The sequence below is a fragment of the Streptomyces sp. NPDC048643 genome (assembly GCF_040650615.1).
GTDB lineage: Bacteria > Actinomycetota > Actinomycetes > Streptomycetales > Streptomycetaceae > Streptomyces.
The window spans coordinates 168926-272312 of record NZ_JBEZHO010000006.1; the positions used below are offsets into that span (position 1 = coordinate 168926).

The window sequence follows — 103387 nt, forward strand, 5'->3', positions numbered from 1 at the left end:
TCCTGTCAACGCGCCCGGGTGCCCGGCGGCCGGGCATCGGGCAGGGCGGGCGCCGCCGTCCGCCGGAGTGCGGCGGCGGCGAGCACGTTCCCCTCGGGCGGAAGAAGCGGGTCCGTGTCGGGGTTGAGCAGCACAGGCCCGGACGGACGGACATCGCGTCGTGACCGGGGCGACGCGGCGCCGTCAGAGGCGACGACCATAATGAAAGCCTGACCGACTCCTTCTGGAGGTACCCGTGACCGGTTTCCGTACCCTGAGCTCCGGGCTCCGCTCGCTGCGGCCCGCCGCCTTCGGCGCGGACCCGGGCGGCGCGCGCATGGAGCGCATGCGCAACTCACCGAACTTCGCGGACGGTGTCTTCCAGAACCCGGAGAGCGCCCGCACCCGCCCCGACGGCTCGATGCTGGAGTTCGCGAAGGTCTACTTCCGCAAGGAGGAGCGCCTCCATCGCTCCCCGGCCGGGACCGTCCCCGTGCACCCCACGACGGTCGCCGACCTGGCCAGGCCCGCCGCGACCGGCCTGCGGATCACCTGGATGGGGCATTCCAGCGTCCTCGCCGAGATCGACGGGCACCGCGTGCTCTTCGACCCCGTCTGGGGCGAGCGCTGTTCCCCCTTCGCCTTCGCCGGACCCAAGCGGCTGCACCCGGTGCCCCTGCCGCTGGCCGCGCTCGGCCCGGTCGACGTCGTGGTGATCTCCCACGACCACTACGACCATCTCGACATGCCCACGATCAAGGCGCTGGCCGGTACGGACACGGTGTTCGCCGTCCCGCTCGGTGTCGGCGCCCACCTGGAGCGCTGGGGCGTCTCCGCGGACCGGCTGCGCGAGCTGGACTGGAACGAGTCGACCAAGGTCGGCGGGATCACCCTGACGGCGACACCGGCCCGGCACTTCTGCGGCCGTGGCCTGCGCAACATCCAGCAGACCCTCTGGGCCTCCTGGGTCGTCGAGGGCGACGCGCACCGGATCTACCACAGTGGTGACACGGGCTATTTCCAGGGCTTCAAGGACATCGGCGCGGCCCACGGTCCGTTCGACGCCACGATGATCCAGATCGGCGCGTACAGCGAGTACTGGCCGGACATCCACATGACGCCCGAGGAGGGCATGCGCTCCCACCTCGACCTCCAGGGCGGGCAGCCCTCCGGCGTGATGATGCCGATCCACTGGGCCACGTTCAACCTGGCGAACCACACCTGGGCCGACCCGGGCGAGGGCACCGTGGCCGCCGCCCGCGCGGTCGGCGCGACGGTCGCGCTGCCGCGCCCCGGCGAGCCCTTCGAGCCCACCGGCGAGAGCGTCCCCTCCGAGCCGTGGTGGCGCGGGGTCGCCCGTACGCCCGAGGGCGGCTGGCCGGTCGTCGAGGAGGCGGCCGCCGACACACCGGGTGACACCGCCGACAGTGCGGCGGAGGGCACGGGGGACCCGGAAGCGGTGCCGGCGGGCTGACGATCACGTCGAAGGCGAGGGCCGAGGAGCACGATGCTCCTCGGCCCTCGCCTTTTGTTTGCGACCGCTTCTGACCAGCTCCGATCGGATCCGAACTCGGCGCGAACGTGTGTCCAAAAGGGTTATCGGTCAGCTGTACGAGACCTCATACCAGAGCGGGACGCTGACCGGGAGAGTTTGTCAACAGCCCATCGCAGCTGATGCGTTGACGACTACTGTCAGTTGCCGTCGGGCGACGCAGGGACGAATTCTTCGGCTCTGGGCGACCGGCATCGCGATGGCGCATGCCCGAGTCGCGCAGACCCGCGGGAGCCCTGTGCCCCGACGCATCCAGTACGAGGACGCCGATGTCTCACCTTCGCGCACCGGCCGCACGCGCAGACCGCCGTGAGGGCGGGCGACACGGACGACCCGTCGCCCGCGCCACACCCTCACCGCCCGAGACGCACCTGCGGCCCCAGCTGCTGCGCCTCGCGGTCCTGCCGCCCACGGCGGTGGCCCTCAGCGCGTGCGCGGCCGTCCTGTTCACCGTCCGCTCCACGGGCGCCCGGCCCGGACCCGCCCTGTGGGCGGTCCTCGCCGGAGCCGTGGCCGTCGCCATGGCGGGCATCCTGATCGCCGCCGTCGCGGCCGACCGCGCCGCCCTGTCCGTGGGCGAGCGCACAGGAGCCCTGCGCCGCGCCAGCGCCCGCGCCGAGGCCGACCTGCACACGGTCGTCGAGGGTCTGCGGCGCGGCGAGACCCCGCCCGCCCGTACGTCCCGCCGGCAGCCTCCCGTCGACGCCGACGACTTCGAACTGCTCGCCGCCGACATGTCCCGCGCCCACGACGGGGCCGTCGCCGCCGTCGTCCAGGCCGCGCGGCTCTCCGGCCACACGGGCAGCGAACAGACGGTCGAGGTCTTCGTCAATCTCGCCCGGCGCCTGCAGTCCCTGGTGCACCGGGAGATCTCCATCCTCGACGAGCTGGAGAACGAGATCGAGGACCCCGACCTCCTCAAGGGCCTCTTCCACGTCGACCACCTCGCCACCCGCATCAGGCGCCACGCCGAGAACCTGGCCGTGCTCGGCGGCGCCGTCTCGCGCCGCCAGTGGAGCAACCCCGTCTCCATGACCGAGGTGCTGCGTTCCGCGATCGCCGAGGTGGAGCAGTACTCGCGGGTCAAGCTCGTGCCCCCGATCGACGGCACCGTGCGCGGCCACGCGGTCGCCGACGTCATCCACCTGCTCGCCGAACTCGTCGAGAACGCCACGGTGTTCTCCGCCCCGCACACCCAGGTCCTGCTGCGCGTCAACCTCGTCACCTCGGGTCTGGCCATCGAGGTCGAGGACCGCGGGCTCGGCATGCAGCCGGGTGAGCAGCACAAGATGAACACGCTGCTCGCCGACCCCGACCAGGTCAATGTCGCCGGCCTGCTCCAGGACGGGCGCATCGGTCTGTTCGTCGTCTCGCAGCTCGCCCGCCGGCACGGCATCCACGTACGGCTCCAGAGCAACATCTACGGAGGTGTCCAGGCCGTACTCGTCGTCCCGCAGGAACTGTTGGGCTCGGCGCCCGGTGTCCTCGGGGACGCCACGGGTCGGCGGGAGACGGGCGGCGGACAGCTGCCGCCGGGCGGGCCCCAGCCCCCGCATGCGGGACAGGTATCGGTCGCACCCGCGGGCCGTCAGGTGGCGCCCGTACCGCGCCAGGCGCAGCGGGAACTCACGCCGGGAGAGACGCCCCCGCGGGTCCCGCCACGCGGGCAGGCGCCGGGGCACGCGTCGGGTCCGGTGCCGAGCGGCGGTCCCGCACCGCTCCCCAGCCGCGCCACCCGTGCCGGACGTCCCAACCCCGCCGACGCCGTCCCCGGCATCCGGCCCGCGGACCGGATCGCCGCGGCGGAGAACGCGGGGATGCCACCGACTCCGCGTACGGGCGCCGTACGGGGGACCATGGGCAGGCCCCACCTGCCCAAGCGGCGCGCCCAGGAACATCTCGTCCCGCAACTGCGCGAGGGCCCCACGCCCCGGCAGGACTCGGAGGAGGTCGTCGGGCACGACCCGGGTCTCATGGCCGCCTTCCAGCGAGGCATCGGACGGGCGGAGGCCGCCCACGCCCGGGCGGCGGGCGGACCGGGCGCGCCCCTGGGTCCGGCCGAGGAGGCGCCCACCGGTCCGTCGGCCGCGCCGGTCGGCGGCCCCCTGGATCTCCTCCGCGCGGACCTGCTGCCGCCGAACGGCGTCGGACCCGGCCTGCCCCGACGACCCGGCACCGACCACCCGGGCGGCGGCCTCCCGGGCGGCGGCCTCCCGGAGCAGGACCGCGGGATGCGGAACCCGGGCGAGCGGGCCCCCACGGCTCCGCACCACTTGGACGACTTCTCCGTCGGCCATGGCGAACCCGGCCGTGACGACCTCCGGCACGGGGAACTCGGCAACGGCGCTCTCGGCAACGGCGCGCTCGGACGGGACGGCGTGAGCCCGGTCGGCACCGGCCCCGACGACCCGGCCCCCCTCGCGCCGGGCGGCCCGCTCCCGTACCGGCCGCGCCCGGAGGCGCTCCGCACGGACGGGGCCGGCCCCGCCGACGGGACGCCCTCGCCCGGTGTCCTTTCCGACGGCACGGACTTCGTCGGCGTACCTCCGACGAACGGAACACCGACGCCGTACACGGGCGACGCGCACACCACCACGTACGCGCCGTCGTCGCACGAGAACCGGGACACCGCGCCCGGACACGACCGCACCGGCCGGCACGACGGGAGCGCACCCGCCGGATGACCACCCCCACGACCACCCCCACACCGCCCCCCACCGCTCCCGCGGACCTTCGTACCTCAAGGAGTCGATCCCCCATGGCGAGCGATGCGCCGACCGGCCACGTTTCCGACCTCGACTGGCTGATGAGCGGCCTCGTCCAGCGCGTTCCCCACACCACGAGCGCCGTGCTGCTCTCCTGCGACGGGCTCGTGAAGTCGGTCCACGGCCTGGACCCGGACAGCGCCGACCACATGGCGGCGCTGGCGTCCGGCCTCTACTCCCTCGGGCGCAGCGCGGGCGTGCGTTTCGGGGACGGCGGCGACGTCCGGCAGGTCGTCGTCGAACTCGACTCGACCCTGCTGTTCGTCACCACGGCCGGCTCCGGCACCTGTCTCGCCGTGCTCGCCGGGCGTGAGGCGGACGCCGCGGTGCTGGGCTACGAGATGGCCATGCTGGTCAAGAGCGTCCGGCCCTACCTGGTCACCGCGCCCCGACAGCACGCCGTCGAAACCCCGGCGATGAGGTCGTGAGCGTGGCCACGGCCGGCGACGGGCCCTGGCTCGACGACGCGGCGGGGCGCCTGGTGCGCCCCTACACCGTGAGCAACGGCCGGACCCGGCCGTCGACCGCTCTCGACCTCCTCTCGCAGGTCAGGGCCACCGGAGCCACACCCCTCGGCTACCTGGGGCCCGAGCACAGCCAGGCACTCGAACGGTGCCGGGCACCGGTCTCCGTCGCGGAGATCGCCGCCCACCTGAAGCTGCCGGCGGCGGTCACCAAGGTGCTGCTGTCCGACCTCGTCGACTGCGGGGTGCTCACCACGAAGCCCCCCGAGTTCCACCACAACCCCACTGACCGGTCTCTTCTGGAGGCAGTGCTCGATGGACTACGACGACAGCTCTGACCCGTTCCCCACCGCACTGAAGATCCTGGTGGCGGGCGGGTTCGGAGTCGGCAAGACGACCTTCGTCGGCGCGGTGAGCGAGATCGCGCCGCTCAGCACGGAGGAACTGCTCACCACGGTCAGCGCCGCGACCGACAACCTCGACGGCATCGAGAACAAGGTCGAGACGACCGTGGCGATGGACTTCGGCCGGATAACCCTCGACCCGGAACACGTGCTCTACCTGTTCGGCACCCCCGGGCAGGAGCGGTTCTGGTTCATGTGGGACGAACTCTCCGAGGGCGCGCTCGGCGCGGTGATCCTCGCGGACACGCGCCGGCTGGAGGACTGCTTCGCGGCGGTCGACTTCTTCGAGCAGCGCGGCCTCGGCTTCATCGTCGCGGTGAACGAGTTCGACGGCTCGCACCGCTACAGCCCCGACGAGGTGCGCGCGGCCATCGACCTCGACCCCGAGATCCCGGTCGTGCCCTGCGACGCGCGGATCTCCAGTTCGGGCGTGCAGACCCTGCTCACCCTGGTCCGCCATCTGCTCGCCCACGCGCCGGTCCGCGCGCCGGGGCAGGGAGCACGGACATGAGCTACGACCCGCCCCGGCCGTCCGGCCGACTGCTGCTGACCCCGGAGGACAAGGACGCCCCGGCCCGGGTGCGGAGGCTGCGCCGGCTAGGGCTGGGGGAACGGGCCGAGCCGGTGTTCGACGCGTTCGCGGACCGCCTGGCGGAGGTCGCGGCCGCCCCGTACTCGAAGGTCACCTTCATCGGCGAGGAGCAGCAGTTCTTCGCGGGCCTGCACACCCCGGACCGGGGCGGGCGGACGGACGGCGGCGCCACGGCGGGGGACGGCGGCGCGCGGCCGGTGGGCCGCCGGATGGGCCGGGAGTACGGCTTCTGCCCGCACGTCGTGGTCCGCCGCAAGGCGCTCGTCCTGGAGGACGTCAGCGACTATCCGCGTTTCGCCGGCAATCCGCTCGTCGACGAGATCGGCGTGCGCTCGTATCTGGGCGCTCCGCTCATCGACAGCACCGGGATCGCGCTCGGCACCATCTGTGTCGAGGACGTCGAACCGAGGCCGTGGGGAAAGGCGGGTCTGGAGACCATCAAGTCGATGGCGGCGGAACTGGCCGGACAACTCGAACGGCGGGAAGCGGCCCGGGGCTTCTGACGTGATGGCGGGACACGGAGCCTCGGCCCTCCGGTCGGTCCCGGCCCGACCTCGACGGCAGGTGACGAGCCCCGGTGCCACGGGGCCGAAATGCGGATTCCGGGCGCCGGGAAGTCGAGGAGAGGGAAACGCGAAAGGGCGGAGAAGGGGCCGGAGAAATCCCGGGCGTGAAGGAAAGCTGGGGCCGCGCTTAAGAAATCCTCGATGGACCGGAGGTACCGTCGTAGGGCAGATTCCTCAGGGAATTCACCCCTCTCCCCGGTACGGGCTGCCTTCGGCGCGCCCTTTCCCGGGACCTCACCCACAGGAGCCGTCGCGTGAAGGCGCTGGTCAAGGAGAAGGCGGAGCCCGGGCTCTGGCTCACGGACGTCCCCGAGCCGCAGGCAGGCCCCGGCGACGTGCTGATCAAGGTCCTCAGGACCGGCATCTGCGGCACCGACCTGCACATCCGCAACTGGGACGGCTGGGCGCAGCAGGCCATCACGACGCCGCTCGTCCTCGGCCACGAGTTCGTCGGCGAGGTCGTCGAGACCGGCCGCGACGTCGCCGACATCAACGTCGGGGACCGGGTCAGCGGTGAGGGTCATCTCGTCTGCGGCAAGTGCCGCAACTGCCTCGCCGGTCGCCGTCACCTCTGCCGTGCCACGGTCGGCCTCGGCGTCGGCCGCGACGGCGCGTTCGCCGAGTACGTCGTGCTGCCGGCCGCCAACGTGTGGGTGCACCGCGTCCCGGTCGACCTCGATGTCGCCGCGATCTTCGACCCGTTCGGCAACGCCGTCCACACGGCCCTGTCCTTCCCGCTGGTCGGCGAGGACGTGCTGATCACCGGAGCCGGACCGATCGGCCTGATGGCCGCCGCCGTGGCCCGCCACGCGGGCGCCCGCAACGTCGTCATCACCGACGTCAGCGAGGAGCGCCTCGAACTGGCCCGCAAGATAGGGGTCAGCCTCGCGCTCAACGTCGCGGGCTCGACGATCGCGGACGGCCAGCGCACCCTCGGCCTGCGCGAGGGCTTCGACATCGGCCTGGAAATGTCTGGCCGCCCCGAGGCCATGCGCGACATGATCGCCAACATGACGCACGGCGGCCGGATCGCGATGCTGGGTCTGCCCTCCGAGGAGTTCCCGGTCGACTGGTCCCGGATCGTCACCTCCATGATCACGATCAAGGGCATCTACGGCCGCGAGATGTTCGAGACGTGGTACGCGATGTCGGTCCTGCTGGAGGGCGGCCTCGACCTCGCCCCCGTGATCACCGGCCGGTACGGATTCCGCGACTACGAGGACGCGTTCGCCGACGCCGCCAGCGGCCGTGGCGGCAAGGTCATCCTCGACTGGACCCTCTGAGGACTCTAAGGAACTGATGATGTTCGACTCCGTCCGTGACGACCTGCGCACCACCCTCGAAGAGATCAGCGCCGCCGGCCTGTACAAGCCCGAACGGGTCATCGGAAGCCCGCAGTCCGCGACCGTGAACGTCACCGCGGGCGGCCGCCCCGGCGAGGTCCTGAACTTCTGCGCGAACAACTACCTCGGTCTCGCCGACCACCCCGAGGTCGTCGCCGCCGCCCACGAGGCCCTCGACCGCTGGGGCTACGGCATGGCCTCCGTGCGCTTCATCTGCGGTACGCAGGAGGTGCACAAGGAGCTGGAGGCGCGGCTGTCCGCGTTCCTCGGCCAAGAGGACACGATCCTCTACTCCTCCTGCTTCGACGCCAACGGCGGTGTCTTCGAGACCCTGCTCGGCGCGGAGGACGCGGTCATCTCCGACGCCCTCAACCACGCCTCGATCATCGACGGCATCCGGCTCTCCAAGGCCCGCCGTTTCCGCTACGCCAACCGCGACATGGCCGACCTGGAGGCGCAGCTCAAGGAGGCCTCCGACGCGCGCCGCCGGCTGATCGTCACCGACGGCGTCTTCTCGATGGACGGCTACGTCGCCCCCCTGAAGGAGATCTGCGACCTCGCGGACCGCTACGACGCCATGGTGATGGTCGACGACTCGCACGCCGTCGGCTTCGTCGGCCCCGGCGGTCGCGGCACCCCCGAGCTGCACGGCGTCATGGACCGCGTCGACATCATCACGGGCACCCTCGGCAAGGCCCTCGGCGGCGCCTCCGGCGGTTACGTCGCCGCCCGCGCCGAGATCGTCGCCCTGCTGCGCCAGCGGTCCCGTCCGTACCTCTTCTCCAACACCCTCGCCCCGGTGATCGCCGCGGCCTCCCTGAAGGTCATCGACCTGCTGGAGTCCGCCGACGAGCTGCGGGTGCGGCTCGCCGAGAACACCGCCCTGTTCCGCTCCCGGATGACCGCGGAGGGCTTCGACATCCTCCCGGGCGACCACGCCATCGCGCCCGTCATGATCGGTGACGCCTCCGTCGCCGGCCGGATGGCGGAGCTGCTCCTGGAGCGCGGCGTGTACGTGATCGGCTTCTCGTACCCGGTCGTCCCGCAGGGCAAGGCCCGGATCCGGGTGCAGTTGTCCGCCGGACACTCCACCGAGGACGTCAACCGTGCCGTGGACGCCTTCGTGGCGGCGCGGGCGGAACTCGACGCCGCCTGACGGGGTGCCCGCCCCGCGGTCCCGGGACGGCGAAGGCCGCTCCGGGGGCGTGGGGCGACGGGCGGCCCGCGGCCTCACCCTCCGGCCGGGCTCCGGTCCGCCTGATGACCGGAAAGCCCGCGTGACCTGAGAGAATCGGTCGCATGATCGAAGCGCGGCGGCTCCACATCCTCCGTGCGGTGGCGGACCACCGCACGGTGACGGCGGCAGCCGCCGCGTTGTATCTCACCCCCTCGGCGGTCTCGCAGCAGCTGACCGCCCTGGAGCAGGAGACGGGCCACCGGCTCGTCGAGCGCGGCGCCAAGGGCGTGCGGCTGACACCCGCCGGAGAGATCCTGCTCAGCCACACCAACGCCGTCCTCGCCCAACTGGAGCGGGCCGAAGCCGAGTTGGCCGCGTACAGCTCGGGATCGGCCGGTACGGTCACGGTGGCCTCCTTCGCCACCGGCATCGCCCTGGTCGTGGCCCCCGCCCTGTCCCGCCTCGCCGTCGCCGCCCCCGGAATCCGCCTCCGGGTCCAGGACGCCGAGGGCGACGCCAGCCTGCCGATGGTGCTCGACCGGCAGGTCGACATCGCGGTGGCCGTCGAGTACCGCGGGGCGCCGGACGCGGACGACCCGCGCCTGACGCACGTGCCGCTCTACGCCGAACCCTTCGACGCGGTCGTCCCGGTCACCCACCGGCTGGCCGACGCCGAGGAGGTGCCGCTCGCCGAGCTGGCCAAGGACCCGTGGATCGGCCCCTACCCGGGCAACCCCTGCCATGACGTGGTCGTCCTGGCCTGCGAGAACGCCGGATTCCAGCCCCGCCTCGAACACTCATCGGACGACTTCCGGGCCGTCGTCGCGCTCGCCTCGGCCGACGCCGGTGTCGCCCTGGTGCCCCGCTCGGCGCTGCGCGGCATGGAACTCACCGGCGTCGTCGTCCGCCCCGTCGACGGCGTCGCACCCACCCGCCGCGTCTTCGCCGCCGTCCGCCGCGGCGCCGGGGACCACCCGCTGATCCGGCCCGTACTGGACGCGCTGACGCACGTGGCGGCGGCCGACTGAGACCCTGACGTCTCGAATCTGGGATATCATCCCGGATATGGGAAGTGGTGAGGTCGGTGTGGCCGCTGCGGTCGACGTCCGGCTCGGGGCGCGACTGGCCGAGCTGAGAGCCGAACGGGGCTGGTCCCTGGGTGAGTTGGCGGAACGCAGCGGCATCAGCCGCTCGACCCTGTCCCGTGCCGAGCGCGCCGAGATCAGCCCCACGGCCTCCCTCCTCAACCGCCTGTGCCATGTGTACGGGCGGACCATGTCCCAGCTGCTGAGCGAGGTCGAGGTGGAACCGGCGCTGCTGGTCCGCGCCGCCGACCAGGCGGTCTGGACGGACCGGGCCTCCGGCTTCGAGCGGCGGTCGGTGTCGCCGCCGCACGCCGGACTGCGGGGCGAACTGGTCGAGGGGAGGCTCGCGGCCGGCGCCGACATCGCCTACGACCGGCCTCCCGTGCCCGGCCTGGAGCAGCACATCTGGGTCCTCGACGGATCGCTCGACGTGACCGCGCAGGACGTCGAGCACCGGCTCGGCCCCGGCGACTGCCTCCGGCTGCGGGTGTGGGGCCCGACGCGCTTTCGCTGTCCCGGACCCGACGGCGTGCGGTACGCGCTGGCGGTGGTGCTCCCGTGACCGACTCGGCGATCACCGTGTCCCGGCTCACTGCGGCCGAACTCCTTTCGGCTGCCGCCGAGTTGGCCGATCTGCTCACCGACACCGTGGCCGGCGGCGCCTCGATCGGGTTCCTCGCGCCGCTCGAGCGGACGACCGCCGTCGCCTGGTGGGAGGAGCGCGCGACCGCCGTCGCGGCGGGGCACCTCGACGTCTGGACGGCCCGTCGCGGGGACCGGCTGCTCGGCACCGTGAGCCTCGTCCGCCCGGACAAGCCCAACAGCCGCCATCGCGCGGAACTCGTCAAACTCATGGTGCACCGGGACGGCCGCGGTCAGGGCCTCGGCCGTACGCTCCTGACCACCGCGGAGACCGAGGCCGCCGCGGCGGGCGTCACCCTCCTTCACCTGGACACCGAGACGGACAGCCCCGCCGAGTCCCTGTACCTCTCGGCCGGCTGGACCCGCCTCGGGGCGATCCCCGACTACGCGGCGACGCCGACGGGCGAGCTGCGTCCGACGACGATCTTCTACAAGCGGCCGGAAGCGGAAGCGGAAGCGGAAGCCGAAGCCGAAGCGGACGCGGACGCGGAGACGGAAGCCGGAGGCGATGCCCGCTCGGCGGAGTGACACCCGAAGCACCCTCTGACGTGGTGCTTCGGCCCGCCGATGTCAGTGCCGTTGGCTACCGTGCGTCCCATGCCGGATGCCGAAGACGTACGACGGATCGCCCTCTCCCTCCCGGACACGACGGAGAAGATCGCCTGGAGCATGCCCACGTTCCGGGTCGCGGGGAAGATGTTCGCCACGATGCCCGAGGCCGAGACCTCCATCGCCGTGCGCTGCCCGAAGGAGGAGCGCGACGAACTGGTCCTGGCCGAGCCGGGCAAGTTCTGGATCGCCGACCACGAGGCCGGTTTCGCGTGGGTCCGCGCCCGGCTCTGTGCGCTGGAGGACGACGACGAACTCCGGGACATCCTCGCCGACTCCTGGCGTCAGGCGGCCACGCCCCGACTGATCGAGGCGCACCCCGAGTTGGGGCGCCCGTCCGCCGACTGAAACGCCTCCGGCGTTGTCGGTGCCCCGTGGCATGATCCGGAAACAGGAGTGGGGCGCGGGACGGACGACTTCGTGGGGGAGTCGTGGGCAGGGGCCAGGGGAGGGTGCGAGCAGGATGACCAGGACGTCATCGGGCGAGGAGCCGCGGTGCGCGGGGCCGTCGGGCCCCGTGGCGGAGGAGCCCGCCACCGGAAAGTGGGGCACGCCGTCCCCGGCATCGCGGGATGTCGACGCACCGTCACGGGGCGGGCTGCTTCCGACCGGTGGGCTTGACGACGGGCCGGTCGGCGCCGACGGCCCTCTGGGCTCCGGCCCGCTCCGGGCCGACATCGTTGCCGACCGGCCGGCACGGTCCGTCTGGTCGCGCGACTTCGCCCTCTTCTTCGTCGCCCGGGCCCTCGCCCGGCTCGGCGACACGATGCTGCCCGTGGCCCTCGCCGCCGGACTCCTCCAGTACGGGTACGGGGTGGGCGCCGTCGGGCTCGCCATGGCCGCGTCGGCCGCCTCCTTCGCCGGACTGGTCATCTTCGGCGGCGTGATCGCCGACCGCTTCAGCACCCGCAAGCTGATGATCGGCGCCGACCTGGTGCGTCTCGTGACCCAGTCCGTCGCCGCGGCGCTCTTCTTCACCGACCACGTCGTCCTCTGGCAGATCTGTGTGATCGGCGCGGTCAACGGCGTCGCGGGCGCGGTCTTCCAGCCCGGTGTCGCCAGTACCGTGCCGCGCCTCGCGACCGACGTGCAGGGGGCGAACGGCGCCATCCGCATCGCCGAGTCGGGCGCGCAGCTCGGCGGCCCGGCCCTCGCCGGCCTGCTTGTCGCCTTCGCCTCCGCCGGCGGGGTCTTCGTGGCCCACGCGGCCACCTTCGCGCTCAGCGCCCTGTGCCTGCTGCTGCTCCGTCTGCCGCCGGCCGCTCCCGGAAGCCGGACGCACGGCGCCGGCTTCCGCGCCGATCTCGCCGAGGGCTGGCGGGAGTTCAGATCACGCACCTGGCTGTGGAGCGTCATCGTCATCTGGTGCGTCTACATGATCGCCGTCTGGGGTCCGGCCGTCCCCCTGGTGGCGACCGAGGTGGTGCAGCAGCACGGCCCGCGCGCCTACGGACTGATCAACTCCGCGCTCGGCGCGGGCACCGTCATCGGCGGACTCGTCGCCCTGCGCCTGCGGCCGCGCCGCATGCTGCGCGCCGGTTCGTTCGCCCTCTTCGCCTTCGCCTGCTTCCCGGCCTCCGTCGGCGCCGGGCTGGGCGTGGGAGCCATCTCAGCCGGAGCGGTCATCGCCGGCGCGGGGATGTCCGTCTGGGGTGTCATGTGGGCGACCAGCGTGCAGACGCAGGTCGCCCCCGACGTCCTCAACCGCATCCACGCCTACGACGTCGCCGGCTCCCTGGCGATGATGCCCGTCGGCCAGGCGCTCGCGGGACCCGCGGCCGCCGCCCTCGGCGCCGACCGCGTCCTGCTCATGGGCGGGGTCATGAGCCTCGTCGTGGCCGCGGCCCTGCTCTCGGTGCCCGCGATACGCGAGCTGGTCCGCGTGGACGGTCCCGTGCCCCGGCTGGGGGCCGCCGCCGCCCTCGCCGCACCGGCCCGGAAGGAGAGACGCCGGGCCGGCTGAGCGGGGCGCGTCCGGCCTCAGCGCGGGCGCGTGGGCGGCGGACGACCGGTGTCTCAGACCCGCACGGGGGCCGCGAGAAAGGCGTCGATCCGCTCCCGCAGGGACCGGGCGTCCAGACCGTGCGCGACCAGGTGCTCCTCCATCGTCCCGTAGCGCCGCAGTTCACGGCGGCCGACACCGAGACCGAGGACGCGGTGGGGCACGTCGGCGAGCGCGTCACCCGCGGCCGCAGTCGAGGTACCGGCCAGGTACGGCTCGACCAGGACGACATCGGTGCCCGCCGCCTCGGTGGCGCCGCGCAGGGCGGCCCGGTCGAAGGGGCGGACGGTGGTCGCGTAGAGCACGGTCACGTCGCGTCCCTCGGTGGCCGCGAGCACGGCGTCGAGCATCGGCCCGACGGCTACCACCACACCGTCGCGCCCCTCCCGGACGGTGCGGAAGCGGGAGCCGTCGACCCCGAGCGGGCGCGCGTTCGCCTGCACGGACAGCCGGACGTACACCTTGTCGTCCCCGGCGGCGACGGCGTGCCGCAGCAGCGTCTCCGCCTCGTCGGGGTGCCCCGGCACGTGCACGGTCCAGCCGTCGAGCGTGTCCAGCAGGGCCACGTCGCCCGGCGCCATGTGCGTGAAGCCGCCCGCGGGCCAGTCGAAGGAGGCCGCCGCGCTGACCAGTACGGCGCCCGCGTCCTGGTGCCCGAGGTCCAGCTTCACCTGCTCGAAGGGCCGCTCCACCAGGAAGCTCGCGAAGGTGTGCACCACGGGCCGCAGGCCGGTCAGCGCCAGACCCGCGCCCGTTCCGATCAGCAGCTGCTCCCGGATGCCGACGTTGATCACCCGGTCCGGATGCCTGCGCCGGGCCTCCGCGAAGCCGTCCGCGCCGATCTCGGCGAGCACGACCGCGACGCGCGGGTCCTCGTCGAGCAGTCGCGAGACGACGGGGGCGAAACGGTCACGCATGGTGTCCATGAGTACGGGTCCTTTCCTGGGGGCGGTGAGGTGGCGACTGCCGACGGCCGACCGTTCCCCCCGGGGTGCGGGAGAGAGGCCGGGTGCGGGCAGGAGTGGCGGGGGAGCGGGACGAGGAGTCCGCCGGAGCCGGGGCGGTCACGGGTTCTTCGGCTCGACCCGGGCCACGACCACCCGTGGCCGGCCCGGATGCGCGGCCGTGAAGGCCGCGTACAGGGCCTCGTGGTCGCGGCCGTCCACGGTCGCGGCCGACCAGCCGGCCGCCTCGAACCGTGCCGCGATCCCGCCCGGGCGGGCGTGACTGGCCGAGGAGTTGTCGATCACGACGGTGTGCAGCCGGTCCAGCCCGGCCGGTCCCGCGTACGCGATCGCCTCGTGATTGCTGCCCTCGTCCAGTTCCGCGTCACCGATCAGCACCCACACCCGCGGGTCGTCGAGCCCCTGCGCGCGCAGCCCGAGTGCCGTCCCGACCGCGATCGGCAGTCCGTGGCCGAGGGAGCCGCTGCCGATCTCCGCGCCCGGCACCAGCACCCGGTCCGGATGGTGCCCGAGCGGCGAGTCGAAGGAGCCGAAGCCGGGGAGCCACTCCACCGGCAGGAAACCCTTCGCCGCGAGCACCGCGTAGTAGGCCATCGGACCGTGCCCCTTCGACAGGAGGAACCGGTCACGTCCCGGATCCTCCATCCCTTCGGGAGCCACGCGCAGAACCCGGTCGTACAGCACCCAGAGCGCGTCCAGAGTGGAGGTCGCCGCCGGGCCGTGCTTCTCGTCGCCCGTCATCAGACCCATCAGTCGGGGCAGGTCGGCGTAGGTGTGGCGGTGCTTCGCGGTGATCGTCATGGAGACGAGCGTGCAACCTCAACCAAACTTCAGGTCAAGCGCGGGCGAGGATCTCCCGAACGTTTTCGGACGCCGCCGCGCTACCGCCCCGCGCAAAACGGGTGCGCGACCACCGGTACGAGTGCGGTATTGTTTCCGTGCACGTCCAGCCAGGGGAAACCCCAGGTCAGACGGGCATCGGGACGTGGCGCAGCTTGGTAGCGCACTTGACTGGGGGTCAAGGGGTCGCAGGTTCAAATCCTGTCGTCCCGACTCGAAGAGTCGTGGTTCGAAGGCCGTTTTCTCAGCGATGAGGAAGCGGCCTTCGTCGTATCCGCGCGCGCTGCGCCGTCGCACGCTCTCCCCTCCGCCTCCCCCCCCCCGTGCGACCCCCAGCGCCGGGCCGTGCCCCGGTGGCCGAGAAAAACGCGTGGACCGGCCGGAGGCCATCACGGGACACTGAAGCGGCCGGCCGGCCCGTACCGCACACCGCACGGTCCCTTCATGCATCGGCGGCTCCCCCGCGGACGCGCCGACAGGGCCGGCCACGACGACACGGGGTTGGGGATGGCATCAGCTGAATCGGACAGGGCGTTACGCGGCAGGGGCTCGGTGCTCCTCGCGCTGCGTCACTACGGACGGGAGCTGCGCCGGCTCCGCAGGCTGACGGGACCCGCCATGCTGCTGCCCGCGCTGGGCAACATCGGCATCAACTACGTCGCGCCGCTCATCGTCGCCAAGCTGGTGGGCCGCATCGCCGAGGGCACGGCGGTCTCCGTCGGTGCGGCACTGCCGTACGTCCTCGGATTCGGCGGCGTCCTGCTGCTCGCCGAGGCCCTGTGGCGGCTCGGCCTGCACTGTCTCAACCGCCTGGACGCCCTCGGCATCGAGCACCTCTACGTGATCGGCATGGACGAACTGTTCGCGAAGGACGCCGCGTTCTTCCACGACAACTTCGCCGGGTCGCTGACCAAGCGGGTGCTGAGCTTCGCCACCCGCTTCGAGGAGTTCGTCGACACGATGACCTTCCAGGTCGTCGGCAGCTTCGTACCGCTGCTGTTCGGCTCGGTCGTCCTGTGGCGCTACGAACCGCTGCTCGTGGTCGGACTGCTCGCGATGATCGCGGTGACGGGGCTGTGCGTGGTGCCGCTCATCCGCCGCAGGCAGGCGCTCGTCGCGCAGCGGGAGGAGGCCATCGCCCGGGTCTCCGGCCATGTCGCCGACAGCCTGATGAACATGGACACGGTCCGCGCCTTCGCCGCCGAGGAGCGGGAGGCGGCCGAGCACCGCTCGCGGGTCGCCGCGTCACGCCGACTCACCCTGCGGTCCTGGGACTACGGCAACCTGCGCATCGACACGCTGGTCGCGCCGATGTCGGTGCTGACCAACGCGCTCGGCCTGCTGCTCGCGGTCGCGCTCGCCGGGGGCGGGCACGGAGTCGAGGCCGTCGTCGTCGCGTTCACGTACTACGCCAACGCGACCCGGATCATGTTCGAGTTCAACCAGATCTACCGGCGTCTGGAGAGCTCGATGACGGAGGCGGCGCAGTTCACCGAGCTGCTGCTGACGCCGCCGACCGTGCTCGACCCGGTCGCCCCTGAGCCGCTGCGGTCCCGGGCGGCCGACGTCCGCTTCGAGCGGGTGAACTTCACGCACGGAGGGGCGAAGCCGCTGTTCGCGGGGCTGGAACTGGAGGTGCCGAGCGGAGCGAAGGTCGGTCTGGTCGGCAGGTCCGGGGGCGGCAAGACCACGCTCACCCGGCTGCTGCTGCGGATGACGGACATCGACGCGGGCCGCATCCTGATCGGCGGCCAGGACATCAGCAGGCTGCGCCAGGCGGACCTGCGCAGTCTGATCGCCTACGTGCCGCAGGACCCCGCGATGTTCCACCGCACCCTGCGGGACAACATCGCCTTCGCGCGGCCGGAGGCCACCGAGGCGGAGATCCGCCGCGCGGCCGAGGCGGCCCACGTCACGGAGTTCGCCGACGCGCTGCCCGAGGGCTTCGACACGATGGTGGGCGAGCGGGGCATCAAGCTGTCGGGCGGCCAGCGCCAGCGGGTCGCCCTCGCCCGGGCGATCCTGCGGGACGCGCCGATCCTGCTCCTCGACGAGGCGACCAGCGCCCTGGACTCCGAGAGCGAGATCCTCGTCCAGGAGGCGCTGTGGCGGCTCATGGAGCAGCGCACGGCGCTGGTGGTGGCGCACCGGCTGAGCACGGTCGCCACCATGGACCGGCTCGTCGTCCTGGACCACGGACGCGTCGTCGAACAGGGCACCCACCAGGAACTGCTCGCGTCCGAGGGCGCCTACGCCAAGCTGTGGCGCCACCAGTCGGGCGGCTTCATCGACGACGGCCCGGCTCCGGCCGACCTCGCCGTGACGGCCGAGGCCGCCCCCGCGCCGGCCGAACGCCGCTGAGCGGCGGGGCGGCCGGGCAGGCAGGGAAGGCCGACAGGGCTCGGACGGAGGGGAGTCGGACGCTCCCTAGCGCTTGAAGCCGACCCCGCCGTACAGGGACACGGGCTCGTCGCCGATCGGGGTCTCGTCCTCCGCGAGGTCGGGACGCCAGTCCTTCACGGAGACGATCCCCGGTTCGGCGAGGTCGAGTCCCGTGAAGAAGCGCGCCACTTCGGCGTGCGAGCGGCCCACGAGGGTGACCCCGCCGCGCGCGTACGTCTCGATGCCCCGCCGTACGTTCTCCGGCTCGAAGTCGGCGGTCATCGCGGACAGCGCGAGGCAACTGCCCGGCGCCAGCGCGTCCACCAGCTCCCGCACCAGCTCGTACGCGCCGGACTCGTCGGCTATGAAGTGCATCAGCGCGATCAGGGAGAGGGCCACGGGCCGGTCGAGGTCGAGCACCCGGCCGGCCTCGGCCAGGATCTTCCCCGGCTCGCGGATGTCCGCCTGGATGTACTCCGTCACCCCCTCCGGGGTGCCCCGCAGCAGTGCCTCGGCGTGCGCCAGCACGATGGGGTCGTTGTCGACGTAGACCACCCGTGCGTCGGGAGCGGTCAGTTGCGCGATCTGGTGGAGGTTCGGCTCGGTGGGGATGCCGGTGCCGATGTCGAGGAACTGGCCGATTCCCGCCGTGCGGACCAGGTGGCGGGTGGCCCGCTGCATGAACCAGCGGTTGCTGCGCGCGGCCCGCTTGGCCCCCCGATCGAGGGACATGATGTGCTGCCCGAGCTGCTCGTCGACCGGGTAGTTGTCCTTGCCGCCCAGATACCAGTCGTACACCCGTGCCGGATGGGGCCTGCTGGTGTCGATCCGGTCCGCTGCGGACTCGGTCCCCGTCATACGACAACTCCCTTTTCCGTTCGGCCTGTTCACCCCGTCGGCGGCTGTCCGGCCCGGGTGCGCGAGCAGTGTGCCATCCGCGCCGGGCCCGGGCCGGGCGACCGTCGATCCCCGGCCACCCGGCGCCTGCCCGGCCCTCCGGGAGGCGCTCAGCGCCGGCGCCTCAGCGGATCGTGGCCCAGGGTCATCAGGCGGTGGCGCGCGCGCTCGTCGGCGGGTCCCGCGTCCGGACCGTCCGCCTCGGCCTCCACGGTGTCGATCACCTCGTACATGGTCGCCACGTCCTCGTCGGTGAGATCGGCGCGGCGCTTCTGCAGGAGCGCGAGGACCAGCAGGCCGGTCGGCGCGCCCGGCCGCCCGGGCGGCGGTTCGCTCCCCATGGCGGTCTCGCCGGTCTCACCGGCCCGCAGCCAGGCCGCGAGCTCCTGGGAGGTCATGTTCACCACGCGGTGGAACTCGTCCCACAGCGCGTCGAGCTCGACGGTGTCGGTCATCTCGGTGCCCCTTCGGTGCTCCCGCCGGTCTGTCTCGTGACGCGGGGCGGCGAGCGGTGTCCCGGCGCGCCGTCCCGCATCCACGCCTGCCCACCGTGCCCCGCTCCATGCGGGCACCGGTACGGGGGACGGATCGGCGGATACCGTCCGCCGGCGGATCTTCCCAAGGGTCGGGTGTCGGTCTATAGTCCAAAACTAGCAGTGCTAATTAATGTCGTGCCCGTCGTTGTCAGTCGTTGTCCGCTGTTGTCCGTCAGGAGTCCTGTCGTGCGCCCCGTCCACTTCGCGGCCGCCCGCCGCACGCCCATCGGCAAACTGCGCGGAGCCCTGTCCTCCGTGCGGCCCGACGACCTCGCCGCGAGCGTCATCCGCGGCCTGGTCGCCGAGGTGCCCACGCTCGACCCGGCCCGCGTCGACGACGTCTACTGGGGCGCGGCCAACCAGGCCGGCGAGGACAACCGCAACGTCGCCCGCATGGCCGCGCTGCTCGCCGGGCTGCCCGACAGCGTGCCCGGCGCCACCGTCAACCGGCTGTGCGCCTCCGGCCTCGAAGCCGTCACGACGGCCGCCCGTGCCATCGCCTCCGGCGAGGCCGACATCGTGCTCGCCGGCGGTTCCGAGTCGATGAGCCGGGCCCCCTTCGTCCTGCCGCGCCCGGACGAGGCGCTGCCGCACCGCATCGAGACCGTCGACACCCGGCTCGGCTGGCGGCTGGTCAACCCCGCGATGAAGGACCTGCACGGGCTGCTGTCGATGGGGGAGACCGCCGAGGAGGTCGCCGAGCGGTACGGCGTCTCCCGCGAGCGGCAGGACACCTTCGCGCTCCGCAGCCACCAGCGCGCCGCCGACGCCCGCAAGAACGGCCACTTCGACGCCGAGCTGCTGCCCGTGGAGCGCCCCGACGGCGTGGTCGTCGACCGCGACGAATGCGTCCGCGAGGACACCTCGCTCGACAAGCTGAGCCGCCTCAAGCCGGTGTTCCGCGCGGGCGGCACCGTCACCGCGGGCAACGCCTCACCGATGAACGACGGCGCGGCCGGTGTCCTCCTCGTCAGCGAGGAGGTCCTGAACGAACTCCACCTGGAGTCCCTCGGCCGGTACGTCGCCGGGGCCTCGGCGGGAGTCGACCCGGACGTCATGGGCATCGGCCCGGTGCCCGCGACCCGGAAGGCGCTCGCCCGCGTCGGCTGGAGTGTCGACGACATCCAGGAGGCGGAGTTCAACGAGGCGTTCGCCGCCCAGGCCCTCGCCTGCGTCGACCGCCTCGGCATCGATCCGGACCTGGTCAACCCGACCGGCGGCGCCATCGCCCTCGGCCATCCGCTCGGCTGCTCGGGCGCCCGCATCCTCACCACCCTGCTGCACCGCATGCGCCGCACCGGCGCCGGGCGCGGCCTGGCCACGATGTGCGTCGGGGTCGGGCAGGGCAGCGCGGTCCTGGTCGAGCGCCACTGACACCGGCCGCATCCGCACGTCCGGGGGCCCGGGACGCCGTACGCCGCAGCGCGTGCGCCGGGCCCGTCCCGCCCTCGCCGGTCCAGAGCCGCACCAGCAAGAAACGGAGCCACCCTCCATGGCAACCCTGTCCCTCGCCGCGATCCTCGCCGAGAACGCCCGGCGCCGCCCCGCGAAGACGGCGCTCGTCGAGGGCGAACTGCGCCTCACCTTCGCCGAGGTGTGGCGGTCCGCGCTGGCCCAGGCCGGCGCGCTCACCGGTCTCGGCGTGCGGCCCGGGGACCGCGTGGCCCTCATGGCGCCCAACACGGCTGAGTTCCCGCACGCCTACTACGCGATCGTGGCGGCCGGAGGCGTGGTCGTCCCCGTGCACCTGCTCCTGTCGGCCACCGAGGTCGAGCACGTACTCAAGGACAGCGGAGCGACGCTGCTGCTCTGCCACCCGGCCCAGGAGGCGACGGGTGCCGCCGCCGCGCGGGCCCTCGGCGTCCGGGTCGTGACGCTCGGGACCGAGTTCGAGAAGCTCGCGGCCGACGCCGAGCCCCTCACCTCGTACGTCACCAGGGACGCCGACGACCCGGCCGTCGTCTTCTACACCAGCGGCACCACCGGTGTCCCCAAGGGCGCCGTGCTCACCCACTTCAACCTGGTGATGAACGCGACGGTCAACGCCTTCGACGCCAACGACATCCGCCCCGACGACGTCGCCCTCGGGGCCCTGCCGCTCTTCCACGCCTTCGGGCAGACGGTCTCCCTCAACTCGACCTGGCGCGCCGGCGCCACCCTCGTCCTGCTGCCGCGCTTCGACGCCGCGCGCGCGATCGAGCTGATGGTGGAGGAAGGCGTCAACACCTTCCACGGCGTCCCGACGATGTACGTCGCCCTGGCCGCTGCGGCGGCGGGCGCGGCGGCCCTGCCCGAGCTGCGCGTCTGCATCTCGGGCGGCGCCAGCCTTCCCGTAGCGGTCCTGGAGCGGTTCGAGGCGGCGTTCGGCGCGCGGATCTACGAGGGTTACGGACTGTCGGAGACCTCGCCGACCGCCACCGTCAACCAGCCGCTGTTCGGCACCAGGGCCGGCACCATCGGCCACCCGCTGTGGGGCGTCGACGTGGAGATCGCGCGGGCCGAGGTCGAGGGACGGATCGAACTGCTGCCCCCGGGCGAACTGGGCGAGGTCGTCATCCGCGGCCACAACGTCTTCTCCGGGTACCTCGGCCGGCCCGAGGCCACCGCGGAGGCCGTGGTCGACGGCTGGTTCCGCACCGGAGACCTCGGCACCAAGGACGACGACGGCTTCCTGCGGATCGTCGACCGCAAGAAGGACGTCATCATCCGCGGCGGCTACAACATCTACCCGCGCGAGGTCGAGGAGGTGCTGATGCGTCATCCCGCCGTCGCCCAGGTCGCGGTGATCGGCCTGCCGGACGAACTGCACGGCGAGGAGGTGTGCGCCGTCGTGGTCCGCGCCGAGGGCGCCACGGCCGACGCGGTCGAGATCGCCGAGTGGTCCAAGGACCATCTGGGCCGTCACAAGTACCCGCGTCGCCTGGAGTTCGCCGACGAGATGCCCCTCGGCCCGAGCATGAAGGTCCTCAAGCGGGAGCTGCGCACGCGCTACACGGCCTGACCGGCGCCCGCGCTCCGTCCGGCCAGGGGCCGTCTGTCGAGACGCTCCTTACGCTGGCGAGTTGCGTGGGCATAGCATCGGTCCCCGCATGAACACGATGACGCTCTGGCACATATCCAGCTGGGAGTTCGCCGCCCTGGCCGCCGCGGCCCTGCTCGTCGGCTTCTCCAAGACCGCCGTGAGCGGGGCCAACACGGTCAGCCTGGCGATCTTCGCCGCCGTGCTGCCCGCCCGCGCCTCGACCGGCGTCCTCCTGCCCATCCTGATCGTCGGCGACGTGCTCGCCGTCCTCACCTACCGGCGCCATGCCCACTGGCCCACGCTGTGGCGGCTGTTCCCCGCGGTCGCCGCCGGAGTCGTCCTCGGCACCGTGTTCCTGGTGTGGGCGGACGACGCGGTCGTCCGGACCTCGATCGGCGCCATCCTGCTGCTCATGGCGGCGGTCACCGTGTGGCGCCGCAGGGCCGCCGTCCAGGACGACGAACCCGACGCCGTCGTCACGCGCGCGGGCCGCGTCAAGGCCCGCTCCTACGGCGTGCTCGGCGGGTTCACCACCATGGTCGCCAACGCGGGCGGTCCCGTGATGTCGATGTATCTCCTCTCGGCGGGCTTCCGCAAGCTCGGCTTCCTCGGCACCTCCGCCTTCTTCTTCCTGATCGTCAACGTGTCCAAGCTGCCCTTCAGCGCGGGACTCGGTCTGATCGACGGCCACTCGCTGCTGCTGGACGCCGCGTTGGCGGTCTTCGTCGTGCCGGGCGCGTTCCTCGGGAAGTGGGCCGTGAACCGGATCAACCAGCTGCTCTTCGAACGTCTGGTGATCGCGGCGACGGTGGTCGGCGGAATCCAACTGCTCCTCCACTGAGTCAGGCCGCCCGGCCGGGGCAGTCGTGACTCGTCGGCCGCCGAGAAACGCGGTGGATCTTTCCGACTCCTGCTCCACGTCTCGTCCCGAACGCTCTTGGAAAGCGCTTTCTACCCTGTTAGCTTGACGCGGCGCGCCCGCTCACGGTGGCCGCGTCCTGCCCTGCCGACGCCTGAGAGAAGGGCCGCTTCCATGGCGGACATCCAACCGCCGCCCGCCTGGCTGGCGGACGCGGTGATGTACCAGATCTACCCGCAGACCTACGCCGACACCGACGGGGACGGCATCGGGGACCTGCCCGGCGTGCTGCACCGGCTGGAGTACCTGGAGTGGCTCGGCGTCGACACCGTCTGGCTCAGCCCGTTGTTCGCCTCGCCCTTCGCTGACGCCGGATACGACGTCAGCGACTACCGGACCGTCGCCCCCCGCTACGGCACGAACCACGACCTGGCCACCCTCGTCGAGGAGGCCCGCTCGCGCGGCATCCGGGTCATGCTGGACCTGGTCGCCGGGCACACCTCCGACCAGCACGCGTGGTTCCGGGCCTCGGCCGACGATCCCGGCGACGACCGCTACATCTGGGCCGACACCACCGAGGCGCCGAGCCCCGCCTGGGTGCCCTCGCCCGGCACCCGGCCGGGGTACTACCTGCCCAACTTCTATCCCGTCCAGCCGGCCCTCAACTTCGGCTACGCGCGCCCGGACCCGGCCGAGCCCTGGCGCGAGCCCGTCGACGCCCCGGGGCCCCGCGCCAACCGGGCGGCGCTGCGCGAGATCATGGCGTACTGGTTCGACCGCGGTGTCGCGGGCTTCCGTGTCGACATGGCGTTCTCCCTGGTGAAGGACGACCCCGACCGCTCGGCCACCGCCGCCCTGTGGCGCGAGACGCGGGCCTGGATGGACGAGACCTACCCGGACCGGGCGCTGCTCTCCGAGTGGGGCGACCCGAAGACCTCCGTGCCCGCCGGGATCCACGCCGACTTCTTCCTCCACTTCGTCGGCCGCCCGCTGCGCTCGCTGTGGGGCAACGCCCAGGGGAGCCACAACCCGGTCTGGGGCGAGGACCCCTGCTTCTTCGGACCCGACGGCGACGGTTCGATGCGGGAGTTCCTCGACGCCTGGCGCGAGGCCGACACCGCCATCGCCGGAGCGGGATACGTGGCTCTCCCCACGGCCAACCACGACTTCTCCCGGCTGGTGTGCGGCACCCGCACCCGGGACATGGTCGCGCCCGCCTTCGCCTTCCAGCTCACCTGGCCCTCCCTGCCCGTCATCTACTACGGCGACGAGATCGGCATGCGGTATCTGCCGGGACTGCCGAGCAAGGAGGGCAGCCAGCTCGGCGACGAGGCACGCCAGGGCTCCCGTACACCGATGCAGTGGGACGACGGACCCAACGCGGGCTTCTCCACGGCGCCCGAGGGCGACCTGTACCTGCCGGTCGACCCGGCCGTCGACCGGCCGTCCGTGGCCGCGCAGCGGGACGACGACGGCTCCCTGCTGCACCAGGTGCGCGCCCTGATCCGGCTCCGGCGCGAACACCGGGAACTGGGCACGCACGGACCGGTCGACGTGCTCAACTCCGGCTACCCGTTGGTTTACACGCGCGGTGACTCGTACCTCGTGGCCGTCAACCCGAGCGGACGGCCGGCGAGCTGCGCGCTCAGCGACGTGAGCGTCGGCCCCGCCCTGCTCGCGCGGGGCGTCGAGGCCCACGCCGACGGAACGATCACCACCGCGCCGTTCTCCTACGGCGTCTTCCGCCTGGCTCCCTGACCGCGGCTCCCTGACCGTGGCTTCGTGACGGTGGTTACCTGACCGCGAGGACGGGGGCGTGCCCGGGACCCCACCGGCGCGCCCCCGTAGGCTCGGGCCATGTCCCCCCACGTCCTCGTCCTCGGCGGCACGACCGAGGCGCGTGAACTCGCCGCCGGACTCACCGCCCGCCCCGGCGTGCGCGTGACGACCTCACTGGCGGGGCGGGTGTCCCGGCCCGGCGCGCTCGAAGGGGACGTACGGACCGGCGGGTTCGGCGGTGCCGACGGGCTCGCGCGGTGGCTGCGCGAGCACCGGGTGGACGTCCTCGTGGACGCGACCCATCCGTTCGCGTCCGGCATCACCGCGAACGCGGCACGCGCCGCTGCGGCCACCGGCGTCCCCGCCGTGGTCCTGCGCCGTCCCGGCTGGCACGCAGGCCCCGGCGACCGCTGGCACGAGGCCGATTCCCTCGCCGAGGCCGCCGCACTGCTGCCCGGCCTCGGCCGCCGTGTCTTCCTCACCACGGGCCGGCTCGGTCTCGCCGCGTTCGCGGACCTCGCCGGACTCCACTTCCTCGTCCGGTCGGTGGAGGCGCCCGATCCGCCGCTGCCGCCGGACACCGAAGTGCTGCTCGCGCGCGGCCCGTTCACCCCGGACGGCGAGAGGACGCTCCTGCTCCGGCATCGCGTCGACGTCCTCGTGACCAAGGACAGCGGGGGAGCCGCGACGGCCGCCAAACTGACGGCCGCCCGCGATCTCGGCCTCCCCGTGGTCGTCGTCCGCCGTCCGCCCCTGCCGGACGGGGTGAGCGCCGTGGCGGACGTGCCGTCGGCGCTCGTCCTGCTGGACCTCGCAACGCGCTGACCGGCCCGCGCACCGTCAACCCGTCGAGGCCGGTTCCAGCTCCCGGGTCCGGTCGGGCAGCCCCTGGGTGAGGTCCTCGACCAGCAGGCGCTTGGCGATGGTGTCGACGGCGGCCCGCAGTTCCGTGCCGGACGGCCGGCCCACGTCCTGCTCGACCCGTTCCGCGAGCCACCTGCCCCAGGCCTTGCCGATCACCCGTGCCTCGCGCTCACCGGCCGCCGTGTGGGAGAAGAGCGAGCCGTGCCGGGTGAGATACCCCTCCTCGACCATGCGGCTGAACACCGGCACGAGGACCTCGGGCGGCAGATGGCGCCGGCCGGCGATCAGGTTGAGGTTGGCGTGGCCGACCATCCGGGTGAACAGCTCCACCTGCATCACGGCCCAGGCGCCCGCCACGTCCAGCCGGGTGTCCGACTCCTCGACGATCCGGCGCGCGGTCGCCATCTCCGTACTGCCGATGATCTTCCCGACGGAGGCCTCCAGCACCCGCTGGGAGTCGGTGCCGGCCGGCGACGCGAACCCCTCGCCCATGTCCGTCGAACCCAGCCGGGCGCTGTCCCGCAGCTCCACCTGCTTGAGGAAGAGCGCCACCACGAACCCGAGGAGCGCCACCGGTACCGTCCACAGGAACACCGTGTGGATGGTGTCGGCGTACGCCTCGATGATGGGCCGCGCCGCCCGGGCGGGCAGTCTGTGCAGGGCCTCCGGGCTCTGCGCCGCCCGGGCGAGCACAGCGGGCGGGGCCGCGCCGGTCTCCGCCGCCGACCGCACACCGTCGGCCAGGTTCGGCTTCAGCGCGTTGGTGTAGATCGTCCCGAAGACGGCCGTACCGAACGAGCTGCCGAGCGTCCGGAAGAAGGTGACACCGGAGGTCGCCGTACCGAGGTCGGTGTACTCCACGGTGTTCTGCACGGCGATCGTCAGGACCTGCATGGACAGTCCGATGCCGGTGCCGAGCACGAACATGTACAGGGACTCGAGCCAGGTCCCCGAGTCCGGTCCCATCAGGGACATCAGATACAGGCCGAGCGCCATCACGAGGGAGCCGACGATGGGGAAGATCCGGTACTGCCCGGTCTTGCTGACCACGTTGCCGCTGAAGATCGAGGCGATGAGCAGTCCCACCACCAGGGGCAGCGTCCGGACCCCGGAGATCGTCGCGGAGTCCCCGTCGACGTACTGCAGATACGTCGGCAGGAACGTCATCGCGCCGAGCATCGCGAAGCCCACGATGAAGCTGAGGATCGAGCACACCGTGAAGACCGGGTTGGAGAACAGCCGCATCGGGAGCATCGGCTGGGCAGCGCGGGTCTCCACCCAGCAGAACAGGCCGAGCGCGATCAGACCGCCCACGAACAGAGCGATGATGGTCGGCGATCCCCAGGCGTACTGGTTGCCGCCCCAGCTCGTCCCGAGGATCAGCGCGCTCGCGCCGACCGCGACGAGCGCGATGCCCAGATAGTCGATGACGGGCCGGGTCGCCGACTTCACCACGGGGATGGTGCGGGCCGCCGCGATCACCACGACGATCGCGATGGGCACGTTGATGTAGAACGCCCAGCGCCAGGTGAGGTGGTCCGTGAACAGTCCGCCGAGCAGGGGCCCGATGACCGTGGCCACGCCGAAGACCGCGCCGATCGCACCCTGGTACTTGCCCCGCTCGCGCAGCGGGATGACGTCCGCGATCAGCGCCATGGCGGTCACCATCAGACCGCCCGCGCCGATGCCCTGCATCGCCCGCCAGGAGATCAGCAGCGACATGTTCGTGGCGAGGCCGCACAGGAACGAACCGGTGATGAAGATGATCGCCGAGGCCTGGAACACCACCTTGCGGCCGAACAGGTCGCCGAACTTGCCGACCAGCACCGTCGCCACGGTCTCGGCCAGCAGGTACGCGGTCACCACCCACGACATGTGTTCCGCGCCGCCCAGGTCCGACACGATCGTCGGCAGCGCGGTCCCCACGATCGTCTGGTCGAGCGCGGCGAGGAGAATGCCCAGCACGATCGTCGCGAAGACGATGTTGCGGCGCCGGCCGTCCAGCACCGGCGGTCCGGGCGCATCCGCCGCGGGTGGCGCCGTATCCTCCGTGATCGTCACACCCGCCACCCTCACACCGGTGGACTCCCCGTGCATGTGGGGTCGCCCGCCCGGCGTACGGCTACTCCCGCGGATTCCTGCGCAGCAGATAGGTGTCCATGATCCAGCCCTTGCGCTCCCGGGCCTCGGCGCGCAGCCGTTCGATCCGGGGTGCCGTCTCGGCCAGCGGCCCGGACGCGAGGATCTCGTCGGGAGTACCGATGTAGGCGCCCCAGTAGATGTCGATGTCCTGGTCCGCGTACTGCCGGAACGTCCGCTGGGCGTCGAGCATCACGACCACGTCGTCCACGCCCTCAGGGAAGCCCTCCGCGAGGCGCCGCCCGGTGGTGATCTGCACGGGTCGGGCGACCCGGTTCAGACCGGTCCGGTGGCGGGCGACGAGCGCCGAGACACTGCTGATGCCGGGCACCACGTCGTAGGAGAACGCCACGGTGTCCCGCTCCTGGATCTCCTCCAGGATGCCCAGCGTGCTGTCGTACAGCGCGGGGTCCCCCCACACCAGGAACGCGCCGCTCTCGTCCTCGCCCAACTCCTCGGCGATCAGCCGTTCGTAGATCGCGCCGCGGGCGCTGCGCCAGTCCCCGACGGCCGGCGAGTACGCCGCGCCGCCCGCCGTCCGGTCGCGGTCCGGGTCACGCGCCTCGACCAGGCGGTACGTCCCCTCCGGCACGTGCGCGTCGAGGATGTCGCGGCGCAACCGGACCAGGTCGGACTTCACCTCGCCCTTGTCCAGGATGAAGAACACGTCCGTGCTCCTCAGCGCCTTGACCGCCTGCAGGGTGAGCTGCTCGGGGTCGCCCGCTCCGATGCCGATGACATGAATCTTTCGCACCCCCGGAGTCTGCCCCACGCACGGGACGCCGGACGCACCGCGTCCGGCTCCGCGTCAGCCGGCCCGCCCGCGCAGTCGCGGCGCCGACGCCGCCGCGTCGACCGGACCACCGTCACGCTCCACGGAGTCCGCCAACTCCCTTGCCCAGCAGGCGAGTTCCGCGAGGTGCAGATCGTGCGGCCGCGTCCGACCGGACTGCGCACCCCACTCCTCGACGGCCCCGGCCCCGCGCCGCAGCAGCCGGGCGCCGCCCGTCGTGTTCCCGCGGGCCGCGTGGGTGAGGCCCACGGCAAGCTGGGCCAGCCCGCGCCAGAGCCCCCGCTCGTCGTCCGGACCGGACTTCCAGGCGTCCTCGAACACCTCGTGCGCGTGGAAGGGCCGTCCGGTGTCCAGCAGGGTCTGGGCCTCGGCGACCGACTCCTCGGGTGCGCGTACGACGCCCTCCGGCTGCCGCTCCACCCCGGCCGATCCGTACGGCAGGGGGCGGCCGAGGCCGTCACGGGGCCGCGCGTTGCGCGCCCGGCCCTCGGGGTCCCGGTCGCGCCCTCCGGTCCGTGGTGTCCGCGATGGTCCGCTCATGATCCGATTGTCCCGCTCTCCGCGCCCCCTGCGGGGCAGCCCCCGACGTGGGGTAAAGTTCTGTTCGCACGATCGCGCGGTTCATCGCGCGAGAACGCACCGGGACGTGGCGCAGCTTGGTAGCGCACTTGACTGGGGGTCAAGGGGTCGCAGGTTCAAATCCTGTCGTCCCGACCAGCTTCAGAGCAGGTCGGAGGCCGTTTTCTCACCCGTGAGAAAACGGCCTTCTCCGTGTCCCCGTGTTCCCCGAGGGCCGTCGCCGGCCGCTGCTAGGACAGGCACCCGACGTGGGCCAGCGCCTGCCGCAGCAGCACTCCGTGACCGCCGGGCATCTCGTCCGCGACCATCGCCGACGAGGCCTCCTCCGGGCTGAACCAGACCAGGTCGAGCGCGTCCTGCCGGGGACGGCAGTCGCCGGTCACCGGGACGATGTAGGCCAGGGACACCGCGTGCTGACGCGGGTCGTGGAAGGGCGTGACACCGAGCGTCGGGAAGTACTCGGCGACGGTGAAGGGCTGCAGGGAGGCGGGAACCCGGGGGAGCGCCACCGGGCCGAGGTCCTTCTCCAGGTGGCGCAGCAGCGCGTCGCGGACCCGCTCGTGGTGCAGCACCCGGCCGGAGACGAGGGTGCGGCTGACCGTCCCGTCCGGACCGATACGGAGCAGGAGCCCGATGTGGGTGACTTCGCCGTTGTCGTCGACGCGCACCGGCACCGCCTCGACGTACAGGATCGGCATGCGGGCGCGGGCCGATTCCAGTTCGTCGCGGGACAGCCAGCCGGGCGTGGTTTCGGTCAAGTCAGACATTGCTTGATCATACTTTCCGTGCGTCCGGTGCGTGCGTGTTGCTCGGGTCAACCATGCCTTACGGAAAGGGTGATCACGTATCCCTCGGCGTCGGCCCGGCTGTGTCGGGGCCCCGCGGGCGGCCGTCACGGGGCGGGCGGACAGGACACCGGTGAAGGGTTCGCCGGTCTGACGCTCCCGGCCCGGAAGGCCTCGTAGCCTGGGCGCGTGCCGGGCAGGACGACCGAGGGACCACGGGAGCGACATGGCGGACGACTTCAGCAGGGACGTCGGTACGGACGGCGGTACCGACTTCACGACGGAGATCACCGAAGCCGTCGTCGACAGCTTCGCGGGCACGGCCGACCCGCGGCTGCGCGGGCTGCTCGGCGCGCTCACCCGTCACCTCCACGATTTCGTCCGGGAGACGCAGCCGACCATGGGGGAGTGGGAACAGGCCATCGGCTTCCTGACGGCGACGGGGCAGAAGTGCACCGACACCCGGCAGGAGTTCATCCTCCTGTCGGACGTGCTCGGGGTCTCCATGCTCGTGGAGACCCTGAACGGCCACCGGGACCCGCGCGCCACGGAGTCGACGGTCCTCGGGCCGTTCCACATGACGGCGTCGCCGCCGCGTGAACTCGGCGCCGACATCGACCTGATGGGCACCGGCGAACCGTGCGTGATCGACGGGCGGGTGCTCTCGCGGGACGGGACCCCGCTGCCCGGCGCGGTCCTCGACGTGTGGCAGGCGAACGGCGAGGGCTTCTACGACGTCCAGCAGCCGGACGTCCAGCCCGCCGGCAACGGGCGCGGACTGTTCACGGCCGACGCCGAGGGCCGCTTCCGGTTCCGCACCTGTGTGCCGAGCCCGTACCCGATCCCCACCGACGGCCCGGTCGGCGCCCTTCTGGGAGCCACCGGCCGTCACCCCTACCGCCCCGCCCACATCCACTTCATCGCCTCGGCGGCGGGTCACGCACCCGTCACGACGCACATGTTCGTGGCGGGTGGCGCGCACCTCGAATCGGACGCCGTCTTCGCCGTCAAGAAGAGCCTCGTGCAGGACTTCACCGAGACCGACGACCCTTCGCTGGCACGGGAGTTCGGCGTCGTGAACCCGTTCCGGCACGCACACTTCGACCTCGTACTGGAGCCGGCATGAGCACCCGCCCCGACAGCCCTCTCGACTTCTCCTACGAGACCCGGCCCGCCCGGGTGGTGTTCCGGCCCGGCGCGGCGGTGACGGCGACGCCGGGCGAGGCCGCGCGACTCGGTCTGCACCGGGTCCTGGTGGTCTGCGGCAGCCGGGGCGAGGACGTCGCGCGGTCGGTGGCGGACGCCCTCGGAGACAGCTGTGCGGCGGTGCACGCGGGTGCCCGGATGCACGTCCCCGTGGAGGTGGCGGACCGGGCCGTCGAGGCGGCACGGGAGGCGGGCGCGGACGGCTGCGTCGCCGTCGGCGGCGGCTCCGCGATCGGCCTCGGCAAGGCGGTCGCGCTGCGCACCGGTCTGCCGTTGATCGCCGTCCCCACCACCTACTCCGGCTCCGAGATGACGTCCGTGTGGGGCCTCACCGAGCACGGGGCCAAACGCACCGGACGCGACCCGTCCGTACAGCCGCGCTCCGTCGTCTACGACCCCGAACTCACCCTCGCCCTTCCGGTGCCGCTGTCGGTGACCAGCGGCGTCAACGCCCTCGCGCACGCCGTCGAGGCGCTGTACGCCCCCGACGCCTCACCGCTCGTCTCCCTGATGGCCGAGGAAGGCGTGCGCGCGATGACCGGCGCCCTCCGGCGGGTTGCGGAGGACCCCGGCGACCTGGAGGCGCGCGGGCGCGCCCTCTACGGTGCCTGGCTCTGCGGTGCCTGCCTCGGCGCGACCACCATGGGACTGCACCACAAGCTGTGCCACGTGCTCGGCGGCACCTTCGGCCTGCCGCACGCCGAGACCCACACGGTGGTCCTGCCCTACGCCGTGGCCTACAACGCGGCCGCCGCGCCGCGGGCGATCGCGGCGCTGTCGCGGGCGCTGGACACCGATGACGTGCCGCACACCCTGCGGCAGTTCGCGGGAGACCTCGGCGCTCCGCGCACGCTCGCCGAACTCGGTCTGAAGGAAGCCGACTTGAGTCGAGCGGCGGCCGAGGTCGCCGCGGAGTCGTACCCCAACCCGCGCGAGGTGACGGCCCACGGTGTCCTCGGGCTGCTGACGGCGGCGTACGAGGGCTGGGAGCCGCGGGCCGGGGGCGAGTAGGGCTCCGGGGGCCACGGTCGTCGGTTGCGGGGGAGACCTCTGTCCGTGCGGCAGTTCGGCAGCAACTGGGCTGTCTCGTCGGTGAGTTGCACCGTCAGGGTGTCCGGATCACCCCAACAGTCCGTCGCGGGACCCGCATTGGCTGATCCTTCATCGCTCGGACACCCGCGGAGGCTGGCGTTTTCCCGGCCCGCCCGGAAAGCTGATCTGGGCATGCCAACCTGACCGCGTGGTCTGCCCCGCCCCCACGCCGCGGTCGATCTGGAGGACGCAGTGAAGAGAAGCTCGCGGATCCGTAAGGTCTCGCTCATCCTCGGCAGCGCCGTCGCGCTGGTCGTCGCCTTCCCGGGCATGGCCCTCGCCGACCCGCCCAAGGCCTTGCCCGCGAACGCGGACGGACTGGAGCAGACGTTCCAGCCGGCCTTCGACTACGACACCGACGGCTGCTACCCGACGCCCGCCATCGGCCCCGACGGGACGGTCAACGGCGGCCTCAACCCCTCCGGCGCCCTGAACGGCCAGTGCCGCGACTCCTGGGACCTCGACAACACCAACGGCTACTCCCGCGAGAAGTGCAACAACGGCTGGTGCGCCATCATGTACGGCCTCTACTTCGAGAAGGACCAGGCCGTCGCGGGCAGCGGTCTCGGCGGCCACCGCAACGACTGGGAACACGTCGTGGTGTGGGTCCAGGACAACGAGGCCAAGTACGTGTCCACCTCGGCCCACGGCAACTTCAACATCCACGGCCGGGACCAGATCCGCTGGGACGGCACGCACCCCAAGGTCGTCTACCACAAGGACGGCATCGGAACCCACTGCTTCCGGCCCGCGAACACCAACGACGAGCCGCCGGAGAACCACCAGCACACCTGGCAGTTCCCGACCCTGGTCGGCTGGAACGGCTACCCGGCCGGGCTGCGCGACAAGTTGAGCGCCTACAACTTCGGCAGCGCCGTGTTCGGCCTCAAGGACGGCAACTTCAACGCCCACCTGGCCAAGGCCGAGCCGGCCGGCATCGCCTTCGACCCCAACGCCTGACGGGCGGCCCGGTGACCCCCGCTGGGCTGGGACGATGACGGTGCGTGCGGAGGCACCCACCGAGGTGCGGTAGGGTTCGGATGCGCGATCACACGGGATACCGGGTGGCGGCGCATCGGGACGTGGCGCAGCTTGGTAGCGCACTTGACTGGGGGTCAAGGGGTCGCAGGTTCAAATCCTGTCGTCCCGACTTTACGAAGTCGTCGGCCGGAGGCCGTATCGGGTGACCGATACGGCCTCCGGCTGTTTCCGCGCCCACCGAGGCGCGGGCCGGACGAGGATCAGCCGCAGTCCAGGACCGTGGTGAGCGCCTCCCGCAGCACCGCGGCGGGGTCCTCGGCCGCCTCCGTCGACCGCCAGGCGACGAATCCGTCGGGGCGGACCAGCACCGCGCCGTCCCGGGAGACGCCGTGGGCCTCCGCCCAGTCCGTGTCGCCCACCGGCGCCAGCTCGGCCTCGGGCCTGCCGCCGACCCGGTAGGAGTCCAGCGGGACGTCGAGCCGGCGTGCCACGTCCAGGGCGGCGTCGTGCCAGCCGCCGCTGCCGTCCGCGGAGCTCAGCAGCACCATGGACCGCTCGTACAGGTCGAGCGTGGAGACCCGCTCGCCCGCCCGGGTCAGCCACTGGTGCGGCGCCCGCGTCCCGGGTTCACCCGTCAGCCGTACGCCGTCGGGCACCACCGGGGCCGACGGATCGGCGCCCACCACGGCACCCCGCGGGTAGCGGTAGGCGAGCGCCACGTTCAGGATCCCGCCCTTCCTGCCGCCGGGACCTCCCGGGCCCCCGGGGCCGCCGGGCCCCTGGGCACCGCCCGGGCCGCCCGCCGCGGGGGACGGCGTGTACCCCGGGTGGCTGTGCTCGACCGAACGCGAGGAGGCCCGTGCGCTCGTCGCCTCCGCCACCGGCCGGCGCTCCGCGTCGTACGACGCGAGCAGTCCCCTGCCGGCCCAGCCGCCGACCACCGCGGACAGTTTCCAGGCCAGGTTGTGGGCGTCCTGGATACCGGTGTTGGAGCCGAACGCACCGGTCGGGGACATCTCGTGCGCCGAGTCGCCGGCCAGGAACACCCGCCGGTCCGCGTACCGTTCGGCGACCCGCTCGGCCGCGTGCCAGGCGGCCCGCCCGGTGATCCGCACGTCCAGATCCGGCACGCCCGTCGCCCGCCGGATGTGCTCCACGCACCGCTCGTCGGTGAACTCCTCGATGGTTTCCCCGCGTTCGGGATGCCAGGGGGCGTGGAAGACCCACTGCTCCTTGTTGTCGACCGGCAGCAGCGCGCCGTCCGCCTCCGGGTCGGTGAGGTAGCAGACGATGAACCGGCGGTCGCCCACGACCTCCGCGAGACCGCGGGAGGTGAACGTGACGCTCACGTTGTGGAACAGGTCGCCCGGCCCGGTCTGGCCGATGCCGAGCGCCTCACGGACGGGGCTGCGCGGTCCGTCCGCCGCGACCAGGTAGTCCGCGCGGATCGTGGTGTGCTCGCCGGTCTCACGGCTCTTGACCTTCGCGGTCACACCGTCGGGGTCCTGCTCGAACGACATCAGCTCCGTGGAGAACCGCAGGTCGCCGCCCAGCTCCCGGGCGCTCTCCAGCAGCACCGGTTCGAGATCGTTCTGGCTGCACAGGCACCAGGCGCCCGGGCTGAAGCGGGCCAGGCCGCCGCCCGGGTCGATCTCCTTGAACAACCACTCGCCCGCGTCGCCCACCAGGGTCGGCGTCTGCAGGATGCCGTGGTTGTCCGCCAGCACCGAGGCGGCCTCCTCGATGCGCCGCTGCACCCCGGCCGTCCGGAAGAGCTCCATGGTGCGCACGTTGTTGCCGCGCCCTCGCGGATGGATCGAGGTGCCCGCGTGACGCTCCACGAGGATGTGCGGCACGCCGAGACGGCCCAGGAAGAGCGAGGTGGAGAGTCCCACCAGAGAGCCGCCGACGATGAGGACGGGCGTGCGGTGACCGATCTCGCCGGCCCCTTCGAATCGGTTCATTGACTGCCTCCATGCGTCGCCTGCGACGTGATGGGAGATGAGGATGCCGATTCCATGCCCTGTGGGGACCGGTTCGCGCGTCGGGGGCACCCGGATGGCGCGCGGTTCACTCGTCCGACCCGTGGGGCTCGCGCAGTCGGGACGTCGCGTCAACGATCAGCTCATGGCGGCCCCGGCCTTTTCGGACACCGCGGTCGTTCCTCGCTATCCGTGATCAAGAGGAGAGGTGTGCCGGAATGACCATCTCGGGACGTATCTCGCAGTCGGCCTTCGACGGCTCCAGGCTTCGGGTGATTCTGCTGCTGGACCTGTACGAAGGGGCCCAGGAGCAGTTCCTCGAGGCGTACGAGCTCATGCGCAACCAGGTCGCCTCGGTGCCCGGTCACATCAGTGACCAGCTGTGCCAGTCGATCGAGAACCCCTCGCAGTGGCTCATCACCAGCGAGTGGGAGAGCGCGCCCCCCTTCCTCGCCTGGGTGAACAGCGAGGAGCACGTCGAGACGGTACGGCCGATGCACAGCTGCGTCCGGGACACCCGCTCGATGCGCTACAGCATCCTCCGCGAGACGCACCCCGCCCAGGCCCTCACCGGGCAGCCCGCCTCGCCGGCTCCGCAGGTGGAGGCCCGCGTCGGAGACGGCGTCGCCCGCCACGCCCTCACCTTCACGGTGAAGCCCGGCTCCGAGTCGAAGGTCGCCGAGCTCCTGGCCGGCTACACGTCGCCGCAGGCCCAGGTCGACGACAACACCCGGCTGCGCCGCACCTCGCTCTTCATGCACGGCAACCGCGTCGTACGCGCCGTGGAGGTGGAGGGCGACCTCCTCGCGGCCCTGCGCCACGTGGCACGCCAGCCCGAGGTGCGGGCGGTCGAGGAGGCCATCAACCCGTACCTGGAGCAGGACCGGGACCTGAGCGACCCGGACTCCGCGCGCGTCTTCTTCACCCGCGCGGCGCTGCCGGCCGTGCACCACGTGGTCTCCGGCCGCGAGGAGCCCGCGCAGGTACGGCGGCACGCCCTGTACTACCCGGCGCGGCCGGGCTGCGGAACGGAGCTGGCCAGGTTCCTCGCCCAGCAGGACGAGACGGCGGCCGACGACCAGGACAGCCCCGTGTACCGCAGCACCGTTTTCCAGCGCGACGACATCGTCGTCCGGCTGATCGACATCGTGGGCGAGCTCGACCTGGACCCCGTCGCCTCGCTCGGCCTCAAGGGCCCCCAGAAGGCCGCCGAGCTGGAAAGCCTGCTCGACGGTGCCGCGATCGGCGTCGAAGGCGCCCTGTCGACGGAACGCAACACGAACCGTCTGCTGTCGCACGCCGACATGCTGCCCGTCACCGACCGCAGCGCGTCGGACTCCTGAGGGACACCCACAGCCAGCGTCCGCGGACGTCCCACCCGGCGTCCCCGCCCCACCCGGAGGAACCAAGCATGATCACGAATCATCCACGCATCGTGGACCTGAGCGAGACGGAGCCCAACCGCAGGCGCGGCGGGGACGTCCGGGCCATGCTCACGCCCGCCACCGCGGGGTCCACCAGCGGCTTCATGGGCCTGGCCATCATGCAGCCCGGCGAGCGCATCAGCGAGCACTACCACCCGTACTCCGAGGAGTTCGTGTTCGTGGTGAACGGCGCCCTCGAAGTCGACCTGGACGGCGAGGCGTTCGCCCTCCAGCCCGACCAGGGCCTGCTCATCCCGATCAACATGCGGCACCGCTTCCGCAACGTCGGCGACACCGAGGCCCGCATGGTCTTCCACCTCGGCCCGCTCGCCCCGCGCCCGAGCCTCGGTCACGTCGACACCGAGGAGACGGACGACACCCACCCCGCTCCGCGGTTCGCCACCACCGGGCCGGACCTGTCCGCGCCGGACCACGGACAGGCGTCCGAGCGAAGTGGGGCCATACAGTGACCCGGCGAGTGGCCGTCACCGGCATCGGTGTGGTCGCTCCGGGCGGAACCGGGACGAAGGCGTTCTGGGACCTCCTCGCAAGCGGCCGCACCGCGACCCGCGGCATCACGCTCTTCGACCCGGCGGGACTGCGCTCCCGCATAGCCGCCGAGTGCGACTTCGACCCGCTCGCGCACGGACTCGACCCGCAGCTCGTCCGCGACGCCGACCGCTACATCCAGTTCGCGGTCGTCGCCGCCGGGGAAGCCGTCCGCGACGCGGGAATCGACACCGCCGAGCAGGACCCCTGGCGCGTCGCCGTCTCCCTGGGCAGCGCCGTCGGCGGTACCACCCGTCTGGAGCACGACTACGTCAAGGTCAGCGAGGGCGGCAGCCGGTGGGACGTCGACCACCGCACCGCCGATCCGCAGCTGCACCTGGCGTTCTCGCCCAGCACGCTGGCCTCGGTCGTCGCCGAGGAGTTCGGGGCCCAGGGGCCGGTGCAGACCGTCTCCACCGGCTGCACCTCCGGACTCGACGCGGTCGGCTACGCCTTCCACACCATCGAGGAGGGCCGGGCCGACATCTGCATCGCCGGCGCGTCCGACTCCCCGATCTCCCCGATCACCATGGCCTGCTTCGACGCCATCAAGGCCACGTCGCCCGACAACGACGACCCGGAGCACGCCTCACGGCCCTTCGACGCCCACCGCAACGGGTTCGTCATGGGCGAGGGCGCCGCGGTACTGATCCTGGAGGAGTACGAACACGCCAGGGCCCGCGGCGCGCACATCTACTGCGAGATCGGCGGCTACGCCACCTACGGCAACGCCTACCACATGACCGGTCTGACCAGTGAGGGACTGGAGATGTCCCGGGCGATCGACACCACGCTCGACCAGGCCCGTCTCGACCCCACCCTGATCGACTACGTCAACGCGCACGGCTCCGGTACCCGGCAGAACGACCGCCACGAGACCGCCGCCGTCAAGCGCTCCCTGGGCGACCACGCCTACGGCACGCCCATGAGTTCCATCAAATCCATGGTGGGCCACTCACTCGGCGCGATCGGCGCCATCGAGGTCGTCGCCTGCGTCCTCGCCCTGAAGCACCAGGTCGTACCGCCCACGGCGAACTACGAGACCCCGGACCCGGAGTGCGATCTGGACTACGTGCCGCGCACCGCCCGCCCGCGGAAGCTGAGGAACGTGCTCTCCGTCGGCAGCGGTTTCGGCGGGTTCCAGTCCGCGGTGCTCCTGACCGGGCCGGACGGGAGGACACGATGAGCACGCAGCGTACGCAGCGACCCGGGCGCGCCGCCGTCACCGGCATCGGTGTCGTCGCCCCCAACGGACTGACCGCCGACGCCTACTGGAAGTCCGTCCGCGAGGGCCTCGGCGTCCTCGACCGGATCACCCGCGAGGGCTGCGAGCATCTGCCGCTGCGCGTCGCGGGCGAGGTCCGGTCGTTCGAGGCCGCCGACCTCATCGAGGAGCGGTTCCTCGTCCAGACCGACCGCTTCAGCCACTTCGCGATGGCTGCGACCGTCCTCGCCCTCGACGACGCCGGCCTCGGTGACGTCGACCCCGAGGAGGCGTACGACATCGGCGTCGTCACCGCCGCGGGATCGGGCGGCGGCGAGTTCGGCCAGCGCGAACTGCAGAAGCTGTGGGGCCAGGGATCCCGGTACGTCGGCCCGTACCAGTCCATCGCCTGGTTCTACGCCGCCAGCACCGGCCAGATCTCCATCCGCGGCGGCTTCAAGGGCCCCTGCGGAGTGGTCGCGAGCGACGAGGCGGGCGGACTGGACGCCGTCGCCCACGCCGCCCGCGGCGTCCGGCGCGGCACCGGCGTGATGGTCGTCGGCGCCGCGGAGGCCCCGCTCGCCCCGTACTCGATGGTCTGCCAGCTCGCCTACCCCGAGCTGAGCACCGTCGAGGACCCCGATCGCGCCTACCGTCCCTTCACCAAGGGAGCCTGCGGTTTCGTTCCCGCGGAGGGCGGCGCCATGTTCGTCGTCGAGGACGAGCGGCGGGCCCGTGAACGCGGCGCGGCCGTCCGGGCGGTCGTGGCCGGTCACGCGGCGACCTTCACCGGCGCCTCGCGGTGGGAGCGGTCCAGGGAGGGACTCGCGCAGGCCATCCGCGGCGCCCTCGCCGAGGCCGACTGCGCACCGGAGGAGATCGACGTCGTCTTCGCGGACGCCCTCGGTGTCCCCGAGGCGGACCGGGCCGAGGCCCTCGCCATCGTCGACGCCCTCGGCGCGCACGGGACCCGTGTCCCGGTCACGGCGCCCAAGACGGGCATCGGACGCGCCTACTGCGGCGCGCCCCTGCTCGACACCGCGGCCGCGGTGCTCGCCATGGAGCACGGCCAGGTACCCCCCACCCCGAACGTGTTCGACATCTGCCACGACCTCGATCTGGTGACGTCGGACGCCCGCCCCGCCGAGCTGCGGACCGCCCTGATCCTCAGCAGGGGACTCATGGGCTCCAACGCGGCGCTGGTCGTGCGCCGCGGCGACTCCGCCCGCTAGTCCGGGCCGCAAGTGAGGAGAACACACGCATGATCACCACCGAAGTGACCCTCGACGAACTGGCCGCGCTGATGAAGAAGGCGGCCGGGATCACCGTCGACCCCCAGGAACTCGCGAAGTCCTCCGACGCGCCCTTCGGCACCCTCGGACTCGACTCGCTCGCCCTGCTCGGCATCGTCGGCGAGCTGGAGAACCGGTACAGCCGGCCCCTCCCGCCGGACGCCGAACGCTGCAAGACGCCCCGCGAGTTCCTCGACCTCGTCAACGACACCCTCAAGGCTGGAGCCTGACGTGCCCGGACACACCGACAACAGCATCACCATCGACGCCCCTCTCGACCTCGTCTGGGACATGACGAACGACATCGAGAACTGGCCGCAGCTGTTCAGCGAGTACGCCTCCCTCGAAGTCCTCTCCCGGGACGGCGACTCGACGACGTTCCGCCTCACCATGCACCCGGACGAGAACGGGAAGGTGTGGAGCTGGGTGTCGGAGCGCACCATGGACCGCGCCGCGCGGACCGTCCGGGCCCGCCGCGTGGAGACCGGGCCCTTCGCGCACATGAACATCCGCTGGGAGTACGAGGAGACGCCGGCAGGCACCCACATGCGGTGGGTGCAGGACTTCGCGATGAAGCCCGAGGCCCCGGTGGACGACGACTGGATGACGGACAACATCAACCGGAACTCCGCCACGCAGATGGGCCTCATCCGGGACAAGATCGAGCAGGCCGCCCGGGAGCGCCGCAGCGCGCCCGTCAGCTGACCCACCGCACACAGGAAGGACCGTCCGATGCACCACGCCCTGATCGTCGCCCGTATGGCGCCCGGTTCGGCGCCCGCGATCTCCGACGTGTTCGCCGCCTCCGACCGCGGCGAACTGCCGCACCTCATCGGGGTCAACCGGCGCAGCCTCTTCCAGTTCGGTGATGTGTACCTGCACCTCATCGAGTCCGAGCGGGACCCGGCGCCGGCCATCGCGAAGGTGGCGGGACACCCGGAGTTCCGGAACGTGAGTGACGAACTGGCGGCGTACGTGAGCGCGTACGACCCGCAGACGTGGCGGAGCCCCAAGGACGCCATGGCGCAGTGCTTCTACACGTGGGAGCGGAACACCGCGTCCTGACCGGGCACCCGGTACACACCCGAGGCCGCCGGCTCCGCGAGAAGCGGAACCGGCGGCCTCGGGTTTTCCGGGTTCTTCGTCCGGCTTCTTCGAGGTGTCCGGCCGGATCAGGCGGGGACCGTGCACTCGAAGGCGTGCAGGTACGCGTTCACCGGGCGGACCTCGCCGATGACCAGGCCGGCGTCCGTGAGCCGGTCGACCATGCTCTGCCGGGTGTGCTTGGCGCCGCCCACGTTCAGGAGCAGCAGCAGGTCCATGGCGGTCGTGAACCTCATCGACGGGGTGTCGTCCACGAGGTTCTCGATGACGATGACCCGGGCACCGGGACGCGCGGCCTTGCGCACGTTGGCGAGCGCCCGGCGGGTGCTCTCGTCGTCCCACTCCAGGATGTTCTTGATGATGTACACGTCGGCCTGGACCGGGATGTCCTGGCGGCAGTCGCCCGGCACGATCCGTACCCGCTCGGCCAGCGCTCCGCCGTCGCGCAGCCGCGCGTCGGCGTTCTCCACCACGCCCGGCAGGTCGAGCAGCGTGCCGTGCAGCGCGGGGTGCTTCTCCAGCAGGCTGGCCACGACCTGCCCCTGTCCGCCGCCGATGTCCGCGACCGAGGTCACGCCCCGGAGGTCGAGCAGCTCGGCGACGTCCCGCGCCGACTGCGCGCTGGACGTGGTCATGGCGCGGTTGAAGACGTGCGCGGACTCGGGCGCCTCCTCGTTGAGGTAGGCGAAGAACTCCCGGCCGTACACGTTCTCGAAGACGTTGTCGCCGGAGCGGACCGCTTCGTCGAGCTGCGGCCAGACCGCCCACGTCCACGGCTCGGTGCACCACAGGGCGATGTACCGGAGGCTGTGCGGGTCGTCCTCGCGCAGCAGCCGGGACATCTCGGTGTGCCCGAAGGTGCCGTCCGGGTTCTCCACGAACACGCCCTGGCAGGACAGCGCGCGCAGCAGCCGGCGCAGCGTGTGCGGCTGGGTCTTCACCGCGGCCGCCAGGTCCTCCACCTCCATGGGGCGGTCGTCGAGCGCGTCGGCCACGCCGAGGCGGGCGGCGGCGCGTACGGCGGCGGCGCAGGCCGCTCCGAACACGAGCTCCCGCAGCCGCATGGGCGGCGGGGGAGTCTGGTCGACCTGTTCGACTGTCGTCATGGGATGCCTCGCTTCTGGTGTCGTGCTGTACGGGGGAGGGACGGAGACCGGTCCGGTGCCTACGGGGACAGGGGGACCGGGGTCATGGGAGGGGGCGTGCCCCCGGTCAGCACATTCCGGCGGGCTCGGAGACCGCGCAGCGGTTGCCCCGGAACGTGTTGCCCTGGCCGGTGTCACGGTTGGCCAGGTCGGCCGGGCCGTTGCGCAGCAGGACGTTGTCGCGGACCTCGTTGCGTTCGTTGAGGGCGCCCACGAAGCTCTTGAACAGCACGATGCCGCCGGACAGCGGGGACGTGCCCACGTTGTCCTCGATCCGGTTGCCCGTCACGAGGGAGTCCTCCGCGCCGGTGAGGACGATGCCGGACCCCTGGAGGAAGGGCAGCCGCGCGGTCTTGGGACAGGACTTGTTGTTGGCGTGGATGTGGTTCTGACGCAGGGTCAGGGCGCCGACCCGCGGCTTGTTCTCGTCACCGACGACGAACACGGCGGCGCAGTTGCCGGTCGCGTCGTTGCGGGCGACGGTCAGGTTCCGCAGCCGTCGCACGGTGACGCCGATCCGGTTGCCGCTCAGCCGGTTGCGGGCGATGACGGTGTTCCGGCTGTCGCGGGCGCCCTCCTCGGTGTCGACCGTGTTGGAGACGAAGACACCGGCGTCACCGTTGTCCCGGGCGGTGTTGCCCACGAGGGTCGCGCGGACGGACCGCTCGGTGGCGAGGCCCCACTGGCCGTTCTTCTCGGCCGTGACCGCGCGGACGGTCAGCCGGTCGGTCCCCGTGGCCCACAGGCCCTGCTTGGTGAAGCCCCTGAGGGTCAGCGCGGCCACGGTGACACCCCGGACGGGCCTGCTGTCCGTCCCGGCGACGCAGATGCCGTTGCCGGCCGTGGCGCACGCGTCGCCGGTGGCCGTGCCCGGCACGATGACGGTGTTGCGGGCGCCGGAGCCGCGCAGGGTCAGGTCCGACACGGTGATGCGGACGCTCTCGTGGTAGGTGCCCGGGGAGACGACGACGGTGTCGCCCGGCTTCGCCGCGTCCACGGCCTTCTGGATGGATTCGCCGGCGCGCACCAGGTGCACCGACCGGTGGGCGGCCGAGGGGGCGGCTGCGCCCAGGCCCGACGCCACGACCGCCGCCGCGCAGGCGAGGTGGGCCAACTGTCGTTTGGTCATAGGCCGAAGTTATGAACGGGTGTTGCGGCCCGCCACCGGTGATCGCCCAGGTGGGCCCGCCGCTGTCACCGTGACGCGCCGAGCGGGGAAGAACGGTGTCACGACGCACGCCGCCCCGGCCGGAGAAACCGGCCGGGGCGGCGTGCGTGGAGCAACGTCCGCGGAGTCGCCTCCGCGGGGTGGCGCGTGGGTCAGGCGAGGGTCGCCAGCGCCTCGTTCCAGGTGGCCGACGGGCGCATGACCGAGGCGGCCTTGGCGGGGTCGGGCTGGTAGTAGCCGCCGATCTCCGCGGGCTTGCCCTGGACCGCGTTCAGCTCGTCGACGATCGTCTGCTCCTGGGCGGTCAACACCTCGGCGAGCGGGGCGAACGCCTTGGCGAGGTCCGCGTCGTCGGTCTGCTGGGCCAGCTCGTTCGCCCAGTACAGGGAGAGGAAGAAGTGGCTGCCGCGGTTGTCGATGCCACCGACGCGGCGGGTCGGCGACTTGTCCTCGTTGAGGAAGGTCGCCGTCGCGCGGTCGAGGGTGTCGGCGAGCACCTGGGCGCGCGCGTTGCCCGTGGTGGTCGCGAGGTGCTCGAAGCTGGAGGCCAGGGCGAGGAACTCACCGAGGCTGTCCCAGCGGAGGTAGTCCTCCTTGACGAGCTGCTGCACGTGCTTCGGCGCGGAGCCGCCGGCGCCCGTCTCGAAGAGGCCGCCGCCCGCCATCAGGGGGACGATCGACAGCATCTTGGCGCTGGTGCCCAGCTCCAGGATCGGGAACAGGTCGGTCAGGTAGTCGCGCAGCACGTTGCCGGTGACCGAGATGGTGTTCTCGCCGCGGCGGATGCGCTCGACGGACAGCTTGGTCGCCTCGACCGGGGGCAGGACACGGATGTCCAGGCCCTCGGTGTCGTGCTCCGCCAGGTACCGCTCGACCTTCTCGATGAGCACGGCGTCGTGCGCGCGCTCCGCGTCCAGCCAGAACACGGCCGGGTCGCCGGTGGCGCGGGCGCGGGTGACGGCCAGCTTCACCCAGTCCTTGATAGGGGCGTCCTTGGTCTGGCAGGCGCGGAAGATGTCGCCGGCGGAGACGGTCTGCTCCAGGACGACGTTCCCGGCCTGGTCGACCAGACGGACGGTGCCGGTGGTCGGCACCTCGAAGGTCTTGTCGTGGCTGCCGTACTCCTCGGCCTTCTGCGCCATGAGGCCGACGTTCGGGACGGTGCCCATGGTCGACGGGTCGAAGGCGCCGTTGGCGCGGCAGTCGTCGAGGACGACCTGGTACACGCCGGAGTAGCTGCTGTCGGGCAGGACCGCGAGGGTGTCGGCCTCCTGGCCGTCCGGGCCCCACATGTGGCCGGAGGTGCGGATCATGGCCGGCATCGAGGCGTCGACGATGACGTCGGACGGCACGTGCAGGTTGGTGATGCCCTTGTCGGAGTCGACCATCGCCAGCTCGGGGCCCTCGGCGAGCTCGGCGTCGAAGGACGCCTTGATCTCGGCGCCCTCGGGCAGGGACTCCAGGCCCTTGTAGATGCCGCCGAGACCGTCGTTCGGGGTCAGACCGGCGGCGGCGAGGGTCTCGCCGTACCGCGCGAACGTCTTCGGGAAGAAGGCGCGGACCACGTGACCGAAGACGATCGGGTCGGAGACCTTCATCATCGTGGCCTTGAGGTGGACCGAGAACAGCACGCCCTCGGCCTTGGCGCGGGCGATCTGCGCGGTGAGGAACTCACGCAGCGGCGCGACGTGCATGACGGACGCGTCCACGACCTCGCCGGCCAGGACGGGTACGGAATCGCGCAGCACGGTGGTGGAGCCGTCGTCGCCGACCAGCTCGATCCGCAGGGCGCCGGCCTCGGAGATCACCGCGGACTTCTCGGTGGAACGGAAGTCGTCGACGCCCATGGTGGCGACGTTCGTCTTCGAGTCGGACGTCCACTTGCCCATGCGGTGCGGGTGGGTCTTGGCGTAGTTCTTGACCGACGCGGGGGCGCGGCGGTCGGAGTTGCCCTCGCGCAGCACCGGGTTCACGGCGCTGCCCTTGACCTTGTCGTACCGGGCGCGGATGTCGCGCTCCTCGTCCGACTTCGGGTCGTCCGGGTAGTCCGGGAGGGCGTAGCCCTGCGCCTGAAGCTCGGCCAGGGCCGCCTTCAGCTGCGGGATCGACGCCGAGATGTTCGGCAGCTTGATGATGTTGGCCTCGGGCGTCTTGGCCAGCTCACCCAGCTCGGTCAGCGCGTCCGCGATGCGCTGGTCCTCCTGGAGGTACTCCGGGAAGAGGGCGACGATGCGTCCGGCCAGCGAGATGTCACGGGTCTCCACAGTGACACCCGCCTGCGAGGCGTACGCCTGGACCACCGGCAGGAACGAATACGTCGCCAGGGCCGGGGCCTCGTCAGTGTGCGTATAGATGATGGTCGAGTCAGTCACCGGGTGCTCCGCTCCACGTCTGCAACATTGCTCGACATCAAGATATCTCGTGAGCGACCCGGCCTCGACAGGGGTCCGCGCCGGGACGGGCCGGGCCCGCGGGAAAGGGCCGCGGGCCCGGGATCCGCGTCCGGCGCGGTGCGGTCATGTTCCGCAGGGGCCCGTCACGCTCCGCGCGTCCGGCGCCGGGCCGTGGTCGGACCCCTCCGTCACGGGCTGGGCCTCACGGGCGGGACGGCGCCTCGCGCTGGTGGGGGATGGCGGACTCCAGCACAGGGGTGCCGCCGGGCTGGAGAGCGACCGTGCGGGCCGGGGACGGGATGCGGATGCCCTCGTCGCGGTAGCGCTTGTGCAGGCGCTTGATGAACTCGTGCTTGATCCGGTACTGGTCGCTGAACTCGCCCACGCCGAGGATCACGGTCAGTCCGATGCGCGAGTCGCCGAAGGTGTGGAACCGCACGGCGGGCTCGTGGTCCGGGAGAGCGCCGGTGATCCCGGTCATCACCTCGGTCACGACCTCGTTCGTCACCCGCTCGACGTGGTCCAGGTCGCTGTCGTAGCCGACGCCCACCTGCACGGTCAGCGTCATCTGCTGCTCGGGCCGGGTGAAGTTGGTCATGTTGGTGCCCGACAACTGGGCGTTGGGGATGATGACCAGGTTGTTGGAGAGCTGGCGGACCGTGGTGTTGCGCCAGTTGATGTCGACGACGTACCCCTCCTCGCCGCTGCTCAGCCTGATGTAGTCGCCCGGCTGGATGGTCTTCGACGCGAGGATGTGCACCCCCGCGAAGAGGTTGGCGAGGGTGTCCTGGAGGGCCAGGGCGACCGCGAGACCGCCCACGCCCAGCGCCGTGAGCAGGGGCGCTATGGAGATGCCGAGGGTCTGCAGGACGACCAGGAAGCCGATCGCCAGCACCACGACCCGGGTGATGTTCACGAAGATGGTCGCCGAGCCGGCGACACCCGACCGCGACTGGGTCACCGACCGCACCAGGCCCGCGATGAGCCGGGCCGCGGTGACCGTCGTGACCAGGATGAGCAGCACGGTCAGCGAGCGGCTGACCGTCCGACCGACCGCCGCGGTCAGCGGCAGCACCGCGGCCGCCGACGCGAGCCCGCCCACGATCGCCACCCACGGCACCAGGGCGCGCAGCGCGTCCACGATGACGTCGTCGCCGCTCCAGCGGGTGCGCTCGGCGTGCTTGCCCAGCCAGCGCAGCAGCATCCGCAGCAGGAACGCCGCCAGCAGCCCCGCGGCCACGGCTATGCCGGCGATCATCAGGTCGTCCAGGGTGACCGAACGCTTCATCGTCGACCTCCCAGGGGACCGGGACCGGGGTGAGGGCCCGCGGGCCGTATGCGCTGTGTCGTCACTTGCCACCTGCTCGAATCCGGGAACGCACGATCACGCCCGGACAGGTGTTCGTCGACCGGGGCGACCGCTCATCCTGCCGCATCCGCCTGCCCCTCCGTCACCAGGCCCGCGCCGTCACGCCCTTGACCGGAACCGCCCGTCAACACCCTTCATGGGAGCGCCTGGTGACCGTTCTCCTCCCTCACGTGGCCCTTCCCTGCCGTGGGCCCCGTCGACCCCGCGCGGAAATGGCCGGGACACCCCCCTCCGCGCGGCACAAGTTCCCGGCGGAATCCCCGAGCGCCGGCCTCCGCCGTCGGGCCCGCTGTCAGACCCCGTCGAACGAACCGTGTCGCCCGGCGCCCGCCGAGAAGCGGGCCGCGCCCTCCATGCTCTCGTCCAGCACGTCCATGCCGTAGCGGAGTTCGGTGCGCAGGGCGGCCTTCTCGATCAGGCCCTCCTGGTCGAGGACCGAGGCGCGGTCACTGCGCAGGCAGGCCTGCGGGAAGTCGGCGATCTCCGCGGCGAGCCGCTCGGCCTCGGCGCGGGCCCGGCCCACCGGGACCAGCCGGTTGGCGAGCCCCATCGCGTACGCCTCCGCCGCGGGGACCGCGCGGCCGGTGAGGATCATGTCCATCGCCCGGCTGGTGCCGATGAGCCGGGGAAGCCGCACGGTGCCCCCGTCGATGAGCGGGACACCCCAGCGGCGGCAGAAGACACCGAAGACGGCGTCCTCCTCGGCGACCCGCAGATCGCACCAGAGCGCCAGTTCCAGACCGCCGGCCACCGCGTGTCCCGCGACCGCCGCGATCACCGGCTTGGTCAGCCGCAGCCGGGTGGGGCCCATCGGACCGTCGCCGTCCTCGGTGACCTGGTTGCCGTGCTCGGCGCCGATGGCCTTGAGGTCCGCACCCGCGCAGAAGGTGCCGCCCTCGCCCCACAGCACCGCGACGCGCGCCGTCTCGTCGGCCTCGAACTTCCGGAAGGCGTCCGCGAGTTCCGCCGCGGTCGGCCCGTCCACCGCGTTGCGGGCCGCCGGCCGGGAGAGCACGACGGTGGTGACATGACCCTGGCGTTCGATCCGGACCGGCATGGCACTGTCCCCTTCTCCGGCCGACGCGCCTCACCGCACGTCGTGGTCACTCCTCGGTACCACAGCTCGCGCGGGTACGCACCGGCGCAGGGGGTGCCCCTGTCTCAGATCACCTTCCAGCGCACCAGGGCCCCCCAGCGTCAGCGCCCCCGGCAGCAGCGGCACCCACACCGTGATGATCCGGTACGCCAGGACCACCGCCGTCGCCACCGCGACCGGGCCGCCCGCCGCGACCAGCGCCACGGTCAGCGCCGCCTCCACCGAACCGAGGCCACCGGGCGTCGGCACCAGCGCGACCGCGACCGTCGCCGCGAGGTAGGCGATCACCATGTGTGTGGGCGACACCGGCAGGCCCAGCGCGCGGCCCACCGCCGCGAGCCCCGAGGCCTGGAGCAGCGGGAACGCGAGCGAGCCGCCCCACAGGGCGAAGGCACGGGCCGGCCGGGTGTGCACCGAGCGGGCCTCGCCGAGCGCGGTGCGCAGGAAGGAGACGACGGGCGTGCGCAGCCGCCGTACGAGCAGCAGCGTCGCCGCCGCGACGGCCACCAGCAGCCCGACGCCCAGCAACAGGGGCAGGGCCGCGCCGTCCGGGAGCAGACCGCCGAGGCGCAGCGCGTTGGGGAACGCGATCAGCAGACCGAGGAGCAGGCCGAGCCGCGCGGTCGACTCGGCGAGCAGATACAGCGCGAGCGCGGCCGACGAGCGGGCGAGCGGAACCCCGCACACCGTCATGAACCGCAGATTGACCGCTCCGGCGCCGAGGCCGGTCGGCAGCAGATGGTTGGCCGCGCCCGCCGCGAACTGGGTGGCGAGCAGCCGGCGTGCGGGCAGCCGTTCCATGACCGCGCCCTGACGGGTCAGAGCCGCGGCCACCCAGGTCAGGGCGGTCGCGGTGGCCGCGGCCGCGAGCCACGGCCACTCGGCGGACCGCAGATGGCCGAAGCCCTCGGCGAGGACGGAGCGGTGGCGCACGGCCACCACCAGGACCAGGGCGAGCGGAAGCAGGCACAGGACCGGCCGGACGGCGGGACGCAGGGCGAGGCGCCGGGGAAGCGCCGGCCTCGCTCGGGGGAGTCGTACGGTCGTCACATCGGGAGAGGTTTTCCACACCGCACCAACGTGGGGTTGCGGGCGCGGGGACGGCGGCTGACACGCCGGGCAAGGTGCGGGAGGGATGGCCCCCGCGGACCCCGGGCCGACGCCGGGCCGCCCGTGCGGGTGCCCTCTCCCGGAACTCTTGACCTCAATGATGCTTGAGGTTCTACCGTCTCTCCCATGAGCATGGAGAGCACGGCCTGGACCCAGCTGTACAGCGTGATGAACGCCCAGCGGGAGCGCAGGCCCTTCGACCCCGCGACGCTGCGGCGCATCGCCGTCTTCGCCCGGCCGCACCGCCGCCGCATCGCCCAGTTCGTCGTCCTCAGCGTGGCGACCGCGCTGCTGGCCGTCGCGACGCCGGTGCTCGCGGGGCACGTCGTCAACACCATCGTGTCCCACGGCGACGAACGCACCGTCGTCCGCCTTGCCGTGCTCATCGCGGTCATCGCGGTCGCCGAGGCGGCGCTCGGGATCCTGAGCCGCCTGCTCTCGTCGACGCTCGGCGAGGGACTCATCCTCGATCTTCGGACAGCTGTGTTCGATCATGTGCAGCGCATGCCGGTCGCGTTCTTCACACGTACCCGTACGGGCGCGCTCGTCAGTCGACTCAACAACGACGTCATCGGCGCCCAACGAGCCTTCAGCAACACCCTCTCCGGAGTCGTCAGCAACGTCGTGACGCTGCTGCTCACCCTGGCCGTGATGCTCACCCTCTCCTGGCAGATCACCCTGCTCGCGCTCGTCCTGCTGCCCGTGTTCGTGCTCCCCGCCCGGCGCATGGGCAGCCGGATGGCCCGGCTCCAGCGCGAGGCCGCCGACCTCAACGCCTCGATGGGCACCCGCATGACGGAGCGCTTCTCCGCCCCAGGCGCCACCCTCGTCAAGCTGTTCGGCCGGCCCGGCCAGGAGTCCGTCGAGTTCGCGGAGCGCGCCCGCCGGGTACGGGACATCGGGGTGCGTACCGCGATGGCGCAGTCCGCGTTCATCACCGCGCTGACCCTGGTGTCAGCCCTGGCGCTGGCCCTCGTCTACGGTCTCGGCGGCTGGTTCGCCCTGCGCGGCACCCTGGACGCCGGCGCCGTGGTCTCCCTCGCGCTGCTGCTCACCCGCCTGTACGCGCCGCTCACCTCGCTCGCCGGGGCGCGCGTCGAGGTGATGAGCGCCCTGGTCAGCTTCGAGCGTGTCTTCGAGGTGCTCGACCTGAAGCCGCTCATCGCCGAGAAGCCGGACGCCCGAGAGGTCCCCGAGGGCCCCGTGGCCGTCGAGTTCGACGACGTCCGCTTCGCCTACCCCTCCGCCGACAAGGTCTCGCTCGCCTCGCTCGAAGAGGTCGCCGCCCTCGACACCCGGGGCGGCGCCGAGGTCCTGCACGGCATCTCCTTCACCGCCGAACCCGGCCGGACCGTCGCGCTCGTCGGCTCCTCCGGCGCCGGCAAGTCGACCATCGCGCAGCTCCTGCCGCGCCTCTACGACGCCGACGCGGGCGCCGTCCGGATCGGCGGCGTCGACGTCCGCGACCTCAGCGCCGCGTCGATGCGCGCGACCCTCGGCATGGTCACCCAGGACGGCCACCTCTTCCACGACTCCGTCCGCGAGAACCTGCTCCTCGCCCGGCCCGGCGCGACCGAGGAGGAACTGTGGGACGTGCTGCGCCGCGCCCGCCTCGACGACCTCGTCGCCTCCCTGCCCGACGGCCTCGACACCGTGGTCGGCGAACGCGGCTACCGGCTCTCCGGCGGTGAGCGTCAGCGCATGACCATCGCCCGCCTGCTGCTCGCCCGCCAACGCGTCGTCATCCTCGACGAGGCCACCGCCCACCTCGACAACACCTCGGAGGCGGCCGTCCAGGAGGCACTCGCCGAGGCGCTGGAAGGGCGTACCGCGGTCGTGATCGCGCACCGGCTGTCGACCGTGCGGGCCGCCGACCTGATCCTCGTCGTCGAGGCGGGCCGGATCATCGAGCGGGGCACCCACGAGGAGCTGCTCGCCGTGCGGGGCCGGTACGCGGAGCTGTACCGGACGCAGTTCAGGACCGCCCGGGAGGACACCCCGGAGCCGGCGGGGGTCGAGGCGTAGATCCTCCGGGTGGAGCGGGGGTACGAGGAGGGTGGACGCGCGCGACGAACCCGCGCGCGTCCACCCGTCCGTCCCCTTCATCCGCTCCGGTCTGCTAGGCCGTGAACCGGTGGCTGCCGGAGCCGACCCGGTACACCGCGCAGCCGTCCTCCTCGCGCACGTAGGTCGCCCGGGTGTGGGTGACCGCCTCCGGGCCGGCCGCCGGGATCCACACCTCGGCCGTCGTGTTGGCGGGCACGGTGCAGGTCAGGTCGAAGGTGCCCGAGCGCAGGCTCCACCGGGTGGAGACCGGACCGTGCACCGAGGTGAACGTGGCGCGCGCCGAGGTGACGTCGCCGCCCGGACGCGGCCGCACGACGATCTCCCGGTAGCCGGGACGCCCCGCCGAGATGCCGGCGATGTTCGCGTACATCCACTCGCCGACCGAGCCGTAGGCGTAGTGGTTGAACGAGTTCATGTCGGGTGTCTGGAAGGTGCCGTCGGGCTTGATGGAGTCCCACCGCTCCCACATCGTGGTGGAGCCCTTGTCGATCTGGTAGCCCCAGCTCGGGAAGGAACGCTGCTGGAGCAGCCGGTAGGCGACATCGGTGTGCCCGGTGTCCGTGAGCACCGGCAGCAGCCGGGGTGTGCCGAGGAAGCCGGTCGACAGGTGCCAGTCCTTGGCCCGGATCAGATCGACGAGCCGGCCGGCCGCGGCGGTGCGCAGCGCCTCGGGCAGCAGGTCCATCGACAGGGCGAGCACGTACGCCGTCTGTGTGTCGCCCTTCACCTTTCCGTCGGCGCCGACGTACGCGGTCCGGAACGCGTCGCGGACGCTCTCGAAGAGGCGGGAGGAGGGCGTGGCGTCCTTGCCCAGTTCCGTCGCCATCCGGGCGGCGAGGTCGGCGCTGTGCGCGAAGTACGCGGTGGCGATGACGTCCTTGGGGGTCTCGTCCGAGACGTTCAGCCAGTCGCCGTACCCGCCCGCGGGCCGCAGCAGCCCGTCGCTGTTGCGCTCCAGATAGGCCAGCCAGGCCTGGACGGACGGCCAGGCGTCCTCCAGCACCTGCCGGTCGCCGTACGCCTGGTAGAGCGCCCAGGGGACGGTCACCCCGGCGTCGCCCCAGCCCGCGACACCGTTGCCGACCGTCCCGACCATCGGCGCGACGTCGGTGAACGCGCCGTCCGAGGTCTGCGCGTCGCGCAGGTCCACCAGCCACTTCGTCAGGAAGCGGGCCGACTCCATCGTGTAGGAGGCGGTCGGCGCGAACACGTTGATGTCGCCGGTCCAGCCGAGCCGCTCGTCGCGGGCGGGCGTGTCCGTCGGTACGGAGAGGAAGTTGCCGCGCTGCCCCCAAGTGATGTTGCTGTGCAGCTGGTTGAGCATCGGGACGTCGGTCTCGAACTCGAAGGTGAAGGGCGCCGACGTGTGCATCACCCGGCCCGTCACGGCCCGCGCGGAGGGGGTGCCGGGGAAGCCGGTGATCTCGACGTAGCGGAACCCGTGGAAGGTGAACCGCGGTTCGTAGGTCTCCTCGCCGCCGCCCTTCAGGGTGTACGTGTCGGTCGCGGCGGCCGAGCGGAGGTTCGCCGTGTACAGGGTGCCGTCCGGGTTGAGGACCTCCGCGTGTCTGATCCGCACGGTCGTCCCGGCCGCGCCGGACACCCGCAGCCGTACCGAGCCGACCATGTTCTGTCCCAGGTCGAACACGTGGACGCCGGGGGCCGGTTGGGTCACCTTCCTGACCGGCAGTTCACCGGCCACCCGCACCGGGCCGTCCACCTGCGCGACGATCCGGGGCGGTGCGGCGTCCCCCGCGGCGCGCACCGGGAGCCAGCTCCGGTCGTCGAACCCCGGTGAGGTCCAGCCGGAGGTCTCCAGCCGCGCGTCGTACGTCTCCCCGCCGAGCAGGTCGGCCGCGACGATCGGCCCGGCGGCGGCCCGCCAGTCCTCGCCCGACGTGATCCGTTCGCTCGTCCCGTCGGTGTACTCGACCTCCAACTGGGCCAGGAGCGCGGGGCGTTCCCCGTACTGGTGGGGTCCGAACATGCCGACGTCGCCCGCGTACCAGCCCGGCGCCACCCAGGCGCCGAGGGCGTTGGCACCCGACCGTACGAGCGAGGTCACGTCGTAGGTCTGGTACTGGACGCGTTCGCGGTAGTCCGTCCAGCCGGGGGCGAGCTGGTCGACGCCCACCCGGTGGCCGTTGAGGTGCGCCTCGTACAGGCCGAGCGCCGTCGCGTACAGGCGTGCCCGGGCCACCTTCCTGCGTGGCAGCGTGAACGCGTGCCGCAGTTGGTTGGCGGCGAACGACGCCGGGACGACCCGCCCCCAGGGGCCGGATCCCCATGCCGCGGCCACCTTCGCCGCCGGCCAGCCGCTGTCGTCGAACCCGGTCTCCCGCCAGTCCGCCGCGGGCTCCGCGTCCGTCGCCTTCCAGGAGGCGTCGGTGACGATCCGCTGCTCGCCCGAGGCCGTCCGCAGGTCGAGGACGGCGACCAGACCCGCCGGGCTCTCCGTCGCGTTGGTGGCCGCGACGGCGAGCACGTTGCGTCCGGGACGCAGGTGGGTGAGGACCTCGACGACGGCCGGGCGGCGCCAGCCCTCGTTGTCCGTCGCCAGGTCGGTGCGGGCCACCTCGGTGCCGTTCACCGCGAGGGCGTAGACGTTGTCGGCGGTGACGGCCACCTTCGCCGAGGTGACGCCGTCGGGGACGTCGACCACCCGCCGGAACCAGCGTGTGCCCTTCGGGGCCCCGCTCGCCGGATCCCCCTCGGCGAACCAGATCCACGAACTGCCGTCGAGGGACGGCGCGTCGGTGAGGGCGGCAGGGGCGGAGACCCACTTCGCCGACCAGTCCCCGGAGCCCATGAGGCCGGTCTCCCACCAGGACGGCGCGCTCCACGCGGAGAGGCCACCGTCGGTGTCCCACACCCGGACCGACCAGAAGTACCGCTTGCGTGAGGCCAGTTGCGGCCCGGCGTACGGGACGAGGGTGGACTGACCGGACGTCACCTTCCCGCTGTCCCAGACGTCGGGCCGGGACAGGCGGGACGCGCTGGAGGCGACCCGGATCTGGTAGGCACTCTGCCGCATCCCCGGGGTGTCCGAGGCCATCGGCCAGCTCAGCCGCGGGTGTTGGGCGTCGACGCCCAAGGGGTTCTGCACGTATTCGACGGTCGGCGCGGTGACCCGCACCTCACCGCGTTGCCCGGCCGCCGCGGACGCCGGTGCGGCCTGGGCCGCTCCCGCTCCCGTGGCCGTCACGGCGACCGCGCCCGCGGCGCCCGCCAGGATGTTCCTCCTGCTGATCAATTGCGGCCCCTCACCTCGGAGTTGTGAATCGATTCACGTCGGTGAAGGTAGGGGCGGGAGAGGTGGGGGTCAATGAGTGTGCAGGGTTTTTCTGTGACACGGCTGTACAGGCGTGATGTGTGAGGGAGGGTGGCCGGTTCGCGTCACTCGGAAATTGAACGGTTTCAATCGAGGGTCGACGGATCGGTGCACGGCGTCCGACCTGCGGTCGGCTGACCGGCCCGGCTCCGGACAGCGGGGGACGTGGGGCTCGGTCAGCCGGCCGGCGCGAGGCGGCTCTCCGGGCCCACGGCGCCACGCAACACCGCGAGAAGGCGGGCGAGTTCGCCGAGTTCCGGCTCGGCGAGCGGGACGCCGACGAGGGCGTCGAGAGCGTCGGCGTACACGAGGGTCGCGTCGTCGAGCAGTCCGTGTCCCGCGGGGGTGACGTCCACCAGGCTGGAGCGCCGGTCCCGCGGATTGGAGCGGCGTACGCACAGGCCCCGCCGCTCCAGCCGGTCGACGGCCTGGCTCGCACCGCCCACGCTGAGCGCGAGCGCGTCGGCGACCTCCTGGACGCGGCAGAAGGGGGCCCGGCCGGACGCTGTCAGGAGCACCCGGAAGCCGTTCAGGGACAGGCCGCACTCCTCGCGCAGCCGCGTGTCGATGTCCTGCGACAGCAGGGCGCCGAGGCGGGCGAGGTCCTCGAAGACCTGGTGCGGGCGCGTGGTCACAGGTGTTCTCCCGGTCTGTCGGGCGCAGGGGCGCGGGTGGCGTCTGCGGGGTGGGTGAGAGGGAGGAGGTGGGTGAGGGAGGAGGTGGGTGAGGGGGAGGAGCGGGACGTGTGCGGGGGCCGGGCGGGGGCCGCCGGCCGTGCTGCGGCGGCAGCCCCCGCCCCCGGTTCACGGTCGTCGCGCGTGGGCGAAGCCGCGTCGGTGCCAGACCAGGCCACCCGAGTGCGCGGGCTCGCCGCCCACATCGGTCACCCGCCCCACCAGGATCGTGTGGTCGCCTCCTTCCAGGACGTCGTGGCGGACGCAGGTCAGGGTCAGGGACGCGTCCCGCAGGACGGGGGCGCGGTGGGACTCCGCCGCCAGCGGGACGTCGTCGAATCGGCGCTCGGCCGGCCGCATGAACCGCTGGACGAGGTCTTCCTCGCCCGGACCGAGCAGGTGCACCGCGAAGTCCTCGGCGTCCGTCAGCGCGTCGTGCGTACGGGAGTTCCGGTCGATGCAGACGAGGAACAGCGGCGGGCTGAGCGAGAGCGAGCTGACGGCGCTGGCCGTCAGACCGCGCGGCCTGCCCCGGTCGTCGTAGCAGGTCACGATGGTGACGGGGGCGGCCAGGGCGGACATCGCGGCGCGGAACGCCTCGGCGAGGTCCGGGGCCGCCCCGGTCGACGGCTGGGACGCGAGCAGCGCCGGAGTCACCGTGCCACCTCCAGAGGCCGGGCCGAACCCTGGAGCCAACGGCCCTCGGGACGGCCGGAGAAGCCCGTACGGATGTCCCAGGAGACGCGGCCGGCCTTCACCGTGGTCGTGAAACGCCCGGTGAACGTCCACCCCTCGTACGCGGACCAGCCGCACAGCGCCTGCACGTCGTGCGCGGAGAACTGCCAGCGCGCTGCCGGGTCGAGCAGGGTGAGGTCGGCGTCCGCGCCCGGTTCGAGCCGGCCCTTGCCGGGCAGGTCGAACAGGCGGGCCGGTCCCGAGCCCATGAGCCGGGCCAGATGCGTGGCCGCCTCGTCCGGATCGATCCCCCGGGTGCGCAGCCCGGTCCACACGCCCGTGGCCAGTTCCTGGACACCGGGGAGACCGGGCGGCGCGTCGGCCGGCGGACGGTTCTTCTCCTCCACGGTGTGCGGAGCGTGGTCGCTGCCGAGGGAGACGGCCTCGCCGTGCAGCACCGCGTGCCACAGGCGTTTCTGGTCCCGGCACTCGCGGATGGCCGGGGAGAGCCGGGTCCGCGGACCGCGCCGGGTGGTGTCGTCGTGGGTGAACGACAGGTGGTGGCCGGTCACCTCGAAGGTGAGGGGCAGTCCCTCGGCGGCGGCCGCCGCCAGCAGATCGGCCTCCTCCGCCGACGACACGTGGAGGATGTGCGCCTTCGTGCCGTACTCCCGCACGAGGTGCACGACCTGGGCGACGGCGACGATGCCTCCCGAGCGGGGCCGGTGCGGTTCGTACTCGCCGTACGAGTCGGGGGCGCTCGAACTCGCGTCGAGCAGGTCGAAGACGTGCTGGTCCTCGGCGTGCAGCACGAGCCTGATGCCGCCCCGGGCCGCCGCGGCGAAGGCCCGCCGCAGCTGGTCGCCGTCCCGGAACACGACCGGCGCCGTGTGGTGGCCCGCCATGAACACCTTCGCCGAGGTGGCTATCCGCGGGTCGATGTCCGCCAGCAGTTCGGGGTGGTCGGGGTCGGCGCCGAGGTGGAAGCGGTAGTCGGCCCACGAAGTCCCCCGGATCACCTGGTCCTTGGCGATCAGACCGGCCTCGTCCAGCGACGGCGGGCGGGTGTTGGGCATGTCGACCACGGTCGTCACGCCGCCGACGAGGGCGGCCTTGCTGCCGTGCTCCCAGTCCTCCTTGTACTCCAGGCCCGGAGTGCGGAAGTGGACGTGGGAGTCGATCAGACCCGGCAGCACGTACCGGCCACGGGCGTCGAGACGCCGGCCGGCGGGCAGCGGCTCGTCCGGACCGAGCAGGGCCGCGACACGGCCGTCACGCACGACCACCGTGCCGTCGCGGACCCCGTCGGGGGTGACGAGCCGGCCGCCCTCGACGACCAGTTCGGCGGGCAGCTCCTCGGATGCGGGATTCAACGGTTCCACGTCAGACTCACCAGTTCCTTGCAGAGGTCGTTGGTCGGTCCCATCAGGGCGACGGCGCGCGCGTCGCGGCCGTAGCGGTTGATCTCGTTCGAGGCGACATAGCCGGCCGAACCGAGCAGTCGCTCCACCGCGTTGACGACGCGCTCGGCGGCCGAGGAGGCGAAGAGCTTGGAGTGCAGCGTGGTGATCCCGGGGTCCGGAGCCGTACGCCGGCCCGTGCGCTCGACGACCGCACGCGCGGCCTCGACCTCGCCCGCGATGTCCACCAGTCGGTGCCGTACGGCCTGTTGGGCCGTCAGACCGCGCCGCTCGGCGTGCTCGTGGGCCAGGTCGAGTGCCGCCTGCGCCAGGCCGACGGACACCGCGCCGAGCGTGGCGCCGCTGTCCCGGACACCGGCGATGATCGAGGCCGCCGTGCCCACCGCACCCAGGCGCGCGGTGTCCGGCACGTGGCAGTCGTGGACGGAGACGAAACCGGTCGCCGAACCGCGCATGCCGGTCAGCCGCATCGAGGTGTCCGGCTCCAGACCGGGAGTCTCCGCCGGTATCAGGAAGAACGTCTGGCCCGCGGAGCCGTACCCGGTGTCCGGCGCCGCGTCCGGCGCGGGCTCGTCGGTCTGTGCCAGCACCAGGTAGATGTCGGCCAGGCCCGCGCTGGTGGTGAAGGACTTGGCGCCGTCGAGGACCCAGCCGCCGTCGGGCGTGCGGCGGGCGGTGGTGGACAGGTGCTTCTTGTTCGCGCCGGCACCGGTCTCGCTCCACGCGGAGGCGGCCAGCCAGTCACCGCGGGCGAGTTGGGGCAGCAGCCGGCGGCGCAGGGCGGGACTGCCGTGTTCGAGGATACGGGTGCTGACCGCGTAGTGCTGGAAGAGCATGATCGACGCGGACGCGTTGACCCGCGCCACCTGTTCGACGGCCGTGTTCAGACCGTGCGCGTCGGCCCCCGTGCCGCCGTACTCGTACGGCAGGGCCAGACCGAGCAGGCCGGTCTCGCGCAGCAGGGCCAGGGCCCGCCGGTCCGGTTCGCCGCTCACGTCGGCGTCCCGGGCGCAGGCGGCGAGGCGCTCGCGGATCGCCGCGGTCATCCCGGTGGCCGGCAGGGGGAGCGGTGCGTCGGTGAGGTCCGGCGCGTCGGGCACGGTCAGGCTGTCTGCGGAAGCCATGACAACTCCTGGGAGGTGGGGGCGGGCAGGAAGTGGCCGCGGTAGTCGACCTGCTTCTCCGCGACGGAGATCCAGGCGAGCCGGCGGTCGTGGGGACCGCCCGTCGTACGGGCCGAGGCGCGGACGGTGGCGCCGGGCGTGCGCAGGGCGAGCATGCCGTTCTCCGGCTGGTCCGCCGCGCCGGACAGCAGGTGCGGGATGGTGCCTTCCACGGCGGCGCCCGCGGCGAGGCAGGTCGCGCCGGTCAGGGCCACGGTGGGGTGCCAGGACGGTACGGAGATGGCGCGCACCGCGAGGGCGCCGGGGCCGTCGGGGAGCAGCGCGGCCACCTTGGGGAAGGCTCCGGTGCCGTCCCAGCCCTGTGCCTCGCAGACGGCGCGGCGCAGCCGGGTCATCCGGTCGAACAGCAGCGGGTCGTCGGCGAAGAGCTCCTCGACCGTGCGGACGCCCAGCTCGACGGCGTGCACGAAGAGGTACGGATTGCCCATCGACACCAGGGACACCGGCACCGTACGGCCCTCGAAGCGGATGCCGGTGACCGGTTCGCCCGTGATGAGGAGCTCGTCGACCGGCCGGGGCGGCGAGCAGAGGAAGTGTGCCGTGAAGCGGGTGCCTCCGTCGGAGGTCTCCTCCGCCTCGCACACCACGTTGTCCCCGTTGTTGAGCACGTTGACCCGGACCCGGCAGCCGGCCACCAGGGGCTGGATCATGCCGGTGCGGGCCGCCGCCTCGACCGCGGCGAGGATGGAGTGACCGCAGGAGCCCCGCAGGTCGAAGCTGTCGAGCCGGTCCGGCATCGACTGGACGAAGCGGTAGTCCAGGTCGAACAGGGGGTGCCGGGAGGGCTGGACGAGCGCGTTCTTCAGGACGTCCGCGGCTCCGTGGTCGGCGAGCGCCGACCGCAACTCGGTGAGCCGGGCGAGCAGTTCGGGCTCCGAGGCGGGCAGGGTCCGCGCGTCCACCACGGCGGTGGGGCACGGGGTGCCGTGCGCTCGGGCGAGGCTGACGGTCATGCGGCCGCCTCCTGGAGGACCCGCGCCGGCGAGTGCAGCGTCAGCGGCGCGGACGAGGTCGCTCCGGCCGTCGCGAAGAACTCCTGGCGCCACAACTGGTGCGACATCAGGGACCACAGCGCCAGCGAGACGGAGTCGCTCGGCCGGGTGGCCTGCTCGTCGAAGAGCGCGTCGACCCGCTCGGGGCGGATCCGTCCGTCGGCGCGCAGCGTCTGCGGGGACAGCACGTCGCGGGCGAGGGTCCACAGCCGCTGGCCGGGCGCGAGCATCGCCGTGACCGGCAGGGTGAAGGGCTGCTTGGGGCGTTCCAGCACGCTGCGCGGGATCAGGCCCTGGGCCGACCGGTACAGCGCCCGCTTCACGCCTTGGCCCGGAACGAGCCGCTGCGCGTCGGTCAGGGTGGAGGCGAACCGGACGACGGAGGGCTGGCAGAACGGCAGCCGCACCTCGACCGAGCTCGCCATCGACAGGTGGTCGACGCGCCGCAGGTGGTAGGCCGGCAGCCGGTAGCGCTGCTCCACCGCGCCGATGCGCTGAAGGCGGGTGCCGGGGCTGCTGTGCAGGACGCGCCGGATCTCGGCGGGCAGGGAGGAGCCGACCGCGTTCACGGCGAAGGCGTACTCGTCGGTGTACAGGCTCTCGCGCAGGGCGCGCGGGACGGCCGCGAGGTGGTCGAGGTAGTCGTCGATCCAGTCCGAGCCGTGGTGTGCGGCGACCGCCTGGGTCATCCGGGAGTAGCCGCTGAACAGTTCGTCGGCCGCGTCACCGGTGAGGGCGACCTTGAAGCCGGCGTCGCGGACCGCGCGGAAGAGGGAGAACGTGGACAGGGTGATCGGATCGGCGTTGGGCTGGCCGAGGTGGCGCACCACGTCGGTCATCAGGTCGGGGAAGGTGGCCGGGTCGACCTCCACCTGGTGGTGCCGGGTGCCGGCGGCGCGGGCGACCTCGGCGGCGTAGGCGCGTTCGTCGCTGGGCCAGGTGCCGGTGTAGGCGATGTTGAAGGTGTGCAGGCTCCCGAGGCCCCCGGCGGCGCGCAGTGCCTCGGCGGCCAGCGCCGTGACGAGGCTGGAGTCGAGTCCGCCCGAGGTGACGGCGGCGACCGGTGCGTCGGCCACCAGGAGGCGCGACACCTCCTCGAAGAGCAGGGCACGCAGCTGCTCGCCCGCCTCGTCCAGGGTGCGGTCCTTGTCGGGGCGCAGGCCCCGCTCGTGGGCCATGGGGCGCTGCTTGACGCGCAGTCCGTCACGGTGGCTGAGGACGGCGGTGGCGGCCGGCGGCATGACCTGGATGCCGCGGAACATGGTGCGGTCGCCGAACGGTGTCTTGGAGGTCAGATAGGCGTCGAGTCCCGCCTCGTCCTCCTCCGCCCGCACCCCGGCGAAGCCGAGGAGCGCGGGCAGTTCGGAGGCGAAGTGGAAGCGTCCGGTGGCCTGTTCCCAGTGGTAGTAGAGCGGCTTCATGCCCGAGTCGTCGGTGGCCAGCACCATGCGGGGCGTGCTCCGCAGGTCCATGACGGCGACCGAGTACATGCCGTCCAGGTGCTCGGCGAACCGGTCCCCGTAGGTCAGGTACAGCGCGGGCAGGATGGACCCGTCGCACTGGTCGTCGAAGTGGAAGCCGAGGCCGGTCAGGCGTTCGCGCAGGTCACGGTGGTTGTAGATCTCACCGTTGAAGACGACGGTGACCCGGCCGAGGTGGTACGGCTGCGCGCCGCCCTCGGGGTCCATGATGGACAGCCGGTTGTTGCCGAGCGCCCAGTCGGCCCGGTGCGCGACACCCTGGGCGTCGGGACCGCCGTGGTGCATCAGGTCGGCGACACGGCGCAGTTCGGCCTCGTCGGAGTGGATGTTGAAGGTTCCGTATATGCGGCACACGCTGCGTTCACCTGACCTGTGAGGAGTAACCGGCGGCGGAGTAGAGCGCCGGGTCGTAGGGGCTGGGGCCACCGCAGGTGACGAAGCGGCGGGCGGTGGGACCGGTGTGGGGGTTGCGGGCGCCGTGCAGCACCCCGGGCGACGCGTAGAGCACGTCTCCGGCGCTGACGTCGATCCAGCGGTCGCGCAGGTACATCTGGCCGACGCCCTCGAAGGCGATGAACGCCTCGTCGCTGTCGGGGTGGAGGTGGACGTTGAAGGTCTCGCCCGGCTGCTGGATGCCGCAGTGCAGACACAGCCGGCTGCTGCCGTTGCCGGGCCAGAAGACGAAGTTCATGGTCGCCCGGCGTTCGGCGGCCTCGATCTGTCCCGTCCCGCCGAAGCCGCGCAGCTGGGTGGTGTCGTCCCAGAGGGAGGAGTGCAGGACGGGCGCGCCGCCGACGGGGGCGCCCGCGAGCGGGGTGCGCCACACGTACGCGGTCATGCCGGCGGCGTCGGCGCTGAGGGCGAGCGCCTGGCCGGTGGGGGCGTAGGCGGCCGAACCGCGTTCCACGGGACGGGAGTTGCCGCCGACCGCGGCGGTCCCGGTTCCGGAGTACACCACGACGGTGTTCTCCTCGGCCGCGCTGTGCTCGGGGGTGTACGACTCACCGGCGGCGACCCGGACGATGTGGAGGGTGACGTGGGTGGCGCCGGCGGCCGGGCTGACCGGGGTCGCCACCGTGGTGCGGGCGGCGGGGTCGGCCCCGGCGACGGGGAGGAACTCGAACTCCGCCGCGGTGATGATGCGGGCGTCGCCGAGGGCGGTGGTGGGAGCTTCGGTGGATGGGGGCATGCCGGTGGCTGCTTCCTGTGTTCGAAGGCCGGCGCGGTGGCGTCGGCCTGCCGGTGCTGTGGGGGAGCGCGGGCGGCGGGTGGTGCCCCAGGGGGGCCTCGCCGGCCGCCGGCGGCGGGAGCGGACCGGGCGGACCGTCGCACGAGCGCGGAGTGGTGCCGGATGACCGGGTGTCACCACTGCGTGGTCGTGGACCGGTTGCTCGGTGGAGACGGGGCGGCGGCCGGTGTGGTCACCGCGGTCCTTCTTCCTTCTCCTGTTGAAGGTTCGCGCGAGGGGTTCCCGGTCGTGTCCCACGTCGCTCCCGGCCCCGGGAGCGGTCACGGGAAGAGGGCGGTGGGGACCGGGATGTCTCGGTGAACGCCCCTTATTGGACGGCGCGTTGGGCGCCGACCTGCCGACCTGCCGACCTGCCGACCTCATGGTCGGTCCCGGACGCCCGGACGCGGGAACGCACGGACGCGGGAACGCCGCACGGCGCGCCCCCGGTCGGGAGCGCGCCGTGCGGCGTTCGTGCTGTGCGGGCCTGCGGCCTGCCGGGTCAGCAGGCCTCCTGGGTGACGGTCGCCTGCGACCGGTCGGGGACGGGCGCGGGAGCCGTGGCGGCCACGGGCGGGCCGGCGGTACGGCGGGACGGCAGCGGCAGCCGTCCCTCGGCCAGGGCGAGCGCGGAGATGACCACGGCGCCGCCCACCGGCACGTTCCACGTCACGGACTCGCCGAGGGCCGACGCCCCGACGATCACGGAGAACACCGGGACCAGGTAGTTGACGCCGGAGGCCGTGGTGGGACCGGCGTCCGCGATGAGCCGGTTCATCAGCACGAAGGCGATACCGGTGGACGCGCCGCCGAGGACCAGGAGCGACAGCAGCGGACCGGCCGTCAGCTCGCCCGGGAGATCCCAGCCGATGGTGAACGTGGTGATCAGGCCGGTGATGACCATGGCGGAGGTGAGCTGCGCGGCGGTCACGGCGAGAGCCGGGATCTTGTGCGGGGCGATGAAGCGGCGCAGGTAGACGAAGCTGATCGCGTAGCTGACCGCCGCTCCGACGCAGGCCAGCTGGCCGCCGATGGATCCGAAGCCGTGGGTGCGCCACGGCCCGACGACGACGATCAGTCCGACGAAGCCGATGACGAGACCGGTCACCTTGCGGGCCGTGGGCTTCTCCGTGCGGATGGCGAGGGCCGCGAGGCCGAGGGTGACCAGCGGTGTGGCGCCCTGGATGACACCGGCGATGGTGGCGGTGGTGTGCTGCTCACCGACGGCGAAGAGCGTGAACGGCACGACGTTGCCGAACACCGAGGCGACGACGATGTGTCCCCAGACCTTCCGGTCCGGGAGGGAGCCCTTGGTCACGGCGAGGATCACCGACACGACGAGAGCGCCCACGAGCAGTCGTCCGAAGGCGAGTTGGAGGGGCTCGAAGGCGTCGAGAGACACCTTGATGAAGGCGAAGCTGCACCCCCAGAGGGCGGCGAGCAGGCCGAAGCGGGCCCAGTTGACGGGATTCATGTGATGACTCCTGGAAGGTGTCGAACGGTTGGGTGTGGGGGGAGACGGATCAGGGCTCGTCGATCTCGAACTGGTCGTACTTCTCCATGAGCGCCACCATCTCGGCCCGCGTCGGGACGTTGCCGTCGGCCAGGAGTTCCGCCAGGCCCGTGAAGTAGCCCTCGCGGTTCTCCGCCGGCGTGAAGATGATCAGCATCTCGGCCGGGGCGTCGCTGTCGTTGCGGAAGCCGTGCACCGCGTGCTCGGGCACGTGCAGGAGATCGCCGGCGTGGGCCTTGTGCCAGGTCGTGCCGTCGTGGACGGTGACCTCGCCGGAGAGGACGTAGAAGGTCTCGGAGATGCGCGTGTGGTAGTGCGGGGCCGCTCCGGCCGCGCCGGGGAGCATGTGGTGGTGGAAGATGCCGAGGCGGCCGTCGGTGGTCTCGGCGAGCGCGATGTACCGGGTCGTCGTCGTCTCCCCGATGCGGACCTTGACCGCGTCGCCGAACCTCCTGAGCGTGGAGACCAGGAGCGTCACGAGACGTCCTCCCACATGCTCAGGTAGCGCTCGCCCGTGTCCGGCAGGACGGTGACGACGGTCCGGTCGCGGTACTCGGGGCGGGCGGCCACCGACTGGGCCGCGTGCACGGCCGCACCGGACGAGACACCGACGAACAGACCCTGCCCGGAGGCGAGTTCACGAGCGGTGCGCAGCGCGTCCGTGTCGCTGACCGTGATCACCTCGTCGATCAGGGAGACGTCCGTGGTCGGGGCGACGAACCCGCCGTTGAGTCCGGGGATGCGATGCCGTCCGGGCTGTCCGCCCGACAGCAGCGGGGACCCCAGCGGCTCGACCGCGACGATCCGTACGCCCGGGTCCTGCTCCCGCAGGTGGCGGGCGATGCCGGTGAGGGTCCCGCCGGTACCGACCGCGCAGACGAGTGTGTCGACGCGGCGGCCGGTCGCGGTGAGGGCGGCGGTGATCTCCGGTCCGGTGGTGGCGTAGTGCGCCTCGACGTTGTCCGGGTTCTCGTGCTGGCAGGGGAACCAGGAGCCCGGCGTGGCCGCGTGGATCTCCTCGGCCTTCTCGATCGCGCCCGGGTAGCCGCGGTCGGCGGGGGTCTGGACGACCTCGGCGCCCAGCGCCGCGAGCAGCCGGACCCGCTCGGTCGTCGCGTTGTCGGGCAGGACGATGACGCAGCGGTGGCCGCGGGCGGCCGCCAGGGCGGCGAGTGAGATGCCGGTGTTCCCGGAGGTGGCCTCGACGATCGTGCCGCCCGGAGCGAGATCGCCCCGGGCCTCGGCCGCCTTCAGCATGTACAGCGCCGCCCGGTCCTTGCTGCTGGACATCGGGTTGGCCGCCTCCAGTTTGGCCAGTATCTCCGCGCCCGCCGCCAGTCCTTCGAGCCGCAGGCGGACCAGCGGGGTGGCGCCCACCAGGTCGTCGATGCCGTCGGCGACGGCCGGCCGGACCAGGGGCGGTCGGGAGGTGTGCGGTGCGAGAGTACGCATGATGTGATTCCTCGTCAGTTCTGATCCGGTGGGGGGTGGTTGGGCCTGCGGTCACAAGGAGGCGTCGGTGACGTGGAGCGCGGGGCAGGGCTACCAGGAGCCGGCCGAGGCGATGCTCGCGATGACGTCCTCGGACGGGCGGCCCCGCCTGCCCGTCGTCGCGGTGGCGGCCAGCATCCGCGTCCCCTCCGGGACGTCCTTGTTGACCAGGGCCTGCGCGCCGATGACGGCGTCGTCGCCGACGGTCACCGGACCCAGCACGGTGGCGTTCGTGCCGAGAACCACGTTGCGGCCGACCACCGGATGCCTGCGGGCGCCCTCGGGCCGGTTGTTGTCGCTCCACCAGCCGACCGCGCCGAGCGTCACCTGGTGGTAGATCGTCACGTCGTCGCCGACCGTGCACGTCTCGCCGATGACCACGGCGGCTCCGTGGTCGATGAACACACGCCGGCCCAGGACCGCCCCGGGGTGGATCTCGACGGCGGTCAGCCGCCGTGCCCAGCGGGCCAGCAGCCGTGCCGCCATCCGGTGCCCCCGGGTGTGCAGCCGGTGGGCGACCCGGTGGGTCCACAGCGCGGTCAGCGCGGGATGCAGCGCCGCCTCCAGCCGGCCCCGTACGGAGGGGTCGCGCTCGACGACGACGTGCAGGTCCTCGCGCATCAGACGCAGCAGACCGGTACCGGTGAGGTCGGGAGGGGTGGCGGTCGGCACGGCACGGCCGGCGTCCGCACCGGCCCGTCGGAAGGGCAGTACAGAGGCGGGCTCCTGGGAAGTGGCGCTCACGGGGGGCTCCAGTCGGGGGAAGGGAGGCGGCCGCGGAGGGGTCCGGGACGGGTGGGGGCGCAGGTGTGCTCCCGGCGGAGCGAGGGGGGATCCTGACGGCCGCCGTGCTAGGTCGAGGTCCCGGACAGAGCCTGCCTCGCGCCGTTCCCGATCCCTTCCCGGCCGGTTCCCCGGTCGCCGGCCCACGAGGGCCGTGATCCGGCGTGGGCCGGGAACGCACGGGGAGGGATCCGGGAACGGCCCCCGGGACACTCCCGTCGAGCGCCACTCCGCGCCGGGACGCGCGGAGCACGACCAGGAGATCCGGTCCGGCGCCTTTACGCGCAAGGAAGCAACCACCTATGTACGAACCATCAGTTGTCCGGGGCACGTGGGACATCGGCGGGCACCGCTCCCGCCCGGTCCCGCCCGCCGTCGAGGAGACGAGGAGCCAGCCATGAGTGCGACGGCCGACCGCCACCGAGAGCCCGACCCCCCGGAGAGTGCTCCGCAGCGCCTGCTGCTGCTCTGTCCCTCACCCCGCCTGGTGCGCGCGGCCGTCGCGGCCGGCTTCGCCGTACGGGTGCTCACGGACACGCTCCCGCCCCACGACGCCTGTCTTCCGCCCGAAGTGCCCGTGGAGCACGTCGACTTCACGGACGAGGACACCCTCGCCGGGTCGATCGAGACGGCGGCCCGCGTCCACGGGAGTCAGCGGCTGCTGGCCTGCGCAGGCACCGCCGAACTCCCCGCCGTCGCCGGGACCGCGGCCCGCCTCGGACTGACCCCCAACCCGGCCGACGCGGCCCGGCTGCTGGGCGAACCCGCGGCCATGCGCGCCCTGCTCAACGGCAGCCGGCACTCGTACGTCCCCGCCGCCCGGGCCCGTACCGCGGAGGAACTGCCCGCCGCGGTCGAGGAGATCGGCGCGCAGGTCACCGTGCGCACCCTGCCCGCCTGTTCCGGGATCGCCGGCCCCCGGGACGGGACGGCCGGCGAGCGCTCGTATCTCGTGGAGCAGTATCTGGAGGGCCCCGAGTACGGCGTCGTGACCCTCACCGTCGACGGCATGCACCGGGTGGTGGGTGTCGTGGCCCTGCACGGCGCCTGGCATCCGAGCAGTCACCTCTTCCCGGCGCCCCTGGGGGAGCGGGACGAGGCCGAGGCGCGCGCGATCGTGACCGAGCTTCTCGACCTCGCCGGTTACGAGTTCGGCTACGCCTACACCGTGGTCGTCCTGACCGCCGACGGGCCCCGCGTGGTGCGCTCCCGGGCGACCTGGCCGGACGAGCCGCTGGCCTCGCTGATCGAGCTCGCGACCGGCTTCGACGCCGACGAGGAGCTCGTCCAGGCGCTCGCCGGGAAACCCGTCGACGTACCGACCGCCGACCGGTACGCGGCCGTCGCGTCCTACCGGCTGCCGGCGGGACGGCTGCTGTCGGTGTCCGGCCTGGAGGCGGTCTCCGAGCTGCCCGGCGTCCACCGGGTGCACTTCCCGTACGCGTCCGGGGACGACATCCCGGGCCACGGCTCGGGCGCGGAGGGCCACGTGATGCTGAGCGCGGAGTCGACGCAGGCGGCCGCCGAGACGGTCACGGCGGTCGGGCGTCTGCTGCGCGCGGAGGTGAGCCGGCGCCCCGACCACCTCTGAGCCCGCCGCGCCCCCGCGCGTCCGGTGGACCCCGTTCCCGAAGACCGCCCGTACGGCCCGAAAGGGGTCGTGCGGGCGGTCTTCGTCGGAGCTCCGGGAGGCTGTGAAGACGGTGGCCGGAGCCCCGCCGATGCCGTTCCCGGGCGCTTCCCCGTCGTGCCCGAGAGGGCGGTAACGGACGCGGAACGGGCCGGGAGCGCCGGACGCGACCTTTCTTTCTGTCAGCACCGCACCGCGACGACAGAAGGCGGACACCATGATCAGCAAGGGCTTCGGAACCTCGGCGGGCTTCTTCGCCTACGCGGCGATCACCCTGGCCCTCGGCGCCGGAATCGCCGCCGGTGCGACGGCCGCGGGCCCGGTCTCGGACGAGGGCCCGAACGCGGTCTTCGGCATCTCGTTCGCCGGGCACGCGGCCTCGGACCACAGCCTGCTCCTGACGCCCGCCTCCGACGAGGGCCCGAACGTGATCACGGCCGGTACGAACGGTGACGAGGGCCCGAACGTCGTCGCCGCGGCCGCCGACGGTGACGAGGGTCCGAACGTGATCGCCGCGGGCGTCCTGGGCGACGAGGGCCCGAACGTGGTGGCCGCCCGTGCCCTGGGCGACGAGGGCCCGAACATCATCGCCGCGGGCGCGCTGGGCGACGAGGGTCCGAACGTGGTCACGGCCGGTGCCGACGGTGACGAGGGTCCGAACGTGGTCACCCTCGGCGCCGACGGTGACGAAGGCCCCAACGTCATCGCCGCCTGAGCCCCGCTCCACCGGGCGCGGCGCCCCCCACCGCCGAGCCGCGCACCCCATGCCGATGCCCGCCGTGCACGACGGCGGGCATCGGCATGAGGCGTTCGGACCGGCAGCTGTACGGGGCCCGCGCGCCGGGAGCGTCGACGGAACGGCCCGCTCTCCCGAACGCGGGGAACGTCAGTCCCCTCGGCGTACCCGCCCCGGGATGGCCATCGACTGGAAGGCCTCCTCCGCGGCGGCGCCCTGTTCGGCCGCCTCCACCGTGTTCCCGAGGGCGGCCAGTGCCTGGGCGGCGCCGTCCAGGGCGTAGGCCTCCTCGACCCGGTGGCCCAGTTTGGCCGCGGAGGCGTGGGCCTGCCGGTGCAGTTCCAGCGCCCGCCGGTGATCGCCTCCCTGCCGGAAGAACCGCCCGGCGGAGTTCCACACGGTGGCCTCCCGTACGGGCGCGTCCTCAAGTCCCTTGGTGGCGAGCGCCTCCTCCACCCAGTGCAGCACCTGCTGTCGGCGACCGAGCCGGCCCTCGGCCTCCGCGGAGAGGACGAGCTGCAACGCCCGTTCGGCCGGGGCCAGCACACCGGGGGCACGTTCACGGGCCGCCGCGAGCGTACGGGCCGCCGTCTCGACGTCACCCATCGCGAGCTGGATCTGCGCGAGGTCGTTCAGCCCCACGAGTTCCTTCTCCGACGCGCCGATCTTGCGGGCGAGTTCGATCGACCGGGACGCCGCCTGCACCGCCTGCGTGAAGTGACCGCGTTCCATGTAGACGCCGCTGACGTTCGACAGGGACTCCGCCTCGGCGCGCTCGGCGCCCAGTTCGCGCTTGAGGGCGATCGACTGCTCCAGCCGGGGCAGTGCCTCCTCGAAGCGGCCGGTGGTGGCGAGCAACAGGCCCAGCACACCGGTGTCCTTGGCCTGTCCGCGGCGGTCACCGAGGTCGACCGCGAGCCGATGGGCCTCGACCGCCGCCGCTATGCCGTCCTCGAACCTGCCGCGCTTCCAGCAGGCGACCGCCAGGTTGGACAGGCTCAGCCGCAGGAGATCGGCTTCGCCCAGCCGGCGGGCCGCGGCGAGCGCGGTGTGGCACAGCGCGAGGAAGTCGTCGAGCCTGCCTCGCAGATCGAGGTGGAAGACGACGTTCGCCGCGAGCAGGGCGACCTCGCGGTCGAGCCCCCGGCGGAAGGCCAGGGCGATCGCGGCGAGGAGACTGTCCTGCTCGCGCTCGAACCAGTCGCGGGCGGCCTCCGGCGTGCCGAGCGGCGCCAGTTCGGGACGGAACGACGGCGTCGGGCGCGCCATCCGCACCCTGCCGGGGAAGAGCAGGTCGCAGGCGGCGTCGGAGGCAGTGATCGAGAACTCCAGCAGCCGGCGGACCGCACCCGCGGCCTCCTCGCTGAACTCGCCGGTGCCGCCGGAACTCCGGGCCCGCGACAGCATGTGGGCGAAACTGCGCACGAGGTCGTGGAACGCGTAGCGGCCCGGTTCGTGCTGCTGCACGAGGTGCATGTCGAGGAGGTATTCGAGGATGTCCTCCGCGTCCCGGACCCCGAGGTCGAGCAGCGCCGCCGCCGTGTAGACGTCGAGGTCGGCGCCCGGGTACTGGCCCAGCAGCCGGAAGGACTTGCGGTAGTCGGCGTCCAGACCCTCGTACGACAGACGCAGGGTGACCTCGACGCTGCGCTCGCCGGCGCTGAGTTCCGCGAGGCGGTGGGTGTCGTCGCGGAGCCGGTCCACGAGATAGCGCACGGTCCAGCGGGGCCGCTTGCGCAGCCGGGCCGCCGCGATGCGCAGGGCGAGGGGTAAGTGCCCACTGAGGTCGGCCAGTTCGGCGACGGCGTCGGCCTCGGCGTGCGCCCGCCGCTCCCCGATGATGCCGACGATCAGGGCGACGCTGTCCGGCGGTGCCATGGTGCCGAGGGAGACGGAGTGCGCCGCGTCGAGGTCCACGAGCAGGGCGCGGCTGGTGACGAGGACGACGGTGCCGGTGGGGGAGGCCAGCAGGGGCTTCACCTGGGCCTCGTCGACCACGTTGTCGAGCAGCAGGATCATCCGGTGCCTGGTCATGGTGGACCGCCACAGGGCGATGCGGCCCTGCGGGTCGTCCGGGATGCGCTCGCCCGGAACACCGAGCATCCGCAGCAGCGCCTCGGCCGCGGCGGCCGGCGCGAGCGGTTCCTCGCCGGGGGTGTAGCCGCGCAGGTCCAGGTGGAGCTGCGCGTCGGGGTAGCGCTCGGCGAGACGGTGGGCGGCGCGGACGGCCAGCGAGGTCTTGCCGCTGCCGCCCATGCCGTCGATGGCGACGATCAGCGGTCCGGAGCCGGTGGCGTCCTCGACGAACCCGAGGAGCTTGTGCAGCTCCTCCTCGCGGCCGGTGAAGTCGCGCAGGTCGTAGGGGAGGGTGGAGCGGCTGCCGGTGACCGTCGGAGCCGCCGTGGCATCGGCCGTGGGGGGCGCGGTCAGCGCGGGGTCGTTGCGCAGGATCGCCTGGTGCAGCTCGCGCAGGGCGTCGCCGGGCTGGATGCCGAGTTCCTCGTCGAGGACGGCGCGGATCGTGCCGTACTCCTCCAGCGCCTCGGCCTGCCGGCCCGAGCGGTACAGCGAGAGCATCAGCTGGCCGCGCAGCGTCTCGCGCAGGGGGTTCCCGCCGATGGCGTCGCGGATCTCGGCGATCAGCTCGGCGCTCTCCCCGGCGTCGAGCCGGAGGTCGAAGAGCTGCTCCACCGCGGTCATGCGCCGTTCCTCCAGCGACGCGGAGGCCGCGTCGACGACCGCGCCGCCGCTGCCGGACAGCACGGGGCCGCGCCACAGGGCGACGGCCTCGCGCAGCAGCGCCGTGGCCTCCGCGGGAAGGCCGGCGGCCGCGTGGTCGCGGGCCCGGCGCAGGGCGTCGGTGAACTGGAGCAGGTCGAGCTGGTCGGGCGTGACGGCGGCGCGGTATCCGGGACCGTCGGTGGCGATGAGGGTGCGTCCGTCCGGGATGCGCTGCCGCAGCTCGGCGACGGCCTTGCGGACCTGGTGCGCGGCGGTGGCGGGCGCGTCCTCGTCCCAGACGGCCTCGACCAGCCGGTGCACCGGCAGGACGCGCTGCGGTTCGAGGAGCAGCGTCACCAGGACCCGTTCGCTGACGGGGCCTCCGACGTGGACGCGTTCGTCCCCGTCCCAACATTCCAGGGATCCGAGGATGCGAAAGCGAATCGGCGCTGGCTGGCGCATGGCGCGGGTCCTCTCCTCGGTCCGGGTGCGGCCGCCGCACCACCGTTCGCCTGTAGAGGAGACCGCGTGGCAGGACCGGAGACGGCGTCCCGTTCCTTCACGTTCTGCAGGGAACGGCACAGGGCGGCCGTCGTCGACGTTCACATTCTGACCCACGATGTGTACTGACGGTCGCGGCTTCATGGCTCTTACATCCGGAGCAGGGGGCGCGCTGGCGCGTATCGGACAAGTTTTCGCACGGGTCCGGACCGGGGGCGGACCGAGGGCGCGGGGCAGGACCGCTCACAACAGTCGTCCCCTGGGCGCGCGTTGCGAGGCCGACGCCGCTGACGCCGAGGGGGCCGGTGTGCGGGCGGTCGGCGAAGCGAGGACTCGGCGGGGTCCCGTACAGGGGTTGTAACGGCACGTAGCTGTGCGCCTGTTGCCGGCGTGGCTCGGCAACGGCCGGAGAAATGAGTCCCTCCGTGTCCGTTCACGGCCGAAGGGTGCCCGTTTCGTGCCCGATCGGCGGCCTCTCGGGGACGAGCAAGTCGATCTGGGGAAAGGGTCCATGAGGCCGGGGGCGGCTCCCCGGGCGTACGGCCAGCGCGGGGCGCCCGCCGCGCCAAGGGGGCCGGCGCCCTCGTCCGGCGCATCACCGATCGGGCTCGCGGGCGGGACGACGGACCAGGTTGTGAACGCGGGTCGGGCCCGGGGCGCGCCCGCGCGGACCCGCCCCCCGCACGGCGGACGGCCGGCAGCGGAACGCTGCCGGCCACCCACCGTGTCCACCCGAACCCGTCAACGGCGCCTCGCCGGAACGGTTTCGGCGTCGACCGGCACCGGCGAGCGGTCCGCCGGCTCCTCGGCGGGCGCGTCGGCCAGGACGCCCCCGCGGCCCCAGTGATCCTGCTCGACGTCCCGCACGAGCACGGTCACTGCCTCTCTCGGGCATCCCGCGATCCGGGCCAGCGTCGTGGTCAGCTCGTCCACGAGATCGGCTCGTTTCTGTCGGTCGTTGCCCTTCCACCAGTCCACGGTCACCACAGGCACGGTTCTCTCCTCACTTCTCGGGGGCGACGAGGCCCGCGGTCGCGGGGAACTGGTCGAACCTGCGCGCCAGTTCCTCCATCATCTCGGGGGTCGGCTCGGGCGAGGAGTCCAACAGCTCGCCCAGTTCGCGGAAGTACTTCTCCCGGCCGCCGTCCGGGGTGAACATCACCAGCAGCGTGGCGGGGTCGGCGCCGGGGTTGCCGAACGCGTGGGTGGTCCCGGGCGGCACCATCATGAACGTGCCCGGACCCGCCACGCGCCGCTCCGCGCCCAGCGTGAGCAGCACATCGCCGCTCGCCACGTAGAACATCTCCGTCAGCTCGTTGTGGAAGTGGAGCGGCGCTCCCGGAGCCCGGGGCGGCAGCCGGTGCTCGGTGAGGCCGAACCGGCCTGCCGTGTCGTCCCCGGTGACGAGGAAGGAGACCGGGGTGCCGCCGACGACCGTGGTGGGGCCCGTACCGGGGTCGATCACGCGGGGCAGCGTCACCGCTCGCCCCCGGCATCCCGGGCGGACGCGGTACGGGGCGTGAGTGTCCGCAGGGCCACCGCCGCGGCGACCAGGGCGAGTACGGCGGTCAGCGCGTAGGCCCGGCCGAACGCCCCGCCCTCGGGCGCGTCACCGAGCACGAGGACCAGCACGGCCAGCCCCATGGCGCCGCCCGTGTACTGCGTCGTCGTCAGCACCGCCGACGCGGTCCCCTGGTCGCTGTCCGGCACGTCCTTGGTGCCCGCGATGTACATGCCCGCGAAGGCCATGCCCTGACCGAGCCCGCTGACCAGCAGGCCCGGCAGCACGGCGATCCAGTAGTCCGAGCCGCTCGTGCCGAGGCCGAGCAGGGCCAACCCCGCCGCGCCGACCGCGAATCCGGTGGCGAGCGTGGGGCGGATTCCCCAGGACCCGGCGAGCCGGCCGGTGACGAGGTTGCCCGCCACCACGCTGAGCGCCAGCGGCAGGAAGGCGATGCCGGCACCGAGCGGTCCGTACCCCCACACGTTCTGGAGGAACAGTGTGATCAGGAAGAACTCCGCGCCGACGCTCGCCATGTAGAGCGCCGACATGGTGCTCGCACCCGCCAGCGAGCGGATCCGCAGCAGAGCCGGCGGGATGAGCGGGGTGGCGGCCGGGCGCCGGTCGTACGCCGTCCAGGCCGTGCCCAGCGCGACGGCGGCGGCGAGGCAGCCGAGGCAGGAGGCGGACGTCCAGCCGTCGACCGCGGCCTGGGTGAGCGCCGCCACCAGGAACAGGACGGCGCCGGTGAACAGGGCCGCGCCGGGGATGTTGAGACGCCGTACGGACGCGTGGGTGCGCTCACCGGCCGGCAGCACCCGCAGGGCGAGGGCGACGGTGACCAGGATGAGCGGCACGTTCACGAAGAACACCCACCGCCAGGAGAGCGCCGCGGTCAGCACACCGCCGATCAGCACACCGGCCGCGAGCCCTACCGCGCCGATCGCGCCCCAGATCGCGAGCGCCCGGGAACGGACGGGACCGGCGGGGAACGCGGCCCCGATGAGGGCCAGCATGGCCGGGGTCAGGGCGGCGGCGCCGATGCCCTGGGCGGCGCGGGAGGCGACCAGCAGCCACTGGTCCCCGGCCAGTCCGGCCGCCAGCGAGCCGGCGCCGAACAGACCGAGCGCGCCGAGGAAGAGCCGGCGCGGGCCGGTCAGGTCCGCGGCCCGGCCGCCGACCACGAGGAAGCTGGCGAAGAAGACGGCGTAGGCGGACACCACCCACTGGAGTCGCTCGGGCGGCAGACCGAGTCCCGATCCGATGCTGGGCAGGGCCACGTAGATGATCGAGTAGTCGAGCGCCACCAGGAACTGGGCGATGGACAGGGCGAGCAGCGCGGCCTTCATGCGCCCGCTGAATCCGGTGACTTCGGGGGCGGGTGTGTGAGAGGCGGCGGAAGTGGGGGAGGTGGGGGAGGCGGCGGTGGACGACGTCTGGACGGTCATGTCAGGGCTCCGGTCGGTTCCGGGCGGGTCCCGGCGAGGTCGTGGGCGGTGACGGCGGTCCCGTGCAGGAGCACGCGGATCACGGAGGGGAAGTCGGCGACGACGTGGTCGGCTCCGGCGGCGGTGAGGGCGTCGGCGGAGTCGACTCCGTACGACACGCCCACGGTGCGCAGGGCGGCCGCCCTGGCCATCGTCATGTCGGTGACGGTGTCGCCGACGTACCAGGACCGTGCCGCGGGTGCGCCGAGGTCGGCGAGGGCGCGCAGCGCCATGTCGGGGTGGGGCTTGCCGCGTTCGACCATGTCGTGGCAGACGACGGTGTCGAACCGGTCGAGGATGCCGGTCGCCTCCAGCAGCGCGGTCGCGCTGGAGGAGATCTTGGAGGTGGCGACCCCGAGCTGGTGCCCGGCCGACCGCAGCCGGTCAAGGCCCTCGGGAACGCCCGGCAGCAGCAGCGCCGGACCCTGGCTCAGGACGTCCGTCGCGAAGCGGCCGCGGTAACGGGCGGCGGCCTCGGCGGTCGCCCCGTCGTCGACGGACACGCCCAACAGCCCGGCGAGGGAGGCCTCCAGAGGCTTTCCGACCGTCGCCAGCACCTGCGTGCGGCTGGGGGAGGCACCGAGTCCGCGCACCACGTCACCGATCAACTCGGCTATCGCGGAGGGGGTGTCGGCGAGGGTGCCGTCGATGTCGAAGACCATCGCGGAGGTCATGCCGCGGCCTCCCTGTCCGGTTCGGCGGTGGCGGCGTAGGCGACGGCGAGGTGTCCGGCGAGCCGGGCGGTGCTGATGAGCACCTCGCGGTTGGCGGCGGCGGAACGGCCCTCGGTGGCCCGCGAGACGGCCTTCATCAGGTACGGGGTGGCGGCCGGACCGCTGACCCCGTCCGTCTCGGCGGCACGCAGCGCCCCCTGGATCACCCCCTCCATGAGGTCGCTGTCCAGGGCGTGTTCCTCGTCGATGGGCGCCGTGATGAGGGGGCCGCCCGGCAGACCGGCCGCCCAGTGCATCCGCACGGCGCGCGCGACGTCGCCCGGGTCGTCGATCCGCTTCGGGACGCGCAGTCCGCTGGAGCGGCAGTAGAAGGCGGGGAAGTGGTCGAAGCGGTAGCCGATCACCGGCACGCCCAGGGTCTCCAGGTACTCCAGCGTCAGCCCGAGGTCGAGGATGCTCTTGGCGCCGGCGCAGACGACGGCCACCTTGCTGCGGGTGAACTGGACGAGGTCGGCGGAGATGTCGAAGCTCTCGCCCGCACCTCGGTGGACGCCTCCGATGCCCGCGGTGGAGAAGAACGGGATACCGGCGAGGTCGGCGGCCACCAGGGAGGACGCCACCGTGGTGGCTCCCATGCCGCCGCCGGCCAGGACGACGCCGACGTCCCTGCTGGACACCTTGGGCACGCCGGTGCCGACCGCGAAACGCTCCATGTCGTCGGGGGACATGCCGACGGTGAACCGGCCGCCGTCCAGTCCGACGGTCGCCGGTACGGCACCCGACTCCCGGACCGCCTTCTCGATGGCGAGCGCGGTCTCCACGTTGCCCGGGTAGGGCAGACCGTGCGCGATCACCGTTGACTCCAGGGCGACGACGGGCCGGTTCTCGGCCAGCGCGTCACCAACTTCCTCACTGATACGCAGCAGTGGGTGCATGGGGGTCTCTCCTGAACGGTCGCTGGGGACGGAGGGAAGGAGCGCGCCAGGCGCGGACATCCAAGTCACCCGGACTGTCCCGAACCCCGTTCCCGTTCCGTTCCCGGCGCGGGACCGACGGCCCACGGCCGGGGACTGGGCCCACGGTGGGGGACCGACGGCCCACCCCGCCACACGCGCCAGGGCGGTCGTGGCGACGGAGCGCCGAGCGCCCGCCGCCACAACCGCCCTCACGACCCGCTACAGGAGGCCGGCTCGCCGCTCCGTCTAGTACCAACCGGTGCAGCGGATGGGCGTGTTGAAGCCCGAGTCGCCACAGGCGCGGGCCACCTGGCCGTTGCGATCGGCGAAGGCCTCCGTCCACACGCTGCCGCCGCTCGTGATGGTGGCCTCCCCGAGGTGGCCCTGCCAGGTCCGGCCGCCGTCGTTGCTGCGGTCCACCCAGATGTGCATACCGGGGCTGCCGCCCACGATGCGGCCCCACACGCAGGTGTTGTTGCCGGACCCGTTGCGGCGCAGCTCGAAGCCCTGACCCTGCGTGCCGAACGCCGTGTACTGCGTCAGCCCGTTGTTGTTGCCGCACCCGTCCGCGGCACCGGCGGTCGTGGCACCGGCAGCCGTGAGGAGCCCCGACATCAGGGCCACCACGGACACGGCACCGGCGATTCGCTTGTTCGTCTGCATGTTGGCTGTCCTCTTCCGAGCGAAGGAGTGAAGCGAGACCGACGGGCCCGCCCGCCACCCCGTCACTCCGGGTGCCTGACGGCCCGTCGACCCCCATCGTGGATCGCCGGCCCGGAACAAGACCATCCTTTCCAGCACCATGGAAACCTGCAGCTCGAACGGGTGACGGAGGTTTGGGGGCGGGCGGAGTGACAGGCGGGACCTTGCGGGAGGCGCGGGTGCCTGTCCGGCTGCTTCGCTACGCTCCGCACGCGACGGCGGCGCTCACCCCGACAAGGCCGCCCCCCGCCCACCGCTCGCTCCACCCCGCGTGACGCGCGTCACGCGCCCCGCGGCGGGTGAGCGGGTCTCGACATCCCGTTCGAATGGGTTGTATCGATGCCCGCCAGCGGTCTTTGCCGCTCGTTGACCTGTTGTGGAATCGGGTAATCCGTGGTCTCGGCGGTTTGGGCGACTCGCCGACGCGAGCCGAACGTGTTGACCCTTCCCGGGCGCGAGAATTACTGTTCAGGCCATGGTTGCCACGGGGGAAGTCGCTACCACTCACGGTGTTGCTGAAAGTGCCTCACGGGGCAAGGCGAGAGTCATTGATCCGGATGCCCATCGAGGCTGTCCGCTGTGACGGACGTCGTTCCATTTTCTCCTTCGCATCGAATCTCCCGCACGTGATCTCCGACTGAAGATCCCGGGGTCGGTGCGGTGGTCCTGTCGATTCCTCGATGCCGCCGGTGCGGCGTCGACTTTCCCCTGCATTCCTTGGTGTGACGGGACGGTGGTGTCCCGTCACAGCGGTGTGTCCGCCCTGAGTGGTCAGACGTGGGAGCGAAAATGGAGATCCATCTGCTGGGCTCGTTGGAGATGGCCGACGAGCATATATCGGTCAAGATTCCGGGGGAAAAACTGCGCGCCATTGTCGCGACCCTCGCCCTGACGCCGAACCGTCCCGTCTCACGCAACGATCTCATCGACGAACTGTGGGGAGAGAACCCGCCACGTGACGCCGACAATTCACTGCACGGTCACATGGCACGATTACGGCGCATTATCGCGGCGCGCACCGGGATGGGTAGTCAGCGGGATCTGATCGGCACCTCGAACTTCGGCTACATCCTCTCGATACCGGACCACCGGATAGACGCCCTGCATTTCTGCGACCTGGTCCGCAGGGCCGCGCTGCTTCAGGACTCCGACCCCGGCGGCGCGGTCCGACTGCTCACCGAGGGGCTCGCACTGTGGCGTGGACCGGCACTGCTCGACGCGGGCCACGGCATGCTGTGCCGGATGGCCTCCACCCGTTTCACCGAGACCCGGCTGACGGCCTACGAGCAGCTCTTCGAGGCCCAGTTCACGCTGGGCATGCACCGCGACGTGGTCACCGAGCTGGAGCAGCTGCACGCCCAGTACCCGCTGCGCGAGCGCTTCTGCGAGCAGCTGATCACCGCGCTGTACAGCACGGGCCGGCAGGCCGAGGCGCTCGACGCCTACCACCGGACCCGGCAGCGGCTGTCCCAGGGGCTCGGCCTGGAGCCGGGGCACGCCCTTCGCGCCAGGTTCCAGGAGATCCTCCGGCAGGAACCCCTCCGGACCCGGTAGACAGCGGCGGAGCGGTCGCCGCGCGACGGCGGAGACGCGCCCATGGCCCGGCGTCGGGCCGTGGGCGTCCGTTTCCCGGAGGCCGGATTCCCCGGGCGGCGTCAGATCGACTTGGTCACCCGCAGGATCTGCCAGATCGCCCCGAACCGCGGACGCCCGTGGAAGGCCAGGTACTCGGGAAGCACCAGCTGCGGCGCCCACTTCTCCTTGTACGCGAGCTGGCTGGCCGAGGGGTAGACCTTCTCGCCGTGATCGGCGAGGAAGCGCATGAACTTCGCCGTCACGGGGCTCGCGGCGGACACCTCGACACCCGGGTCGAGGCGGGTGAACGGCGTGAAGCCGAAGTGCAGCCACTCGGCACCCTCGGTGCGGAAGGTGTCAATGGCGTGAGCGTTCACCGCCTCCATCACGCCCGGGGACACGTCGTTGTCGCGGCGGCTGAGGTCGTGCAGCCAGCCGGCCCGGGAGCCGTACGCGGGGGAGTAGGAGATGTACGCGACGACGGCACCCTCGACGCGGCCGACGAACAGGCGGCGCTCGCGCTGCGCGGGCCCACCGCACTGGCCGACGAGGAACTCGATCTCCTTGACGTGCTTGCCCTTGCTGCGCAGCCAGCGCTGGTCGAGGGCGTCGATCTCGCCGGCGACGTCGTCGTACGCGACCTCGTCGATCTGTAGTCCGCTGCGTTTCGCGCGGGAGATCTTGTTGCGCAGCTTCATGAACTTGGAACCCTTGAGCGTGAACGCGGGCAGGTGCAAAGAGAACGAGGAACCCACCTGGTTCACGGTGAATCCGCAGCGGGCGTAGAGGTCGGCGTCCGAGCGCTGGAGCTGGATCGCGCAGACTTTGCGCCGCTTGGCACGCGCAAATTCCAGGAAGGCCTTCAGGAGCTTCTCCTGTTCGCCTTCGGGACCGAACACCCCACCGAACTGGACCAGATAACCGCCCGCCGAACGGTAGGCGACGAAGCCCTCCGTGCCGGGGGCGAGGAAATACTCGGTCCCGCTGTTCAGTGCCAGGAAAGCGCTCGGGTTCTCGGCATACTTCCGCAGCGGTTGCGCGACGGAGTCGAAGGCTACCGATTCCTCAGTCGTTGACATCTCGTTCCCCTGTCGCCCGGCCGTACGCCGACTTACCTTCACATTCCTTGCCCGCAGATACTCGGACCGCCGGCTTCGATGCTCCTGAAACGTTCGTCTCAGCCCCGTCTCAGAGCCTTCTCAGCCCTCGCTGGAAGATTACTGAGCGCAGCCGGAAGAAGAATGCTCCGACTGCTCGAAGCGGATGAAGAAAGCGGGGACCGCGTGAACGGCACGCAAATGGCGGGGGATGCGCCGCTCACCCAGGAGGATGTCGTGCTCGCTCCTGGGGCCTCGACGTATCTCTCCTATGTCGACGGAAAGAACATTCCGAGTACGGAATGGGTCTACGTCCTGGACGCGGCGGCACTGCTCGACGACGCCTTCACGAATCTGACGCTGAAGCGGAAGCTGGAGCGCGGCCAGTGGCACGGCGGACCGGCGGGAGGTGAGCTGCCGTCCACGATCGTCGGCCGGGTGGCGAAGGCGGACCGCGAGACCGTCGAACACGCGCTCCAGGCCGCCGCCCGGGCCGGCCGCGAATGGTCCGCGGTCCCCTTGGACGTACGCCTCGAACAGCTCGGCACGCTGCTCCACGACCGGCTCGCCGACCGGGCCGAGGAGATCATCGACATCCTGGTCAAGGAGGGCCATCCGCTGGCGCTCGCCCGCTGGCAGGTCTCCGGCATGCTGGAGTGCTTCGGGCCCGAGTCGCTCGGCTTCTACCGCACCCAGATGCTCCAGGAGTTCCGGCACGGGGCCCGCGAGATCTCCGTACGCCGGCAGCCCGACGGGGTCGTCTGCCTCAACCCTCCGCAGAACGCGCCCCTTTCGAGCGCGCTCCTCGGCGTGACCTCACTCTTCGCCGGCAACGCCCTGGTCGTACGTGCCCCGCGCAGCGCACCGCTCGGAGTGATGTACGTCCTGCACGAGGTGGTGGTGCCCGCGCTGGAGGAGGTCGGAGCCCCGCCCGGCACCCTCGGTGTGGTGTGCGGCGACCCGGCGCCGATGCTGAACGCCTGGCTGCAGAGCCCGCACGTCGACGACATCATGTACTTCGGCAGCAGCGAGAACGGCATCCGGTTCCAGGAGCGTTGCGTCGCCGCGGGCAAGAAGCCGATCCTCGAACTCGCGGGCAACGACGTGGTGGTGGTCTGGAAGGACGCCGACGTCCAGCTGGCCGCGGAGGCTCTGACCGAGAGCTTCTACGGCTCAGGGCAACTGTGCATGATCCCCAACCAGGTGCTCGCCCACCCCGACATCGCCGAGTCGCTGACCGCCGAACTCGCCCGCCAGAGCGCCCTGGTGAAACCGGGACACGCCGGTGACGAGGACGTACTGCTCACTCCGGTGCTGCGGAACGAGAAGTTCTTCTCCTGCCTCCAGGACGCCCTCGACTCGGGCGCCGAACTGGTCTGCGGCGGCCACGCCATGCAGCTCGACGGCGCCCGCGACTCCTCCGGCATCTTCCTCGAACCCACTGTCGTCCTGGTACGTGGCCTCGAAGGGGCACGCGACGTACGGGCGGTGGCCCACGAGACCTTCTTCCCGCTGCTCCCCGTGGTCGTCGCGGCACGGGCCGACGGCGACGACGAGGAACTGCTGGAGAAGTTCATCGACTGGGTCAACAGCAACGAGTACGGGCTGCGCAACTCGCTCTGGGCCGACGACCGTTCGGTGATCGACCGGTTCACCGCACGGGTCACCAAGGGCGGGCTGCTGAAGGTGAACGACTCGCACATCGGCTTCCTGCCCTACCTGCCCACCCACGGCGGGACGGGCCTGACCGGCGGCGTGTTCGGCGAGGCCAACTACCCGATCCTGCGCACCTCCCACGTACAGGGAGTCAGCGTCAGCGTGCAGGGGCTGCGCCCCCGCGAGGCCGTGTTCGGCGGCGGCCGGCCCCGGTAGCACCGGCAGCGGCGGCTGTGTCCCCGTATCCCCGTATCCCCGTACCTCTGTGTCCCCCGCGTTCCGAACATCCACCGACCCTGAGGAAGCCATGCGTTCCCTGGACGCGGCTCGGGAGATCTGCGAGAGCTATCTGCCCGGCCTGCTCAAGAACCTCGATGACATCCCGCTCGCCGATCTGGAGAAGCCGGAGAGCCCCGGCCTCACTCACTTCCGTACCGCCAAGGGCCCGGGGCTGGTGATTCCCAAGGAGTACCAGGGCGCCGGCGCGGACCCGTTGCAGGCGCTCGCCGTCGTACGGGCCATCGGCGCCGTCTCGCCCTCGCTGGCCGTCGCCACGACGATGCACCACTTCTCCGTGGCCACCCTCTTCACGCTGGCCGACTCCATCAAGAGCAGCGGCATGGAGTGGGCGCTGCTCGAAGGCATCGCCGAGCAGAACCTCCTGGTCGCCTCCGGATTCGCCGAGGGGAAGCCCTCGCAGGGAATCCTCACGCCGACCATGCGGGCGGAGCGTGCGGAGGGCGGGTTCGTCATCAACGGCTCGAAGAAGCCGTGCAGCCTCTCACAGTCGATGGACCTGCTGACGGCGAGCGTGGCGCTGCCCACGGCCGACGGAGGTTCCGAGATGGCGGTGCTGCTCGTACCGCGGCAGACCGACGGCATCACCAGCCACCCGTTCTGGCAGAGCTGGGCGCTGGCGGGCGCGGAGAGCAACGAGGTACGGCTGACGGACGTGTTCGTCGACGAGCAGCTGATCATGCGGACCGAACTCGGGGAGGCCGGCGAGCTCGACGAACTACAGACCGTCGGGTTCATCTGGTTCGAACTGCTCATCTCCGCCGCGTACGTGGGAATGGTCTCCGCGCTGGTGGAGCGCCTGTACCGGTCGGGACGCGGCGGCGAGTCGGACCGGTCGAACCTGATCGCGAAACTGGAGACCGCGAACCTGCTGCTCGAAGGCGTCGCCCGGATGGTGATGGACGGCGAGCGGGGCAACGAAGCGCTCGCGAAGACCCTGGTGGCGCGCTACGCGGTACAGGACGCGCTCGGCGAGGCGGTGAACCGGGCCGTGGAGCTGTTGGGCGGCATGGCCTTCATCACCTCCTCCGACGTGGCCTACCTCGCGGCCGTCTCGCACGGGCTGACCTTCCACCCGCCGTCCCGCACGAGCTTCCAGGGCCCGTTCCTCGAACACGTGGCGGGCAAGCCGCTTCGGCTGGCCTGAGGAGGCAGCGTGACGATCACCCCACTGGCACCGGACGTTCTGCCGGACCGCCATGAACTCGGGCGGCTCTACCGCAGCCGGCTCAGCAAGGGCCGTGCCACCCTCGGCGAGATGTTCGGCGGCCATGTCGAGGTCGCCTCCGAAGGAGCGTGGGTCACCACCAGCAACGGCCGCCGCTTCCTCAACTGCGGTGGTTACGGGGTCTTTCTGACCGGAGCGCGGCATCCCGCCGTCATCCGCCGGGTGGCCGAACAACTGCACACCCACCCCGTCGCCACCCGCATCTTCCTGGAGCCGCAGGCCGCGCTCGCCGCCGACGCCCTGGTGTCCGTCGTCCCGGAGGGCCTGAGCCGCGTCCACTTCGCGGGCTCCGGCGCCGAGGCGGTGGAGACGGCCATCAAACTGGCCCGCACCCGCGGCCGGACGCGACTCGTCGCCACCCACGGCGGCTACCACGGCAAGACCATGGGCGCCCTGACGCTCACCGGGAAGAGCCTCTTCCAGGACCCGTTCCGACCCCTGCTGCCCGACACGACACACGTGCCCTACGGTGACGCCGAAGCCCTGCGCGACGTGCTCGCACGCATCCCGGGCGAGGGCTGCGTCTTCGTCGAACCGGTGCAGGGCGAGGCCGGAGTGGTCATACCGCCGGCCGGATACCTGACCCAAGTGGCCGCGCTCTGCGCGGAGTTCGGCGCTCTTCTGGTGCTGGACGAGATCCAGACGGGCCTCGGACGGCTCGGCACCTGGTGGGGCGCGGACGCCGAGGGCGTGGTGCCGGACATCCTGCTCGTCGGCAAGGGACTCAGCGGCGGCGTGGTCCCCGTGTCGGCGGTCGTGGCCACTCCGGCGGCGTTCAAGGCCTTCGACCAGGACCCGTACCTGCACACCTCCACCTTCTCCGGGGTGCCGCTCGCCATGGCCGCCGCGCGCGGGGCCATCGAGGCGATCAAGGACAACGACCTCGTCACCCGCTCCAGGACGCTCGGCGAGGAGATCCTCACCCGACTGCGCACGATCGTCGTCGGTCACTTCGGCGAGGTGGTCCGCGAGGTGCGCGGGCGCGGGCTGATGCTCGGCATCGAGTTCGCCGAGCCGGGGCCGGCCGGAGACCTGCTCATCGAGCTGATCCAGCAGGGCGTCATCGCCAACCACTCGCTCAACTCCCATCTGGTCCTGCGCCTCACACCACCCGCCGTGCTCGACAGCACGGACCTGGAGTTCCTCTACGAGGCGATGGACCGCGCCTGCCGGACCCAGGCCGCCCGCTACACACCGACCTCAGGAGGTGTCTGACCATGCGCAGCGCACAGGTCACGATCCGCGCGGTCGCCGTCGCACCCGCCGATGCGTTCGACCGCGTGAAGGACTTCGCCAGCTATCCCGAACTCTCCCCAGTCGTACGGTCCGTGACGGTGACCCGGGCAGCCGGGTCGGCGGGCGGGGCGGCCGAGGAACACAGCGACTGGGAGGTGTACTTCCGCAACGGCATCCTGCGCTGGAGCGAGACCGACACCATCGACCGGGCCGGCCTGACCATCGCCTTCACCCAGACCGACGGGGACTTCGCCGAGTTCACCGGCACCTGGCAGGTGCGCGCCGACGGCGAGGACAGCCTGATCGACTTCTTCACCGAGTTCGACTTCGGCATCCCGAGCCTCGCGGGCATCCTCGACCCGGTCGCGGAACGGGTGTTCCGCGAGACGATCGGCCTGGTCGTCACCAGCCTGTTCGCCAAGGCCGAGGTCGTCGGCGACGAGGCACTCGTGCGGGCCGTCGAACTGGCCCGCGAGCGCGCCGCGGAGCTCCAAAACGGCGACGACGCCCCCACCGCGATGACAGCGGGGGCCGTCTGATGGATGCCAAGAACACCTTCGACAGCCCCGTCACCTACCGGCTGATCCGCGTCGAGTACGCGGTGGGTCTCGCCGTCGCGGTCGGCTTCTTCCTCGCGCACCTCACCGAGGTGCGGTGGCTGCCGGCCGTGGCCCTCTTCCTCTACATCGACCTCATCGGCTACATCCCGGGCGCGATCGCCTACCACCGCAGCGAGGACAAGGCGATCTCCAAGGTCTACTACGTCCTCTACAACACGATGCACAGCCTGGCCACGCAGACGATCGTCGCGCTCGCCTGGATCTGGCTCGCCGGACCGGAGTGGGCGCTGCTCGTGCTGCCCATCCATCTCTTCGGCGACCGGGCCCTGTTCGGCAACTTCCTCAAGCCGTTCGGCCTGGACTTCGAGCCGGTGGCCAACCCTGCGTTCCAGCGCTTCCGGTCCGAGTTCGCCGCCTCCGCCGTCGACGGCAGCCGCCTCATCGAGCAACTCGACGCGAGGCCGACGCCATGACATCCGCGAGTACGACCTCGGCGAACGCGGCTTCTCCGAGTTCGCACACGGCTGCCGCCCACTGGCCGGCCGGGAGCCGCACCGCCTCCGTCCGCGCCACCACCCGCACGTTCGCCACCGGCGTGACCGTCCTGACGTGCAGCCGCGACGAGGGCACCCACGGCGTCACCGTCAGCACCCTCACGCTCGCCTCGATGAAGCCGCCGATGGTCTCGGTCGCCCTGCGCCGGGACAGCCAGGGCCTCGCCGCCCTGCTGGCGGCCGGCACGTTCGCCGTCAACGTCCTGGGCAGCCAACAGGACCCGCTCGCGCGGCACTTCGCCCGCTCCGACCGGGGTGAGGGGCTCACCCGGCCCGGCCGCGGCGTCTGGGCGGGGCACACCGCCGACGGTGTGCCGCTGCTCGGCGGGGCCGTCGGCTGGTTGCAGTGCCGGGTGACGCGCACCGTGCCGACCGGTGACCACGAGCTGGTCCTCGGCCTGGTGACCGACGCCCGGCTCGGTTCCGCGGAGGTCCCGCTGGTCAATTTCGCCGGAGCCCTGCACCGGCTTCCGGCCCCCGCCGCCCCGGCTTCCACCGCCCTGGCCGCCGCCCCGCCCGACGACACGACCCGGAGCTGACCATGACCGACACCACCACGGGGACGGCCCCCGATCCCGCCATCCCGTCGGAAGCCGACTGGGACCACGCGCCGTCGCTGGTCGACGGCGCCAACTCCCTCGAACTGACCGCCGCCGAATGCGACTTGCAGTACTGGCTGCGTGCGGTGCCGCAGGGCACCCTGCGCGGCAAGGTCCTCGGCCACGACGAGAACGTACGACCGCACGAGGTGACCCGGCGTCCCGGGCCGCTGAACGAGGCGCTCACCCAGGAGCTGGCGTTCCGTTCCATCGCCGAGGACAAGGCGACGCGCGCGCTGGGCTACATGGTGGCCCTCGCGCCCGACACGGCGACGATGGAGTTCTACACGACCCAGCTGATGGACGAGGCCCGGCACTCGATGGTGTTCCGCAACCATCTGCTGAGCCTCGGCGTCGCCCGGCAGGACCTGTTCACCACCATCGACAGGCTCGCCGCCGCCGACCGTGACGCCGTGCTCGTGCCGCTGGAGAACCTCGGCCTCGAAGTCCTGCGCGACCAGGAGGACTTCATCGGGGGAGTGGTCGTCCTGACGATCCTCGTCGAGGGCGTCCTCGCCCCTGCCGCACAGCTCTCCGAACTCAAGTGGCGGATCTTCGACCCGGCCGCCGCCGACGTCGAGCGCGGCGCGGGCATCGACGAGATCCGCCACCTCACGGTCGGCAGCTCGGTCGCCCGCGAGCACCTGCTCGCGCACCCCGAGGACAAGGAACGCATCCTCGAACTGATCACCCGTGGCCGCAAGTTGTGGGAGAACCTGCCCGCCACGGAGATGACGCTGCGCCGCGAGACCCTCTTCCAGAAGGGCCTGGACGCGCACCGCGACCTCGCGGGCGACTACGAGATCTGGCCGGGCCGTCGCCTCGTCGACACCACCATCGAGGAACGGGTGGGGACGGCCCACGAGTGGTCCGAGTCGATGCAGCGCAAGCGGCTCCTCTACATGGGCCTGGAGGAAGCGATATGACCACCGTCAACGAGAGGGGAGTACGGGACGCCGAGGGCTCCGGCACCCTGGAGGAGATCACCCGGCTGGTCAAGGACGCCGGCCTGATGGACACCCGCCCCCGCTGGTACGTCTACAAGATCGCGTTCAACTTTCTTCTCCTGGCGGCCGGTTGGACGGCGTTCGCACTGCTCGGTGACACCTGGTGGCAGCTGGCCGTGGCCGTGTTCCTCGGCCTGATGTTCGGCCAGACCGACCTGGTCGGCCATGACGCGGGCCACCGGCAGATCGTCCGGACCCGCAAGGCCAGCAACATCATCGGCTATGTGCACGGCAACCTGCTCACCGGCGTCAGCTTCGGCTGGTGGGTCAAGCACCACACGGCCCACCACAACTTCCCCAACCACCTCTCGATGGATCCCGACATCCTGCGCCGGCAGGTCATCTTCGAGGCCGGGGACCGCGTCAAGCGCACCACACCGTTCCAGCGGTTCGTGGTCCGCCACCAGTCCTGGATGTTCTTCGTCCTGATCACACTGGAGGGCCTGCGCCTGCACATGTCGGGCTACGTGGCCGCGAGCAGGGGCGCGCTCACCAAGTACAAGAAGTCCGAACTCACCGTCATCACCCTGCACCTGGTGCTCTACGTCGCCGCGCTGTTCTCCCTCCTGCCGCCCGGCAAGGCGATCGCGTTCCTCGCCCTCCACCAGGCCGTGTTCGGCTTCTACATGGGCCTGATGTTCGCGCCGAACCACAAGGGCATGCCGGTACGCGACGGGGAGAAGGAGGACCTGGACTGGCTCACCCGCCAGGTGGTCACCTCCCGCAACCTCAAGCCCAGCCGGTTCAGCGACTTCTTCTACGGCGGGCTCAACTACCAGATCGAGCACCACCTGTTCCCGTCGATGCCACGCACCAACCTGCGCAAGGCGCAGCCCATCGTCAAGGAGTTCTGCCTGCGCAGCGGACTGCCGTACGTGGAGGTGTCGATCATCGAGTCCTACGTCGAGGTGGCCGACTACCTCGACGAGGTCAGCGACGAGGTGGCGCGGCTGGAGAGCGGGGTCTCATGAACGCGACGGGCACGGGCCGGGCGGCGATCGTGTGCGGACTCGGCACCTGTGTCCCCCCGTACGCGCTGACCAACGAAGAACTGTCGAAGCTCGTCGACACCTCCGACGCCTGGATCCGCAGCCGCACCGGCATCGGAGAGCGGCACATCGCCGACGCCTCCACCGCGACGAGCGACCTCGCGGTCGAGGCGGGCGGCCGCGCCCTGAAATCGGCCTCTGCGGAAGGGAGTTCGGCGGTCGACGCGGTCATCGTGGCGACGACCACCCCGGACCACCCCTGCCCGGCGACCGCTCCTCTGGTGGCGACGCGACTGGCGCTCGGCACGGTACCGGCGTTCGACGTGGCGGCGGTGTGCACCGGCTTCCTCTACGGGCTCGCCGCCGGGGCGGGGCTCATCGCCGCCGGCACCGCCGAACGCGTCCTCGTGATCGGCGCCGAGACCTTCTCGCGCATCCTCGACCCCGAGGACCGTTCCGGCCGCGCCATCTTCGGCGACGGTGCCGGAGCGGTGGTGCTGCGCGCAGGCGAACCGGACGAGCCGGGCGCGCTCGGCCCCTTCGACCTCGGGAGCGACGGAACGGGCAGCGACCTGATCACCGTACGCACCGGGGGATCCCGTGACCCGTACCCGACGGCCGGGGACGCGGCCGACCCGTACTTCCGGATGAACGGCAAGGCGGTCTTCCGCAACGCCGTCGAGCGGATGGCCGAGTCCTCGCGCCGGGTGCTGGCCGCCCGGACGGACTGGACCGGAGGGCTGCCGGACCTCGTCGTGGCGCACCAGGCCAACCTGCGGATCCTGTACGCCGTCGCCGACCGGATCGGCGTCGACCGTGCGGACTGCTTCGTCAACATCGACCGTGTCGGCAACACCGCCGCCGCGTCCATCCCGCTCGCCCTCGGCGACGCGGACCGCTCCGGAGCCCTGAGCGCGGGCCGACGCGTCCTGCTGACCGCCTTCGGCGGCGGCCTGACCTGGGGCGCGTGCACGTTGATCTGGCCGGACATCCAGCCGGCCTGACCGACGGCGTTCATCAGCGACCCACCGCACACCCACCACGACCAACAGGAGATGCAGTCATGAGCGACGTCTACAACCGCATGGTCAAGCTGCTGCAGGCCGGCTTCGGTCTGGAAGCCGACGAGATCAGCCCCGAACAGACCTTCAACGACCTGGAACTGGACTCGCTGGCCATGGTGGAACTGTCCCTGGCCGCCCAGGAGGAGTTCGGGGTGCCCGTGAACGACGAGGACATCAGCTCGCGGGACACCATCTCCCGCGCTGCGGAGGTCATAGAGGCCAAGGGCGTGGCCGTCTGATGGCGGGCACCTCCCCCTTCGACGCCGCCGTCACCGGGGTCGGGATGGTGAGCTGCGCGGGGATCGGAGTCCCGACGTCCTGGAAGCGCATCCGCGAGGGAGAGGGCACGGCCGCCGGCCCGGTCCCCGCACTCGACGGGACGCCCGCCGACTTCGGCTGCGCCGTGCCGGACTTCGACCCGGCCCAGGCGGTCGGCAGGCGCAAGGCCTGGCGCCTCGACCGCTGCAACCAGTTCGCGATCGCCGCGGCCGCGGAGGCCATCGCGGACGCCGGCCTCGACCCGTCCACCTGGGACGGCACCCGGGTCGGCGTCGTGCTCGGCAACGGCATCGGTGGCGCCGCCGCCTGGGAGAAGCAGCACAACGTCCTCCGGGACGAGGGCCCCCTCAAGGTCTCGCCGCTGCTCATCCCGATGCTCTCCATCAACATGTCCGCCGGCTACGTGGCGATGGAGTGCGGGGCGCGCGGCCCCAACTTCGTGACCGCCACCGCCTGCGCCTCCGGGACCACCGCGATCGGCATGGCACGCGAACTGCTTCGCAGCGGGTTGTGCGACATCGTCGTGACCGGCGGCACCGAGGCTCCCCTCGTCCCGTCGATCGTCTCCGGTTTCAGCCAGATGGGCGCCCTGTCCAAGCGCCGCGACGACCGGTCCACGGCCTCCCGGCCCTTCGACGCAGACCGCGACGGCTTCGTGCCGGCCGAGGGCGCCGCCGTCCTCGTCCTCGAACGCGCCGAGCACGCGAAGGCCCGCGGCGCCCGGATACGGGCCATGGTCAGCGGCTACGGGGCCTCGGCCGACGCCCACCACGCCACCGCCCCCGACCCGCAGGGCGCCGGCGCCGAACTCGCCGTCCGCAGCGCCCTGTCGGACGCGGGGGTCGACGGCACGGACGTCACCCACGTCAACGCGCACGGCACCTCCACACCGCTCAACGACGTGTCCGAGGCCCGCATGATCCGTCGGGTCGTCGGACAGCACCCGGCGGTAACCTCCATCAAGGGGGTAGTCGGTCACGCACTCGGCGCCGCGGGGGCGATCGAGGCCGTGGCCACGGTGCTCACGATCGAGAACGGCTTCGTCCCGCCCACCGCGAACCTGGAGAGCCTCGATCCGGAGGTCGACCTGGACGTGGTGGCCAAGGCGGGCCGCGAGCTGCCGGTCGAGGTCGCGGTGAGCAACTCCTTCGGGTTCGGCGGGCAGAACGCCGTACTCGTGTTCACCAGGGCCTGACAGCGAACGGGAGTCGTGGGACGTGTCCGAGGAACGCAGATGGCAGGTCGAGGAGAGCGTGCTCGTGCACGCCACCCCCGAGCGGGCCTACCGCGCGATCAGCGACGTACGGAAGATGGCCACGTTCTCCCCGGAGTGCGTCGGGGTGTGGGTGCACGGCCGTGGTCCGGTCACCCGGGGCACCAGGTTCACCGGCTTCAACCGCAAGGGCCTTTGGCTCTGGTTCACCGACTGCCGGGTCGTCCGCGCCGAGGAGGGCCGGGACTTCGCCTTCCGCGTCACCAGCTTCGGCCTGCCGATCGCCCTCTGGGGCTACCGGTTCGCGCCCGAGGAGGACGGCACCCGGGTCACCGAGTACTGGGAGGACCTGCGGACGGGACGCACGGGCCGGCCGGCCGAACTGCTCGGATTCTTCACGGGCACCAAGCCGGCGGTACGGCACCGGGCGAACACCGCGGGGATGCGGGCGACCCTGGGGCGGCTGAAAGCGGCGCTGGAGCAGTAGGGAGCAGAGAGCACGGGTGAAGGGGCACTGCGGTTCCCCGCCGGTCACTCCGGCGGGGAACCGCAGTGCCCCTTCCTCACGTCGCGAGCAGACGTCCCAGCGTCCGCACCACGGCGGCCGCCGCCACCGCGTGGCCCCCACTGCTCAGCCGCCCCGGGCGCGCGCCCCACAGATCCGCGGAGGACGGGCCCTCGTGCGCGGCGAGGTCGACGTGGACGCAGCCGTGGCGCAGGACCACCGCTTCGACGCGCTCGACGAGCAGACGCTGCCGGGCCCGCAGTGCGGGGTGCTGGGCCGCGGGTACCTCACCGGCCTTCGTCAGGTCGAACGGGCTGACCACCAGCACCACTTGGCAGGTCGCGCCGCGCAACGCGGCCAGGATCCTGCTCAACTCGAACTCCATGGCGTCCGGATCGAAGGAGCGCGCCCTCAACTCCGGTCCGCCGCAGGCGAGCAGCGCGAGATCACCGTTGAAGTCGAGGGCGTCCCCGAGTTGGGTGGACCGTATGTGGGAGAGCGGTAGCTCCCTCCTCCCTCGTGGGTGGAGACAGGCGAACCGCGGATGCGCGTCGCGCAGCGCGGCGGTGACGCGGTCGGTCCACGGGGCGCGTGCCCAGCCCGGTACGACGGTCATCCCGGCGGAGTCGACGCTGCTGTCGCCCAGCACCACGGCCCGCCGCCAGTGGGCGTCGGCGAGCAGTTCGGTCCCCTCGCCCGGTCCCAGACACCGTGGATCCGCGTGCTCGCCGGCATGCGCTGGGGTGGTCTCCCCGGCCGCTTCCCGCGGCGCTCCGCCCGGAGCCCGGACACCCCGCCGGTCGATCCTGTCCTCTCCCCGTGTCTCGTTCCGTACCTGGTCTCTTCGCCGTCCTGGTCCCGCCATCGGCCATCCCCCCTGGATCGACGGCCCCCGCTCTCCCCGTGAGCCGGGCGGGCCGCGGTACTGCGTGCGCGTACGCCGACGCGCCCTCTTCTCACGATTCCTGCGGTGCCCTCGCGATACGCCGGAGCCGGCCCGTGTGCCCGGGGAGGTGGTCCTCGGCGCGCAGCCGCACGATCTCGCCCCATGGCACGGCCCCGCTGAACAGTTCCTCGCCCTGGTCGCCGACGAGCCGCACGGAGACCGGCGTCGCCCGCTGATTCTGTGGTGTCCGGGCGAGGAGGCCAACGAATTCGGCGGCGTTGCGGCGGACGAGTTCGACCAGGACGTCGCGGTCGACCGAGGAGGTCAGTTCCTCGATGGCCTTCGGGTCCATGGCGGGTCCGTTGTCCAGTCCGGCCGCGTCTCCCGCCAGCACCTGCCGGGCCGTCGAGGCCAGCAGCCGGTCGCTCAGGGCGACATGGGCGAGGGTCCAGTCCGCGTCGCGCTCGCCCGGCTGGGGCACGGACGGCCGGTCGCCGAGTGCCGCGGCGGTCGCGGCGGCGATCAGGCCCGTATAGGCCTCTTCCAGAGCGGCGGTCTCCATTGCTGTGTCCTTTCGGATGTCCCGGACGTCACGGGTGACACGGGTGTCCGCGGGTGGGCGCGACGAGTGGTCGTCGTAGGGCCCGGCGAGTGCCAGCCCCACCAGGCGCCGGACCTCCTCGGGACTCAGGTGCTCAAGGCGGCCGACCAGGTCGGCGGCTTCCGGATCGCCGCCGCACGCGAGGAACTTGGCGCGCGCGAGCGCCGCGTGGTCGGTGCCCTCGGCGCCGCTCGCGGCACCCACCGCGCTGCGCCGCTCGACGTGCAGTTCGCGGCCGTCGCGCAGCCGGACGGTGACACGGGCGCCGAGGTTCTTGGTGGCCCACCGGAAGTCGGTCTCCGGTTCCAGCCAGGCGGGCGGCAGGGTGTCGGCGGCCCGGGCGTCGATGGCCCGTACCCAGGCCTCGGCCCGCTCGCCCGCGCGGCGCAGCGCCTGGCCGAGCGGGGCGGTGGCCAGCAGCGCGTGCCGGCTGAACGCCGGGTCGTGCTCGGTGCGGACGCGGGCGGCGAGTTCCCAGCGGTCGGGGCGGTCCACCGCCGGGTGCGCGAGGTCGGCGGGGAGCAGGGATCCGGTGAGCAGGGCGGTGGCGACGTTGTAGGGGAGGGAGAAGTTGAGGGCGGCCACGCTGGAGTCGGGGCCGATCCGTTGTTGCCGGGCGATGCGGTCGAGCCCGGCGGTGAAGATCGAGCCCCGCACGACGACCTCGGTGATGTCCCGCTGGTCAACTCCCGCCAGCGCGCGGTGCAGTTCGACCGCGCAGTCGACGGCGGCGCTGGTGTAGGCGCTGCCCGGGTGGATCTTGTACGAGAAGGTCTCCGTGTGCCAGAGGCTGCCGAGTCCGGCCACCGCCTCTTCGGGGAGCGGTACGTCCGCGAACCGGTGCAGGAACCCTTGCGGGTGTTCCAGTACGTCCTCGGGCCCGGTGAGCCCGAACCGGGCCCCGTCGCACGCGCTCAGTCCGATCTGCACCGGCACGGCGGCCACCAGCACCTTGGCGTCCGTACTGAAGAACCCGCGCGACAGGCTCCACGTCGGCACCGAGAACGCCATGCCCAGCGCGTGCGCCCAGGTGTCGGCGGAGGCGTTCTCCGCACGCAGCCGCCCGGCGACCGCACCCGCGAGATGGGTGTGCCCCGCGGTCTGGCCGCGGAACGGTCCGAGGGTCGCGGCGGCGGTGATCCGGGCGGCGGTCTCGTTGGCCGCGAGTACCGAGGTCAGCAGCGCCCTCCCGCCGAGGCCGAGTGAACTCGCGTACATCAAAGGGACGTTGACCGTGGAGTGCGACAAGTGGCCGGCGTAGGCGGTGTCGTCGAAGTCCAGGCAGACGGTCGCCATGGAGAGCGAGTGCACGGCGTGCCGCGGATCCTCCTGGAGCGGGCTGCCGTAGGCCTGGCTGATGCGTCTGCCGAGCGGGTGCCCGTACCCGGCGCGGGCGGCGCCGAGCTGGCTGAGGATCTGGCTCTTGAGGTGCGCGACGACCCGCGCGGGTGCGTCACCGAGATCAAGTCGGCTGCCCCAGCGGGCGAGTCGGCGGATGATGCTGTCCCCGCCGTGTTCGTCGAGCCCGCCGGCCTCGCCCGACTCGCTGCGGGGCTGCGCCGAACCCGGCGAGTCCTGTGCCGAGGGTGTCCGGGACCGCGGCCGGACTCGGTCGGGACCTTCCGTCACGCCCTGCCCGTGGGGCAGGGCGCCGGATGCGTCCCGCCCCACGGGAGCCGTATTGGCGCCGGACATCAGGAGTGCTGCCCGGCGGTCTCGACCGGCAGGCCGCCCTGCCCGTGGTCGTCGTCCACCGCGGCGGACTCGGCCTGGACCGCCGGCTGCCTGCCCTTGAGGAAGATCAGCGCGAACAGCCCGCCGACCAGGGCGCCGGCCCCGGCGATCTCCATGGCGATGTGCATGCCCTCCACGTAGACCGGGCTGACCGCCTCCATCACCGTCCCCCGGATCTGCGGAGGGAGGGCGGCGACACGGGACAGGTCCCCGTCGCCGAGCAGTTCGACGGCCTTGGCCTGCGCCTGGGCGGGCATATCGGTCTTGGCCAGCGCGCCGGGCATCCCGTCCCGCAGATGCCGTAGGAGCAGGGCGCCGGCGAGGGCGACCCCGAAGACGGTGCCGACCTGGCGGAACGTGTTGGATACACCGGACGCGGTACCGGCCTGCTCCGCCGGTACGGACCCGAGGAGCGCGACCGTGGCGGGCGCGCCGGTGAACGAGACACCCACGCCGAGGAGGGCCAGCGACCACCAGTAGCTGCCGAATCCGGAACCGACCTCCAGGACCGTGAGGCCGAAGAGGCCGCCCGCGGACAGCGCGGAACCGATGGCGATGGGCAGCCGCGGTCCGACCTTCGCGGCCACGATGCTGGCGGCGAACGAGGCGATCATGATCGGCACCGTGAGCGCGAGGAACCGTACCCCGGTCTCGATGGAGCTGAGCTGGTTGATGCTCTGCAGATACAGCGTGAGCAGGAAGATCGCCGCGAACAGGCCGAACAGGCTGAGGAAGTTGACGATGCCCGCCACGACCACGATCGGGCTGCGGAAGAAGCTCATCGGCAGCATGGGGTCGGGATGCCGCAGCTCCCACAGCACGAAGAGCAGCAGGGCGACGACCGACGCGGCGAACGACCCGAGGATGATCCCGGACGTCCACCCCTCGCTGTTGCCCTCGATCAGTCCGTACGCCAACGACGCGATCGTCGTGATGAACAGCAGCTGTCCGACGAGGTCGAGCCGCCGCTTGCGCGGGGAGCGGTTCTCGGTGAGGAGCTTGGCGAGGACGACGGTGGCGATGACACCGACCGGCGCGTTGACCCAGAAGATGCTCTGCCAGCCGTAGTGGTCGACGAGCACTCCGCCGAGCACGGGACCGGTCGACAGCGCGATGCCGCCGACGCCGGCCCAGATGCCGATGGCCTTGGCGCGGTCGGCGGGGGCGGTGTACGCGGCGGAGACCAGCGCGAGCGAGACCGGGATCATGATGGAGCCACAGACCCCCTGGAGGGTACGGCCGACGAGCAGCACCCCGATCGAGTCGGACAGCGCGCAGATCACGGAGCTGAGGGTGAAGCCGATCAGGCCCGCGAGGAAGATCTTCTTGCGGCCGAGGATGTCGCCCAGGGTGCCGGACGTCAGCAGCAGACACGCGAAGGTCAGCGTGTACGCGTCGATGATCCACTGGAGCTGGGTGATGTCCGTGGACAGGTCTTCCTGGATGTCGGGCAGCGCCACGTTCACGATCGTGGCGTCGAGGTAGACCATGAACACGCCGAAGCAGAGGAAGGCGAGCAGAAGCCCCTTCCGCTGGCCCGGGGCAGTGGTGTCGCTCATCGCGGTTCCCTCGTATCAAAGGTTTGGGGGACGGGTCCCGAGGACGGTGAGGGGCTGGTCCGGCTGTGCGCCAGGACTCTTCGAGGCTAATGACCGACGGTCAGTCAGTCAACTGGCCGACGGTCAGTCAGTGAGGGAAGGTAGATTGGAGGCGATCCCCGCGGACCTGGCGGAGATCCCGGACAGGAGGCGAGCCCATGGCGACGGCAGCAGAGACCCACCCCGGGAAGCCCGCGCGCCGCAAGCGCCGGACCATGAGCCCCGACGACCGCCGCTCGGCGCTGATCAGGGGTGCTTCGGAGGTCTTCCGGGAGAAGGGCTTCGCCGCGGCCACCGTCGCCGAGCTGGCCGAGGCGGGAGAGGTGGCCAAGGGCACCTTCTACCTCTACTTCGACTCCAAGGACCACCTGCTCGGAGCGATGTGGGAGGAGTACGTCGACGGCTTCCTGCGGGACACCCGCGCGATGCTCGACGAGGGCGGCGCCTGGTGGCCGAGCCTGGACCGGCTGATCCGCACCATGGTCGAGCACGCCGTCCACAACGCCGACCTGCACCGCATCGTCTACCGCTCCGCCAACGCCAAGGCCCTGGAGCTCTGCCACGCCTCCAACCAGCGCGTCGTGGACCTGATGTGCGACTTCGTCGCCCGCGGCTCGCTGGTCGGAGCCTTCCGCGCCCGTGACACCGGCCTCGCCTGCCGTCTCGTCTTCCATGCCGCGGACGGCCTCCTCGACGACCTGATCAGCCGCGACGAGCCCATCGACCTCGAAGCGGTCACCGCGTCCATCCTGGAACTGGCCCACCGCGGCCTCGGTGACCCGGACCTCGACTGAACCGAGAGATCGTCCGGAACGAAACGGAGCGCGTCCCGCGAGGGCGCGCTCTCGCGCGTCCTCCACCGCATGGCCGATCCAAGGGCGCCGTCCTGCGAGCGGCCTGAGGTGCCCGTCTCAGGCGAATGTCAGGCGGATGCGGAAGTGTCTGCGGTGCACCGGGAAGCGGACGAGAGCCCGCCGACCGGAGCGAGGAGAGGTACCCGAAGCGGCCCAACGGGGTACCGAGGCGACTTGGTTCGGGTTTCGGCCCGCGCAGGTTCGAATCCTGCCCTCTCCGCAGCGTGTTCCCGAGCGGCGCCGCCGGACTCCGGCGGCGCCGCCGTGTTGTCCACCCCGGCTTGGAGTGCCCGTCGTCATGAGCGCCCCGTTCGCATCGGTCCTGGTGATAGCCAACCCCGTATCGGGTACGTACCTGCCCGGGACGGCCGAGACGGTACGCCGCCGGTTCGCCGACGCCGGCCACACCGTCAGCCTCGCGGTCACCGAACAACCGGGTCACGCACGTAAGTTGGCCGCCGAGGCGCTGGCGCCCGGCGGTCCCGGGACGGTGGTCGCGCTGGGCGGCGACGGAACGGCGCACGACGTGGCCGCGGGCCTCGCGGACGCAGGGAACTCCCGGTCCCCCCACGCTGCCCGGACACCCGCCCTGCTGATCCTCCCCACCGGCACCGGGAACTCCTTCTACCGCGAGATCTGGGCCGACCGCCCCTGGCGTGAGGCTCTCGAACTCGCCGCGACCGCACCGCACTTCCGCGCGATCGACCTGGCGCGCGTCGCGGAGAACGGAGCGCCGGTCCTGCTCGGCGCCTCCACCGGCGTCGTCGCCCAGTCCCTCATCACGGCCCGCGACATCACCGACGCCGGCCGCGAACGGTATGAGAAGGCGGTCGCCACCTCCCTGCGTACGTTCACGCCGTACCCGGGCCGGGTCCTGGTCGACGGCGAGGTGGTGCAGGAGGGCCCGACCGTCTTCGCGAACGTCGGCGGCGGCCGGCACCGTGGCGGCCGCTTCAAGCTGCTCCCGGACTCCGTCATGGACGACGGCCTCCTCGACGTGTGCGTCGTCGGCACCGCCCTCCCGCTGCACGAACTCCCGGCGCTCTCCCGCGACGGCGGCCACGTAGGCCGTGAGGGAGTCGTCTACGCGCGCGGTCGCTCCATCGTCGTGGAGCGCACGGACGGTCGGCCTCTCGTCTTCGAGTACGACGGTGACGTACTGGACACACCGGGGGAGCGCTTCACGCTGGACGTGGTGCCGGGGGCGCTGCGGGTCGTGGCGCCCTTGCTCGGACGGTAGTCGAAGGCGCCGGGCGACCGGGCCGGTCTCCGCGCGGGCACGGTCACGCCGAGCCGCCGAGCCGCCGGAGAGCCGGCAGACCGTGTGGGTCCCGCACCAGCCGGCCCACCAGGGCGAGCGCCTCAGGCCGGGTGGATGCGGGCCCCGTCCATGAGCCGCCGGCAGCGCGCCGGGTCCGGAACGCGGAACCCGAACACGATGTGACGTCCGTCGACGTCGGCACCCGCAGGCCCCGGGGGCCTGCCGGTGGCCGCTGTCCGAGTCCGGACGCGAGCCCGACCGGCGGGCGGCACCGCGCTCGGCGAGCCGCGCCGGGGCGCCAGTAATGGCTCAGTAACGGGCTCCTCCTAGCTTTCCACCCACCTGGCCGTGCTCGCTGTACCCCCGTGTTCCGGAGGTCCGGCCGGACTGTCGTGCACCACACCCGGAGGAGCTCCCTCTCATGTACCCATTCAGAAGTCCGAGGCGCGGCGGCGCCGCGTGGGCGGCGGCCGCGATCACGGCACTTGCCGCGCTCGCTGCGGCGCCGTCCGCGGTTGCCGTCGGCGCTACCGGTCCCACGCCGTCCCCGGCCGCTTCCGCCAAGGTCGACTCCGCGCTTGTCGATGCTGTCGGGAAGGGCACGGAGTCGACCTTCTTCGTCGTGCTGAAGCAGCAGGCGGACCTGTCCGCCGCCAAGGGCAAGCACGCCCACGGGGACAAGGCGAAGGCCGCGTTCTCCGCGCTGCGCACCCAGGCCGCCACCTCGCAGAAGCCCCTGGCCGCCTTCCTCGACAAGAAGAAGGTCGGACACGAGTCCTTCTGGATCGCCAACGCCGTCAAGGTGACCGGTGACCAGAAGCTCGTCGACGAGCTCGCCCGGCGCTCCGATGTCGCGAGCATCGTCAAGGAGCAGACCTACCACCTCGACAGGACCGAGGCCTCCTCGACGCCGGGCACGAAGGTCGACGCCGACTCCGACGCCACGACGGTCACGCCCGAGTGGGGCGTCAAGGACATCGAGGCCGACCAGGTCTGGGACCAGTACGACGACCGCGGCGAGGGCATCGTCATAGCCAACGTCGACTCGGGTGTGCAGTACGACCACCCGGACCTGGTGGGCAACTACCGCGGCAACCTGGGCAACGGCACCTTCAGCCACGACTACAACTGGTACGACCCGACCGGTCAGTGCTCGACCTCCGCGCCCTGTGACAACAACGGTCACGGCACGCACACCATGGGCACCATGGTCGGCCGCGGCGGCGTCGGAGTCGCGCCCGGCGCCAAGTGGATCGCCGCCAAGGGCTGCGAGTCCAGCAGCTGCTCGGACTCCTCGCTCCTCGCGGCCGGTCAGTGGATCCTCGCGCCGACCGACCACAACGGTCGGAACCCGCGCCCCGACCTCGCTCCGGACATCGTCAACAACTCCTGGGGCGGCGGGGACACGAACTTCTACCAGGACATCGTCCGGGCATGGAACGCGGCAGGGATCTTCGAGGCCTTCGCCTCGGGCAACGACGGTGACGGCACGACCTGTTCGACCGGCCACGCGCCCGGCTCGCAGGCCGACTCCTACGGTGTCGGGGCGTACGACGCCGACGGGAAGATCGCTTCCTTCTCCGGCTTCGGCCCCTCCGTCTTCGACGGGTCGATGAAGCCGAACATCTCCGCCCCGGGCGTCAACGTCCGCTCCACCTGGCCGGGCAGCAGCTACAAGTCCATCTCCGGTACGTCCATGGCCACCCCGCACGTCGCGGGTGCTGTGGCCCTGCTCTGGGCCGCCGCCCCCTCCCTGATCGGGAAGATCGACCAGACCCGCGCGATCCTCGACGAGGGCTCGACCGACGTCGACGACACCCACTGCGGCGGCACCGCCGCCATGAACAACGTCTGGGGCAGCGGGAAGCTCGACATCCTGGCCTCCGTCGACGCCGCCCCGCACTCGGCCGGCACCCTCTCGGGCACCGTGAAGGACCAGGCCACCGGCAAGGCGGCCACCGCCACGGTCACCGCGCAGAACGGCGGCACCAAGCGCTCCGTCACCACGGACGCCACCGGCGCGTACCAGCTGCACCTGCCCGCCGGTACGTACACGGTCACCACCAGCGGCTACGGCTTCGCCTCCCGTACGGACACGGTCACCATCGCCGTGGGCCGGACCGAGACCCTCGACCCGGCGCTGACCGCGGTCGCGCACCACACCGTCTCCGGCACGGTCCTCGACGTCACCGGCAAGCCCCTCAAGGGCGCGACGGTGAAGTTCACGGACGCTCCCCTGGACCCGGTCACCACCGGCGCCGACGGTACGTACACCTTCCCGTCCGTCGCCGAGGGCTCCTTCCACCTGGCGGCCACGCCCGGCGCCCCCGTGCTGTGCAACGGCAACTGGACCGGCGCGCTCACCGTCGACGGGAACGAGACCGTCAAGTCCTCGCTGCCACCGCGCACCGACGCGGCCGGCACGTACTCCTGCACCCCCGGCGCGTACGACTGGGTCAACGGCCAGACCAAGGTCGCGCTGAGCGGTGACGAGAACGCGAAGGCCGTCGCCCTGCCGTTCGCGGTGAAGTACTACGGAGTCTCGTACACCAGCGCCAACGTCACCACCAACGGACTGGTGAACTTCCTGTCGCCGAGGCTCGGCGACTACGCCAACACCGCGCTGCCCGCCGCCGCGCAGCCCAACGGCGTCGTGGCCGCCTTCTGGGACGACCTGACGCTCGACAAGAAGTCGAGCGTCCAGACCACGACCACGGGCGCCACAGGCAGCCGCAGGTTCGCGATCGTCTGGAACAGCGCCGCGCTCGTCTCCGACACCTCGGTGCGCCTCACCTTCGAGGCCGTCTTCGACGAGGCCACGGGCGCCATCACCCTGCAGTACAAGGGCGTGGGCGGCAGCGCGCCGCAGAAGGGCTCCTCGGCCACCATCGGCATCGAGAACCAGGCCGGCACGGACGCCCTCCAGTACTCCTTCAACGAGTCCGTCCTCAAGGACGCCTCCGCGATCCGCTTCTTCCCGAAGGCCGCGTGATGAGGAACATCAACCGAAGAGGTCTGCGGCTCGCTTCCGCGCTGGTGGCAGCCGGACTGGTGCTGAGCGCCGCACCGGCCGCGCTCGCCGACACCGACGAGAACGGACTGCTGACGCTCACCGACAGCCAGGCCGCCGATCTTTCGCAGCGTGCCCGGCTCGACCCGTACGGGGACGCCGAGGGCCAGGCGTACGACCCGCAGGGTATGGGCACGCGTGAGGACGCCGCCACGGTGCCCAGCACCGGCACCACCGGCGGCAGCGGTTCGTCGCTCGACGACACCGCCACCACCGGCACGGGCAGCTGGACGGTCGCCAAGAAGTCCTCGGTGGAGGGCGTCGCCGGCATGGTCGCGACCGCCCCGGTGGCCGGCACGAACGGCGACTACTTCGCGCTCGACTCGCTGGGCGTCGTCCAGCGCTACACCGCGGACGACAAACCGGTCTGGCGCCGCGACAACTCCTCGCTGTACGCGGACTGGAAGGTCACCAACTCCCGTCCGTGGCAGTCCGAGCCGTACCCGGCCCGCGTCGTGATGGGCTACAACGCGGTCGGCCCCTTCACCGTCGCCTCCGACAACGGCTACACCACCGGCGACCTGACCGGCGACGGTGTGGACGACGTGGTCTTCACCGCGGGCGTCGGCGCCTACCCGTACCGCCCGTTCACGTCCCCCGGCTCGTCGCTGCCCACCGGCACCTTCGTGACGATCCTGGACGGCAGGAGCGGCAAGACCCTGTGGAGCAAGCTCTACACGGGCGCGTACAACATCAAGCTGGTCGGCAAGACCCTGGTGGTCGCCGACTCGCCGAACCTCAACCTGAACTCGCCCAAGACCGCCACGACCACGCTGAGCGGTCTCCGCTTCGCGTACGCCGACGGCGCGCTCACGCCCTCCGACACCTGGTCGTACGACACGGGCGCCTTCACCGGCACGGCCTGGGCGAGCCTGGAGCCGCTGGGCAAGGGGCTCGTCGCAGCCTCGTGGGACCAGCGCAAGCTCAGCGCCGACGCGGCGCCGTCCGGCACCACCCTGGTGCTCGACACCAAGGACGGCGGCCTCAAGTGGAAGGCGACCGACCGCCTCTACTCGCGTCAGTTGCACTACGACGCCGCCCGCAACAGCGTGGTCGCGCTGGAGCAGTCCGACCCGAGCGACGGCGTCGCCTACGAGGTCGCCTCGTACGCGCTGGCCGACGGCGCCCGCACCACCGTCGACCGCCGCATCAACGCGGTGCCGCTCGACCTGGTGGTCGGTGACGTCCAGGGCGGCTCCAAGCCCGAGTACACCGTCAGTGAGTCCACGCTCGACACCGGCCTCTTCATCAACGCGAACACCGTGCGCGCGCTGAACGGCGACGACGGCAGCGAGCTGTGGTCGCGCACCGTCAAGCGAGACGCGTCCAACTCCCACGACGGCGGCGGCGCCTGGGGCCTGGAGGTCGTCGACCACCAGGTCGTCGCCTCGTACAAGGACGACGCGGGTTACGAGGGGGCCGACAACCGCAGCGCCACCCGCTTCGGCCGGCTCGCCGTCCTGTCCGGCAGGGACGGCGAGGTGCGCTGGGAGCAGCGTGGTGCGGTCACCTCGCAGATGTGGGCGCAGCCGTACCGGAAGGGCGGCGGCTGGCAGCTCCGTACGGTCGACACCAACGAGAACGTCCGCACGTACAGCCTGAACAGGGGCAAGCAGGAGAGCCTCCTCCCGCTGCGTGCGGCCGTGAACTCGGCCGTCTCCACGGACATCGACGGCGACAAGAAGCAGGACCTGATCGTCGGCGGCGTGTCCAACGGCCTGTTCGCCTACGACGGCCCCTCGCTGGTGTCGGGTCGGCCCGAGCAGCTGTGGACGGCCACCCTTCCCGGCCAGATCCACGCGATCGTGAAGGCCGACGTCAACGGTGACCACCGCGACGAGACGATCGTCGCCGCCGACTCCGCGACCGCGGTGGTGGACTCCCGCACGGGCAAGGTCCTCACCACGATCGACGGCAAGGGCCAGTTCGTCCGTACCGTCACCGCCGCCGACGTCAACGGCGACGGCAAGGCGGAGATCATCGTCGCCACCGACAAGGTGCGCGTCTACAGCGGCAGCGGCAGGAAGCTGTGGGAGTACGGCGCACCGGAGTCCGCGGGCGACGTCGTCTTCGCCGACGTGTCGGTCGCGGACGGCAAGGTCTATGCCCAGTACGCCTCCCATGCCGCCCCGGAGAGCGGCGCAACGGGCGACTCGATGGTGACCGGCAAGGTGGGCGGTGTCGCCCTGCGCGCCAGGACGGGCACCCTCGACTGGTCCTTCACCCCGAAGCCGGGCACGGGCACGGACGGTGGGCTCTACGGCGCCCCGCTGCGGGCGGGCACGTTCGCCTCGGCCGGCATTCCGTACGCCGACGGGCACGCGGTCGTCTTCACCGCGTTCACCAGGGATGCCAAGACCGGTTCCCTGGCGACCGTCGTCCAGATCCGTGACGGCCGCACCGGCGACCTGCTGCACGAGGCCGTCGGCGGAGGCCCCTGGAGCCTCGCCAACTGGATGACCGGCCCCGAGGGTCTGATCATGGCCGGCACCGTGTCCCTGCGCACGTTCGGGCCGAACGGCCAGGACTCGCGGGTGTTCACCATCGCGGACTCGCAGTCGGCCGCCTTCGCGACAGGCCCCGGCGGCAAGCGCATCATCGTCTCGGGCGAGCAGGGCGGCGCGAGCACGTACGACCCGTCCATCCTCACCGCGGGGGACGACTACCCGGCCAGCGTGTCCGACCTTCCCGCGATGGGCGGCAAGGAGATCTTCGTCGCCGACCTGAACGGTGACGAGGCCGACGAGATCGTCTCGCTCAACTTCGACGAGTACGGCATGGACCGCCTCACGGCCCTCGAGGGCGGCGGCTACTCCGCGCCGTTCTCCGCGATGCGCCAGACGGTCACGGCGACGATCGAACCGTCCTGAACCGTCACTCCCGACCTCAACATGTCATCTCGGCGCCCTAAAAACGGTGAATCCAGGGGGTTGTTGCAGCAGGTGATCAACTGGCTACGGCCAGGAGCTCGCGAGACGCGGGGGCGGGGGGCGCCCGGGGCCGGGGGGGGGGGGGGCGGGGCGGGGGGGGGGCGGCGGCGC

86 protein-coding genes, 4 tRNA genes and 1 pseudogene are annotated in these 103387 nt (G+C 72.0%); 53 read left to right on the forward strand and 38 right to left on the reverse strand.

What is annotated here, in order from left to right; translation table 11 throughout:
- The first annotated feature begins 235 nt into the window (after positions 1-235).
- From AB0C62_RS08750 to AB0C62_RS08810, 13 genes are all read left to right on the forward strand, one after another.
- Positions 236-1453 carry an MBL fold metallo-hydrolase gene (locus AB0C62_RS08750; protein WP_362970957.1) on the forward strand — a complete coding sequence of 406 codons (1218 nt, stop codon included), beginning with the start codon at positions 236-238 and terminating at the stop codon, positions 1451-1453.
- Between the two features lie 347 nt (positions 1454-1800).
- Complete coding sequence (locus AB0C62_RS08755) at positions 1801-4215, forward strand: ATP-binding protein (protein ID WP_362970958.1); 2415 nt, start codon at positions 1801-1803, stop codon at positions 4213-4215.
- A gap of 74 nt (positions 4216-4289) precedes the next feature.
- Positions 4290-4724, forward strand: coding sequence for a roadblock/LC7 domain-containing protein (locus AB0C62_RS08760; protein ID WP_081220442.1), 435 nt, complete (start codon positions 4290-4292; stop codon positions 4722-4724).
- A 2-nt stretch (positions 4725-4726) separates the two neighbouring features.
- A complete protein-coding gene (locus AB0C62_RS08765) occupies positions 4727-5098 on the forward strand; it encodes a DUF742 domain-containing protein (protein WP_081220443.1) in 372 nt (123 codons plus the stop codon).
- Complete coding sequence (locus AB0C62_RS08770; RefSeq protein ID WP_355870952.1) at positions 5076-5675, forward strand: ATP/GTP-binding protein; 600 nt, start codon at positions 5076-5078, stop codon at positions 5673-5675. The genes AB0C62_RS08765 and AB0C62_RS08770 overlap by 23 nt, the downstream gene beginning before the upstream one ends.
- Entirely contained in the window at positions 5672-6259 is a 588-nt protein-coding gene (locus AB0C62_RS08775; protein WP_362970959.1) for a GAF domain-containing protein, read from the forward strand. Before AB0C62_RS08770 ends, AB0C62_RS08775 begins: the two co-directional genes overlap by 4 nt.
- 317 nt (positions 6260-6576) lie before the next feature.
- Positions 6577-7605 (forward strand): L-threonine 3-dehydrogenase, encoded by a 1029-nt coding sequence (gene tdh, locus AB0C62_RS08780; RefSeq protein ID WP_362970961.1) that lies wholly within the window; start codon positions 6577-6579, stop codon positions 7603-7605.
- Between the two features lie 19 nt (positions 7606-7624).
- Positions 7625-8821, forward strand: a complete 1197-nt coding sequence (locus AB0C62_RS08785; protein WP_362971124.1) for a glycine C-acetyltransferase — start codon at positions 7625-7627, stop codon at positions 8819-8821.
- Between the two features lie 143 nt (positions 8822-8964).
- A complete protein-coding gene (locus AB0C62_RS08790) occupies positions 8965-9870 on the forward strand; it encodes a LysR family transcriptional regulator (protein WP_362970963.1) in 906 nt (301 codons plus the stop codon).
- A 37-nt stretch (positions 9871-9907) separates the two neighbouring features.
- Positions 9908-10489 carry a helix-turn-helix domain-containing protein gene (locus AB0C62_RS08795; RefSeq protein WP_362970965.1) on the forward strand — a complete coding sequence of 194 codons (582 nt, stop codon included), beginning with the start codon at positions 9908-9910 and terminating at the stop codon, positions 10487-10489.
- 11 nt (positions 10490-10500) lie between these two features.
- A complete protein-coding gene (locus AB0C62_RS08800) occupies positions 10501-11097 on the forward strand; it encodes a GNAT family N-acetyltransferase (RefSeq protein WP_362971126.1) in 597 nt (198 codons plus the stop codon).
- Positions 11098-11166: 69 nt separating this feature from the next.
- On the forward strand, positions 11167-11526 hold the full coding sequence (locus tag AB0C62_RS08805) for an MmcQ/YjbR family DNA-binding protein (RefSeq protein ID WP_362970967.1): 360 nt from the start codon (positions 11167-11169) through the stop codon (positions 11524-11526).
- Positions 11527-11641: 115 nt separating this feature from the next.
- Complete coding sequence (locus AB0C62_RS08810; protein WP_362970969.1) at positions 11642-13141, forward strand: MFS transporter; 1500 nt, start codon at positions 11642-11644, stop codon at positions 13139-13141.
- Positions 13142-13194: 53 nt separating this feature from the next.
- Here AB0C62_RS08810 and AB0C62_RS08815 read toward each other — a convergent pair whose 3' ends face one another.
- Both AB0C62_RS08815 and AB0C62_RS08820 read right to left on the reverse strand, forming a co-directional pair.
- Complete coding sequence (locus AB0C62_RS08815; RefSeq protein WP_362970971.1) at positions 13195-14106, reverse strand: transketolase C-terminal domain-containing protein; 912 nt, start codon at positions 14104-14106, stop codon at positions 13195-13197.
- Between the two features lie 138 nt (positions 14107-14244).
- Positions 14245-14946, reverse strand: coding sequence for a transketolase (locus tag AB0C62_RS08820; RefSeq protein ID WP_362970973.1), 702 nt, complete (start codon positions 14944-14946; stop codon positions 14245-14247).
- A 178-nt stretch (positions 14947-15124) separates the two neighbouring features.
- Between AB0C62_RS08820 and AB0C62_RS08825 the strand changes: the two genes are divergently transcribed.
- Both AB0C62_RS08825 and AB0C62_RS08830 read left to right on the forward strand, forming a co-directional pair.
- Positions 15125-15198: transfer RNA gene (locus AB0C62_RS08825), tRNA-Pro, on the forward strand.
- A gap of 294 nt (positions 15199-15492) precedes the next feature.
- Entirely contained in the window at positions 15493-17346 is a 1854-nt protein-coding gene (locus AB0C62_RS08830) for an ABC transporter ATP-binding protein (RefSeq protein WP_362970974.1), read from the forward strand.
- A gap of 66 nt (positions 17347-17412) precedes the next feature.
- Here the strand turns inward: AB0C62_RS08830 and AB0C62_RS08835 are convergent, their stop codons facing one another.
- Both AB0C62_RS08835 and AB0C62_RS08840 read right to left on the reverse strand, forming a co-directional pair.
- Positions 17413-18225, reverse strand: coding sequence for an SAM-dependent methyltransferase (locus AB0C62_RS08835; protein WP_362970975.1), 813 nt, complete (start codon positions 18223-18225; stop codon positions 17413-17415).
- A gap of 149 nt (positions 18226-18374) precedes the next feature.
- A complete protein-coding gene (locus AB0C62_RS08840; RefSeq protein ID WP_362970976.1) occupies positions 18375-18719 on the reverse strand; it encodes a DUF3140 domain-containing protein in 345 nt (114 codons plus the stop codon).
- Between the two features lie 267 nt (positions 18720-18986).
- On the opposite strand from AB0C62_RS08840, the gene AB0C62_RS08845 reads away from it, so the two are divergent.
- The 5 genes from AB0C62_RS08845 (at position 18987) to AB0C62_RS08865 (ending at position 25285) form a co-directional block, all read left to right on the forward strand.
- The gene (locus tag AB0C62_RS08845) at positions 18987-20174 is read left to right on the forward strand and encodes a thiolase family protein (protein WP_362970978.1); all 1188 of its coding nucleotides are present in this window, start codon (positions 18987-18989) and stop codon (positions 20172-20174) included.
- A gap of 118 nt (positions 20175-20292) precedes the next feature.
- A complete protein-coding gene (locus AB0C62_RS08850) occupies positions 20293-21801 on the forward strand; it encodes a long-chain fatty acid--CoA ligase (RefSeq protein WP_362970979.1) in 1509 nt (502 codons plus the stop codon).
- An 88-nt stretch (positions 21802-21889) separates the two neighbouring features.
- Positions 21890-22663 (forward strand): sulfite exporter TauE/SafE family protein, encoded by a 774-nt coding sequence (locus AB0C62_RS08855; RefSeq protein ID WP_362970981.1) that lies wholly within the window; start codon positions 21890-21892, stop codon positions 22661-22663.
- 192 nt (positions 22664-22855) lie between these two features.
- Positions 22856-24439, forward strand: a complete 1584-nt coding sequence (locus tag AB0C62_RS08860) for an alpha-amylase family glycosyl hydrolase (RefSeq protein WP_362970983.1) — start codon at positions 22856-22858, stop codon at positions 24437-24439.
- Between the two features lie 99 nt (positions 24440-24538).
- Entirely contained in the window at positions 24539-25285 is a 747-nt protein-coding gene (locus tag AB0C62_RS08865; protein ID WP_362970985.1) for a cobalt-precorrin-6A reductase, read from the forward strand.
- A gap of 15 nt (positions 25286-25300) precedes the next feature.
- On the opposite strand, the gene AB0C62_RS08870 is transcribed toward AB0C62_RS08865, so the two are convergent.
- From AB0C62_RS08870 to AB0C62_RS08880, 3 genes are all read right to left on the reverse strand, one after another.
- Positions 25301-27385 (reverse strand): MDR family MFS transporter, encoded by a 2085-nt coding sequence (locus AB0C62_RS08870; protein WP_362970987.1) that lies wholly within the window; start codon positions 27383-27385, stop codon positions 25301-25303.
- 61 nt (positions 27386-27446) lie between these two features.
- Complete coding sequence (cobF, locus tag AB0C62_RS08875; protein WP_362970988.1) at positions 27447-28217, reverse strand: precorrin-6A synthase (deacetylating); 771 nt, start codon at positions 28215-28217, stop codon at positions 27447-27449.
- Positions 28218-28271: 54 nt separating this feature from the next.
- A complete protein-coding gene (locus tag AB0C62_RS08880; RefSeq protein WP_362970990.1) occupies positions 28272-28796 on the reverse strand; it encodes a DUF309 domain-containing protein in 525 nt (174 codons plus the stop codon).
- Between the two features lie 100 nt (positions 28797-28896).
- Between AB0C62_RS08880 and AB0C62_RS08885 the strand changes: the two genes are divergently transcribed.
- A tRNA-Pro gene (locus AB0C62_RS08885) sits at positions 28897-28973 on the forward strand.
- 92 nt (positions 28974-29065) lie between these two features.
- On the opposite strand, the gene AB0C62_RS08890 is transcribed toward AB0C62_RS08885, so the two are convergent.
- Positions 29066-29602 (reverse strand): NUDIX hydrolase family protein, encoded by a 537-nt coding sequence (locus tag AB0C62_RS08890; RefSeq protein ID WP_203659731.1) that lies wholly within the window; start codon positions 29600-29602, stop codon positions 29066-29068.
- A 244-nt stretch (positions 29603-29846) separates the two neighbouring features.
- Between AB0C62_RS08890 and AB0C62_RS08895 the strand changes: the two genes are divergently transcribed.
- The 4 genes from AB0C62_RS08895 to AB0C62_RS08910 all read left to right on the forward strand — a co-directional run bounded on the left by AB0C62_RS08895 (position 29847) and on the right by AB0C62_RS08910 (position 33068).
- On the forward strand, positions 29847-30746 hold the full coding sequence (locus AB0C62_RS08895; RefSeq protein WP_362970992.1) for a dioxygenase: 900 nt from the start codon (positions 29847-29849) through the stop codon (positions 30744-30746).
- Positions 30743-31837 carry a maleylacetate reductase gene (locus tag AB0C62_RS08900; RefSeq protein WP_362970994.1) on the forward strand — a complete coding sequence of 365 codons (1095 nt, stop codon included), beginning with the start codon at positions 30743-30745 and terminating at the stop codon, positions 31835-31837. The genes AB0C62_RS08895 and AB0C62_RS08900 overlap by 4 nt, the downstream gene beginning before the upstream one ends.
- Before the next feature lie 273 nt (positions 31838-32110).
- Complete coding sequence (locus AB0C62_RS08905; protein WP_362970996.1) at positions 32111-32878, forward strand: NPP1 family protein; 768 nt, start codon at positions 32111-32113, stop codon at positions 32876-32878.
- A gap of 116 nt (positions 32879-32994) precedes the next feature.
- Positions 32995-33068 (forward strand) — tRNA-Pro (locus tag AB0C62_RS08910).
- A 91-nt stretch (positions 33069-33159) separates the two neighbouring features.
- On the opposite strand, the gene AB0C62_RS08915 is transcribed toward AB0C62_RS08910, so the two are convergent.
- Positions 33160-34863 (reverse strand): FAD-dependent monooxygenase, encoded by a 1704-nt coding sequence (locus AB0C62_RS08915; protein WP_362970998.1) that lies wholly within the window; start codon positions 34861-34863, stop codon positions 33160-33162.
- 236 nt (positions 34864-35099) lie between these two features.
- On the opposite strand from AB0C62_RS08915, the gene AB0C62_RS08920 reads away from it, so the two are divergent.
- The 7 genes from AB0C62_RS08920 (at position 35100) to AB0C62_RS08950 (ending at position 40415) form a co-directional block, all read left to right on the forward strand.
- A complete protein-coding gene (locus AB0C62_RS08920) occupies positions 35100-36224 on the forward strand; it encodes a SchA/CurD-like domain-containing protein (RefSeq protein WP_362971000.1) in 1125 nt (374 codons plus the stop codon).
- Between the two features lie 68 nt (positions 36225-36292).
- On the forward strand, positions 36293-36775 hold the full coding sequence (locus AB0C62_RS08925; protein ID WP_362971002.1) for a cupin domain-containing protein: 483 nt from the start codon (positions 36293-36295) through the stop codon (positions 36773-36775).
- On the forward strand, positions 36772-38040 hold the full coding sequence (locus AB0C62_RS08930; protein WP_362971004.1) for a beta-ketoacyl-[acyl-carrier-protein] synthase family protein: 1269 nt from the start codon (positions 36772-36774) through the stop codon (positions 38038-38040). The genes AB0C62_RS08925 and AB0C62_RS08930 overlap by 4 nt, the downstream gene beginning before the upstream one ends.
- The gene (locus AB0C62_RS08935) at positions 38037-39290 is read left to right on the forward strand and encodes a ketosynthase chain-length factor (RefSeq protein WP_362971006.1); all 1254 of its coding nucleotides are present in this window, start codon (positions 38037-38039) and stop codon (positions 39288-39290) included. The genes AB0C62_RS08930 and AB0C62_RS08935 overlap by 4 nt, the downstream gene beginning before the upstream one ends.
- A 29-nt stretch (positions 39291-39319) precedes the next feature.
- The gene (locus AB0C62_RS08940; protein ID WP_362971008.1) at positions 39320-39580 is read left to right on the forward strand and encodes an acyl carrier protein; all 261 of its coding nucleotides are present in this window, start codon (positions 39320-39322) and stop codon (positions 39578-39580) included.
- Between the two features lies 1 nt (position 39581).
- Positions 39582-40055, forward strand: coding sequence for an SRPBCC family protein (locus AB0C62_RS08945; protein WP_362971009.1), 474 nt, complete (start codon positions 39582-39584; stop codon positions 40053-40055).
- A gap of 27 nt (positions 40056-40082) precedes the next feature.
- A complete protein-coding gene (locus AB0C62_RS08950) occupies positions 40083-40415 on the forward strand; it encodes a TcmI family type II polyketide cyclase (protein ID WP_081220473.1) in 333 nt (110 codons plus the stop codon).
- Between the two features lie 107 nt (positions 40416-40522).
- Here AB0C62_RS08950 and AB0C62_RS08955 read toward each other — a convergent pair whose 3' ends face one another.
- The 6 genes and pseudogenes from AB0C62_RS08955 to AB0C62_RS08980 form a co-directional block, all read right to left on the reverse strand.
- Entirely contained in the window at positions 40523-41560 is a 1038-nt protein-coding gene (locus tag AB0C62_RS08955) for a methyltransferase (protein WP_362971011.1), read from the reverse strand.
- Positions 41561-41666: 106 nt separating this feature from the next.
- A complete protein-coding gene (locus AB0C62_RS08960; RefSeq protein ID WP_362971013.1) occupies positions 41667-42728 on the reverse strand; it encodes a right-handed parallel beta-helix repeat-containing protein in 1062 nt (353 codons plus the stop codon).
- Between the two features lie 191 nt (positions 42729-42919).
- Positions 42920-45139, reverse strand: coding sequence for an NADP-dependent isocitrate dehydrogenase (locus tag AB0C62_RS08965; RefSeq protein WP_362971015.1), 2220 nt, complete (start codon positions 45137-45139; stop codon positions 42920-42922).
- A 223-nt stretch (positions 45140-45362) separates the two neighbouring features.
- Positions 45363-46448 carry a mechanosensitive ion channel domain-containing protein gene (locus tag AB0C62_RS08970; protein WP_362971017.1) on the reverse strand — a complete coding sequence of 362 codons (1086 nt, stop codon included), beginning with the start codon at positions 46446-46448 and terminating at the stop codon, positions 45363-45365.
- Positions 46449-46821: 373 nt separating this feature from the next.
- Positions 46822-47586, reverse strand: coding sequence for a crotonase/enoyl-CoA hydratase family protein (locus AB0C62_RS08975; RefSeq protein ID WP_362971019.1), 765 nt, complete (start codon positions 47584-47586; stop codon positions 46822-46824).
- 104 nt (positions 47587-47690) lie between these two features.
- A pseudogene (locus tag AB0C62_RS08980) lies at positions 47691-48621 on the reverse strand (lysylphosphatidylglycerol synthase domain-containing protein).
- A gap of 240 nt (positions 48622-48861) precedes the next feature.
- Between AB0C62_RS08980 and AB0C62_RS08985 the strand changes: the two are divergent.
- Entirely contained in the window at positions 48862-50760 is a 1899-nt protein-coding gene (locus tag AB0C62_RS08985; protein ID WP_362971020.1) for an ABC transporter ATP-binding protein, read from the forward strand.
- A gap of 94 nt (positions 50761-50854) precedes the next feature.
- Here AB0C62_RS08985 and AB0C62_RS08990 read toward each other — a convergent pair whose 3' ends face one another.
- The 12 genes from AB0C62_RS08990 to epsC form a co-directional block, all read right to left on the reverse strand.
- Positions 50855-54055, reverse strand: coding sequence for an alpha-L-rhamnosidase (locus AB0C62_RS08990; RefSeq protein ID WP_362971022.1), 3201 nt, complete (start codon positions 54053-54055; stop codon positions 50855-50857).
- Positions 54056-54309: 254 nt separating this feature from the next.
- The gene (locus AB0C62_RS08995) at positions 54310-54768 is read right to left on the reverse strand and encodes a MarR family winged helix-turn-helix transcriptional regulator (protein ID WP_362971024.1); all 459 of its coding nucleotides are present in this window, start codon (positions 54766-54768) and stop codon (positions 54310-54312) included.
- A 168-nt stretch (positions 54769-54936) separates the two neighbouring features.
- Positions 54937-55464, reverse strand: coding sequence for a flavin reductase family protein (locus AB0C62_RS09000; RefSeq protein WP_362971026.1), 528 nt, complete (start codon positions 55462-55464; stop codon positions 54937-54939).
- Positions 55461-56864 carry a dihydroorotase family protein gene (locus tag AB0C62_RS09005; RefSeq protein ID WP_362971028.1) on the reverse strand — a complete coding sequence of 468 codons (1404 nt, stop codon included), beginning with the start codon at positions 56862-56864 and terminating at the stop codon, positions 55461-55463. Before AB0C62_RS09005 ends, AB0C62_RS09000 begins: the two co-directional genes overlap by 4 nt.
- On the reverse strand, positions 56852-58027 hold the full coding sequence (locus AB0C62_RS09010) for an acyl-CoA dehydrogenase family protein (protein ID WP_362971030.1): 1176 nt from the start codon (positions 58025-58027) through the stop codon (positions 56852-56854). The genes AB0C62_RS09005 and AB0C62_RS09010 overlap by 13 nt, the downstream gene beginning before the upstream one ends.
- Complete coding sequence (locus tag AB0C62_RS09015) at positions 58006-59040, reverse strand: PrpF domain-containing protein (RefSeq protein ID WP_362971032.1); 1035 nt, start codon at positions 59038-59040, stop codon at positions 58006-58008. Before AB0C62_RS09015 ends, AB0C62_RS09010 begins: the two co-directional genes overlap by 22 nt.
- Positions 59037-60914 (reverse strand): asparagine synthase (glutamine-hydrolyzing), encoded by a 1878-nt coding sequence (gene asnB, locus AB0C62_RS09020; RefSeq protein WP_362971034.1) that lies wholly within the window; start codon positions 60912-60914, stop codon positions 59037-59039. Before asnB ends, AB0C62_RS09015 begins: the two co-directional genes overlap by 4 nt.
- Before the next feature lie 7 nt (positions 60915-60921).
- Positions 60922-61749, reverse strand: a complete 828-nt coding sequence (locus tag AB0C62_RS09025) for a cupin domain-containing protein (protein WP_362971036.1) — start codon at positions 61747-61749, stop codon at positions 60922-60924.
- Between the two features lie 541 nt (positions 61750-62290).
- Positions 62291-63262: a DMT family transporter gene (locus AB0C62_RS09030; protein WP_362971038.1), complete on the reverse strand. Its 972-nt coding sequence runs from the start codon at positions 63260-63262 to the stop codon at positions 62291-62293.
- 49 nt (positions 63263-63311) lie between these two features.
- Complete coding sequence (locus AB0C62_RS09035; RefSeq protein ID WP_362971040.1) at positions 63312-63779, reverse strand: cupin domain-containing protein; 468 nt, start codon at positions 63777-63779, stop codon at positions 63312-63314.
- Positions 63776-64753: a cysteine synthase family protein gene (locus AB0C62_RS09040; RefSeq protein WP_362971042.1), complete on the reverse strand. Its 978-nt coding sequence runs from the start codon at positions 64751-64753 to the stop codon at positions 63776-63778. Before AB0C62_RS09040 ends, AB0C62_RS09035 begins: the two co-directional genes overlap by 4 nt.
- A gap of 90 nt (positions 64754-64843) precedes the next feature.
- The gene (gene epsC, locus AB0C62_RS09045; protein WP_203659760.1) at positions 64844-65413 is read right to left on the reverse strand and encodes a serine O-acetyltransferase EpsC; all 570 of its coding nucleotides are present in this window, start codon (positions 65411-65413) and stop codon (positions 64844-64846) included.
- 559 nt (positions 65414-65972) lie between these two features.
- Here epsC and AB0C62_RS09050 point away from each other — a divergent pair.
- Together AB0C62_RS09050 and AB0C62_RS09055 are read left to right on the forward strand one after the other, a co-directional pair.
- Positions 65973-67166, forward strand: a complete 1194-nt coding sequence (locus AB0C62_RS09050; protein WP_362971044.1) for a hypothetical protein — start codon at positions 65973-65975, stop codon at positions 67164-67166.
- Positions 67167-67422: 256 nt separating this feature from the next.
- Positions 67423-67920, forward strand: coding sequence for a hypothetical protein (locus AB0C62_RS09055; RefSeq protein ID WP_362971046.1), 498 nt, complete (start codon positions 67423-67425; stop codon positions 67918-67920).
- A 171-nt stretch (positions 67921-68091) separates the two neighbouring features.
- Here the strand turns inward: AB0C62_RS09055 and AB0C62_RS09060 are convergent, their stop codons facing one another.
- The 7 genes from AB0C62_RS09060 to AB0C62_RS09090 form a co-directional block, all read right to left on the reverse strand.
- Entirely contained in the window at positions 68092-71124 is a 3033-nt protein-coding gene (locus AB0C62_RS09060) for a BTAD domain-containing putative transcriptional regulator (protein WP_362971048.1), read from the reverse strand.
- 780 nt (positions 71125-71904) lie between these two features.
- Complete coding sequence (locus AB0C62_RS09065; RefSeq protein ID WP_362971050.1) at positions 71905-72156, reverse strand: 4-oxalocrotonate tautomerase family protein; 252 nt, start codon at positions 72154-72156, stop codon at positions 71905-71907.
- A gap of 10 nt (positions 72157-72166) precedes the next feature.
- Positions 72167-72628 (reverse strand): cupin domain-containing protein, encoded by a 462-nt coding sequence (locus AB0C62_RS09070; protein WP_362971052.1) that lies wholly within the window; start codon positions 72626-72628, stop codon positions 72167-72169.
- Positions 72629-72639: 11 nt separating this feature from the next.
- Positions 72640-74112 carry an MFS transporter gene (locus AB0C62_RS09075; RefSeq protein WP_362971054.1) on the reverse strand — a complete coding sequence of 491 codons (1473 nt, stop codon included), beginning with the start codon at positions 74110-74112 and terminating at the stop codon, positions 72640-72642.
- The gene (locus tag AB0C62_RS09080; protein ID WP_362971056.1) at positions 74109-74825 is read right to left on the reverse strand and encodes an HAD family hydrolase; all 717 of its coding nucleotides are present in this window, start codon (positions 74823-74825) and stop codon (positions 74109-74111) included. The genes AB0C62_RS09075 and AB0C62_RS09080 overlap by 4 nt, the downstream gene beginning before the upstream one ends.
- Positions 74822-75760 (reverse strand): pseudouridine-5'-phosphate glycosidase, encoded by a 939-nt coding sequence (locus AB0C62_RS09085; RefSeq protein WP_362971058.1) that lies wholly within the window; start codon positions 75758-75760, stop codon positions 74822-74824. The genes AB0C62_RS09080 and AB0C62_RS09085 overlap by 4 nt, the downstream gene beginning before the upstream one ends.
- A gap of 267 nt (positions 75761-76027) precedes the next feature.
- Positions 76028-76444 (reverse strand): glycosyl hydrolase, encoded by a 417-nt coding sequence (locus tag AB0C62_RS09090; protein WP_362971060.1) that lies wholly within the window; start codon positions 76442-76444, stop codon positions 76028-76030.
- A gap of 828 nt (positions 76445-77272) precedes the next feature.
- Between AB0C62_RS09090 and AB0C62_RS09095 the strand changes: the two genes are divergently transcribed.
- Positions 77273-78037 carry an AfsR/SARP family transcriptional regulator gene (locus AB0C62_RS09095; protein WP_362971062.1) on the forward strand — a complete coding sequence of 255 codons (765 nt, stop codon included), beginning with the start codon at positions 77273-77275 and terminating at the stop codon, positions 78035-78037.
- A gap of 101 nt (positions 78038-78138) precedes the next feature.
- Here AB0C62_RS09095 and AB0C62_RS09100 read toward each other — a convergent pair whose 3' ends face one another.
- A complete protein-coding gene (locus AB0C62_RS09100) occupies positions 78139-79137 on the reverse strand; it encodes a DUF2156 domain-containing protein (protein ID WP_362971064.1) in 999 nt (332 codons plus the stop codon).
- Positions 79138-79356: 219 nt separating this feature from the next.
- Here AB0C62_RS09100 and AB0C62_RS09105 point away from each other — a divergent pair, with 219 nt between their 5' ends.
- The 12 genes from AB0C62_RS09105 to AB0C62_RS09160 all read left to right on the forward strand — a co-directional run bounded on the left by AB0C62_RS09105 (position 79357) and on the right by AB0C62_RS09160 (position 90324).
- Complete coding sequence (locus tag AB0C62_RS09105) at positions 79357-81027, forward strand: aldehyde dehydrogenase family protein (protein ID WP_362971128.1); 1671 nt, start codon at positions 79357-79359, stop codon at positions 81025-81027.
- Between the two features lie 91 nt (positions 81028-81118).
- The gene (locus AB0C62_RS09110) at positions 81119-82255 is read left to right on the forward strand and encodes an acyl-CoA dehydrogenase family protein (RefSeq protein ID WP_362971066.1); all 1137 of its coding nucleotides are present in this window, start codon (positions 81119-81121) and stop codon (positions 82253-82255) included.
- 9 nt (positions 82256-82264) lie between these two features.
- The gene (locus tag AB0C62_RS09115) at positions 82265-83551 is read left to right on the forward strand and encodes an aminotransferase class III-fold pyridoxal phosphate-dependent enzyme (RefSeq protein ID WP_362971068.1); all 1287 of its coding nucleotides are present in this window, start codon (positions 82265-82267) and stop codon (positions 83549-83551) included.
- Positions 83552-83553: 2 nt separating this feature from the next.
- Positions 83554-84111: an SRPBCC family protein gene (locus AB0C62_RS09120; protein WP_362971070.1), complete on the forward strand. Its 558-nt coding sequence runs from the start codon at positions 83554-83556 to the stop codon at positions 84109-84111.
- Complete coding sequence (locus AB0C62_RS09125) at positions 84111-84605, forward strand: hypothetical protein (protein WP_362971072.1); 495 nt, start codon at positions 84111-84113, stop codon at positions 84603-84605. The genes AB0C62_RS09120 and AB0C62_RS09125 overlap by 1 nt, the downstream gene beginning before the upstream one ends.
- The gene (locus tag AB0C62_RS09130; protein WP_362971074.1) at positions 84602-85225 is read left to right on the forward strand and encodes a flavin reductase family protein; all 624 of its coding nucleotides are present in this window, start codon (positions 84602-84604) and stop codon (positions 85223-85225) included. The genes AB0C62_RS09125 and AB0C62_RS09130 overlap by 4 nt, the downstream gene beginning before the upstream one ends.
- A gap of 2 nt (positions 85226-85227) precedes the next feature.
- Positions 85228-86211, forward strand: coding sequence for a VlmB-like protein (locus tag AB0C62_RS09135; RefSeq protein ID WP_362971076.1), 984 nt, complete (start codon positions 85228-85230; stop codon positions 86209-86211).
- The gene (locus tag AB0C62_RS09140; protein WP_362971078.1) at positions 86208-87263 is read left to right on the forward strand and encodes an acyl-CoA desaturase; all 1056 of its coding nucleotides are present in this window, start codon (positions 86208-86210) and stop codon (positions 87261-87263) included. Before AB0C62_RS09135 ends, AB0C62_RS09140 begins: the two co-directional genes overlap by 4 nt.
- On the forward strand, positions 87260-88285 hold the full coding sequence (locus AB0C62_RS09145; protein WP_362971080.1) for a beta-ketoacyl-ACP synthase III: 1026 nt from the start codon (positions 87260-87262) through the stop codon (positions 88283-88285). Before AB0C62_RS09140 ends, AB0C62_RS09145 begins: the two co-directional genes overlap by 4 nt.
- Positions 88286-88344: 59 nt before the next feature.
- On the forward strand, positions 88345-88584 hold the full coding sequence (locus AB0C62_RS09150; protein WP_081220508.1) for a phosphopantetheine-binding protein: 240 nt from the start codon (positions 88345-88347) through the stop codon (positions 88582-88584).
- Positions 88584-89819 carry a beta-ketoacyl-[acyl-carrier-protein] synthase family protein gene (locus tag AB0C62_RS09155; protein WP_362971082.1) on the forward strand — a complete coding sequence of 412 codons (1236 nt, stop codon included), beginning with the start codon at positions 88584-88586 and terminating at the stop codon, positions 89817-89819. Before AB0C62_RS09150 ends, AB0C62_RS09155 begins: the two co-directional genes overlap by 1 nt.
- Before the next feature lie 22 nt (positions 89820-89841).
- Entirely contained in the window at positions 89842-90324 is a 483-nt protein-coding gene (locus tag AB0C62_RS09160; protein WP_362971084.1) for an SRPBCC family protein, read from the forward strand.
- A 76-nt stretch (positions 90325-90400) separates the two neighbouring features.
- Here the strand turns inward: AB0C62_RS09160 and AB0C62_RS09165 are convergent, their stop codons facing one another.
- From AB0C62_RS09165 to AB0C62_RS09175, 3 genes are all read right to left on the reverse strand, one after another.
- On the reverse strand, positions 90401-91207 hold the full coding sequence (locus AB0C62_RS09165) for a GDSL-type esterase/lipase family protein (RefSeq protein WP_362971086.1): 807 nt from the start codon (positions 91205-91207) through the stop codon (positions 90401-90403).
- Positions 91208-91298: 91 nt separating this feature from the next.
- Positions 91299-93458 (reverse strand): MmgE/PrpD family protein, encoded by a 2160-nt coding sequence (locus tag AB0C62_RS09170; protein WP_362971088.1) that lies wholly within the window; start codon positions 93456-93458, stop codon positions 91299-91301.
- A 65-nt stretch (positions 93459-93523) separates the two neighbouring features.
- Positions 93524-95122, reverse strand: a complete 1599-nt coding sequence (locus AB0C62_RS09175; RefSeq protein WP_362971090.1) for a DHA2 family efflux MFS transporter permease subunit — start codon at positions 95120-95122, stop codon at positions 93524-93526.
- Positions 95123-95319: 197 nt separating this feature from the next.
- Here AB0C62_RS09175 and AB0C62_RS09180 point away from each other — a divergent pair, with 197 nt between their 5' ends.
- The 5 genes from AB0C62_RS09180 (at position 95320) to AB0C62_RS09200 (ending at position 103216) form a co-directional block, all read left to right on the forward strand.
- On the forward strand, positions 95320-95955 hold the full coding sequence (locus AB0C62_RS09180) for a TetR/AcrR family transcriptional regulator (RefSeq protein ID WP_362971092.1): 636 nt from the start codon (positions 95320-95322) through the stop codon (positions 95953-95955).
- A gap of 193 nt (positions 95956-96148) precedes the next feature.
- A tRNA-Arg gene (locus tag AB0C62_RS09185) sits at positions 96149-96235 on the forward strand.
- Between the two features lie 78 nt (positions 96236-96313).
- Entirely contained in the window at positions 96314-97255 is a 942-nt protein-coding gene (locus tag AB0C62_RS09190; protein WP_362971094.1) for a diacylglycerol kinase family protein, read from the forward strand.
- Positions 97256-97697: 442 nt separating this feature from the next.
- Positions 97698-100268, forward strand: coding sequence for a S8 family serine peptidase (locus tag AB0C62_RS09195; RefSeq protein ID WP_362971096.1), 2571 nt, complete (start codon positions 97698-97700; stop codon positions 100266-100268).
- On the forward strand, positions 100268-103216 hold the full coding sequence (locus AB0C62_RS09200) for an FG-GAP-like repeat-containing protein (protein WP_362971098.1): 2949 nt from the start codon (positions 100268-100270) through the stop codon (positions 103214-103216). Before AB0C62_RS09195 ends, AB0C62_RS09200 begins: the two co-directional genes overlap by 1 nt.
- The last annotated feature ends 171 nt before the right edge of the window (positions 103217-103387 follow it).

Excerpts from the sequence above, each read along its gene's own strand:
- AB0C62_RS08755 (WP_362970958.1), top strand. The coding sequence starts at position 1,801 with ATGTCTCACCTTCGCGCACCGGCCGCACGCGCAGACCGCCGTGAGGGC.
- AB0C62_RS08760 (WP_081220442.1), top strand. The coding sequence starts at position 4,290 with ATGGCGAGCGATGCGCCGACCGGCCACGTTTCCGACCTCGACTGGCTG.
- AB0C62_RS08770 (WP_355870952.1), top strand. The coding sequence starts at position 5,076 with ATGGACTACGACGACAGCTCTGACCCGTTCCCCACCGCACTGAAGATC.
- AB0C62_RS08775 (WP_362970959.1), top strand. The coding sequence starts at position 5,672 with ATGAGCTACGACCCGCCCCGGCCGTCCGGCCGACTGCTGCTGACCCCG.
- AB0C62_RS08785 (WP_362971124.1), top strand. The coding sequence starts at position 7,625 with ATGTTCGACTCCGTCCGTGACGACCTGCGCACCACCCTCGAAGAGATC.
- AB0C62_RS08790 (WP_362970963.1), top strand. The coding sequence starts at position 8,965 with ATGATCGAAGCGCGGCGGCTCCACATCCTCCGTGCGGTGGCGGACCAC.
- AB0C62_RS08795 (WP_362970965.1), top strand. The coding sequence starts at position 9,908 with ATGGGAAGTGGTGAGGTCGGTGTGGCCGCTGCGGTCGACGTCCGGCTC.
- AB0C62_RS08805 (WP_362970967.1), top strand. The coding sequence starts at position 11,167 with ATGCCGGATGCCGAAGACGTACGACGGATCGCCCTCTCCCTCCCGGAC.
- AB0C62_RS08810 (WP_362970969.1), top strand. The coding sequence starts at position 11,642 with ATGACCAGGACGTCATCGGGCGAGGAGCCGCGGTGCGCGGGGCCGTCG.
- AB0C62_RS08815 (WP_362970971.1), bottom strand. The coding sequence starts at position 14,106 with ATGGACACCATGCGTGACCGTTTCGCCCCCGTCGTCTCGCGACTGCTC.
- AB0C62_RS08820 (WP_362970973.1), bottom strand. The coding sequence starts at position 14,946 with ATGACGATCACCGCGAAGCACCGCCACACCTACGCCGACCTGCCCCGA.
- AB0C62_RS08830 (WP_362970974.1), top strand. The coding sequence starts at position 15,493 with ATGGCATCAGCTGAATCGGACAGGGCGTTACGCGGCAGGGGCTCGGTG.
- AB0C62_RS08835 (WP_362970975.1), bottom strand. The coding sequence starts at position 18,225 with ATGACGGGGACCGAGTCCGCAGCGGACCGGATCGACACCAGCAGGCCC.
- AB0C62_RS08840 (WP_362970976.1), bottom strand. The coding sequence starts at position 18,719 with ATGACCGACACCGTCGAGCTCGACGCGCTGTGGGACGAGTTCCACCGC.
- AB0C62_RS08850 (WP_362970979.1), top strand. The coding sequence starts at position 20,293 with ATGGCAACCCTGTCCCTCGCCGCGATCCTCGCCGAGAACGCCCGGCGC.
- AB0C62_RS08855 (WP_362970981.1), top strand. The coding sequence starts at position 21,890 with ATGAACACGATGACGCTCTGGCACATATCCAGCTGGGAGTTCGCCGCC.
- AB0C62_RS08860 (WP_362970983.1), top strand. The coding sequence starts at position 22,856 with ATGGCGGACATCCAACCGCCGCCCGCCTGGCTGGCGGACGCGGTGATG.
- AB0C62_RS08865 (WP_362970985.1), top strand. The coding sequence starts at position 24,539 with ATGTCCCCCCACGTCCTCGTCCTCGGCGGCACGACCGAGGCGCGTGAA.
- AB0C62_RS08880 (WP_362970990.1), bottom strand. The coding sequence starts at position 28,796 with ATGAGCGGACCATCGCGGACACCACGGACCGGAGGGCGCGACCGGGAC.
- AB0C62_RS08890 (WP_203659731.1), bottom strand. The coding sequence starts at position 29,602 with ATGTCTGACTTGACCGAAACCACGCCCGGCTGGCTGTCCCGCGACGAA.
- AB0C62_RS08895 (WP_362970992.1), top strand. The coding sequence starts at position 29,847 with ATGGCGGACGACTTCAGCAGGGACGTCGGTACGGACGGCGGTACCGAC.
- AB0C62_RS08900 (WP_362970994.1), top strand. The coding sequence starts at position 30,743 with ATGAGCACCCGCCCCGACAGCCCTCTCGACTTCTCCTACGAGACCCGG.
- AB0C62_RS08915 (WP_362970998.1), bottom strand. The coding sequence starts at position 34,863 with ATGAACCGATTCGAAGGGGCCGGCGAGATCGGTCACCGCACGCCCGTC.
- AB0C62_RS08920 (WP_362971000.1), top strand. The coding sequence starts at position 35,100 with ATGACCATCTCGGGACGTATCTCGCAGTCGGCCTTCGACGGCTCCAGG.
- AB0C62_RS08925 (WP_362971002.1), top strand. The coding sequence starts at position 36,293 with ATGATCACGAATCATCCACGCATCGTGGACCTGAGCGAGACGGAGCCC.
- AB0C62_RS08935 (WP_362971006.1), top strand. The coding sequence starts at position 38,037 with ATGAGCACGCAGCGTACGCAGCGACCCGGGCGCGCCGCCGTCACCGGC.
- AB0C62_RS08940 (WP_362971008.1), top strand. The coding sequence starts at position 39,320 with ATGATCACCACCGAAGTGACCCTCGACGAACTGGCCGCGCTGATGAAG.
- AB0C62_RS08950 (WP_081220473.1), top strand. The coding sequence starts at position 40,083 with ATGCACCACGCCCTGATCGTCGCCCGTATGGCGCCCGGTTCGGCGCCC.
- AB0C62_RS08955 (WP_362971011.1), bottom strand. The coding sequence starts at position 41,560 with ATGACGACAGTCGAACAGGTCGACCAGACTCCCCCGCCGCCCATGCGG.
- AB0C62_RS08960 (WP_362971013.1), bottom strand. The coding sequence starts at position 42,728 with ATGACCAAACGACAGTTGGCCCACCTCGCCTGCGCGGCGGCGGTCGTG.
- AB0C62_RS08970 (WP_362971017.1), bottom strand. The coding sequence starts at position 46,448 with ATGAAGCGTTCGGTCACCCTGGACGACCTGATGATCGCCGGCATAGCC.
- AB0C62_RS08975 (WP_362971019.1), bottom strand. The coding sequence starts at position 47,586 with ATGCCGGTCCGGATCGAACGCCAGGGTCATGTCACCACCGTCGTGCTC.
- AB0C62_RS08985 (WP_362971020.1), top strand. The coding sequence starts at position 48,862 with ATGAGCATGGAGAGCACGGCCTGGACCCAGCTGTACAGCGTGATGAAC.
- AB0C62_RS09010 (WP_362971030.1), bottom strand. The coding sequence starts at position 58,027 with ATGGCTTCCGCAGACAGCCTGACCGTGCCCGACGCGCCGGACCTCACC.
- AB0C62_RS09015 (WP_362971032.1), bottom strand. The coding sequence starts at position 59,040 with ATGACCGTCAGCCTCGCCCGAGCGCACGGCACCCCGTGCCCCACCGCC.
- AB0C62_RS09025 (WP_362971036.1), bottom strand. The coding sequence starts at position 61,749 with ATGCCCCCATCCACCGAAGCTCCCACCACCGCCCTCGGCGACGCCCGC.
- AB0C62_RS09030 (WP_362971038.1), bottom strand. The coding sequence starts at position 63,262 with ATGAATCCCGTCAACTGGGCCCGCTTCGGCCTGCTCGCCGCCCTCTGG.
- AB0C62_RS09040 (WP_362971042.1), bottom strand. The coding sequence starts at position 64,753 with ATGCGTACTCTCGCACCGCACACCTCCCGACCGCCCCTGGTCCGGCCG.
- epsC (WP_203659760.1), bottom strand. The coding sequence starts at position 65,413 with ATGCGCGAGGACCTGCACGTCGTCGTCGAGCGCGACCCCTCCGTACGG.
- AB0C62_RS09050 (WP_362971044.1), top strand. The coding sequence starts at position 65,973 with ATGAGTGCGACGGCCGACCGCCACCGAGAGCCCGACCCCCCGGAGAGT.
- AB0C62_RS09055 (WP_362971046.1), top strand. The coding sequence starts at position 67,423 with ATGATCAGCAAGGGCTTCGGAACCTCGGCGGGCTTCTTCGCCTACGCG.
- AB0C62_RS09060 (WP_362971048.1), bottom strand. The coding sequence starts at position 71,124 with ATGCGCCAGCCAGCGCCGATTCGCTTTCGCATCCTCGGATCCCTGGAA.
- AB0C62_RS09075 (WP_362971054.1), bottom strand. The coding sequence starts at position 74,112 with ATGACCGTCCAGACGTCGTCCACCGCCGCCTCCCCCACCTCCCCCACT.
- AB0C62_RS09080 (WP_362971056.1), bottom strand. The coding sequence starts at position 74,825 with ATGACCTCCGCGATGGTCTTCGACATCGACGGCACCCTCGCCGACACC.
- AB0C62_RS09085 (WP_362971058.1), bottom strand. The coding sequence starts at position 75,760 with ATGCACCCACTGCTGCGTATCAGTGAGGAAGTTGGTGACGCGCTGGCC.
- AB0C62_RS09090 (WP_362971060.1), bottom strand. The coding sequence starts at position 76,444 with ATGCAGACGAACAAGCGAATCGCCGGTGCCGTGTCCGTGGTGGCCCTG.
- AB0C62_RS09095 (WP_362971062.1), top strand. The coding sequence starts at position 77,273 with ATGGAGATCCATCTGCTGGGCTCGTTGGAGATGGCCGACGAGCATATA.
- AB0C62_RS09100 (WP_362971064.1), bottom strand. The coding sequence starts at position 79,137 with ATGTCAACGACTGAGGAATCGGTAGCCTTCGACTCCGTCGCGCAACCG.
- AB0C62_RS09105 (WP_362971128.1), top strand. The coding sequence starts at position 79,357 with ATGGCGGGGGATGCGCCGCTCACCCAGGAGGATGTCGTGCTCGCTCCT.
- AB0C62_RS09110 (WP_362971066.1), top strand. The coding sequence starts at position 81,119 with ATGCGTTCCCTGGACGCGGCTCGGGAGATCTGCGAGAGCTATCTGCCC.
- AB0C62_RS09120 (WP_362971070.1), top strand. The coding sequence starts at position 83,554 with ATGCGCAGCGCACAGGTCACGATCCGCGCGGTCGCCGTCGCACCCGCC.
- AB0C62_RS09125 (WP_362971072.1), top strand. The coding sequence starts at position 84,111 with ATGGATGCCAAGAACACCTTCGACAGCCCCGTCACCTACCGGCTGATC.
- AB0C62_RS09130 (WP_362971074.1), top strand. The coding sequence starts at position 84,602 with ATGACATCCGCGAGTACGACCTCGGCGAACGCGGCTTCTCCGAGTTCG.
- AB0C62_RS09135 (WP_362971076.1), top strand. The coding sequence starts at position 85,228 with ATGACCGACACCACCACGGGGACGGCCCCCGATCCCGCCATCCCGTCG.
- AB0C62_RS09140 (WP_362971078.1), top strand. The coding sequence starts at position 86,208 with ATGACCACCGTCAACGAGAGGGGAGTACGGGACGCCGAGGGCTCCGGC.
- AB0C62_RS09145 (WP_362971080.1), top strand. The coding sequence starts at position 87,260 with ATGAACGCGACGGGCACGGGCCGGGCGGCGATCGTGTGCGGACTCGGC.
- AB0C62_RS09150 (WP_081220508.1), top strand. The coding sequence starts at position 88,345 with ATGAGCGACGTCTACAACCGCATGGTCAAGCTGCTGCAGGCCGGCTTC.
- AB0C62_RS09155 (WP_362971082.1), top strand. The coding sequence starts at position 88,584 with ATGGCGGGCACCTCCCCCTTCGACGCCGCCGTCACCGGGGTCGGGATG.
- AB0C62_RS09165 (WP_362971086.1), bottom strand. The coding sequence starts at position 91,207 with ATGGCGGGACCAGGACGGCGAAGAGACCAGGTACGGAACGAGACACGG.
- AB0C62_RS09175 (WP_362971090.1), bottom strand. The coding sequence starts at position 95,122 with ATGAGCGACACCACTGCCCCGGGCCAGCGGAAGGGGCTTCTGCTCGCC.
- AB0C62_RS09180 (WP_362971092.1), top strand. The coding sequence starts at position 95,320 with ATGGCGACGGCAGCAGAGACCCACCCCGGGAAGCCCGCGCGCCGCAAG.
- AB0C62_RS09190 (WP_362971094.1), top strand. The coding sequence starts at position 96,314 with ATGAGCGCCCCGTTCGCATCGGTCCTGGTGATAGCCAACCCCGTATCG.
- AB0C62_RS09195 (WP_362971096.1), top strand. The coding sequence starts at position 97,698 with ATGTACCCATTCAGAAGTCCGAGGCGCGGCGGCGCCGCGTGGGCGGCG.
- AB0C62_RS09200 (WP_362971098.1), top strand. The coding sequence starts at position 100,268 with ATGAGGAACATCAACCGAAGAGGTCTGCGGCTCGCTTCCGCGCTGGTG.